Here is an 86,742-nt window from a genome sequence, read left to right on the forward strand (position 1 = left end):
GCTGAAGATGTCCGTGGCCCTGGGGGTGAACCAGCGGATGCGCATGTTGCGATCGACGAAGACGGTGGCAATGTCGGTGGAGGCAATCAGGTTTGTGAGGTAGTCGTTGATCTTGTCGGTTTCCTCGACCTTGGTCTTGAGCTCGTAGTTGACGGTCAACAGTTCCTCGTTGATTGACTGCAGCTCCTCCTTGCTGGTCTCCAGCTCTTCGGTGGCTGAACGCAGCTCCTCGTTGATGGCCTGCATTTCCTCGTTGGAAGCCTTGAGCTCTTCGCTGGAGACCTCCGATTGCTCGATGGTCTCCTGCAAATGCAGCTTGGTGCGCTGCAGTTCTTGCTCGAGATTGCTCAACATCCGGTTTTCGGTCTGGTTGGCGACGCTGTCGAGCGAGTCCTGAGGCTCGACTTCGCGTTCCTCGAAGATCACCAGGATGTACTCGTTTTCGGTTTCGTCGTCCTTGTACGGGTGCGCGGTCAGGTCGACCAGATAGCTGCGCTGCTCACGCTCGATCCGCACTTTGCGCGAGGTTGCCGGCGTGCCGGCCTGCTGCACCTGGAACAGCGTGGTGCGGATCTCCAGTCGCAGGTCTGGATGGGTCAGCGTCAGCAAGTTGCGCGACAATTCTCCGGCCACGTAACGCAGGAAGCGCCCGGCACCTTCGGTGATGTGCAGGATGTTGGCATTGGCGTCGACGATGATGCTCGGCGGCGCGGCCTTTTCCAGGGCGCGCAGGTGGATGTCGGCGTAGGACGTCTTGCGCGTGGTTTGGGCGACGACGGGGCTGCTGGCGACGGTGGTGCGCACGTAGCCACCCCGAGGCATGGCCGGTGCCCGCCGGGTATTGGCCAGGCCGCTCCTGGCGCGGAAGATGCGGTTGCGCTTGTCCACGGGGTTGAACAGGTCCAGGCAGGCATCAGCGGACTCGGAGGTCCCCAGGAACAGGTAGCCGCCGGGGCGCAAGGCAAAATGGAACATCTGCATGATGTCGCGCTGCACGTCGCGGTCGAGGTAGATCAGCAGGTTCCTGCAGACGATCAGGTCGATTTGCGAGAACGGCGGGTCCAGCAACAGGCTGTGCTTGGCGAACAGCACTTTCTCGCGGATTTCCTTGCGCACGCGAAAGTGCTGTTGCTCCCGGCTGAAGTACTGGCGCATGTAGGACGACGGCACGTCGGTTGCGATCGCCTCGGGATAGACGCCGTTGCGGCCGAAGGCGATGGCTCGGTCATCGATATCCGTGGCGAAGACTTGCAGCTTGGCGGGGCTGTCTTGCTGCGCCAGCTGCTCGGTCAACAGCATCGCCAGGCTATAGGCCTCTTCGCCGGTGGAGCAGCCCGCCGACCAGACACGGATTTCGTCACGGTGCGGCAGTGAGTCCTGCAACGACTTGAGCAGGCTGGGCACGACATCGCGCTCCAGCGCCTGGAAGGCTTCCCGGTCGCGAAAGAAATTGGTGACGCCGATCAGCATGTCGCACAGCAGTTCCCGGGTTTCTTGCGGGTGGGTTTGCAGGTACTGGTAGTAGGCGGCCAGATCCGGTTGCGCAGTCACCTGCAGGCGCCGCTCGATGCGGCGCAGCACCGTGGCACGCTTGTAGTGCTTGAAGTCGTGGCCAGTGCCCGCGCGCAGTTGCAGCAGGATGTCCTGCAGCAGTTGTTCCGCGACGGCGGCGTCGCGCTCGCTGGCAGCCGGGCCGATACTGGCGTCAGGGTCGTTGGCGATGGGCAGGCGAATGGCTTGCGAGTTGCGCCACAGCTCCAGCAGTTTGGGCGGCATCTGCACCACCGGCAGCACCAGGTCGACCATCTGGGTGTCGATGGCGGCGCGGGGCATGCCGTCGAACTCGGCATCTTCGGGTGCCTGCACCAGTGTGATGCCGCCTTGTTCCTTGATTCGCGACAACCCCACCGCACCGTCGGAACCCGTGCCCGACAGCACCAGGCAAAAGGCACGCTCCTTGTGCACATCCGCCAGGTCCCTGAAGAACAGGTCGATGGCGATGTTCAAGCCAGGTTGGCGATCGGTCGAGGTCACCGACAGGTAGCCATCGCTCATGGTCAGGTGGTGCGCGGGCGGGATGACGTAGACGGTGTTCTTTTTGATCTCGGTGGTTTCGCTCACCTGCAACACCGGCATCCGTGTGACTTCCTGGATGATCCGGTCGACGATGCTCTGGTGATCCGGTGACAGATGAAGAATGACCACGAAGGCCATGCCGTTGTCATCGGGCATGTGTTGGAAAAATGATTTCACGGCCTGAAGCCCGCCGGCGGAAGCGCCGATGCCTACCACGGGAAAGTCCAGCGTACTTGGGGTCAACTCTCTGCGCTGGGGGGCATCGGGTGCGTGCTTCGTGGAAGACTTCATCAATTAAGGCCTTAAATGGCGATGGCGGCAGCCTGCCGACGCCAATTCAAACGGGTCCGGGAAAGGGGTGAGGATAATGCGGACAGCACCGCATTGCGAAGGCAAATATCGGCGCTGCTGGCACCAGCATAGATCAGGTTCCGGGGTAGGCTGGCGGGGCAGTGGGTGAGGGCGGTGAAAGGCTTGGGTTGTACGGCCAAGTGATTGAAACATAAAGTGATATTGTGGTTTTCGCGATGCAATGTGGGCAAGTTCGCAGTCGATCTTGCCCGATGCTGTAAAAAAGCACCGTAGATGCATGATTTCAGGCGCTTTTTTTTCCACAGCCAGGTCGATCCAGTGTTGGAAAAACAGTGTTGCAAACTTGCTTCGCCCGGACGGGATGTATATATTCCCCCCTCTGCTTCACCGCGCTACCGCCCGAATGGCGAAACTGGTAGACGCATGGGACTTAAAATCCCCCGCTCGTAAGGGCGTGCCGGTTCGATTCCGGCTTCGGGCACCATGAATATCAAGGGCTTACGCTTAGCGGCGTAGGCCCTTTTTGTTGGGTTCGGATTTTCGTGTCTATACGGTATCTGTTAGACCGGCATTCGGAGAAACAGGTGCCAACGGTTCCACTCTGGGGCACGGCGAGGCGCGGAGCCAACGCAATCGCAAATCAGCCATGACTGCTAATGGCCGATTCTGTTGAAAAAAGTCGTAACTTCAGGCTGGAAGGAATCGAGGCTGGCCGTTGCTTAAGAACCTGTTCACCACGCTAGGTGGCTTTTCGGTTCTGCGTTGTCAGTTGCAGCTTCGTCAGTAGGTTAATTTGAGGTTTTTTGCATACTCCGGGCGCACTCTCGATTACATTGCTGCCCAAAAGGAAGGCTGGAAAAATGCCAAGCACGCCCAATAGTGGAAGAGCGCGCTAACTACTTATGCGTTCAAGGTCATAGGCGATCTTCCCCCGCAGGAGATAGGCATTGAGCATATGCTAAAAGTCCTCGAGCCGATGTGGACAGAAAAGCCCGAAACCGCCAGTCCATTGCGAAACCAATTGAATTGGTCCTCGATGCAGCAAAGGCTCGAGATCTCCGCGCTGGCGAAAATCCCGCTCGATGGCGAGGACGCCTGGACAAGCGTTTGCCTCCCCGCCAAAAAGTGCGTGCTGTGGAACATCACACAGCCATCCCATGGGGCGAACTTCCCGCGTTTGTGGCGACTCTTGAAAAAGCACAAGATCTGAGCGCTAAAGCTCTGCGCTTCACTATCCTGACTGCCTGCCGAACCAGCGAAGTGCTGTCGTCCACATGGGCGGAGGTTGATCTAGTAGCAGGGGTATTGACCATTCCGGCGTAGCGAATGAAAGCCAGGAAAGAGCACCGCGTTCCGCTGTCGAAGGCAGCATTGAATCTACTGATCGATCTTCCTCGTTTAGAAGTGAGCAATCTTCTATTCTCTGATGCTCGAAAAGGGAAGCCGCTAAGCAATACGGCGATGTTGATGGTATTGCGTCGAATGAAGCGCAACTATCTCACGACTCATGGATTCCGCTCGACTTTTCGGGATTGGGCGAGTGAGGTCACCCACTATCCACGAGAGGTCTGCGAGCATGCACTTTCACATACAGTAGAGAATGTGGTCGAAGCTGCATATCGGCGTGGAGACCTCTTCGAGAAGCGGCGCTGTCTCATGGACGATTGGGCGAAATATGCCACGGTAGTCCAGGAAATCTAGCCAGAAAGTTTATACTTACCGGGTTAATTGTGAACTCCAAAGAACATATTGACAGGGCTTTAGGGCATTGGTTTCAGGTTGTAAAAAACTAGTGATGCCCCCAGTGTTGCCCCCGCTCGTACCTGGTGCGCGAGCGATCGCGAAGGGTGATTCCTGACATAGTTCAAGTAGGGCACTGGGTGGCTTCAGTGTTATTCCACATTGGAGTTAAAGGCTGCCACGCGTCATTGAGGCACGCCTAGCGCCCACCGCCCTAAAGAATCGCCTGCTTCAAACGATAACCTGGCATGCGCTTACGTCGAGCCCTCCGGCTTGTAAAGGATCAGCACTCAATGGGTTGTGAATTTGATTAGAATCGACAAGCCCGTAACCTTTCTACTGCCCTTTGATCGGTACGGCCTGACACTTTCGCACCGCTTGCTGGACAGCATGGGGGGAGTATCGCGTTTTTTGTTGAGGGCCATAGAACAGCAGCTTTCGCTCGCCGCGTTGATCGATATCACGGCGTTGAGCGAAGCAGTGCTGCTCAACCAACTGGCGTACCTGCAGGCTCACCATTATCTGGAGGTAGAAGAGAGCGATGATGGCCTGCTTTTGTGGCTGACACCGCGAGGCGCTTCCATCGTGCAGGTAGAACGCCTTCTTGAGGGCTCCCGCCTCAGTATCTGGATGGATGCCTTCACGCTCTCTGGTCATGCGGCGCACATGATGATGCTCGACGACTGCGCGACGTTGGCACCTCTCATGCCAGACAGTGATGCTCCCTCGGTCGTTGTCGTCAATGTGTCTCGCCGAACAGGGCGGGCAGGGCGAGTTCGACTCTTCGATGATGCAAACCGCCTGAGGGGCCTGCTTGAGCAGGGCGGGCTGAAGCAACTTCTCGAACATTGCTGGGGAGCCGATTGCGAATTGATCGCCAGTGAGTTCGAGCACTGGGCGTTCGAGCTTGGTAAAGACGAGGGTGAGCAAGCTGAGTTGCTGGTGCCCGTCGAATACGCGGCGGGGGAACTGCTGCTGTGTATGAGAGCATCCGGCAATCAATGCAAATCAGGTGCGCTGCCACTCCTGACCTTACCGGTGATTGAGCTTACTCACTCCTATAGTCAGGTTGCACATTTCCCATGGTCAGTCGACCTGCCGCCTACGTGTGTTCAGCGGATTGAGTTGGTCAGTTCAGGTACCTTGACCCGGTTTGCGGAAAACGCAGTGGCCGAGGCCGAGGATGCCCGGCATTCCAAACTACCCATGAGCCCTGACACAGCCGTCCCGGCAGCGCTTGGCACAGTGACCGTGCGGCCAGGCATCTCGATGCAGGCCAGTGTCAGAACCCTGCGGCTTTTGTGCTCCATGGATGAGGTGCAATTTAGCCGTCATCTGCAGTGCACTCCCGATGCACTGGTCCTGTCCCATAACCTCATGGCCACAGAAACGGCGGAACTGGCATGATTACTGTCAACGTATTCGCGACCTTGTTCGACTGGGACGATAAAACCACGGAGCGGGTCAAGCGAACCACGGGCGCGGCACGCACCCTGTATACGATGGCGCGCACAGGAAAAGCAGCTGCAAGCCCGCTGATTTTCATCGAGGCAGGGCTGGCATTTCTGGATGCCTTGGGTGCTTATGCGGATTATCGCCAGGCCAAAAGCAAAACTCAGGCGCTGGAGGCCGAAGGTGAAGCACTGCGCCGTGAACTCAAGGAACTCGAGAAGCAATTTCGGATACAGGCCAAGACGCGAGACTTGAAGTTCAGTGCGCAGATGGACGCATTGCGCAATCAACTGGAGGAGCGTGACGTGAAATTGAGCGTCGGGGTTGCGAACCTGGAGAAACTGGGCAGGCATATCAAGCGACTGGGTGATCATGTGACCCAACAGCGGCTGGCATCGGCACCTGATTGCGTACCCTTGTTGAAGTTGGAACGCACCTATTATCAACTGGTTGACGCACAGCTCAGTACAGCACTCACGCTTGTAGACGAGTAAGGAGCCCACTATGAAAAAGGCAAAGCCGCAAAAGACTGCATCCGACGAGAAGGCAGGCGACAGCGAGAAGGTCACCTTGAAAAAGCTCGACCACGCTGCGGGTATCGTCAAAGCCGCTCTTACCACGGGCGGCAAGCTTGCCGATTGGGGTAAGCAAGCCACAGCGAGCAAAGCCTCGATTGAAGCCAGCAGGGCGCGCGTGCGCGCCGCCGAGGAGAAGACCCAGCAGGTGGCATGGAACGCTACGCAAAAGATGCATGAAACCGAGCGCCTGCGGCAGAAGGATTCCAATGAGCACACGCAGGCAATGGCCAAACTGCAGATGGAGCATGAGCAGATGGTGACCCTCGACCAGGAGCGGGGGCGTGTCCTCGATAAGATGCTGGAGGAGCCCACTAGCCTTGACCAACTGACGCACAGCTACCGCGCGCTCATTCAACCCAAGCCCTGAGACGGACGTCCTATGTATCAATACGTTGCCGCCGGCCTGTTCGTACTAGGTGCAACGGCTGTCGCCTGGCTCCTGGATCGCGAAACCGATGAAGAGCGCGAGTTGCATGAGGAATTGGAACGGCGTAACGCCCGGGCGCGCAGTGACTATCAGGCAGCCAGCAAGGCGGACGCCAGGGAGCAGGCGCGCGCGCATGAAAGGGCCGCGCTTGGGTTGAAGGCTGAGTATCAAGAGTACTGCTTCAAGTTCCGATCCCGGCTCCAGGGCCCCGCCAAAGAGTTCGACGCGCTGGCGCAACGGTTGGCCAACGACTTGGCTGATGTGTCGATCAGCCCTTACAGGCGTAACGCATTACGCCTGCTGAGCGGTCGTCTGCAAGACACGCAAAATCGCCTGGCTGGCTTTTTCGCGTACTGCGAGTGGTACTTGCACACCTTGGAAAAACTCGCCCTCCGGCAACAGTTCAGTGACCTGATGAGCATGGCGCAGCCGCAGTCCCGGCTGCCTGACGACTGGTTCTACAGCGGTAAGGTGGTCTTGGCATCAGTCGCGGAAATAGATCATGCCTTCAACGCCTATCGCCAGAGGCTTGAATTGCGTGCGGAGAAACAAGCTGACGTTTGGACCGACACGCAACAGCGCTCGCTGATGATGCAGTATCCCGATCAGAACGCTGTGCCGGTGCAGATGATAGGCAACGCAAAACGGCCGGACTTCTTCAAAGCCTGTGTGTTTCGTGGCGCCTTGCACGCCGAACACATACTTGAAAACGTGCCGTGCACAGCCTTCATAGAAAAAGCGCGAGTATCGCCACAGCATGGCGACGGTTACACCGTGCGATGTTTTCCAAGCTTCTGTTCCGTCGACAAACAGCAGGCCGCGAACGCCGGTATCGTCGCATTCCTGCCGCGCAGTGAGTCGAGCTTCCCCGGCAAGATTTACCCCCGTGGCGAGCGTATTGAGGTTTACGTTCATTACTATGATCTGCTCTTGAGCAAGGACCAGGTGACTGTGACACAGCAGCCGGAGTCACTTCGTTACGGCGAACAGAGTACGGCGCCGGTGTTCATCCATGTGGACACGGCTGTACACGACCTCGAAGGCCTGGAGCGTGAGAGCACCGGCTTAGAGTGGCACCTACGGAGTACGGTTGAAGTCGATGGCGTGCTGATCGTCTCTCTGCAACTTGGCGCGTGGCAGGTCGAGGCCAAGGTCAGCGCCAAGCACGCTCAGCTAGAGATCTTGAGCGTGACACGCACCGGTTTCGACAGCGTTGAGTTGGATACTTTGCCTTGCCCGGTGCGGTTGATCGACTTGAAACTCAAGGACAGCGTGTTCTGTGATGCCTTGCAGTTCGAAGCTTTTATGACTTTTTGCCGTCAGCAGTCGCTGTTTGCTGGTGATGGCCTGGCACGCAAGCGGGCTGGTCAGTTCTTTGAGCGGTGGAATGCGGTAACTGATTACCTGTTGGCTGAAACCGGGCATGTTGTTTTCAGTTTGAGTGACGTTACCGAGTTGGATGAACGGAGCCTGGAATGCTCCTGCAACTCAAGCCTGGACGGCAGCCTGACGAAGTTAATCGAAAAGTCACGGAATACGCCACGGTTGTTCATAGAGGAGCTGTTCCTGAGTGCCAATGGCGAACTGCGCTGGTTGCAGGTCGCCGAGTTGCACGGGGTGCCAGAGGTCGTTGTTTCAAAGCGTTATGAGATCGAGCATAAAGGCCTGAAACGGCCGGGCCCCAATAGCGGTTACCTTGGCCTGCAGCCGTCTCAGTACCGGATCCGATTTCCTAACCGGGGGGACCTGGCAAACCTGGGAAGGCAAAAGGTCGCAATCCAGGGATTCTTGGGGGGGAGACTGGTAAACCGGGATCTGCAGCAGATCCTGCTGATGCCGGACCGGTATGCTCCGAAACCGGATCCCTTCTGGAGTGAACGGGTCGCTGATGGCTTGAAGTGGCGAGACCCCAATTGGCAGGAGCCTGGCAAAGCGATGGCCGCCAAGAAGGTTATTGAGGCAGCCCTCATCGAGTCTAATTTGTACTTGGTACAGGGCCCCCCAGGTACAGGCAAAACCACCTGCATCGTCGAATTGTTGCACCAGTTGTTTTGCGCAAAGCCAGACTCCAAGATCCTGGTAGTTTCACAGCAGAACACAGCGGTGGATAACGCCCTGGATCGTTTCCTGGAGCAGTTTCCGGGCTTCAGTTCCAATGTGCTGCGCATAGGTAACGACGTTGACAAGGTTCAAGTCGAAGTACAGCCGCGCATGACCGAGAACGTGCTGATGGAGTACCTACGTGCGCGCCAGCAGGACTACAGCCTGGCCAGTCTCGAAAACCCCGTAAAAGCCGATTGGATCGAAGCCTGGATGGATAGCATCTACCATCCCTCCGACCAGGGACGATCACAGTTCGATGACGAACTGGCTGAACTCGTTGTCCAAGATCACGGTTTGATCGGCGCCACCTGCGTGGGGCTATCATCACGGCGTTACGGCATGGATCGGCTCGCGTTCGACATCTGCATCGTGGACGAAGGGGGGAGGGCAACGGTTCCCGAACTGCTGATTCCGCTGATGCGCAGCCGTAAGGCAATCATTATCGGCGATCACTTCCAACTTCCTCCGAGCATCGGCCGTGCCTTGCTGGAAGCCGACGCAAAGACGGCGTTGCCGTTTCTCGAAGAGACATTCCTCAAAACCAGCTTTTTCGAGCAGCTGTATGAAAACCTGCCAGCGGCGTGCTTCGGCAGGCTTGTGGAACAGTTCCGCATGGTCGAGCCAATCGGGGATCTGGTGGCTGATCTGTTCTACACCACAGATAACGTGAGGGGGTTGCACAATGGAAAGGTGCATAAGCGCGAGCATTTCCTCGACCGGGAACACTGCCTCCGCTGGGTGGATGTTCCTCATGGCAAGGAAGGAGACGAGGGCGACGGAGGTACCAGCTTGTTCAATGATGGGGAAGCCAAGGCGATAATTGACTTTCTGACAACGTCCGCACAAAAACTGGCTGTACGCCAAGCTGATGCACCTGACAGTTTTGAACGCAAGACCGTCGCAATCATTACCCCTTACGGCGCTCAAAAACGCCTGATCAACAAACTGTTCTCTGCGCTTAAAAAGAACTTGGCTGTTATTGACCAAGTTTTCGAAGTAAAGATCGATACGGTGGACAGCTTCCAAGGAAGCGAGGCGGATATCGTGCTGTATTCGACGGTTCGGACACAGGGGGGAATTCGTTTCCTGTTGGACCGGCAACGCCTGAATGTTGCGTGCTCCCGGGCGCGGGAGAATCTAACGTTCTTCGGCCACGCGCAGTTTCTGCGCAGGCAGGAACGCGGTAAGAACGCGTTGTTCAGTTTGATCATAGATCGTAGTGCGAGGGCCACGGCATTCAATCGTGCTTTGGCCAAGGTGGAGAAGAAAAAAGAGTCTATTGCTTCGCGCGGGTAGGCGACTGCACGCATTTTGACAATGTCGGGGGGAGCTGTCAGGACTGACTACAGTTAGCCGCGATCGAATACATTACAAGGATCGTCATATGAACCAAGCCGTGAGCGAACGGCAATTTGCCCCACATCTGTCGCTTGACGTGGAGGGCATAACCGTTGCTTCCACGAACCTGGACAATGTGTTCAACGCCAGGAAGATTCCGTCCAGCGACGGCAGCTGTATTTTCGGCAGCCTGAATTTGCCTGAATATCAACGGCCCTATCGCTGGAGCGAAGAGCAACTGGCACGGCTGCTCGATGATTTACGAGGTTTCTTCAGCACGGATGCGCCGGGTCACGATTTCTACCTTGGCAGCATCATCCTGCACCAGCAAGGTGGCGACGGCCGTGAGCGTGGCATTTTGAATATTATCGACGGCCAACAGCGCATCACCAGTCTGGCGCTGCTTCATTGCCTGCAGAAGGGCGACAAGGGCGCACCTGCGTTGGAATTCAACTCGCCAGAAAGCTATCGGCGTATCCAGCACAATCTTCGGTGGCTAGAGCAGCAAAAATTGCCGCGGATAGACTTTTCGCGCATCAACGTGACCCTGGTCGTCACGCGGCGAGAAGACGATGCCTACCGCTTTTTCGAAACCCAGAACACTTCTGGTGTTCGTCTGGGCGGCGCGGACATCATCAAGGCTTATCATTTGCGCAGCGTGATTCCGGCTACGCAGAATGATTTTGCCCGGACCTGGGAGCGCCTCGGCGATCTCAAGCCTCTGGTCGCAACGCTGATGAAGTCCCGGCATTGGCAAAGCCTGCGCTGGCGAAATGTTGCCAGTGATCGTGACCCGCTGCTCGAGCGCAAGCAGATCGTCACGGAGCTCGCCGAGCGAACGCTGGCGAATACCGCCGATATTGCCTATCGGCCCTTGCAGGTGCACCGCGATGCCTGGGGTAAGGACATGCATAGCGTCCAGCCGGGATACGCAATGCGACAGCCCCTGGGCTCTGGGGTTAACACGATGCGTTACGTCGCCTACTTCCATGGCCTTCGCCAGACGTTGCTCGACGTCGGTGAAGCACCACCTAAAGGCTCGTTCGCCTACTACTACAAACGCTTGTCCAAGGATGCGTGCGGCAGCGTGTTCCTGAGCAGGGCATACGAATGCGCTTTGCTGATGTATGCCAGCCAGTTCGGCACCGCCCGGCTGCTCGAAGTCAGCCTGTGGATGTTCCGGGTGATCTTTTCGATGCGCCTGATCAGGGAGGTCAGCGTACGGGAAGACGGTGTTCAAGCGCATATCAGGGACAATCCGCTGATGGACTGGATCGCCAGCAGCCATAGCGAAGATGAGCTATTGGAGTACTTGCGTAGCTATAAATACACTCCAACCGGGGCGGGACTCGATAAACACAGTATCAAGAAGCGCTTCGTAGAGTCGGTTTCCATCACGCTTCACTTGAACCTGCCGTGGCCGAACCCGATCCGTGTCGCCGCTGAATACGATGCCGAACTGTGTGCCGCCATCAAACGAATCAGCCTTGCTGACATTGCCCGCCAAGGAGGCAAATGATGAGTGCTCAAGTCCAGTCCTATGTACAGACTGCCGCTACGCTGTGCCAGCAAGGTATATCGCTGACTATTCCCTGCTATCAACGCCCGTATGTCTGGCCCAGTGACGACGTGGAGGCTCTGCTGGAGCAGATCATCCTGGCGAGCGAACGCGATGCTGACGATCAACCCGCACAAGCGCATTACTTTTTCGGCACCGTGCTGACCAGCGAAGTGGTTCCGGGTTCGACTTCTGATGCTGTCATCGTCTACGAACTCATCGATGGCCAGCAACGAATGACGACATTGATGGTGCTGGCGCTTGCTCTCTGTTCGTTGATGCCATCTTCGCCGCTGCGGTCGCTGGTGGTCCTGGGCAATGCTCCGAGACTTACCTTCAATATTCGTGAAGAAGTCCAGTCTCGGTTGAGCGCCTGGGCGGGTTTGACGGCGGACATTGAGCCGGATGAAAAGGAGGTTTCGAATCCCTACCTCATACACTTGAGCGCTGCCCGAAAAGTAGCCTGCGACAGATTCAAGAGGTTGCAGGCCAAGGGCGGCGAGCAAGCCCTTGAGCGCGTCGGGGACTACCTGTTCAACCACGTGACCTGGGTCAACAATGTCATGCCCGCGGGCATGGACCTGAACAAGCTCTTCGCGACGCTGAACACCAGCGGGCTCCAGCTTGAGCAGACGGATATCCTCAAGGCTCGCTTGATGAAACGTATCAAGCAGAACCGTGCCACTTACGAAGGCATCTGGCAGGCCTGCGAAGATATGGGGAATTACTTCGAGAAAAACCTGCGCGATGTCTTCGCGGGTACCCATTGGGGGGCTTTGAGGTTCAACGATCTTGCGGATCATTCTTTCGACCATTTTACCCTTGAGCGCCCTGCAGACGGCTACGCAAAAGGCCGCACGATCAGCGAAATACGTTCGATGAAAGTGAAGGACGAGGCGGTTGAAGTGCCGCGCGAGAAGGATGAGGCTCGCTATCAGTCAGTCGTCAGCTTTGGCCTGTTGCTGATGCATGCCTTTCGAATTTATCGGCACACTCAGAACAGGCGTGATATCGGCTCACGGCTTAACGACGGCAACCTCAATGAGTGTTTCTCCGGCTTTATCGAAACGGCCACTGCGGCGCAAGCCAAGGAGTTCATGGAATGCCTATGGAACGTGCGATTTCAGTTCGACCGCTGGGTCGTCAAGTGGGTGCGCCTGGGTGAAGAAGATGAACGCACCTTGCGCCTGAGCACCATCAACAATCGAAGCAAAGGCAATGGCCCCGATTGGCGCACGGTCACTCAGGATACTTCCGACTTGAGCCAACTGCAGAGCATGCGTTACCTCACGGGTGAGCGCAATGCTCAGTATTGGCTGACACCGTTCCTGGGCAGGCTGGTCAACTCGCCTGATATGAAGGAGCATCAAGTGCTGGCGTTGCTCGAACAGATCGATAACCAGCTCTCGCTCACCGAAATGACCCAGAAGGAAGCGAGCTATCGGCTGTTGTCCAGTGACACCGCCGAACCGGAGTCCATCGCCACGAAAGTGGCTTACCTCAAGGAAGCCCACGGCACGAGTTTCGAGCACTACTGGTTCCAGAAACTGGAATACATTCTGTGGCGTGAACGCAGCACCTTCAACTGGCTTGACCTTGAAAAGCTGCACCTGTACAGGATTACGTCGAAGAACTCGGTCGAACATGTGCATCCGCAAAACGAAGAGTTCCGCAGGACATTACCTGACGAGTTGCTACACGGATTCGGCAATCTGGTACTGCTCAGCCCGGGTGAAAACTCCTCGTACAGCAACCTGGCGGTACTCAAAAAGCAAGCGGCATTCCGCGCCAAGCCCAAGTACGACTCCTTGAAACTGGCGCACATGTTCCACGTGTTGGGCAAGGGAGACGATTGGGGGCAGGACCAGATCAAGCAGCATGCGCAAGCGATGTTCTCGCTCATCGAGACGCACTACGGCAAGTGAGCCTTCTGCCGCAACCGGGTGCAGGGCAGCAATACAGGGCTCGGGTAGTGGTGGACGCCACTGGTCGCAGTGCGGCCTTGTGTCGAAGTCTGGGCCTGCCCAGGCACGCGCAGGAACGTCTGGTCTGCGTACATGCACTACTTCCAGCTATGGAACATGACCAGGATCGTTGCACACGAACCAGTGCTGATATGGACGGGTGGTGGTACAGCGTGCGTGTGCCCTCGGGGGAGCGGGTGCTGGCCTACCATCTGGATGTGGGCGATCCGGCGCTACGCGGGTTGCGCAGTGCGCAGGTTTTGCTCCTTTATGCAAGGCGCCTTCCACTGTTAGCGCCAGTGTTGCCTGAGAGCGTTTCGCATATTTCGACACAGGTGCGGCCATTCGGCAGCGCGGTCTTAAGTATAGCCGACGGTGTGCCAGGATCGGAGTTTTACGCAGTGGGCGATTCGGTGCTTGCTTTCGATCCGCTTTGGTTGCAGGGGTTGTTCCATGCGTTGGCCTCGGCAGAAAGAACTGCCACAGCGATTGCCCGTGAGTTTGAGGGCTATCTCAGCGCCGGCCAGCACTACTTTTTGGAGATGCGCCATGTGCAGGCGCGCTATTACAAGCATCTCGCTGCCACCTACGCCAGGCCGGTGCGCTACTGCGACCGCCCGTTCTGGGCGTAACGGCGCGATCAGGTTGATTGGATGGGGGCGGGATGAACCGCCACACGTGCGAGGTGGCAGCCCTTAAGGCCGCTAGACACCCTGGGTGTTGCTACGCAAGGTCCGTAAGCACGGCCCAGCCAGTCGCGCGAGGTGACGGGAGTCGCTGTACCGATAGCGCGCGGCAGGAGGGCCTCTAGTCCGTCGGTGATAACACTCAATCGCCAGTAGCCAGTCCTCCCCGGTGATATGGTGCTCTTGAAGGCTTTCTGCGGCGATATCCAGCTACCCCATGTATGGGGTGCTAGGGGTCGAGTGTTCGAATCACTCCGTCCCGACCATATTTTTCAATGACTTAGCGCAATCTGAAAAGATTGGGCTTTTTCGTGTCTGAAAAATACCCCCACATTTACCCCCACAAAAAAATTAATACTCTCTCGATTCTCAAGCCGGATCTAGTCGTTCGATCGATAGGCGTGGGTGTAATGCGTGCAGCGTAGAATTTTCTCCGCTGATATCATAGTAGCATTATTTCCGGTTAGCCCAGATTGTCTGGCGCGGTAAGGAAGAATAGGTAACCCCGTGAGCACGAGTGAGGCTAGGACAGTTGCATGAACCAGGCAGTCAAGGATGGATATTCGCTAAATGTCGAACCGCTGACGCGGGAGTGTACGAAATCTTGCCATCACGATATCGCCTCTGCAGCGAAAAATTGGTAGTTCGCAGGCATTGTTAGTTTCCTCTTCGATTTGGCTGACTATTATTGATGCCAACGAGGTTTTCGCAAAAAAAGTATGGTATTCGAGGCTAGCGTCGAGCGCTGGCGCAGCGGTTCATATGGAGTAGTCATGGAGTTGGATAGGAAGGATCGGGGTCCACAGGATTCTAATCAAAAGGAAATTCCAGTCGGCGCTTTGGTGAGCCTTCCAAATTTGCCCGAAAAAGGAACCTGTCGCTTGGTGAGTGCAGATAGGGGGCAGATCAGGCTTTTCTCTTATACCGAGCGAACCGAATTTCTCATTTCATTTCGGGCTCAGCCATTATTCAGGTTTGCCGTCAGTTCGGGTGCAAAGGTACGGTATCCCGATCCCAACCACCCTAGAAAGGTATCCTTCGGTATCGTTGTCGAGCGACGTGAACCTAATGATGATGGCCTCTTCTCTTATCTAATTCGACAGGCAGATGGTGTTCAACTGGTTTTGGTTGAAGGCCAGTTTGTTCCTATTGGAGGCAAGGGCGATCCCCTGACCTCTATTCGCTCATTCAATTGGTATCAGCCCAAAGAATATTTTGCGAGATGGGCATTTCAAGATATTTTTTCTCTTTGGTGTGAGGGGGCCAGCGGTTTGCCTGCGATGCTGGGGGCCCGAGTCCGACCTCTTGGACATCAACTCTATACTGCACGCCGCGTCTTGTGGGATCGTTTACCTCGTTTCATACTTGCCGACGAGGTTGGGCTTGGCAAAACCATTGAAGCCGGCTTGGTTCTTCAATCCCTGCTTACACAAAATACTGAATTACGCATCCTCATCATTGCTCCGGGGTCCATGTCACGCCAATGGCTTAATGAACTCTATCTGAAATTTGGTGCGAGGGCGTTTGTCCATATAGACGCCAACCGACTTTTATCCTCCACCGGAACTGAACTAACAACCCTCGCGGAGCAACGGAGGCTAATTGTATCGAGTACGGCGCTCACGACTGATCCTGTCTTTGCCAGGACTTTGGGCGCAAAAGAGTGGGATATTGTCGTAATCGACGAAGCTCACCAGTTTCCTCCGGGAACGCCTATTTACAGCCTGTTGGAAGTACTAGCGCTCAACGCTTGGGGAGTATTGCTACTTTCAGCAACGCCTTCCAAGCGCGACGTTGCAAGTCTGGTAGGGCTTCTGGCGCTGGTCGCTCCGGACGTCTATAAAACGGAAGATTGCGAACTGCTTGAGCAGCGACAGGTTCAGCAGCAGAGCATCTGGGACCGCTTGAACTTTACAGCAAATATTCTGGAGTCAGCCAGGTCCGAGGGCAGGCAACTAGACCAAGACTCGTTGGAGTTCCTCGCTGAGGAATGGGTGGAAGTTCTGCCCGATGATCCAAACGCTTGTGGGATGATAGACCGGTTGCGCGCGGGCAACGCCGACGCTGCCATGGAACTGGTGGCCTACGTCCAGGAGTTCTACCGACTGGATCACCGAGTAATTCGCAACCGAAGAAAAACCTTGCGGCAATTGGGCCTTAATTGGGCGCCTCGCCAGCACATCCAACTTGAATACGCCCCATCTCGCGATGAGGCGATCTTCCTTGGGCACATGGAGGCGTTGCCGGTTGGCGATGGCTTGGCTTCGGTCGCGCTGCGATCTTTGTATTGGCGCTTCGCTACAAGTACGGCTAACAATGCACTAGCGTTTCTACGCAAGCGCCAGGAGGCACTGACTACGTTAGGAGTCGATAGAGTCAACCATAGAAACGAGTGCAGCCTAGACTGGCTTCTATCTGATCCTGGTCCAAGCGAGGAGCAGTTGATCATCGATCGGATCCTGGAAGCTACTCCGCCGTTTGAAGCTGAGAGGGCGTGGTTGAACATCGCAGTCCCGTTGGCTGAAGCTTGGTTGGAAACAGGGGTTTGTGAACGAATTCAATCTGCGGTTCGTTGGATTGAGACTCACTTGGCCGAAGAGGCCTCGCATCAAGTCCTGGTTTTTACTCAGGATGCCCAGGCTGTGAAGGAGGTGGTGGGCATTCTTCGGGCACGCTTAAGTTCAAGCGAAATTCAGGAATTTCACTCCGAAATGCCCGAGGCAGATTTGGCTGAGGTGGCCTTCGTCTTCCAGCATAATCCGAAATGCAGGCTCCTCGTTAGCGATGAGCTGGGGGGCGAAGGACGTAACTTTCAAAATGCTAGTGCCGTTGTTCATTTGGATCTGCCTCTTTCCACTGCCCGGATTGAACAGCGGGTTGGGCGCCTTGATCGGATCGGTCGAGCGGCGGATCGCCCAGTGATTTCCATCACCCTAACTGGCCCGCTCGCGGCGGAGCAGGCTCTGCTTGCAGTCCATGCTGAGGTGTTCAAAGTGTTTGAACGCTCAGTGGGCGGTCTTGAATTTATCTTGCCCCGCTTGCAGAGAGATATGGCCATCGCTTACGGCGAAGGTGCGCAGGTACTTAGAGGTTTGTTGCCCCAGTTGTCTGCTCGGGTTGATGAAGCGCTGGCAGCCACCGACGAGGCTTTTGAGCTCTCTTGGGACGCTACTAAGCCTCAACTCGATCTTGCGACAGTGCAAGCGCAGCATTTGGATGAGGCCTGTGATTCACAACTGGCTGAGGAGGTTGTGACCCGCTGGGCGCGCCGGCTTGGTCTACGTACGCGTCGAATTGAGAGCGGTGCTGTCGAGTTTAAATGGGAAAAGGATGACCTCCGGGTAGATCTGCCAGGGCTAACCAGTGGCCATGGAGGTTTTCTCCAAGGCACCTTTAATCGGTCACAGGCACTAGTACATGAAAACCTTCAATATTTTGGGCCTGGTCATCAACTGATCGACAGCATGCTTGCTTCACTTAGCAGTGATGACCTCGGCCGGGTTACGGCTTTTGCCATCCCATTCGAACCCAAGTTCAAAGGAACTTGGCTGCTGCATGTGCTGGTGAAAACGCGAGTCAACGAGGCACTGTGGGCCGAGGACGGCATGACCGCAGGGTTGGCGCTGCGGGCAGAATCAGTCTATTGGCCGGAAGTGATACCCGAATTGGTCGCGTTGTTACCGGGGCGGGACCCGGGTGCGGCTGTTGTAACAAACTCCTCAGTTCGAAAGCTCTTAACTACCCCATCTGAACCACCCCGAACCATTCCGATTAAGCGCGAGCAACTCTCGGAATTGCCGAATTTAGCGGACCTTTTCTCTGCGCTCTCGCAGGGCGCTGAGCTAGCACGCTCCGTCATTGCCCGGCGTCAGCGTGATGTGGCTGCGGTCCGAGTAGAGCAATTGAAGGGATATCTGCGATCTGAACTCGGCTGGCTTAAATGGCAAGCCGAGCAAGGGTCCGCAGAGACCGCTAGCAAAGCACGAATCGACCTCGAAGCACGTCAGGCTCTGCTGGACAGTGTGAGGCAGCCTATTACCGAAATAGAAGGCTTGGCGTTGATATGTCTGATTTAGATGTAGTGTTCAAAGCCACGGCACAGAGTATGGAAACGGCAATTGCTGTCTGTAAAACCACGCTTGCCGAGGCGGTTTCTGAGAGCGAGTGCTGGCGCTTGCGAAGCCTACTGCGTTGTTTCAAAGCTCTTCAAGCCGCTGACGCCAGAGCTGACCGTGGTGCGCTGTGGCAGGAGGCTGTGCGGCTGGTGGGGGGGCGGTTGCCAATAAGCCGTGAAGCGCTGCACCCAGGAGATCAGGAGTTTCTGAGCAGATTCGGGTTGCGTCTTGGCGGTATCGAGAGTCAGCCAGTGTTGCTGCTCGATGCGAAGGAAGATCATGATCCGCTTCATGTATGTATCGATGAGGCCTTGCAGCTAGATGTGTCACTGCGACAGCCTTATCAGACTGCTGTGGCCGATGCTCTACTTCTGCGATTTTCACGCTACCTACACTACCGAACTCCAACCCAAAAGGCAGCGATACAAGCCCTAGCTTGTATGCCCAGTGGGGCTAGCTTGCTGGTGACGATGCCAACAGGCGCAGGAAAGAGTTTGCTGTTTGAGTTGGCCCCCGCATGGTGGCAAACCACTCTGATGGGGCTGGAACGGGCGTGTGCGGTTGTGATTGTTCCAACGGTTGCACTGGCGTTGGCCCATGCAAGCCATTTTGCCACCCATCCCGGACTTAAAGGGAGCGCCGCGTTAGTATCGGAGCTATCGGGTGAAAAAAGGGGAGCGCTGCTTGATGCTTTCCGGCGTGGCGAAGTACCACTTTTGTTTTTATCGCCTGAGATGGCTTTAAGTACAAGTGTGAGACAGGTGCTGATAGAGGCATCGCGCCATTCGACCGACAAGCCTCTTGGTCTAAATGCTCGCTTGATGGGTGTGTTTATCGATGAGGCCCATATTATCGAGAGTTGGGGGCGAAGTTTTCGGCCTGACTTTCAGCGCTTACCCGGATTAGTTCATATGCTCCGGAAGACTAGTCCTGAGATTAGAACGATTTTGCTTTCTGCCACCATTGGCGATGCAGCGAGAAACGAGATCATTCGTGCCTATGAAGTTTCTGGACGTTTCCTCGCTATTGACGCCCGCGTGCCACGTTATGAACTCGATCTTGTCACCTACCGTTGTCCAAATGCGCAGGAGCGGATGCGACGGGTAATCGAGTTGGTGGATCGCCTCCCGCGTCCGGCCCTGGTTTACACGACCTTGGTGACCGATGCACTCGAACTTGGAGATACGTTAGCAAAAAGGGGTTACAAGCGCCTGGCGGTATATACCGGTGAAATGGGCAGCGAGGGAGAGCGTAAGCGGGTTGTTGACGATTGGTTGGCCGACCGACTCGATCTGGTGGTGGCGACGTCGGCCTTTGGTATGGGCATAGATAAGCGCGATGTCCGAGCGGTGGTCCATGCTTGCGTGCCTGAAAGCCCGGCACGTTACTATCAGGAGATTGGTCGCGCTTCCCGCGACGGACATCAGGGACTAGCCGTTATCCTGTGGGTTGGTAGCGCCGGCAGTGATGATGACTGGAAATTGGCGCGGCGGCAGGCTGTCTCCGGTTGGTTGACACCTGAGCTATTGGCATCACGGTGGCAAACATTACTAGCTAATGCACAGACTTCCAGTCCAGACGAAAAAACTGGGGAGCCAAGGTTTGCCTTGGTCCTGGACGCCGGCCGGAATAAAGCGGGCGACATTAAGGGGGATTACCACCGGCTTTGGAACATGAGTTTGCTCAACCTGCTGCAGCGTAGCGGGCTATTGCAAGTGGATGTGGTGGAAGATAGCGCTGAGATGCCTGTATGGCGGATTACCCTCCTAGCAAATTGGCTTTTGGAGTCGCCATTAGCCACGGACCTGCGCTGGGTGCCAGTGATAGCGCTTCGCGACGCGGAGCAGCAAGCATCTCGTGAAGACCTTGAACACTTTCGTTGCTTAATAGATGGAAGCGAACCAAATTGCATACTTACTGGAACGTTTGATTTAGTCGAGGCGGGCTCGAATATCGTCGATCCCTGCGGACGGTGCGAATTTTGCCGGCGCAACGAGTTTACTCCCCCGCAGGAAGTCACGTTCCATGGCTTGAAGGCTCGTTGGTCGGAGCCGTGCTTTTTCAAACCTCATGCTTTCGTCGCAGGCGTAAGCGTTGTGCATCCTCTGGATGAGCATTTCGGAGAGGGGTTGAGGGATCTCGTAATCCGCCTGGCTGCAGCAGGCATTGAGCAGTTTGTTGCGCCGTCCGGGGTTGCGGAGCGGCTTTCATTATTGCTGAAGGACTCACCTTGCCAATTTGGTTTTGTGCATGATTTTGAGACGCTTGAACGTGCGGATGCCGCGATTGCCAATTTGCCTACTGCAGTACTTGTTTCTGTTGACTACAAAAATCCTCGCCAGCTTTTGCAGCGACTTGAGTCATTGGAAGACGTGGCGCGCGAACAGTGTTTTGTCCTGGTCGTATCATCTGATCTGCAAGTTGAGGGGCGACCAATGGCGCAGGTTGCATCTGTTGTCGCACCGATTCGGGAGCGAGCGCTTGAGTCAATGGCGAGGAGACTAGTCTTGTGAGGTTATTTTTATGAGTTTGTTGTCAGACATTCAGGGTTCCGCCGAGCGCATTTGGTCTCTTCTTCGTTTGCTTGACGCTAACGGTGGATGGATGAAGCGCGATGAAGTGCCGCAGTGGATGAATCCGCAATTTACGGCTGAATCCTCTGTCGCACCGGGTCCGGACGCTACCGCTTTAAGCCAGACAGTCGGCGCGGCTGTTAGTGTAGGGTTAATTGCTGCCACCGATGGTGGCTACCGCTTACTCTTAGAGAACGTACCTCTTCGTTTCGGCGGCTTTGCAGATGCGGTACATCAAACACTCTGCCAGTTGCCTTCTGGCCATGCCGACTACGTGGTGCTCGAGGCATATGCCGCCATCGTCATTCTTACTGAAAAGTACGGTGGGACCCATTGGATTCGTGAGCGAAACAACACTGAATTGGCCGATACGGTCCTTGCCCAGGCGCTGCGAGCAGACTCGGAGGAGGAGCGCCGGTTTAATAGTACAAAGCTGACACCTTGGGTTCGGTGGGTAACTTTTATGGGGCTCGCTATGCCACAACAGGCACGTGGGGCGCTATACCCAACAATTACTGAGCGTCTAGAAAGAGAGCTTTCTGTATTGGTCGACACGCTTTCACCGGTTACCGAACATGTTTTCGCAGATTTTCTCGTCAGCCTCGGACAACGAATGCCCTACATCGACGGGGGAGCATTGTTCATCGACCTTGCCCAGCGGGAGGGGTTGCGTCCCATGGGCCGGAGGCTTTCCCGAGTGTTGAGTAATGCGCTAAGGGATCTGCATGACGATGGCCGCATTGAGTTAATTGCGGTTGGGGATACGGCCGGTATGTATGAGCTAGTGGGCGAAGCCCACCCAGTTCGGGCCGTTACTAGCATAAGATTTACACTGGGAGCCGATAATCATGCCTGAGCTTCCTTACAAAGCATGTTGGAGTGCACAGGCGGCGCGTGAAATTCTCCAGACGGAAGCTTTAGCTAACCGCGAAGGTGCCTTTTTAGCGGTACACCAGTCCATTACTAATCTTGCGATCGGTGGCGCGCGCGCCAGTGATGTAGACGAAGGGACTGATGAAGGCGTTCTGCAGGCACTAGCGCGTCCAGAAAATCGTCACGTCTTCTGTGTAGTGGAGGGCGAACCGGGTTCTGGCAAGTCGCATCTGATTCGTTGGATGAAGGTCAAGTGGCCAAAGAAGGATATGGTGCTGCTTATCCAGCGCGCCGACGGTAGCTTGCCGGGGGCCTTGCGAGAGTTAAAAAATGCACTTGGGGGCGAGTATGGCAACCTCTTTGATCAATTAGGGCAGCGGCTAGAAGCTAGCTTTGAGGGGCGCGTTCATGTGTTTCAGCGCACACTTGCCGCTAGCATGGCTGAAGCACATTTTGAACAACCGCTAGATGATGCTAAGGAGTGCGGAAAACATAATCTGGCACGATTGCTGGATTCGGCTGTCGTGCAAGAGCGCTGGAAAGGACCCGAGCGCGTGCTTAAAATCATGGCTGGTATGGGGGGGCAACGGGACCAGGCAGTAGCGCGATTTAACTTGTACGACATTGCCGAACTAGGTCAGCTTGAGCCTGCGGTTCGGGACTGTCCGCCAAGGGCACTAATGTTTCTCAGAAAGCTACGCCACGAAAGTCGAGCGATATTGGCGCAACTTGAAGCTAATGACACTCCGGATCAGGTGCTGGCTGATCTGAAGAATGATGTTCCTTATTCCTGCCTACTCATGGAGGCGCTGAACCGGCGTCGCGACTATGGCGTGCAGAATGTATTGGGCATCTCTATGGACGGGCTCAAGGAGATATTTCTAACGCTGCGTCGTCGACTGAAGAGCGAAGAGCGACGCCTAGTACTGCTACTGGAAGACATCACTGCTTGGGAGGGTCTTGACAGCCAATTGATCGACGTCCTCGTGACCGACAGCACCACAAGACAGAGTGATGATCTGTGCGATTTAATCTCTGTAGTGGGCTTGACACCGAATTATATGAATTCCCTGCGAGGCAACTATCTTGGCAGGATCACCCACCGTGTGACACTCGGTCGGGAGGGCGATAGAGGGCAGTTTCTTGAGACCAGCCAATTGCTAACGTCCGAGAGTCGGGAGCACTTCGCCGCGAACTATCTGCGGGCTATACGGGTGGGCCTCACCGCTCTGGATGAGTGGCGGCATAATGGCGCGAGGCAAGACCAAATCCCCAATCGATGTGATCAGTGCCTAGTTAGGCTTGGTTGTCATCAAGCCTTTGGGGCAAGTGAAGGGGTCGGTCTTTATCCGTTAACTTCGCAAGCTCTTACGACGATGTATGAGGCTCTTTCGGATCCGTCGGGTCGCATGACGCTCAAGACTCCGCGTGGGATGATCCAAGGCGTTCTAGGCCCCGTCCTGCTCACGCCTTCCACCCTCGATGATCGAATATTTCCTCCATCTGAGGTGGAAAGTAGCGATTGGCTCCCCCAGGAAGCTACGCGAGTCAATGCAAGGCTTGAGGACCAACTATCGTATGCGGCTAGCAATGAACCGGAAATCGCAGAGCGCTTACGGCGGCTTGTCACGCTCTGGGGGGCGCCAGGTGCGCAAGGTACAACTCTGTGGAATGAAGGCTTAGCGTTTGCAGCAATCCCAGCGCCCATCTTTGAAAGTTTTGGACTTCCTTGGCCAGGGGAAGCGACTGCCATGCCTGCAGCGAGCGGGACGATTTCTGTCAGGACCCAGGTGGCTAGTGAAGTTGGAAGGACCGATACAACAGAAGAGTTGGGGCAGTCCTTTGATCCCCCTGCCTTGCGCCGAACCCCCTCATCGAGCACGCCCCGGACGGCTCAACCTGTTACACATCGTTCAAAAGGGGCAAAGACTGCTTCCATTCGGAACAAAGGGCAGCAGATGGTACAAGAACTCACAGAGTGGCGGTCTGGCGGGCGATTGGGAAGTCTGAATGATTGGGAAGGTTTGCTCAGCAGCTTGGTCAGAGGACTGCCTCGCCATCGTTTCGACGTCTCCGATTGGCTGTTTGATCGCGTTTTCACTGAGAACAATATTAAGTTCGAGGGCGAGCGCAAAAGTGACGTTCGTAACTTTGTGGTACCCAAAGAGAAATGGTTCATTCTGGGGCTTGAGGCGCATGTCACCTTATTGTCGGGCTCCGAGTTGCAAGCCGATGTGGAGGAGGCCTATCGCCGCCTTCATTCTCGGATGCTTCGGCGGGTGGCCGAACTTGCTCAAGCACATCTAGAGCGTCGCTTACTGGCTTTAGATGGTGGGGAGCCTTGGCAGGTGGCTGGCAATATCGCCCAAGTACTCCTGGCGAGGGCGTGGCTCCGTGGCGACGTCAAGCCAGATCAACCGCTAGCTGAACAATTTGTTCGCTTGCTTAGCGATGAAGGCCGTCCGACTACCAACCCGACGGACCGTGTTAATTCCTGGAACGAGGTTCTTACCAAAACCGATAAAAATCACAAGCATCTGCGCGAGAATCTGCGGTCTTCGCTCTCGTTGCGTCAGGGAGAAGGGAGGGGTTATGGCGTGGCTGATGCTGGCGCGGTGGTTCGTGCTCTTCTGCAGATGCAGGAGAGCTTGCGGCTTTCTCCCACGCCTCGGGAAGTGGGCCCAGGGCTAGATGCAATGGCACAAATTATTGATTTGGTCAAGGAGATTGATGAGCGTCTAAAGGATCTCCCTCGGTACGAAGGCGAACGGCTAAAGAACCGTGGTCAGGCGCTGTTCGCAATGATGCGCGGTCGCAGTCTGAGCGATCACGTCGAAAGGATCGACCATGCACTTGTGGAAGTTAGTAAGCAGTTGCCACAGGCTGCGCCCGATGCAATCAAGGACTGGAAGGGGGCCTACACTAAGGCCAAGAGCGATAGCTTTTTCGATGATAATGAAAGCTCTCCAGCTGGACGAGTAGAAGCCTTTCTGCTGGATTCTCTTGAGGATAATTGCAGCGAGCCGGAACTAGGGTTAGCTGACAAACTTGCGAAATGCATTGAAGCACCAGCAGGCGACATGCGGCAGGCTCGAGATCTGCTAACACTTGGAGAAAACGCAATTAAGCGGAGTTATGACTACGCCCTTGAGTTTATTGGCACTTCTGGAGCTAGCAGCGGAGATTCTACGCGGGTGCGCCGATTTGGCCTGCAGGTGCAGGACTCTGCTGCAGAGATGCTTACGGACTTGGAGAAAATGTCATGAATTTAGTGCTCGAAAACGCAACAGATGTCGAACTCGCACCTTTGGAGGAACTGGAGGTGTTGCTGAAGGATATTCCGGCGGCAAAGGAGCGAACCTTTTTTGGAAATGCATTAGTTAAAGCATATGAGCAAGTAGTACAAAGCGAGTCTCTAGTTGAGTTACTTCGAGAAGTTGAGGTCTACTTCGCCATGTGCACGAAGTATCTAGATCTCCCTGAGGAAGTGCGGACGGAGTTAAAGTGCATTCAGCAGCTTGGTAGTCGATTGGCAGGCGTCGATAGTCGTGAAGATTATCTTGACGTTCACCACCACGTATCGAACCTTGAGCGAGAGATCGGTGCTCTCAAAAGAGCAGTGAACCAAGCGTTTGAAAGGATGATCCAGCGCGAGTTCGCCAGTATAGGGGCGCTTGGCGCTGTCCTCAGCAAGGTAGATGAGACAAGAGAGTTGGGAAAACGCATGGAGATGTTAGGACGTCAAGCAAAAGAGGTAAGCAAACGTTCGACAGTTCAGGTTGTCGTCGAGGTCGAACGCTTACGGTCTGAGCGCCAAGTTATGCGGGATGAACTCGATAGTTTTGGTGCCGATGAAGCCGTGTTAGCGTTCTTGCAAGACATCAGCCAGGGCGCGCTACCCTTGTCACGTATTAACGGTAGCGTTTTGCCCTGGCTTGAACAACATCACGCGGTCGGATTGCTAACTATTTCCCTAAGCGCGTAGGCGGCAATGCCTCGGTTTCATCTCTGCCTACTGGCGTAGGTTCGCGTCTACGAATTTCTTTAGCAGTCGGCGACTAACAGCGGCCTCGACTATACTGGCGGGCATAATATCGCTGCCGGTATGCAAGCATGCCTGGCACCCATCGACGCACAGGTGGCCACTTATTCGATAAATCTGATCGGCGAGACGTGCTTCTGCTGACAAACTGTCTTCCTGGTTCGCGTCCTCAATGCTGGCATAGCAATGCAGCAGAGCGTGCGTAGTGGGGGCTGCTCCAGATCCTTCCCGAGCACGTCGGACAACTGCACTTACTAACTCCCAGGTCGAGGGTTGGCGCCCCATTTGTTCTCGCAACGCATCTTCAATATGTCGAGCCTCACTCCATAGATCGTAATAGGCGAACTCATAGTCGCCGATTGACTCAACGCCGTACAACACACGTAGCAAAGTATGGAATGGGACTTCGTCGCTTTCGGCTAGCCGAAGATCTCTCCTAAGACTATCGAGGGTTGTGGCATCCCGAGGGCTCAGGAGTCTCCATTGAGGGTGGTTCTCCTTCATTTGCCATGCCCGTGCTAGTAGCGCATCTTCGGCTGCATTAGGACATTCAGTGAGGAAACCATCAGCAAGATCCTTGAGGGCATCATCCAACCGTCCCACGAATGTGCGTGTAGTTCCATCTCCATACTCACCATTCTCGGCGATCGTTACGATATCGTCTGCTGCCATGCCAAACTGGATTGGTAGTTTAGCGTGACAGACTACACGGCGTTCGTCCCCTCGCCCGTGCAGAACAAAAGCGTGCTTAAGGCGAATCGCTAGACTATGCAACACAAGGCTGCGCAGATACATTTTAAAGTGTTCTGGGTTCTCCAGGTTGGTGAACACTTCCCTCAGCAAATCTTGGAAGGCTTGTGAACCCGCAGCCTCCGCGACCTGTTCGGTGCGGCGCTCGGACAGCAAGGGGTACTGATGAAGTACCTCCTGATAGGTCTGCAAGAACAACTCGCGGACACGTCGCCTGTCCCATAGTTTAGTCAGTTGTAGGAGTTTCTTGCGCAGAGTTGGGTTACCTGCTGCTGCCGCAATAATTTCGGCGGCTCGCTGGGCCTGATAGCTATTCATGTCGACGCTGCGTGCACGCCGCTGAACGATGTATCGCAGCATTTGTAGGCGGTACCATTTGCCCTCTTCACTATCGGGGCTCATTGCCGCGATCTCATGATCGACAAATCGAGAAAGGGCTGCACTATCGATGTGGAATCGGACACCTTCAGTAGTTACTCGATAACCGAAGAGCACCGCTTCGAGAGTCTTTGGGTGGGTGAACAATTGGCTGATCTGAAGTGAATCTACACGTGCATCACAGAATCGAACTTCGCTATCAGCACCCCAATATACACGGGCCAGTTGTAGTCCGCTCTCAACGTGTGTAAGTGTGCCGCCTGTATGGATGTCCAACCGTTCGATTATCCCAGATAGCACACCTGGGTCATTGCTGTGCGCAGACGAGGCGTCGGCTTGGATAACTGGAAAACCTCGTAACTGGCCGCTGCTCTTGTGATGAACTTTAAGCGCTTCATCCAATGTTTGGGTGCCGGCAGGAATTTGAAAGAGCTCTGTGTAGTCTTTATTTGCCTGCCATCGAGAGACCCATTGACCTTGCAACTTACCGCCAACTTCAGTTTTTATGTGCCTTGGGCAGAATACAACTGGATGCAGGCTGCTGCTTTTGCCGATTTCTTTACGTGCCTCTGCTGGAAGCAACTGCAATAGGGCATCCGCACCGCCAAAGTCGAGTTGATTGGCATCGGCCATTTCCTGTGCATCTAGCCAGGGCTGACGTCCAGCGGAAGGGGCTCGCCAGTGAAGTTCCCTACTTCCATAGCGGTGCGTCATGTTGCCCGGAGCAATATTGTTGAGCGCCAGGGAAATATCCTCATTCACGCATGCGTCTTTTTGCTCCCGCTCAAAATACACTGTAAGTTCTGGGAGGTTCACGGTCTCAAATAGAGTTTTGGGTACCCAAGGCGTCCAGGCACGCCTCTGGTTGGCATTCTCTGCAGATTGGAGCGGGTGTTCTGCCGCCAGTTGGACTGTCCGCCAGAAGGTATCTATGCAAGCGGTATCGAGAATGGAATAGACACTGTCCCCGAATATTTGTTTCAAAGCTCTATCCGCGTTGGTTGCTACACTCGGGTGTAGGCAACCCGATCCGACGATTCCCGACGATCGCTTTTTTGCCTCGTGACGGGCGATTACATCTAATACCAGAGTGATGGCTTGACCACGTACGACCGCGTGGTTGGTCATGTTCAGTGGTACTTCAAAGTGCTTACTATCGAGGAGGGTTTGAGGCTTTCTAAAATACCAACTGTCGCGGGCTGAGTAGGGCGACAATGTAATTCCGGTTAAGGGCCTGTCGTCTGCCCCGCGTCCTCCACGACCTTTCCGCTGAATGAAGCTTGCGAGATTGACCGGGGCATAATGTTGGTAAACGAGGGTCATATCTGGGTCGTCATAACCGACCTCCAAGGACGATGTAGCAAAGACGATATCACTGTCTTTTATCATTTCCTCGGCACGAGCACCTGCACCAGACCATACCGGGCTATTAGTAACCTTTAGGGGGGAGTTCGGCTTATAAAGTCCGTTTGCCGTCCATTGCCGATTGTCGTTGGCGGCGAAGAACCAGCATTCACCCTTCGTAAAGCAATCGCAGCCAATGGGCTGTTTACAGCAATGCTGACGCAGGCCTCCAGTGGCGGAGTCTGGGAAAGAATAGGTGCGGAGTCGCGCTAGATTATTGTTCTCTTCGGCATCCTGATAGTCGTGGTGCAGACGCTTGACTTTATCGACCGAGTCCAGAAAGACAATACTGCGGAAACCACCTTCTGAACCCGTACGCCGTCGCATGCCATGAGCCAGTACCATCAGACTTTGAATGGTAGAGGAGGCGCCCGCGATGTCCTTACCTCGCGACTCAACTTCTGGTTGAATGAAGTAGAAGTACTCGCGGCCCTCGATACTGAGTTCGCGCTCGTGATCGTCAACTTGGATTGCCGTGACGGCGTTACCTCCTGCCAGAGTACGCCACACTTCGGTTGGTTCGCCGAGTGTGGCGCTCATCCCGATGGCGAGACATTTTCCGCCGTTAGCCTCGGCTCGCGCCAGTAGTCGTCGTAATGCATATCCGATTTGTGCACCGTGAATATGCGAGTAGAGGTGAATTTCATCAGCCAGTAGCGCTCTCGGAGGTGCATGCTCTGGGTGATCCCCGAAGAGAGATCCGTACCTGGGATCTCCTAACCACTGGTGTAGAGACTCAGTTGTCGGTAAAAACAATGCTGGTGGAGTTTCTATTAGGCCTTGCTTGCTTCCGATCCATCCACTGTACCCCCAGTCGCATTTAGCTCCGATACACGCGAGGCGGTCGGCACCCTTGATGCCTGCTCCTGGATTTAAATGCAGGAGAGAGTCGCATTTTGGACAATGGAAGAAGGGAAATTCATAACATCCAGGCGCACCTACGCCGGGCTTCCATACTTCCTCATTTACTTTGTGGGAGAAGCTTCTAGGCACGTCACCGTTCTGAAGTCCAATTGTTAGCAAGGGCACCGAAGGATCTACGGCGAGTTCAGCTAAGTAGCGGGTTAGGCGTTGGGCCTGATTCGCCGCCAAACGCACACGGGGATAGACGAGAATGGCTCGGGTGCCATGGATGTGTCGTAGCCGATCATATAAAGCGCCGATGATAAGCGGTAGACAGGCAGCTTCGGTCTTGCCTGCTCCTGTGTCTGCAGTTATGACAAACCGATCACAGGCTTTGTCTGTTTGCATCCAAGCGGGTACTAATGTAAGTAAAGAACGTGCTTGAAAGCCTCGTAACGTGGGGTCTTCGACCTTCCAATCGCGACATAGTGCGGCCGATAAAGCGTCAACCGCAACTGAAAACAGTGGTTCTTTAGGCACCAAAATTTTGAGTTGAGCAACAACAGTGCTTAAGAGGTGAGTAGGTTTCGGCTTGTCGCGATTGCGTATCTCAACCTTAAGTCCTCGAACGAGAAAAGGTCGTCGGTCAGAGTCTTCGGGAGTGAAGCGCTGCTTAACATAGCGTACTTCGCGTGCAAGTTCGGCCATACGGCTGCGCAGTCGCCCATCTTCGGTATGCAGCAAATGGCCATGTAGTTCTAAGCGGCGCACTGCTCCTGCTACTACTGATTTGCTTAAGACAAGACTCTCTGCCAGTCCTCCTATATTGTGCCAGCCCTCGAAGACTCCGAAATTTATTCGGCGGGCCTCCAAATCCTCAAGGCGATTCAGAACGCTAAAGTCAACGTCCGACAACTTTTCATCAAGAGGGGTTGGTGGAATGTCTCTTTCTTTTGATTCCGGATTGTTTCCACTCAAATCCACAGCGAGACGCTGGTACTTATCCTGGGAGAAGCAGACTAGGCCCTGCGCTGCCAAGTCTGCACAGATCGGATGTAACAAATCGCTACCGTCTGGGCTTAAGCAGTCAAAGCGGTCTCTCACTAGGTAGTAGAGCGGGGGAAATCGACCATTGCGAGTCTGCTGAATCACTTCTTCCAAGTGAGCCAGAAGCGTATCTTTGGCGATATTATAGAGTCGGCGCGCAGGTTCCAGTGGATAAATACGAAAGTACTCGCCGTGTTGGGTCTGAACAGGAATTAGGCTAATAACTCCATGTCTGTGAAGTGTAATCAGATCTGACAAAATTTCCTTTGTTTGCCTAGCTAACGCTTTTGCCAAAAGATAGTCGCGTGCTACACCCTTATTGTCCAACATGGCTTGACTACGAATCGTCGCCAGCATGCTTTGGAGCCAAGCGCTCATCGGTGGAAGGTCGACAACCAAAGGATTTGGTAGTGTGCTGATCTGCGGTAATTCGCTGGACTCATCGAAACTGCCCAGTCGAATGTTGACTTGAACAGGCGTCCCATTGGGTAGTGGGAGTCCGATCTGTCCTGCGTCTCGGGCTTCGAATACAAACTCTCGGAGAATTTGAGCCGAGTCGAGTTGGTCCTGTTCGGACGGAACGGCATCCAGCAAATTACGCGACACGAGCAGTATGAACTTTGAGCGTGCCCGAGTGATAGTGACGTTCAGCCGAAGTGGACTGAAGATGAAATCTGCTTCAGCCAACGCAAACTCTGAGTCTGCAACTGTGTAACTCGCAATAATTGCATCGCGTTCTTTGCCTTGAATTCGATCAACTGTCTCGACCACAACCTTGCTGCCCCGGCTATCACCAAGAAGTTTGCGAATAAGGGCATTCTGCGCTCGGTGAGGGCTTACTACTGCAAGGCGCTCGGCCCAAAAAGCTTGCTCAGAGTCGTCTGAGTCTCCTGGTTCAAGTCGGGTTCGAAGAAGCCTCGTAAGATGAGCGGTAAGCTTTGCTTCGAATTCATTGCTAGTAGCGGCAGAAGGGCCGTCGTGCAATAGGACGCACAATGGGTGTTCGGGGTCGAGAACACGCTGTTCCCATTCCTGTAGTCCCTCGCGCCAGTTCGATCGTAGGTTTAAACGACGTTCGTAAACAGGCGCAGCACTAAAATATTTACCTTCGTAAAACTTGCGCTGGGGATATCGGGTTAGAGGTCCGTTGAGACGAAATGTCTCGTCTAGCGAGAATTCGCTGGTATTGCATGAGCGCAAAAAGGAATACAGCGATCCGCCTAGCCGAGGGCCGGAGGTATGGTGCTTGTGTTCCTCACGAATCGGCGGCAGTTGGCGATCATCGCCCGCAATTAATACGCGCCCGCCTGGTGCCAGCGCCGCAAGCGCCATAAGCCCCTGCGATACCAACATCTGGGAGGCCTCATCCATGCAGACGAGCCGAAATAGCGCAACTGTATGGCCATCGCTTGGTGGCTTCGGAGCTTTTGTGATAAGCCGATTCAGTTGCCAGACCGTGCAGCCTAAGATCGCATGTGGTTCGGAAAGCTTATTCCAGATCTCGTCAATTGAGCCATCACTGATGGCAGGTAGTTGTTCAACTCCCTCAGGCAGTGGGCCGGCAGGTTTCCCTAGGTAGTACATTGGTACTGGTACTGGAAGGTGCTTAGATAGGCGCTTCGTGAGGCCTTCCATGAGATTGGAAATAGCGTTACGGGTGAATGCTGTCACTAAAACCCGGCAGGGCGTATCACTGCGTCGGCAAGCTTCTAGATATCCAGTTGCCATCCATGAGAGAGCATGAGTCTTACCGGTTCCAGGCGGTCCAAGAATGAGTCCTACCCGTTGATTAGAAAGCCCCAACCAGGCATCGCGCTGCGCTTGCCGTAGTGGCTTATCTTGTTCTCGAGCTTTAATTGCTGGTTCCACCACCTCGGTCAGGCCTTGCATCCACAGTTCGGCATCGTTCGGGAGCAGCGTGGACGCAAATTCTTGGGGGTTGCGAAGGAAAAGCTTGATGTCATCCTTGGTTTGCACGGGCGGGACTCTATTTAGCGTCAAGGTAGGCTAGAAATTCTTGAGCGCGGTAGCTGGTGAAGTCTTCGTAAACCCGATCAAGGAACCAGCCTGGGCCCTCGATTTCGCGTAGCCACTGCTGAAATAGCGGTTTTTCTTGTGGCTTGTGAATGGTCACGAGGATACTGTCGAATTGGTGTTTATCTTGCCTAGGAGCGATCGATACTCGGCATTCGCCCCAGCGATATGGGTTGAGGCGAATATCAGGATCATCGTTCGTCAAAATTAGAGCGAAATCATCAGAGGATATATCGCTATCTTGGCTTTCCAGAGGTATTTTGAAGAGTAACCATAGTTTTCCGTTAGTATTGCCACTTTTCAAAAGTTTGAGTTCTGCCATGCACTGTCCGCTTGCGCGTCGTTGCGGGAACGCCTGAGTAAGCCGAACCAGCGTAGCTAGCATCGAGGAGCGCGTCTCTAGCAACTCGTATGCCTGCAATATGTCCAAGTCCTTCGCGTTTAGTGGGTCGAGCATAGCTTGGAAGCGAAATGGCCTTTTGTTAAGTCTCAAAAAACGTTTTGCGGAGTTAAGGTTTTCCTCAAGTAACCATTCAACTAGTGACGCTGTCGTCTCAAGCCGAGCCTCGACATCTGCTTTAATCGCTTCAAGATTTCCTCGATCTTCTGAGTTACGAAGAGCTCGAATTACATCCATGGCTAAGAGCGATGAAAACTCGCGCCGGAACGGTCCGTGCGGCCTATAAACGTTGCAGAAATTCGCGTCGCAGACGGCGATCGCCTCGCTGACTTGGCGAAGGTCATAGGATACTCGTACAGGCAATGCAAACAATTGTTCGAACACGCTTCTGAGCGCTGTCGCAGGAAGGTGGTGTATACCGCGCAGTTCCGGTTCTGGTACCAAATCTTCAGGCGGAAAGAGCCTCACCGCATGCAGTAGTCCGGTTCTAATCCTTGGGTCGTCTAAATGTCTACCGATGGCGTTCTGCAAGTACTGAGCTTCTGTCGGTTCAAACAGAAATATATGTGCGTGCAATTCCGCATTTAGATCTCCAACGTGTTGTTGATTATGTGCATCAATCGCGGTGAGGTCTTCAATGAGACTGCCCATAACATCAGAAATTGCATTTGCTTCTGCTGATTTGTCACCTTCCTTCAGTACGCGCACTATCGAGTGACTCTTAGTCGCGCTCTTGAATCGGTATCCGAGGGTGACTAAATTGTCTTCTACCGGGTCATAGTCCGCAACAATGTAGAGTGCCGCGTCCACGCGCGGAGGCATTAAATATGTCGCTAGGTCCGGAATGCGTTGAAGCCTTCCTTGAGTCTGAGCCTTTGCACGGGCGATCAATACTTCAGCCCTTCGCTGTAGTGACCAATTTAGGTTAGGGCTTTGGGCATTAAGATGGGCTTCAGTGAGGGCACCTAAATTGCTTATTCCTCTACGCAGTAACGTTTTTTTGCCTTCGTGGGTAAGTCCAGGAACAGCTGAGATATCTCTATCCGCGGCATCGGCTTTATTGATGTTTTTAATGCAGTGCGGCAGGTATTGGCACTGTTCGCATTTGTAGTAGATGTGGAAAAAAGTGTCATCGCGATAACGTGATACTTCTTTTTTGCTGATTGTTAGCAGTTCACGACTAAAAAAGTCTTTCACGAGTCGGCGGTAGGGTTGTAGGTCAAAAACCTCAGGCCGATGTATGCCTTCGTCTGCAAGGGTTCCTTCCTTGATGCACCAGATTTCTCCTTGAGAGGAAATAACTCCTGGCACTCGCAAATCTACCAGAAGCTTTTCAAGCAACTCGGCGTAAAAAGCCACTTGAGCTTTGTGAAACGCACGAGCGGACTGAGTGCCTTTGATGTCGATAATACTGAATACAGGCGGCTCTACGCTACGATCGACTCGTATGAGATCAGGAAACGAGCGACGAAGAGATATCCCGTCTGGGAGGGTCAGCGCGGTACTCGCAGTACGGTGGGCGTCTAGAGTTGCCTGTGGGGCATAATTATGCGGGAGGCTGCCTCGTAAAAAAGCTTCTGTACGTGCTTGGCTCAGTTTGTCTTCGCCAGGGGCAAGGGGCAAGGCTTGTCCCGTGGCGATAAGTTTTTGTACGATGGCAGTTTCAAACTCGTTCCCTAGGCTGGCCCATGCGCCAACATCCGTGGGCACCTTGTCCACGCCGGCAGTGACCAATTCATTGGATTCCATCATTTCGTAGCGCGTCTTGCGCTCGCAGCGGTACTGAAACCAAGATTTAATCGTAGAAGCGCTAAGCGAAAGGGCCATTCGAAACTCATAATAGAGATTTGTATCCCAAGCATTGCAGACCTGCGCTGCGACCGCAAGAGGTAGGGTAGGGACGAGATCTACTATATATTTTCTAACGACGTGCGATACTTTTTCTGCGACATAGGATGAGGTCGTTCTCAAGCAACTCAGCCGCGAGGAAAGCAGTTGTATCCTGCGGTAAGGCTGAGTTAAGTAATTTCTACTGAATCATCAATATTTTATGTTGCTGCAAGCTAAGTCGCCACTTAGGGTTGCTCTTGCAATAATCAACAGTGGCCTCAGTGTTTTTTTTTGCATGTGGGCCATCCATTGGTTGAAGGTAGAAATGTTTAAAATTTAGGTGCTCATACAAATATGGCATGGAGTCACTTTGCGGGAATACAAGCTTCAGTTCATCACCTTGGGTGATCTTTAATTGAACGCTTGATTTTGGGCTAACACATAGCCAGTCTATACCCAAGGGGGGAGCGACGGTGCCGTTGGTTTCAACAGCTATGCTGAAGTTTAGCTTGTGCAGAGCATCTACCAATGCGTCATCGACCTGAAGTAAAGGTTCTCCACCGGTCAATACCACATACTTATGATTTTGGTGGGATATTGGCCAAAACGAATCAATAGCATGAGCGAGAGCTTCAGCATTTTTGAATTTATCCCCACCTTGACCATCTGTTCCGACGAAGTCGGTGTCGCAGAATGTACAGATGGCGTTAGCCCTGTCCTGCTCCCGTCCCGACCACAGGTTACATCCAGAGAATCGGCAGAATACCGCGGGTCGACCCGCTTGGTTACCTTCCCCCTGAAGGGTGTAAAACATTTCTTTGATACTGTAAGTCATTTGGTTTACTCACCTGATTCAGTTGGGTGGCGAGTGCTTTGATCCGCCACCGCTGAACCATCGTTAATCTCTTTCTTGAATGTACTGCTCATACCCAGTTTTGCGCAGTTCGCAAGCTGGGCACGTTCCACACCCGTAGCCCCATTCATGTTTATCCTGTCGAGTCCCGAGGTAGCAGGTGTGGGACTCTTCTTGAATCAGGCTGACCAAATCTCGATTACCTAGGTCTTCGGCCAAACGCCAGGTCTGAGCTTTGTTGAGCCACATCAAGGGAGTTTCAATGATCACTGGAGCATCCATCCCGAGGCTCAAGGCCACCTGGGTGGCTTTAAGGGTGTTGTCCCGGCAGTCTGGGTAGCCGGAGTAGTCGGTTTCGCACATTCCCCCGACTAGCACTGTGAGGCCCCGTCGGTAGGCAATAGTGGCTGCGAACGTCAAAAACAGCAGATTCCTACCGGGTACAAACGTATTGGGAAGTCCATTCTTTTCAAACTCTATGGTTTTTTCAGCGGTCATCGCCGTATCGCTGATCTGTCCGAGTAATTTGAGGTCAAGCACGTGATCCTCACCGAGTCGCTTGGCCCAGTTCGGAAATCTGTTACGTACCTCCTGCAAGATACTCAGTCGACATTCGAGTTCGATTCGATGCCTCTGGCCATAATCAAAGCCAATGGTCTCGACGTGCTCGTAACGTTCCAGCGCCCAGGCAAGGCAGGTGGTTGAATCTTGTCCGCCTGACAAAAGAACTAAGGCTTTGGTGTGCATACTGCTCTCCTCGGAACTGGGTCTGTTTTAGCGCCGTTTCAGTTCTTGCTTGAGTTTTTCAGTCAGATACTTAGTGAGCAATCCGATATCAGTGGGCGTGTTCTGGATACCATTCCAGGGGCGGCGGTCGGTTTCAGAAATGTGCCAATCGCCACTTGTCCATGCCGTATGAGGTTTCAAAAGTTTTAGACCTCTGATAAAACCATCCTTGCTGGTTGTGCCTTGATCGGAGTAAAGCAACTCCATAACGAAGCTCAAAGAAACCAAGCCCGCCCCATGCTTCAAACGTGAGTTCCTGGGCGCTAGTCCTTCCCATTCTGATTTGAAAACTACTCGCACTGCATGGAAGAAGTTGTTGATAAGTTCGATGCTGCGTCCCTCAAAGTCATCAAACTTCATGAAGCTACGGATCGCGCCATCATTTGCAGAGTTCATCACGAATTTCTGCATCGCCATGTCGCTTAGTACTCCTTTGGGATTCGTATGTTGCTTGATCTCGCCAAATAGAGAGGAGTTAGGCAGAAAATTCAACAAATCAATTATGCGAGCAGCAAATTTACGACTTGTGAACCGTTCTGGCAGGCCATCAACAGTCGGTAAAAGTTCATAGATCAGCGATTTTGGCAGCGGTCGCGTATTGTTGACGAGCACAAACTGCTGTCGCAGTTCGTTGTAGTCTTTACAAATCAATGCAGATACAAATACCTGGAATCCAGGTTTTTCCATCGTCGCAAGGGCGCTCAGTCGTTGTTGTCCATCGACCACAAAGCCTGGTTTGGACTCGGTAGCATCAATAGTGATTTCTACAATACCCTCGCCGAGGTCTTTAATCGTTACCCCATCCAGAAAGGCCAAGATAATTGCGTTAGGAAGCAATGCATCGTCGCGCTGAAGATAGTCACGTATATCTCTGATGTGCGACGCGACTTGATGGCGCTGAAAGCCTTTGAGGTGGCCTTCCTCATCGCGGCCGACTCTCTCAATTTCAGAAAAATCTAAAATTTCATTTGGAGTGGCCGCAAACGAAAATACATCATGCCCGGAGGCCTGTTGGGCGCGCACACCCTTAAATCGATAGATCATTGTTTCGAAAGTTCCAGAGTTTTCTGAAGGTGTCGGTGGTACACACCTAAGTTATGAAATCCGCGTCTTTTGTTTCGATTGCTCGCTCGAAAGATAATAGTTTCGATACCCGCGGACTGACAAATCGAACATTGGCATTTTTGCCACGGTTTATCTCTCAGCGTGGGTGAGATTAGTCGGACGTGCTTGGCGATTTCTTTTTCCATTTCTAATGATGACGATATTGAGCCGGAAAGAGTCAGTCGGAGATAGTCTACTAGCACGGATAAAGTTGAATCAAAGTCGAGTAGGTTTTTATCATAGTCGCGGATCGCTAGCAACGCCGCTTTTTCTTTGATTTGTAACTCTTCTGCGCTCAGAGTGCCTTTTTTTATTCCTTGCATCAGGCGTGGATTTTCAATCGCCTGAGGAATGCGGATAGCTGTGTAGTAGTCCAGTTTGCTTGTATTGTTGCCCATGTAGTAATTACACTTCGCATCTTTAAATGCGCGTATAAGAGGGGAGGTTGAGTCAAAACTGGTAATGCCATATCCAGTGAATTCATGGATGTTCTCGGCTTTAGCAAACCCCAGCAGATGAATATTTGTCTCGGGCTTAAGGACCGCTCGAAGCTCTTTCAGAACCTCATGGATTTGATCGACTTTCAAAGGTACTAGACCTCCGATCGCCAAGTAGCGATAACCCATGTCTTCGAGTTGCTTTGCAGCGTTCGCCATGCTTTGAGGAGACCAACCCTGTACCGCTCCAAGAGGTTCGAATGGCCAATCCGCCTCCTTCACTAAACGCAGAAACTCTTGCGCATTTTTGAGCGTGACTTCGTACCGAAACAGCACATCTTCCGACTGGCTCAGCGCTGGAGGATTGCTGGAGTCGCAGTTGAAGATGATGTGGTCCGGCGAGCAACCGTGGGTGAATCCTGCATCTGAGTAGAACTCTACTACTTCGCTTGGGCTATACGCAGGGGTAGGGTGCTCTACATAGGCGAAAGCCCCGCAGTCACCTAGGACCATCGTATCTTTGAACTGAATGCCATCGAGTCGTAGAAATTTGCGCGCGCCTTCTCTGAGGAAGCGCTGCTGCTCGGAAGTCGAGTACCGAACCTTTGAATTAGCGACGCCATTTGCAGGTCGCACTGCGCTCATTGAGACCAAGAGCCCATCATAAGGGACGGGGGTCATCATTTCGTGCGCATACTGGTCATCCCAGTATCTCTTCCGACCCGGCGCATTTCGATCGTTGATGAAATCGTAGTCCGGGTCTACGTAGTCTTGGGTGTCGGCGTATAAAAATTTCATTGGTGAGCGCTGGTCATATAGAGGCGGATCAAGGTTTCTTGCAGCGCCTTGATATCTTGAGGGGTGCTTTGGATTTCATTCCACTGGACATTAATCATCGGCCATTGACCTGTTGTCCATGCGCAGTGAGGGGCCACTCTGGACAGTTCTTGTAGCACGGCTTCGTAGGTTTCGCGCTGACCACCGATTTTGGCGTAGATCCGATCCATAAGCACTCCCATGGCGATGATCCCCGCTGAGTGCATGAGTCGGCTGCTCTTGGATTCAAGTGCCCACGCCTCTGGAAACGTATCACGCACTGCTCGCCAGAAGGTCGTCAGTAGGTTGTACATGGACTCAACGTTCGCCGCACCGTCGGTGCTGGAGGTGTAGGGAGCCAACGCCCCCAACGGATTACTGATGCTATTACGGATCATCGTTATTACAGCGGTGTCAGTGATCACTGCTTTGCTATTTTGCTCGGACGACCGCTTTATGAGTTTGTGGAAAGGGGAGTTGGGATCGCGGCTAAGAAGCCCGCACAACTCAGCTGGTGCCTTGCGAGCACTCAGTTCGCGGGGCAAAAGGATGCTGCCTGTCTCCGGCAGTAGTTCGTTGATCAGTCGAGTGGGCAAGGGTTTGGCCTTGTTGACCAAAATAAATTGCTCGCGCTGGGTGGTCAGGCTGTCGGATACAAAACCGATCACTGGCACAGGAAGATCCGAATTGGCCGCTTTCGCCAACGCCAATGAGCGCTGTTGCCCGTCCACGATCCAGGCAGACCTCATTCCTTCCTCCCTGATAGGGATCGTCAGCGTACCCGCTTGCGAAAGCCCCGCATCGCCTGTCGGCTTGCTTCCGCGTGCTGCAACAAAACGCAGGTCAGGAGACAGCGCTAAGATAATTGCATTGGGAAAAAGTACATTTCCCTGATTGAGGTACTCAGTGATCCCTTTGACATGACTCTTAATCTCGGGGCGCTGAAAACCCTTGAGGGGGCTGCTGTCTTCGCGCGACAGGCGGCTGATGTCGGCAATTCGGACCAGGTCAGATCCCCTGATGAATAATGCATACACATCAAGGTTGTCACCTTGTGTGGTGCGTAGTGCACGCACCACAATCGCATCTTCGCTCGTCATGCTTTGCTCTCTATGCTTTCTTGACCTTTGATGTCCTGCCAGATCCTCCGAAAGCGCGATTGCTCGCACGACACCAGGGCGTCGTCCCTTAAGTAGCGTAACAATCGGGTGGAACTGCCTTGGTAGTCAGCCCACACACACTCAAGCATGTAAGCAATTTCACTGTCCGATGCGCGCCGCCGGATGGTCGTTTTTGCTAGGGATAAAAGATCCATTGCCGCGCTGACGCTCTTTCGAGCGATCTCAGCAGGAGCACTCGATAGTTCAAGAATCTCAATGAAATGACGCAGGGCTCTCTGAGGGAAATCGTTGCGAGTGCCTGGTAGTGTTGAGGTTTCAAGGCGTTCGTCATAGGGCATCGCTATGCGTCGTAAATGGCTGGGAAGCATCTCGATGCCTGGGCGCGAAGTGAATATTCTGAGCTTGTCGATCTGCGTGTCCCTGATTTTTCCAAGGTCTTCGCCTATCAACTGGACATAGTTTGAAGAGAGGGCAATGAGCACCAAGCCGACGTCGGGTTGGCTGACGAGGTGCGCTAGGGCGCTTCCCTTTGATTGGGTGACATTCACGGCTTCCCACCAATCTGATGCACACACACCCAACTTTTCGAGACGTGGGATGATAGAATTCGGATCCTGAGCCACCGTCAGGTTGTACGGTGGACATCTCTGATCGCCTTCAATCAACCCTAAGCCGGTCGACGCAAACATTAGCTTCGCGTCCAACTTCGTTGCTACGCGCCTCGCGTCAGAAACGCTTCTGCCCACGTAAAGTGAAGATGCCATCAGAGTGGTGGGACGTTCGTCTATTTGCCCCTTCCACGCCTTTGCCATGGCTGCAATCGATGAATAACACTCGTCGTTCAGCACCACCGGCGGCAGGCCGTCGAGACGTTTTCGATTGGTGCAGTTGGTGATGATGACGGTTCTCATGGGAAAACTGTAGGCCTGTTTTGACGGGTGTTGCATTTATCTGAGGCTGACAATTTACCATTTAATAACTGTATGGGCCAATGCGCTTAGGCTGGTTTTTATGCGGAAGGGTTGGTATAAGAGCCTCAATACTGCTGCTACCCCTCTTTCTGGGGGGGGCCGTTCGATGAAGGAAGAGACTCATTGCTTAAGTTCAGCGCAATCAAGGCGTTACAGAGCCCAACCCACCAAGTGGTATCGTTTGCGGCTACCGTTGAGCAGATTTTGGCGATCGCTAGCATCGACCGAGTCAAGCGTGATGATCGTGGCGCCCTTCATGGCTTTCAGCGGCCACAGGTGTCCAAGCACATACGAGAGATCCGCGACTACCTCTCCCGTCCCGATGCGGTAATGCCCAATGCTGTGGTGTTAGCGTTTACCAGTGGAGTCCGGGTGGTGGAAGGAAATGGAGCCTATGCAGAAATTGAGGTGGATATTTCATCCGGCGCTCCTGGGTTCGTTGTGGATGGTCAGCAGCGCCTCTCTGCGTTAGCTGGGCTCGAGGGGAGTTCGTTCCAGCTGCTGGTGTCTGCGCTTGTGTGTGAAAATCAGGAAGAGCTTCGCCGGCAATTCATTCTCGTCAACAACACCAGTCCATTACCGAAGTCACTGGTATATGAACTGCTCCCGTCTGTCAGCGGCCTTCCATTCAGAATGACTTCCCGCGCCCGCGCAGCCCGCATCGTGGAAATGCTGAATTATGACGATCGATCTTCTTTGCAAGGACAGATTAAGCAGCATACCAACCCCTCAGGGGTCATCGGTGATACGTCGCTCCAGAAACTGGTAATGAATTCCCTATCTGACGGTTACTGTCGGGAGGTGATTGAGTTGTCGGGAGGTGAGGATCGGTGTTTCTTGGCCATCAGTGAGTTTTTCCAGGCGGTCCAGGAGGTGTTTGGAAATGCTTGGCATGGTCACACACCTAAAAGCTCTCGTCTCGTCCATAGCGCGGGGATTATTTCCATGGGGTTCGTCATGGAGCAGTTGTGTGCTACAGGAGCGCCACTGGCCCCAGTATTCAAGTTAGGCCTTAGAAAGCTACAAGGATATACAGCTTGGACGCTCGGTTCGGGAGAGTGGTCCTTTAAAACAGGCAACCGGCCATGGAATGGCGTTCAGAATTTACATGGTGATATTCATCTTTTGACTGATCATTTGACCAAGGTGGTTCGAAGTTCGGAACTCGTACCTAGCTAACTGGTGCTCATTACTAATATTTAGGACGCATTATGACTACTTTAGTTTCCTCGGATCTGTCTCCAGCCCTGGCCAGTGACGCCAGTGTAAAAGAGTTCTCAGAAGTCGTTCTTCACCTATCCATGGCTTTTCAGGAGGCATTGAGGAGACTTGCAGGGCAGGACGAAGCTTTCCCTTCGGAAGGGTATGGCATGCTGACTGAAGCCTACGGTTTGCGGACGCGTGCGAATATTCTCTACCTGACGCCATCTACCCATGTAGTGCAGGCATTAAATTTTTCCCAGACGGCTATGCTGGGGAAATTCGAAGAAATATTGAATTGTCTGAGCGATGTGACCGATTTGCACACTGTTAACTCCATTTTGGTTTCGGTGATCACCATTGCATCAGCGCTGGGTGAGGGGCGAGCCAAAGTTGTAGAGTTTTTGTTTGAAACGTTATGCGTCGATCTTGAGTCTTGGAAGGTTTAGTCTAGCCGTTTTGTTTTTTGTCGCTTGAGATACGGGAGGAATCAGTGGAGATTTTTAAAGAGTTCGTTTTTGAGGCCGCTCATCGACTGCCCAATGTTCCAGAAGGGCACAAATGTGGGCGTCTGCATGGTCATTCCTTTCGTATTGCAATTTATATTGATGGCCCTGTTGATAGAACGTCGGGTTGGGTCAGGGATTTTTCCGAGATAAAGGAGATATTCGCGCCTCTGTATGAGCGCTTGGATCACAACTATCTTAATGAAATTCCCGGACTGGAAAATCCGACGAGCGAGGTTTTAGCCGTTTGGGTTTGGCAGGAGCTAAAGCCTTTGCTTCCAGAGCTATCCGCAGTACGTATTCACGAGACATGTACAAGTGGATGTATTTATAGAGGGCCGGAGGTATAACCACTCTCGTGTAAAAAAGCAGAACTATGCGCAGTGTGTAGTTCACTGGATAGGTCTAGCCTTTAATTGTCGAGTTTGGTGGTTGATTTTTTGTCTAGCTCGGCCCTGTGGGGAGGTGGATATGGTCAACCGCTCAAGTACGTGGCGCAGCTACGTATAGGGCTCTTAGCCGTTGGCTTTGGCAGTCTCGAACAAGCGTGCTGGCGATCTGGGTCGATCAGGCGGCGGATTTCGGGAGTTCTCAGGGTTCAAGCCCGTCAACAGACACTGAGTAGATACGGAAATGGCTGCTTCCCGAGCAACTCACCGTAAAGCCGCATATTTTGCTGGCTTAGCAGTTATTACTAAGGGATTAGAAATCCCATGCTTTAGTTTTTCAGTACCGATGGCCCGGTGATGTTGAATCCGTTGTTTCTATTTTTCCCCTTCCGTGGCCCTTGGGTAACCCCTAAGTACTAAACACTCCTACACCGAGTCATTCATGTCAGTCTTAAACGGATCAAATGTCTGGTGGTGATTGGCAGGGTCCGAAAAGCTATTTCTGCACCAGCGCCGTAGCTTCGATCCTGATGCACTGCCGCCCTTAGGGCGTTCGACCTTCTCTACGGCAATCTGGAGCATTTCCCAATTGTGTCCCAGTTGTCCCAGATTTCACTCAAGTAAACTCCGTTCAGTTATAAGCCTAATCAGTAAAGCCACATAGGTCTCACCCTGGCGTTTCGCAGCGTCTACTGCGGACACCTGTTCGGGGCTCAACCATAAGTAGAGCGACTGCCACCCAGCGAGCCGCCTTTGCTGACGGAGGCTACGCATCCGCTTCGCCATCGCCGTTTTCGGTTTCGGCGTGCCAATCAGCCAGCCCTGAGCAAGCAGCCGTTCGACTTCCACCGGGTTGCTGATCGTCCGAGCATGCGATGGATGTATCAAGAACTTCGGTTTCATTTTTACCTCCTAAAGTGGCGTTCTCCTCCGAACAAAGTATGTTTTCCCGAACGCCGTAACCCGCGCTGCACGGGGGCAGCAAGGGTATTTTTGACCTGTGTTCCGGTGTTCCCGGCATAACACAAACAAATAGAACAAACACGTCAGAGGTAAATTTCACCGGGGGTAAATCTAGGGTGAGAGGTATAGAGAAGGAACACATACATAAAATCACCTCGAGCCCCTTGTGCGTTGCGGGTTTCGGTGTTCTTCGAACACACCCGAACACGCCAAACATACTCCCGGTGAAAGCCTCCCTAGTCATCGCTCTTCAACCCTACAACCTGCATCCTTTTGTCGCCAAATAGGCCCGACTCGATTTCATCGCGCGCCATCAGATAGGCAATCGCAGCGTCGAAATCTTTTTTACATAGATCCGACCTACGCATCAGGGCCGACCGGGGCACCCATCCCGCATCACTGGCCGCGATTTCCCCTTTTCGATCTGGCTTCGGTTTGGTCTTCCCATCCAGAAGCATCCCCATCAGCGCGGCGGCATTCTTTTGTTCGTCACCGCTGTGCATGAACTCTTCGACGAAACTCAGCACGGCCGCATTGGAAGCGCGCACGAACTGCGCCGCCCATTCGACATGCCCGAGGCTAATCACCGGCTTGGCCGGGTTGTCCCACACGGCAAGGACACCGGCAATACGTTCTACCTTTTCCAGACTGCGGACGCACAACGCGCTTTCCCAAGGCGAATCGACAGCCCTGCCGCGCCGATCGAATTCCGCAAGCAGCACGTCGAGCATTCCTTCAGCGTCGTCGGAGATGTTGATAACGATCCCACCCATGCTTTGCAGGTAAACCAATCCGTTCTCGACTTGCATTGCGGTTCGCTTGACCGAGACGGGTAACTCTATAGGCTTGCGTACCCGCCGCGCAGGCGGGTTGTTGTTGGTAAATACGAACAAAATCCGCCCAGCCAGTCCATCCGCGAAATCGTCCGGATTAAAGGCGGTCCCCAGCTTCTCCGGTGTGGTGAAGCCGATCAAATTGAACGCCGGGTTCTGGACGATGCGTGCTTCCTTGCCGGCCAAGGCGCGGGTTTCGTATTCGTCGCCGGATGCGCTGAACAGTTCCAGCAGTTTGCGGCCGTTGGCCCGTTCGTAATTAGAAGCTTTGGCATCGTTCATCGCGGAAAAGAAGTGCGCAATTTCATCTACTGCGCAGTAGGTCGCGATATTGCTGACCAGCGCATCTTCCAATCCCTGACCGGAACCCGGCGCGCCGATCAGCTTTGCATTACCGAGGCGGCCGATCTGTTTGGCGAGTCTCAGTGGCACATCTTTACCAGTGCCGGTCTTCGCGATTCCCAGGAAATATAGGTTCAACCGACTACCGTTCTGTTGCCTGTAAAAACTGCCGCATGAGGCCGCCATGGACGACAGCACCCCCATGGTGGTTAGCTCCGGCTGGCGCTTGTGCGCCGCTTCCAGGCCAGCAGCAACCGCGTCCGCCATCGGGCCAGGGTAGGGAGCTGGAAAGGTAATGATTTCTTTCGGTTCGGCCGGCTTCCAGGTAGGGTTGAATCCCACCAGCTTGGCCCTCATGCCGGACTGGCTTATGCCGTAGGCGCGGTTGATTTCTTCCTTGGCAAACTCCAGGGCTTTACCAGGATCATCATTCCTATGATCTAAACAGTACTGCCAAAGCGCGGGCGCCTTGATAGTGGTGTAAAGAATGTCTTCCCGCTTGCAGCCTTCATCGAAGAGCTTGATCCATAGACCATGGGAAACCGTACTGCGATCTATTTCTGGCCGTTTGGCGCCGCCCAGCAGTTGTTTTTGAGTCGGAGATAGGGCGAAGCGCGTCAAGTCGATAAGTGAGCCACCGTCAGGAATCTCCGGGGCGGCAGCAAACGCTGGTGCTTTTTCAAAGGGGTTGAGCTTCCATGACTCCAAAATCAGCAGTTCATCAGAGGTCAGCCGTTTGATGGGCAAATCGTTGATCCGGTCGCCGCTCGTGGTCAGGAAGCGTGACGCTAGATAGACCTCCGCATGGTGGCAGTCGGCGATCTGGATATTCCCCGTGTAGCGGTACTGCGCGGCCCAAGCTGTCGGCACCCAGGCCAGCTGATGGATACCCTTGAGCGACGGCGAACGCTCCGCATACGACGCCACAGGTAGATGAAAGTGGTCGAAGTCAACATCGTCGTAATCCAGACCGACTAGCTGAAAGCCGTCGCGGATAATGCCGCCCTCGAACACCAGTCCGATACCGTGAAGGCCGCGCCACTCATTGACGCGCTTCAAGGCGTCAACCAGGGGCATCCGATGGCTGGGCTCGGTATAGCGCAGGTTGTGCTGGCCGTTGTTCGGCACCTTGTCCGTCTTACCGTTTTTCTTGGGCACTAACTTGTATGGCACGAAGATCGGTTGTTCGGCCACTTCATACAGATCGGCCAGACTTTGCGGGCTGTCGGTTTCGGCGCTATCGTGACCTTGCATGGATGTTGCTTCATAACCATCGCCAGAATCACTCCCTGTTGGGGGTTTTTCTTCGATATCCATGATATCGCCCCCTTATCTAGACCAGTTCGGACTTGCTGGCCGGCACGCCTTCGGCGGCAATACGCGCGATCTCGTCAGCCGGGATACGGCGGTCGGCACCGATCATCACGAAACGCAATTGTCCGTGCTTCATGAGCTCGTAAAGCTTTGAGCGAGAAAGGTCCAGGGTCTCGGCGGCACGATTTACGCTAAAGAGTTGGCGAAGCTGTTCCATATTTGTCTCCCAATGTTTTTGAGAACCATGTGGAGACAACCATGCACCTACGACTCGGTGCATACACGACAGAAAGCTCTATTTGTGTCGCTACGGCTTCTTCGCAGTCAGCGATTTGAGGTCACGTTCGACTTGCCGCTCGCACACGTCATACAAGCGCTCGACGATTTTGACGATTTCCTTTTTGCTGAAACCAGCCTCATGATGCGCTCTGACAAAGGCGAGCCGGTCCGCCGATTGCAGCCGACCGCGCTTGCCTTTCCCTAGTGCCTCAAGCTTGGAGAGCAGGTCCCGACGCAAGGCTTCGTCCGCTATCGCCGCATCGACAACATCCGCGTACAGCTGCCGCCGCTTTGCCTCCAACTGCGCTAAGGGGTCCACCGGGGCGGGTTGTACGGTATCAAGCAAGGTGCGCATGGTTAAGCCCTCGCATACAGCTGGATGACTTCCGCCAATGGTTCCGCTTCTTCGTTTAGCAAGCGCCACAGTTTTTCCAGCGCCTCCAACATTTCCTCATGCATCGGGTCGTGGGCATAAGATTTCGCCTGTACACCACCCAGACCGTGGGAAAGCAGGCGGGCGAGAACATCACTGGACACCCGGTAAGGCTTTTTCATCAGGCGCGTTTCGATGGTGGCGCGGACCACCTTGCCGGTGAACGGTTCGCCTTGTAGTTCCTTGGCCTCAGTCATGGCGGAACACACATCCTTGGCGATGGCGCTGAGGAAGTTTTCACCCATGGGACTGACGCCACCATTGCTGGAGAAAACGTACTGCCCGGTAAGCGTCAGACGATCAATGCACGGCAAAGCCTCGGGCAGTAGGGGGACCCAGTACACCCTCGGTCTCTCCCGCTTGCCCTTGCCGTCCACCATGCGCATGAGCATGGAGTCGCGATCGATGTCGGCCAGGGTCACGCGGGCGAGCTGCTGCATGCGCTGGCCGCCCGTCAAAACATGCAGCATAGCCACGCTGCGGTGCGGCTCTTCAAGTGCCTGAATTCGCTTCCAGTAGGCACGAAACTCGGCCAGGGAGAGGGCGCGTTCGCTGGCTTCCGAGCTGCCTTTGACCTTGTCGATGTCACGCGCCGGATTGCTGGTGATGCCCAGCTCGCGCATGACCTTGGGAGCCTTGACGTTGCCGCGTGCGTTGATCGCGGCGCGGTAGGCCGACTTTATATAGCTGCGGATCTTGTCGGCCTGACGTGGTTTACCTTCGTCATTCAGTTTGCCGACTACTTCCACACAATCGTCGATGGTGATTTGTTTCGCCGGCTTTTTCCAAAGGTGCGGAAAGGCCACCTCGACATCCTTTTTCAGTTGGCTACGGACGGCGCGTTCGCTGGCCTTGTCAGCAGCTTTCAGCATGTCGGCGTAGGCCAGCAAGAGGTCGCCAAAGGTGGCCTGCCGTTCGGCCTCTTCCTGCGCGCGTACCTTGGCTGCGATGCTCTCGTCTTCGTTGGCTTTTTGCTGCGCCAGATACGTATGCAGGTCGCGGTGGCCATCCTGATATAGCCGCGACAACAGAGCTGCCTTGGCGGTGGCATCCTTGAGCGCAAGCCCGGCCTTGCCGTCGCTGTCGTAGATCCCAAGCGAAATTTGAGCCTGCACACCCTTGGGGGTTGTGTAGCGGAAATAGAAGGTGGCTCGGTTCTTTGCACTCGCACGTAAGCGCAGCCGACCCACACCGCGCGCCTTGTCGGCGTCGGTCAACCAGATGTCAGCGCCCTCTGCTTTGGCATCGCGGATCGCTTTTTGGATTGTCTTGTCGGTCCAGCTGCTCATGGCCTTACCTCCCGTGTCTATTGCGTATCTGTTAGTCGCTGGTCACTGATACACATTAGCGAACAGACACACATAGAGAATAAGCCGGTAGGCTTGATTTACAAAGGTATTGGATAGACCTTTAAACTCTAGCGGACATAACTGGACGGTGTTAATAGGGACTTAAAATCCCCCGCTCGTAAGGGCGTGCCGGTTCGATTCCGGCTTCGGGCACCATCTTAAATCAAGGGTTTGCGGGCGAAAGCTGATGCAAGCCCTTGTTTGTTTCTGGTCGGCAATTCATACCTATAGGCCATAAAAGAGCCCGGCATGTGGCCGGGCTCAGGAATGCTGCGGTCTGGTGCGCATTCAACGCTAGGTGAAATACTTCGGTATCGCCTGCTTGCCTATGGCCGCCTCGATGTCCCGGTAGGTGCGCTTCTCGGTCGCGCACAGCAGCGACCGTCCATCCCTGAGCTGCATCGAAAAGGTCAGTTCGACCTCATCATCTGCCAGTATCACTCCGGCGACAGCGCCGATCGGGCCGAGCGCCAATGCGCCAGCCAACCCCAGGCCGACAGTGCTCGATACGTCCCGATAGGACGTTTCACTGACGACCGTGGCGTCGAGTATTTCGGATGTCGCAATCTTGAGGCCAGGCCATGGGTAGACCGCCGTTTCTATCGTGATAAAGCCAGGTTCCAGCACTGCACTCCCCTCAAGGAAATCCCCGGCGAGGATTTTTATTCTTGCCATGTGGTGTCCTCCCTGTATGAGCTACAGGGAAATTCAACGCTTGCGGGGTGGGTGCGTCAACGCTCTCTGGACGAGGGTACCTTTTGGCCGACTAGTGGATCAGAGGGCCATGGATCATCCAGTACTCCACACATGCACCTGGGCGTAAACTGAATAGGGTGCAGCATGCATCGAACAGCGCTGCGCCTGGAGGTGAAGCCATGCGCTTGATAACCGCTTGCATCTCGATCGCACTGTTGGCGGTGCCACTCGCCAACGCAGCGTCTTCGGTCGAAGTCGTGTTCAAGAACCCCGAGAGTTTCAACGATGCCAGCCTCGATAGCCCGGGCTATGAACGGGGTGCCGATCCTTACGTCATGAACCAACTGCGCAGCCATATCCAGAAGCTGGGTGAGCGGTACCTGCCGCCCGACCAGGCGCTGCAAATCGAAATACGCAACATCGACCTGGCCGGCCGCTACGAACCTTGGCGGCCCAATGCCTACGACGTGCGCTTCATGCGCGATATCACCTGGCCGAGCATCGATTTGCATTACGTGCTCAAGCAAAACGGTGAGGTCGTCAGTCAGGCCGACGCCAGGGTCATGGACCAGATGTACCTCCAGCGCCCGGGGCGCCTCAACAGAAGTGACAGGCTTTACTCCGAGAAGGCCATGCTCTCGGACTGGTTCCGCAGGCAATTCGCGGGGAAACATCAGTTAGGGGCGAATTGAGCGGAATGCAGCTGTTCAGTACGGCCGCGTGCTGCAAGCCTCGTCAATGAGGTCGATGAAGTCGTCATGGGAAACCGGTTTTCCCACATGATAATCAAACCCTGATTGCCGGGTTTTTTTCTGGTCATCGCTGCTGGTGTAACCTGAGAGGGCAATGGCGGGCGTGTGTTTGAGTTGGGAAATCTGGCGGATAGCCCGGATGAACTGGTGGCCATCCATGACCGGCATTCCGATGTCCGAAATGATCACATCGTAATTGCTGTCCTTGGCCGCCTTCAGGGCTTGCAGTGGGTCGCTGAAGGCTTCGACATGGGCGTCTTCCATTTCCAGCAGCATCTGCAGCACTTCCATGACGTCCCTGGAGTCATCCACCAGCAGCACTTTCTGCCCGACTAAACGCCCCTGTTCGGCGACGGCCGGTTGCTCGCTCGGTTGCTGCGAGGGCCGGGAGAGCGGCAAGCGGATGGTGAATGTACAACCACGACCAATGCCTTCGGACTGCACGTCCACCGAACCGCCGTGGGCTTCCACCAGTTGCCGCACCAACGACAGGCCGATGCCCAGGCCTTCACGCTGATGGCTGGCATGCTGGTTGTCCGCCTGGCTGAAGAGGTCAAATACCTTGTGCAGATTGTCCTGCTCGAGCCCCACGCCGCTGTCGATGACGTCCAGCTGGGCCATGTTCTCGGCGCGATGGGCGATCAGTTCGATGCGGCCATCCCTGGGCGTGAACTTCAGGGCGTTATTGAGCAGGTTCCAGATGATCTGTTCCAGTCGCGTGCTGTCGGCATCCACCACCAGAGGTGGCTCGGGGGGCTGTGGCACCTGCAGCACGACTTCGCACGGATGCTGGTCATTGATCACCACGGTGTAGATATCCTGGAGAATCCGTCCCAGGTCCACCGCCTGTTTTTTCAGCTTGAGCTTGCCGGTGCGCACCCGGGCGACGTCCAGCAGGTCGTCGATGATCCGCGCCTGGCTGGCGACGGCATCGCAGATAGTGTTCACGGCCTTCATGGCTGCCCCGGCGCTTTTCGTCATCGGCAGGCGCCGCAGCAGTTCGGCGTTGAGTTGGATGAGATTCAGCGGGTGCTTGAGCTCGTGGGACATCACCGCAAAGAACTCGTCCTTGAGGTGGCTGCTGGTCCGCGTTTCGGCCAGTTGCTGGCTTTGTTCGTCATGCAGGCGCTTGTGACCGGTCAGGTCGCGGGCGATCTTCACATAGCCTTGCAGGTTCTCGCCCTTGAGCAGCGTGACTTCACCGCTGCAATAAAAACGGCTGCCGTCCTTGCGCAGGTGCCAGCGCTCGTCTTCGCCGCGGCCTTGCTCGCGGGTCTGGCGCAGCTCGGTCTCCGGCACGCCCGTCGCGCGGTCTTCGGGTACGAAAATCAGGTCGTAATAGGCGCCGAGCACTTGCGCTTTGCTGTAGCCGAAAATCAGCTCGGCGCCGGTGTTCCAGTCGGCAATCACGCCATGCTCGTCCAGGATGATGATGGCGAAGTCGTGGGTGCTTTCGGCAACCAGGCGCATGCGTTCCTCACCCAGGCGCAGCTCGTCTTCGGCAGCGCGACGCTTGGTGATGTCGATAAAGGTCAGCACCGTGCCGTCGATGTGGTCCTCACTGGAACGGTAGGGCAATAATCGGGCGATGTACCAGCGCTGGTCAATGCTGCTGACCTCACGCTCGATCATGTTTAGCGAGCCAAAAACCGTCTGCGCATCCTCGACCATTTCCGGATAATCGAGCCGGTGGGTGATGTCCAGCAATGAGCGCCCGGTATCCACCGGCAGCATGCTGAAAATGTCCGTGGCCCGGGGGGTGAACCAACGGATGCGCATATTGCGATCGACGAACACCGTGGCGATGTCGGTGGAGGTAATCAGGTTGGACAGGTAGTCGTTGATCTTGTCGGTTTCTTCAACCTTGGTCTTGAGCTCGTAGTTGACCGTCAGCAGTTCTTCGTTGATCGACTGCAGTTCTTCCTTGCTGGTTTCCAGCTCTTCGGTGGCTGAACGCAGTTCTTCGTTGATGGCCTGCATTTCTTCGTTCGACGCCTTGAGTTCCTCACTGGAGACTTCGGAGTCTTCGATCGTCTCCTGCAAGTGCGTCTTGGTGCGCTGCAGTTCATGCTCGAGACTGGCCAGCAGCTGGTTGTCGCTCTCGTTCGAAGCGACATCCAACTGTAGATCCGCAATGATTTCCTGCTCCTCGAAGATCACCAGTACGTACTCGCTGTCGGTCTCTTCATCCTTGTACGGGTGCGCGGTCAGGTCCACCTGGTAATACTGCTGTTCGCGTTCGATCCGTACCTTGTTCGAGCTGACTGCCGCGCCTGTTTGATGAACCTGGTACAGCATCGTGCGCAGCTCCAGTCGCAATTCTGGAAGCGTGAGTGCCAGCAAGCTGCGGGTCAGTTCTCCCGCCACGTACCGCAGGAAGCGCCCGGCGCCTTCACTCAAGTGCAGGATGTTGCCGTTGGCGTCGACAATGATGCTCGGTGGCGCGGTCTTTTCCAGGGCGCGCAGATGGATCTCGGCGAAGGAAATCTTGCGTGCCGCCTTGGTTTCGATGGGGCTGGCGGTGGTTGGGGTTCGCGCATGGCTATCGCGAAACAGGGCCGGAGCGCGCCGGGCGGTGGCCGAAGCGCTCTTGGCGCGGAAGATGCGATTGCGTTTGTCCACCGGAGTAAACAGGTCGGGACAGCCGTCGGCGAATTCGGACGACCCCAAGAACAGGTATCCGCCCGGGCGCAAGGCAAAATGAAACATCTCGAAGAGGGTGCGTTGTACGTCGCGGTCCAGGTAAATCAGGAGGTTCCGGCAGACGATCAGGTCGATCTGCGAGAAGGGTGGGTCCAGCAACAAGCTGTGCCTGGCGAACAGCACCTTGTCACGGATGTCCTTGTGCACCCTGAAATTGTGGCCCTCCTTGACGAAATGCTGACGCAGGCGCTGTGGCGGGACATCGGTGACGATCGCCCCGGGATAGACACCTTTGCGCCCAAAGGCAATGGCGCGCTCATCGATGTCAGTGGCAAACACTTGCACTTTGGCCGTAGCCGCGTCGAGTGCCAACTGGTCACTCACCAGAATGGCCACGCTGTAGGCTTCCTCGCCGCTCGAACAGCCGGCTGACCAGACGCGGATTTCCTCACGGTGCGGATGGCTGTTGCGTAAGGACCTCACCAGGTTTGGCACCACTTCACGTTCCAGCGCTTCGAAGGCTTCGCGGTCGCGGAAAAAGTTGGTTACGCCGATCAGCATGTCGCCCAGCAGGGCGTTGTTTTCTTCCGGGTGCGCTTGCAGGTAGTCGTAATAGGTGGCCAGGTCTGGCTGGGCAGTCACTTGCAAGCGCCGCTCTATCCGACGCAGCACCGTGGCGCGCTTGTAGTGCTTGAAATCGTGGCCGGTATTCGTGCGCAGATGCAGCAGAATGTCCTGCAGCAATCGCTCGGTCTTCGCTGCATCCCGTTCGGCGGGAAGGGGCGTCTTCAGGCCAGGATCATTGGCACCCGGCAACGTGATGGTCTGTGCGTTGTGCCAGAGTTCCAGCAGTTTTTGCGGCATTTCCGCCACCGGCATTACCAGGTCGACCATCTGCGTGTCGATGGCTGCGCGGGGCATGCTGTCGAACTCGGCTTCTTCGGGCGTCTGGACCAGGGTTACCCCCCCTTGTTCCTTGATGCGCGACAGGCCGACCGCGCCATCGGAGCCGGCGCCGGAAAGCACCACGCAAAAAGCCCGCTCCTTGTGCACATCCGCCAGGTCCCTGAAGAACAGATCGATCGCGATGTGGCTGCCCGCCGACCGCTGCGCAGGGGCGACGGACAGATAGCCGTCATTCATGATCAGGTCATGGGCCGGCGAGATGACGTACACGGAGTTTTTCTCGATCGAGATCGTCTCGGTCACCTGCCGCACCGGCATTTGCGTGACGTCCTGGATGATCCGGTCGGCAATGCTTTCATGGTCTGGCGCCAGATGGAGAATCACCACGAAGGCCATGCCATTGTCATTGGGCATGTGCTCGAAGAACGATTTCACCGCGTTGAGGCCGCCGGCAGAAGCGCCAATCCCGACCACCGGGAATGCGAGGTCGCTGGGGATCAGTTCCTTTCGTTGTGGAACATTGGGTGAGCGCTTCGCAATGGTTTTCATAGGGTTCACCTTCATCGCCGGGGCAATATCTGCCTCCAGCTGCCCAACGTAAACCGCGATTCCGGTAACGGCTCCCCCTGCCGGAGGAGTACAGGACCAGGTAGTGCTGAACGGTAACCTGGCGTCGGTTTGCACCTAAGTTATGACCGCGCCCTATCCATGGAGTATCAACCTTTTCACAGTGAAAATCAGAATGTTCCAAAGTGCCATGCAATCACACTTTTCGAGCTGTCAGTAACGATGCTGCAATAAGCGATTTTATCTATAGAGGAAAATTAAATTGGCAGCGACGCTGATATGGAAGTTGTATTTAAGGGGTGAATTTTCCAAAAAAAATCGTCCGACAAATGGCAGCTTTCAGGAAGTTGACGCTGTAAATTTGTCGTACTACATATTTCGTACTGCGTTGGTTTTCATTGAGATTCAAACAAGAAGGAGGCCGCGAAGATGATGCGCAGAGGTTCCACGTATTGGCTCTGGGCGGATTGCGAGTTGCACTGTCGGTCGCACGATGAATTGCAAGAGGATGGCACTCTGATTGATGTTCAAACCAGAGTTTCGAGAAAGGGCAGAACGCAGTTGTTCATCGGTGTCTACGACAAAAACGGATCGCCCCTGTTTGAAGAGGCCCACGACTACTTGCCCCACGATACGATGACGACAGCGTTGGCGTGGGGTGTATGTCGTGCGCGGGACGTTGCCGCGGGTAACCTGGTCATGAATGCCCAGACTGGCAGGAGCCACAGCGCGGCCAGCGATTCCCGGCGATCCGCCGGTTGAAATCCGCAGTCGAAAGCCAGCGCCGCGCCGATCAGGCGCAGGCGCTGGCTTGCCGCCGCTAGTTGGGTATTGGCAGGGTGATGCCTTCTTTTTCCAGATCTTCGCGTACCGACTGGAATTTCTGGTATTTGGAAATTTCGATCGGGCCGTCGTAGGTCATGCTTTGCATCTTGCGAGGAGGGTATTTGATGTAGGTCTTCATGAGTTTCTCAATGGACTGGCTGATCGGCACCATGGTCCAGGTGCGCTCGGTAACGTTGCTCATGAAAATGTCATAACGCTCCTGCGGGTCCTGATACAGGTCGAACACCTGTGGTACCGTCGCCACGTATTTGGCGGCACCTTTCCAGCCCAGGTTGGTGTCCACGGCCAGTCCGCCGGTCGGTACGCCATCGTCGCCACGCAGGTTGAATACGGCTTTGTAGTTGCCCACTCGGGCAGCCCCCGGGGACAGCTCGTTTTCGGTGAAGTAGAACCACTCTTTGCGTGGATCGGGACCGGTGCCCTTCAACACCGGGGTCATGTCAAAGCTGTCGAAGATGATCGGCTGGCCTTCGCGATCTTTCTCCGGCAGTTTGATCCCGGCCACCGAGGCGAACGTCGCCATCAGGTCCAGGCCACCGATGATGTCGTGGTTTTTGGCATTCGCCTTGATTTGGCCGGGCCAGACCATGATCGCCGGCACCCGGTTGCCCCCTTCGCGCACCGTGCCCTTGGTGCCCCGGAATGGCGTGTAGCCGGCATCCGGGTAAACGTCCTGCCAGGCGCCGTTATCGGTGGTGTAGACCACCAGGGTGTTCTTATCCAGCCCCAGCGCTTTCAACTTGTCCATGATGTGCCCGATACGGGTGTCGAGCTCGACGATCGAGTCGGCGTATTTGCTCTTGGAGATCGACTTGTGGACGAACTCCGGAGCGGGCAGGTTGGGTTGATGCACTTTCATGAAATTGACGTTGATAAAGAAGGGCTTGTCGGATTTGGCCGCCGTGTCGAGGAACTCCAGTGCCGCTTTCTCGACGTAGCTGTCGAAGAACGGAATCCCGACCACACCGGGCTTGCCATCCACCACCGGCGTATCCACGTATTGCCCATTGATCTTGAATTCCTCGACCGCTTTTTCCCCCGCCTTGCCGGACAATGCACCTTTGGTGACTTGGGTGAACATGGCACGGGTTTCCGGATCCATGTCCGGGAACCAGGTGGGGTCGGCGTAGGTGTAGGCATTGAGGTGATACAGGCCGGCGTATTTCATGACGTCGTAGCCTTGGGCATTGGGCAGTGCGTAGTCCGCCTCGCCCAGGTGCCATTTGCCGGTGAAATAGGTTTCGTAACCACCGGTCTTGAGCACGGAGGCCAGTGTCCATTCAGCCGCCGGCAAGCCGCCACCCTGGCCCTGGAACGCCACCGTGGTCATGCCGCTGCGGTTGGGGATGCGCCCGGTCTGCATCGCAGCCCGGCCCGGGGTGCAACTGGGTTGGGCGTAGAAGGAGTAGAAGGTGGTGCCTTCGGCCGCCAGCTGGTCGATGCTGGGGGTCGGCATGCCGCGGCCGACACCGCCGCCATAAGGCCCCAGGTCACCGTAGCCGGTGTCGTCGGAGACGATGAACAGGATGTTGGTTTTTTCGGTCTGTGCGGCGTGGGCAACGTTGATTGCCATCAACAATGAACAGGCAAGGTAAAGCCTGGGGTGATGCGCGAACTTGTTCATAAGGGTTTCCTTTCTCAAGTTCAGATCCTTGTTGTGGGCCGCTCATGTATCGAGGGCAAAACAACAAGCATCTTTGTGAGTACCCCCCCCAACGTTCAGCCAGGACAGTTCAAGGAAACTTTCCAACGACACAATGGCATTCCTTTCACAACTCAAGGCAGCCGTGAAAGGTTAGTTCCATAACGCTCGCTCCGTGTGGTCGCAGATCCCGGATTAAACGTCGTTCGTCGATTTGTTGCCTGATTTCCCCCTATTCACAGCTGAACTCATCGTTCAGACGGCTTCAAAATCCGCTTTCGCGCATCAGCACCGCCAGCAGGTGAGTGGCGAAATCGCCCAGCACACTGCGTCGTTCACCTTCGATTTTCAGGTGGCCACGGGTTTCGCGCAGGCTCGGCAAGGGCGCGTCGAGCTGAATCAACACCTGGAACAGCGCGGCGCTCGGCACCAGTTCATGTTCCTGCGCGGTGGTGGGCACCGGGCCGCCAAAACGCGAGGACAGCATGCGGTGGGACAACTGGCTGGCGCGGGTGCTGCCGATCACCAGCACCCGGCCAGCGAGCGGCGTGGTCTGGCCGTCCGGATAGAAGCGCACGCGATCGCCGGTGACCAGGCGATGCACCTGGTCCTGGGCGACGTAGGCATCCACTTGCCAACTGCGCGGATCGATCAGGATGCCCAGGGCGTCCTGGCGGCCGATCCACTGGCCGGGTTTCCAGTCCGGATTGACGTCCAGCCACAGGCCGGCGAACGGGGTTTGCAGGTTGAGCCGGGCGATTTCCGAACGGGCGGCGCGGGCTTCCTCGAACTGCACGTTGAGGCGCTGGCGGGTCACCGCGTCTTCGGCAAGGCCGCCGGGGTCGGCCAGCAGCCCGGACAGGCGTGCCTGATAACTGCGGGCATTGGCTTCGCTGCTGTGCAGGCGCGAGGCGATGTCCGGCTCGTCGAGCACCACCAGCACCTCGCCGGCCTTGACCGGGCCTTCGCCGTGAATCGACTGTAAGCGCGCCGGGTAGGGCGCATAGACCCGCAGCTGATGTTCGGCGCGGGCCACGCCAACGGCGTCTATTTGTGTGCGCCAGGGCAACGCGAGGCCAAGCAGTATCAAGCCCAACACGCCATAAAACAGCACTTTGCGCAGACGTGGAATACCGGTGCGATTGGCCCACCAGTGGCCCAGTTCGCGCACCACCGGCATGGCGATGAACCAGGACAATTCAACCATGAACAGAATGATCCCCAGCAACTTGAAGAAGAACAGGTAGACCGCCAGGGCGATCCCCAGGAACAGCACCAGCCGGTACAGCCAGGTGACGATGGCGAAGGTCACCAGCAGCCGACGCTGGCCGGTGGGGAAGACCTCCGGCCAGTCTTCCTGCAAACCCAGCAAGTTACGCCGCAGGGTGACCCGGGCCAGCGCCGAAGCGCGTTCGTGCAGGTTGGGAAAATCCAGCAGGTCGGACAGGATGAAGTAACCGTCGAAGCGCATGAACGGGCTGGCGTTCAAGGCCAGGGACAGCAGCCAACTGGTGGTCGCCAGGTACAGCAGGGCGTTGCGCAGTGCTCCCGGATCGCACAGCGCCCAACCCAGGGTCGAGAGCCCGGCCAGGGACAACTCGGTGACGATCCCGGCCGAGGCGATGGCCAGGCGCTGGCGCGAACGACTGAGTTTCCAGCTCTCGCCGGTGTCGGTGTAGAGCATCGGCCACAACACCACAAAGGCGATGCCCATGTGCCCGACCCGCAACCCCAGGCGCGTCGCCACCAGCGCGTGTCCCAGTTCATGCAGGGTCTTGGCGACGATCAGCGCCAGGGCGAAACTGAACAGACCTTCAGTGGAGAACGACTCGACCACGGCGCTGGTAAAGCTGTCCCATTGCTGCAGGACCAGGATCACCCCCAGCACGCTCAGGCTCACCACGACCATGGCGGTCAGCGGATGGAACAGCCAGCGCAGGGCATGGGCCAGGTGTTGCAACGGTTGCTGCGGACGCAGCAGTGGAATGCGGAAAAACAGGTAGTGGTGCAGCCACCAGCGCCAGCTCAACCAACTGCCTTCCTCGCTTTTGGCCTGCAGGCGCGCCAACGCCGCGGGCCCGGCACGCAGCAACTGGTGTTGTTCGAGGAACTGGCGGAAGTCGAGGATCTGCTCCACATCCGGCTTCAGTGCAGTGCCTTCGGCGATCTGCTGGCTGATCTGCCTGGGCGACTGCCCCCAACGCAGCAGGCACTCGAACTCCAGCCAGCCGATGCGGTAGAAGCGGTTGATCACTGTGTCCTGGATCACCCACGCCGGCTCGCCGCTGCTGCCGTGGGCAGCTTCGCTCAGGCGCAGGTCCTCGCGCAAAGGGGGCAGGGGAATGTCGGCCGGGTCGAGCATTACCAGCCACTCCAGGCACGCAACGTTGCCAGCGGGCGACGCAGCAAGTAATACCCGAGCATCACCCGGCCGCCGTACAGTTTGGCGGTGCCGTGCAGGCCCAGGCGCGCATGTTCCGGCGCGCCGTCGATGCTCGCCAGCAGTCGATAGGCGACCACGCCTTCATCGCTGGGCCGCGCCTGGTAACTGGTTTCGAGGATCTGGCCCTTGAGCGGGGTCAGCGGGTACGCGGTGAGGAACAGCGTGACCTCGGCCCCGGGTTCCAGGGCGATGGCGTCGGCCACGGCCAGCTGGATCAACATGGCCGGCTGGCTCGGGTCGGCCACCTGCATGATCCGCTCACCCGTTACCACCGGTTTGCCCAGCCAGTCGTTGGGGTCGCTGAACACCGCGACACCGGCGCGCGGCGAGAGTACCCGGGTGCGCTTGAGTTGCGCCTGCACCGCGGCCAATTCGGCGCGACGCTGTTGCGCGCGACCTTCGAGTAAGGTCAGCTCGCTTTTGCTCTGGGGGTTGTCGAAGGCCCGCTGGCTGGCCGCCTGCAATTCGGCATCGGCCACTGCCACCTCCTTGCCGAGCACTTCGGCGCGGCTGCGCAGGGTGGTTTCGTCCAGGGAGAACAGCGGTGTACCGGCGTCGACCGATTGATTGGGGCGCACCTGAATGTGCTCGATCACGCCATCGATGGGCGAGCTGATGATCTGCGCCTGGCGCGACACGATCTCCGTCGGCGCCAGGGCCGTTTGCCGCACCGGCAGCAACAACAGGGCGCCGAGTACGAGCAGGCCCAGCAGTGTTTGCTTGCGATTGGGCCACCAGCGACCCAGGCGTCGCCGCCGGCTCAGCGCAGCCCAGCAATAGGCCCAGGTCTGTATCGGGCCGGTCAGCACCTGGCTCAGCCGCGCGGGCGGCTCCTGTTCGAGTAACAACAAGAGCAGGCCCAGGCGCTGTTGCTCGCGGTCCTGTATCGGCACGCACCACAGGCCCGCCGGCCACCATTCGTTCCAGCCTTCGGCGATGTCCGCTGGCGCTGTGGTGGTGTCCTGGGTCAGCCAGACCGGCTCGCCGCCCGGTACCTGAGTGGCGATCCAGCGACTGGCACGACCTAACCACACCAGATAGGGCGAGTCTTCGCTGGGACGCGACAGACCCGAGACGCACAGCAGTTCCAGCGACGATTCACGCTGGGCAAACACCAGTGCCTGGTGAAACGGCAGCAGCGGATACAGGTCGTTGGCCATGCTGAAGGCCAGGGCGTTCAGCGTGTCGGCGGCGATCGCCTTGTCACGCAGGGCGTCCAGCTCCAGCAGCAGGTGGGGGTGGGGCAGGGGCTCATTCATGGTCATGGCTGGGCCGTGTCTTGATTGAACCGCGCCGTGCCACTCATGCCGGCCATGAGGTCAGGAAATTTTTCGTCGAGACGGGCTTCCAGCTCGACTGTCTGGGCCACCGCATCGACCCGAGAATTGATCACCGTGACATGGGCCGGGTAAGTCTTCGCGGTTTCATGAATGCTCACTTGCAGCGGCATGCCCTTCTTCAGGGTTTTGAGCAGGTTCGAGGGCACGTTCAGGCGCACTTTCAACGCACCGTCGCTGACCAGATCGAACAGCGGCGTACCGGCGCTGACCGTTTGGTACGGCTTGACGTAGACCTTGGCCACCGTCCCGGAGAATGGTGCCAGCACCTGGCAATAGCCACTCTGGGCCACACCCATGGCGCGGGCGCCCTCGGCTTTTTGCACTTCGGTGTTGGCCATCGAGACTTCGATGTCGCCGACGGCATTGAGCTGGCGCAATTGCTTTTTCGCTTCCAGGTTCTGCTTGGCCATCGCCAGTTCCGCCACTGCGACTTTGCTGCGCGCCTCGGCCTCATTGCAGTTGAAGCGCGCCAGCACGGCGGACTTGGCTACGTGTTCGCCGAAGGTGGCTTTCAATTCGCCGAGCGTCCCGTTCATTTGGCTGGAGAGGGTGGTCTCCAGCTCGGCGGCGAGCAATACACGGATGGTCGAAGCGGTGTCCGGGGGCGGGTCCTCGGCCTGAGCCCCAAAGGTGGCAGTGGTCAACATGAGCAACATCCATTGCCAATTACGGACGGGTCTGGGCATTCGGCATTCCTTGCTGGGTGACGAGCAGTCGTTGCTGCTCCTGTTGGTTCAAGGTGTTCTGGATTTCCCGGGCCAGGGTCTTGATGTCGTGTTTGTCGATCTCGTTGGGCAGCACATCCAGCCCCACCGAGTTGTACAGCCGGCCCCAGGCCGCCTGGGCGCTGGAGAAGGCAGCTTCGCGCTGGTAACGCGAGAGCAGGTAGCGACCTTCGGCGCGGATCACCTCAAGTTCCGAACCGAGGGCGCCGGACTTGGCGGCCTGGGCGTAATCGAGCAGGCTGCGATCGACGCGCAGGCTCTCGTCGGTGAACTCTACCTCTTGACGCGCGAGTTGGTAGCGCAGGGTGCCGACCCGTACCTGGGTCAGGATAGCCATCGACAGCGCCACGCGCCGGGTGTCGTCGGTTTCGTTCTGGGATTTCTCCGCCGCGTTCAACGCCGGCAGTTGCAACAGGCGCAGCAGGTTCATCGAGACCTGCAGGCCGGTGCCCATCCAGTCGCTGTTGTAGAGGAACTTGTTGGAGTCGTACCGGTAGCCATAGTCGACGCTGACGTTCGGCCACAGCTGCGCCTTGGCGATGTCCAGGTCCTTCTGGTTCACACGTTTGCGATACCACTCTTCCATGATTTCCGGACGGTTTTCCATGGACAGTTGTTCGAGCTGCGCCATGCTTTGACGCACCTCAGGCAACGGCGGCTCGGTGGTGTCGGCCAGGACCATTTTCGAGCCCGGTGGCAACGACATCAGCGCCGCCAGTTCCGCCTGGGCGAATTCCAGGTCCTGGCGGCGCACGGTCAGCAGGTAGATCGAGTCGAGCAGGGCGCGTTGGTAGGCGAGGATTTCCTGGCGCGGCAGCAGGCCCCGGGTTTCCGCGTCACGGGCCGAGGTCAGGGCGGTGTGGGTGCGGATCAGCAGTTTGTCGACTTCCGGCATCAGGCGTTGGGCACCGAGCGCGCGCCAGTAGGCGTTGCGCACATCCTGCAGGACGTTCTGCGCGACTTTGCGCCGGCGTTCCTCGGCCATCAGGATCTGATCGGATTTCTGCTGGGTGCGGTAATAGGCCACGCCGAAATCCAGCAGGCTCCAACTCAGCCCCAGGCCGTAGAGTTCGCGATAGCGTTCTTCGGAGGTCGATGCGCGCAAACTGACTTGCCGGTCTTCAATGCCGATTGAGGTGCCGCCGGAGTCGTTGTTGCGTCCGGCATACCCCGCCGAGGCGACCAGGCGTGGCAGCATTTCGTGGCTCGACACGTCGCGCAGGTCCGAGGCCAGGGCGCTTTCCATGAGTTTGAGACGGTAGTCGAGGTTGTACTTGAGCGCTCGCGCGGCCGCCTCGTAGAAGGTGATGGGCGCAGTCACGGCTTCCTGGCCGGAATACATGCGCGATTGATCGGCGAGGATGCGCTGGCGGTTTTCCTCCTCGGTGGCGGGTTTGGGCTCCAGCGAAGAGCAAGCGCTGAGCAGCAGCGTCGAAACAAGGGCGGAACTCAATAGCCTGGTCGCGGTTCTTTGCATATTCAATCCTTTGCGTTTACCGGTTCTTATTCAGTTCGACGGATTTTCGGGTTCACGATTGGCCGGGTACAGCCGGTTGGCGGCATTGCGTAACTGGGCGCTGAAGCCCCGGGCCTGGCGCGGTTCGGCCGGTTTTTCAGCTTGCGCCGGGCCCTGGGTCATGTGCGCGCTGTCGATGGTGAACAGAGACGGATCGCTCAACAGGCCATCGGCGCTCAGGCTGGTGCGGCCCTGGCGTCCGAGAATCCACAGCAGGTCCAGGTCGCTTTCCAGGCGACTTTCACGCACGGCCTGGGCGACGAACTGGCCGGGCACGATGCCCAGTCCCGCGCCCAGCGAATCGCTGGTGAATTCGCCGACGCTGGCGAGGCGCAGGTTGGAACCCCCCGCGCCCCAGGTCGAGATTTCGAGCAGCCGGGCCTCGCGTTCCACCACCGGGGTGATGAAAATCGCAGGGGTCGGATCAGGCAGGCGCAAGTTGGCGTTGCGGTCGTTCGGATCGCGGTCGAAGAAGTTGCCCTGCGGCGCCGGGATGAACGGCGTGGCGATGTCCAGGGCGATCACCAGTTCGGCCTGGTCGGTGGCGCCGTTGATGTCGCTGACGGTGTAGGTGAAGACGTCCTGCAGCACCTGGCCCAGTCCGGCGGCGGCCAGCACCGCGGGGTTGCTCTGGTCGATGGTGTAGGTGTAGCTGCCGTCGGCGTTGAGGATCAACGTGCCATAGAGGCCAAGGATTGGCTGGCCGATCACACCGGCCGTGCCCGTGCCGGTTTCGCTGCCGGTGCGCACGGCGACCACTTGCAGGCCATCGTTGGCATCCACGTCGCTGTCGTTGGGCAAGACGTTGCCGGTGGCTTGCGGTGCCGGTACCTGATCGCTGGCGACGGCGCTGTCGTTCTGTGCCACCGGTGTATCGTTGGCGCCCTGGATCACGATGGTCAGGCGCGCATCCGAGGTCGCGCCAAAGGTGTCGCTCATGCGATAGGTGAAGGTTTCGCTGAGGGTATTGGTGGCGGTGCGCAGGGCCTGGACCTGCGCATTGTTGTTGTCGATCACATAGGTGTAGCTGCCATCGGCGTTGAGGGTCAGTTGCCCATAGAGGCCGACCAGCACTTGCCCTGCGTTGCTGCTCTGGCCGCTCTGGGTGCTGACGCTCAGTACCTGTTTGCTCTCGCCGTTGGCCACGCTGTCGACGTCGCTGTCGTTGGCCAGCACGTTGCCGGTGGCATTGCTGCCCGGCGTGCCGTTGTTGACACCGCCGGCTTCCACGGCGGTGCTGCCATCATCCTGGGCGATGGGCGTATCGTTGCGCCCGTCGACGGTGATTTGCAGTTCGGCGCTCGAAGAGGCACCAAAGACATCGGTCAGGGTGTAGGTAAACAGGTCGGTCAGGGTCTGGCCGCTGATCCGCAGGGCCTGGACCTCGGGCAGGTCGTTGTCGAGGTCATAGCGCCAGGTGCCATCGGGCAGCAGGGTCAACGTGCCGTATTGCCCACGCAAGGCCGTACCCACGACGCCCGGGGTGCCGGTTTCGTTCAGGCCGCCGGTGTGCAGGGCCGTGACGGTGAGGCTGTCGCCCTCGAGGTCGGTGTCATTGCCGATCACGTTGCCACCGGGGTTGACGCCGGCCTGTGCGTTGTTCAGGCCGCCGGCTTCCACCGCGGTGCTGGCATCGGTATTGGCGACCGGCACGTCATTGCGCCCACGGATGATGATGTGAATTTCCGCGAGGTCGCTTTGCCCGCCAAGGTCGGTGACGCGGTAGGTGAAGTGTTCATCGAGAAATTGCAGCGGCCCAAGGGACAGGATGGTCGGGTTGCTGGAATCGACGATGTAGGTGTAGTTGCCATCGGAGCCGATGATCAATTGGCCGAACTGGCCGTTGACCAGCGTGCCGTTGGTGTTGTCGGTGCCGGCATTCACCGCATCCAGCGCACCGCCCGCCGCCTCGGTGCCGAAGCGGATGCCGCTGACGTGCAGCACATCGCCCTGGTCGACATCGGTGTCGTTGGGCAGCACGTTGCGGGTTGGATTGACGCTGTTGCCCGCGCCGTTGTCGGCCACGGCGACCGCCACGTCATTGGTTGCCACCGGTGCATCCCAGGCCCCGTCGACGCGGATATTGAGTTGCGCGATGTCGGTGGCGCCGGCCGTATCGCGCATGCGGTAGGTGAAGGTTTCCACCAGCGAATCGCCGGGCTTGAGAGCCTGGACGGCGGCCAGGTTGTTGTTGACTACATAACTGTAGGTGCCATTGGCGGCGATGGTCAGGGTGCCGTAGAGGCCGTTGAGCGTCTGGCTGGTGGTGACCCCGGTGAAGGTGCCGCCGGCCACTTCGGTGCCGGTGCGAATGTCGGTGACGGTTTTGCTGTCATTGGCATCGACGTCGGTGTCGTTGGCCAGCACATTGCCGATGGGGTTGATCCCCGGCGTGGCGTTGGCGGTGCCGCCGGCTTCGACGGCCACGGTGCTGTTATCGAGCGCCAACGGGTTGTCGTTGGTACCACGAATGGTGATGGTCAGGGTTGCGGTGCTGGTGGCGCCCGCCAGGTCGCGAATCTGATAGGTGAAGGTTTCGGTCAACACATCGCCGTTGGTGCGCAAGGCCTGGACCTGCGGGTTGCTGTTGTCGAGCACATAGCTGTAATTGCCGTTGGCACCGAGGGTCAGGGTGCCAAAGGCGCCGATCAGCCCCGAGCCGATCACGCCGACGGACGTGCCCTGGCGCACATCGACGACGCTCAGGGTTTCGCCATTGCCGTCGACATCACTGTCATTGGCCAGCACGTTGCCGCTGGGATTGATCCCCGGGATGGCGTTGTTCAGGCCACCGGCTTCGATGGCGGTGTTGGCATCGTTCTGCGCCACTGGCGTGTCGTTGGCGCCCTCGATGGTGATGGTCAGGGTCGCGGTGTCCTGGGCGCCGCTGGCGTCGATCACGTTGTAGTTGAAGCTGTCGGCGAGGGTGTTGCCGGCACGCAAGGCCTGGACCGCCGCCATGCTGTTGTCCAGGCGGTAGCTGTAGCTGCCGTCGGCATTGAGCGTGAGCCAGCCGTAAGTGCCGCGCAGTTCAGTGCCGAGGGTTCCGGCGGTGCCCGCCGAGTTCTCGATACCGGTGCGCACGGAGGCCACCGCGCGGGTCTCGCCGTTGGCCACGCTGTCGACGTCGCTGTCGTTGGTCAGCACATTGCCGATCGGGTCGCGGCCGGGCAGGTTGTTGTTGACGCCGCCGGCTTCGATGGCCGTTGTCGTGATATCGGGGATGGTGCCGTCATCGCTGGCCACCGGATTATCGTTCTGGCCGCGGATCAGCACGATGATTTCGGCGGTGTCGGTTTCCGGGTTCGGGTTCACGCCGTCGCTGATGGTGTAGGTGAAGCGCTCAAGCAGCAGGTCGGTATTGCGGCGCAGCGCCTGGACGTCCGGGTTGTTGTTATTGACGGCATAGCTGTAGCTGCCGTCGGGATTGATGGTCAGGGAGCCGTACAAACCGACGACCACCGTGCCGCCCGCAACCACCGGCACGGGTGTCGGCACGGGTGTTCCAGACGTGTTCTCGGCACCGGCCCGGATGAAAGTGACGGTCAAGGGGTCGCCATCGGGATCGAACGCCACGGCGGTCACATCACCGCTTGGGTCGACACCTGGCGTGGTGTTGTTGACGCCGCCCTGTTCGGTGGCGATGGCAATGACGTTCTGCGCCACGGGCGGGTCGTTGACGCCGTGCACGGTGATCACCAGTTGCGCGGTATCGGTCAACCCGGCGGTATCGACCACGCGATAGGTGAAGACATCTTTCAGCACCTGCCCGGGGGGCAGGGCCTGCACCGCGGCGTTGGTGCTGTCGACATCGTAGAAAAACGAGCCATCGGCGCCGATGCGCAAGGTGCCGTACAAACCCACGATCACCGAGCCATTGGCCTGGGTGCTGCCGGCGGTGACACCGGTGAGCACGTCATTGAGCGGGTCGTAGTCGTTCTCGCTTTTGTTGATCACGCCGTTGACCTGCAACTGTTCGCTGGGCCGGTCAGCCGCATCGACGTCCTGGTCGATGCCGTTGTCGACGGCAACCGGACGGCTGGGGAACAGGATGACGTTGCCGGTCGGGTTGCTCTCGGCGGCGTTGCCGTTGGTGGAAGCCGCCTGGGCATCGGCGGCATCGTCGCTGGCCACCGGGTTGTCGTTGGCGCCCTGGACGACGATGCGCAATTGCGCGACATCATTGAGACCGCCGGCGTCGGTGACCCTGTAACTGAAGAACTCGATCAATTGATCGCCGGCACTCAGGCGTTGCACCGTAACGTTGTTGTTGTCGAGCACGTAGCGATAACTGCCATCGGGGTTGATGGTCAGCGTGCCGTACAGACCGGCGACCGCGGTAGGGCCGGTGACCGGCGTGATCGTGCCGGAGCCTGCTTCCGGCACTGGCCGAACGGCGGTGACGGTTTTGGTTTCGCCGTTGGCCACGCTGTCGACGTCGGTGTCGTTGGTCAGCACGTTGCCCACGGCATCGCTGCCTGGCGTGCCATTGCCCACGCCTCCGGCCTCGATCGCGATGCCGTTGTCGTCGATGCCGACCGGGGTGTCGTTGGCGCCCTGAATGGTCACGGTCAGCCTGGCGGTGTCGGTGGCGCCGGCCAGGTCGGAAAGCACGTAGTCGAAACTGTCGGTAAGGGTCTGGCCCGACAGGCGCAAGGCTTGCACCAGCGGATTGCTGTTGTCGACGATGTATTGGTAGGCGCCGTTGCTGCCGACGAGCAACTGACCGTATTGGCCGTTGATCGCCAGCACACCGACGATCGGTGTTTGTACCCCGGAACCATTGACCGAGGCCACGGACAACACATGCAGTTGATCGGCATTGGTGGCGATGTCCACGTCGGTGTCGTTGGTCAGCAACTGGCCGGTGGGATCGACGCCGATCACGTTGTTGTTGGTGCCGCCGGCTTCCACGGCGGTGGCGCTGTCATTGACGCCGATCGGTGGGTCGTTGACCGGGGCCAGGATGATTTGCAGGGTATCGGTGTCGGTCAGTGCATCGCCAGGAGTGCCCGGTGTGCCCGGCGTGCCATCGTTATTGGCATCGCCGAAATTGCCCTGGTCATTGCTGACCACGGTCAGGGTGTCGGTGCCATTGAAGTTGGCGTTGCCCAGGTAGCGCAGGCTGGCCAGCACCGAATTGACGTCGGCCAGGGTGCCGCTGAGGGTAAGGTTGCCCGAGTTGGCGCCGGTGACGGTCACCCCCGGCAGCGATGTGCCCAGGGACAAGGCGCCGTGGAGCACGCTCAGGGTCACGCTGATGTTGCGATCGGCGACGTTCGGATCACGATCCACGTCGATATCCGCCACGCTGATGCCACCGATGTTCAGCAGGACATCCTCCAGCCCTTGCTGGTCGCCGGGCAGGGTGTTGACCGGCGCATCGTTCTGCTCGACATAACCGGCGTTCGCTGCCTGGGTATCGGCATCGCCCAGGGTGATGGTGATCTGCCCGAGGGTGGCGCCATCGCTGTCGATGCGCACGCGCAGATCGCCCACCGGTTGCGGATAACTGACCAGCCCCTGAGGGGCGTCGATACGGAATACACCCAGTGGCAGCACGCCGAAACGGTACTGGCCGTTGGCGTCAGTCACGGTGCTGAAGACCAGGTTGTCGGCGGTGGTGCCGAGTTGCCCGTCGGCCCCGGCCCAGGTCAGGGTCACGGTCTGCCCGGCGAGGCCCGGGCCATCCGGGACGGTGCTGCCGTCGGCCGAGGCCGTGTCATTCCACAAGGTCCCGGTGATCACTCCGAGCCCTGCGTTGTCACGCAGGATGTACTGGTTCGGACCGACCGTGCTGCCGGTGCGCTCGCCATCGAGGGCGCCGTCGGTGCCGACGCTGTTGCCGCCCCAACTGGTGAAGTCTTCCGGCAGGCTGCTCCAGGTCAGCGTGGCGTTGCTGCTGGCGATCACCGAGGCGTTGGGCAGGGTGACCTGGTAGCGCACCTGGACCTGGACGCCGACATCCAGTTGCTCGAAATTGACGCTCATGCCACCGGTTGTGCTGAAGGTGACGCCGGCGGGCAAATTACCCGGGCCGAAGGTGGTGCCGTTGATGGTGACGCTGACCAGGGTGTAGTTGCTGCCGCTGGCGAAGCTGTCGCTGACCTGGGCGTCGAACGCCGGCAGGCCACCGTTCTGGGTGAAGCTAAGTTGCACCGTGGCCGTCCCCGTGGTGCCGGTCGGGTTGGGGTCGAAGCCCACCACCTGTTTGTCCAGGCCATTGAAGCTCGGTTCGACGATGCGCTCCAAAAGTGTATTGCTGGCCGCGCGTCCCGCGCCGTTGACGATCTCCAGGGCGCTCGCGCCCAACTGGGCGCCGGCGACGTTGCTCGCCTGGTTGGTGACGCGCACGTTGAATTCCAGCACCACGCCTTCGAGGTCGGCGTCCGTACCGCCGCCGTTGACCACATTGCCGAGGTTGAAGGTGATCGTCTGGCTGCCGTCGGGGTTGGTGATGACGGTCAGGCGACTGGGGTCGAACACGCCGGTGGGGCTTAAGCCCAGCAGGTCGGGGGTGATCGGCAAGGCTTGCGGGCTGTTCTCGTTGCCGCTGATGTTCAGGGTGCCGCCGACGATCAGGTTGACATCGCTGGTCAGGCCGCCATCGGCAATGAAACCGATGCGCAGGGCGTTGACCAAGGCATCCGGGGAGATGAATTGCAAGCCGTTGGCCAGGGTGATCTGCACCTGGTAATTGGGGTTGTTGCCTTCCGGCACCAGCACCACCACGCGGTAACGGATCACTTCGCCGATGGTGACCGCTTCCACCGGCGCCGTGGTCGGTGCCGGCGCGGCGGTGTCGGGCAGCCCACCGACCCGGGAAATCTGGATCGCCTGGGCCACCGGCACGATCAGGGTCGATGCGTTGCGATAGTCGTTGAGCGTGCCGCCATTGAGCAACCCGTCGACGCCGGTCCGTTCGCCGCCCTGGGTGCCGTCGAGGCTTGTCCATTGCACGGTCGCCAGGTTGGCGAAGTTCGACTGGGACGCCGCCGTGGCGTTCACCACGCCCGACAGGCTCAGGACGATGCTGCCACCCTTGGCGATGTCGATGTTGGCGCCGTTGGCGGTGCGCAACTGGCCGTTGACGATTTCAAAATCGATCCCGCCGTTGTTGGTCGCGCCGTTCTGGTACAGCACGCCGGTGAGGGTGATGTTGCTCAGTTGAGTGGGCAGGTTGTCGAGGAAACTGATGTCGAAGGCGTTGAAGTCGCTACCGCCGGCGCCATTGCTCAGGGTGATGGTGAAGGTCACCGTATCGCCCTGGTCGTAACCGCCCAGGCCCGAGGTCGAGGTCAAGACTTGCGTGACCGTCAGGGTCGGCTCGCGCACGGTGACGGTGGGTTGGCCACCGGTGAGGGCGACGGTGCGGTCCACCGCCACGTTGCCGTTGGGGGTGTCGCTGTCCGGATCGCTGAACAGCAGTTGCGCGCTGTTCTGCAGGGCCTTGTTAGCCTGGTTGGTGAGCACGTTGTTGGCCACCAGCTGCAGGCGAATCACGAAGCTGTTGTTACCGGTCTGGTTGTCGGCGGTGGCGCCGGACACACTGAAGGTCCAGCGCGCATCGACGCCATCGCCGCCCAGGGTTCCGCCCTGGCCGGCAAACCCACTGACCAAGATGCTGCCGGCAAAGTCGACGCCCAGTGCGCCACTGCCGGTGCGGGTGGTGATGATCTGGTATCCCAGGCCGCCGTTGAAGGTGGTGTCCAGGCGCATCCCTGGCGGGATCAGGTCTTCGATGCGCAGGGTTTGCGTGCTGCCTTCGGGGAGGGTGACGACGATGTCGTAGCGCATGCTTTCGCCGATCACCAGGTCGCTGCCGGTGGTGTGGCTGGCGCTGGAGTCGCCGTTGTCCAGGGTACCGTCGGCGAACACTTTGCTGATCACCGGCGCCGCCACCTGCTGGCCGGCCAGGTCGGTGAGGTCGGTGGGGGTGAAATCGCTGCCGCCTTCGACGCTGGCGTAGTTACTCAGGGTCGCGGTGCTTTGCAGGCTGCGGCTGGCTTCGATGGTGGAACTGACGACCACGTCGTAGCTGATCACCACCACATTGGCGCCGCTGGTGTCGGCGGCGGTGCCGTTGCGACCGGCGAGCAGGGTGGCCTGGCCACCGGCATCGAGGAAGGTGATCTGGTTGCCGGTGACGCTGTAGTCGACGCCGAGCACCAGCGCGGTGCCGTCGCCGCGGAAAATCTGCAGGTTGGCGGCGGCCAGGCTGCCGCCGACGAAACTGAGGCCCGCGGGCAGGGCAATGCTGGTATTGACGTCGAACGCGCCGCCACCGCCGGTGTTTTCGATGGCCGTGACCATGCGCAGGGTGTCGCCGCCATCGATGCCGGTAATGTTGCCATCCACCGCCGCCAGGTCGGTCACGCTGCCATTGAACGGCACACCGGTAGTGCCCGGTGGGTTCCAGCTGCCGGTGGTGTTGCTGACCGTGCCGTTGGTGCCCGACACCACGCCGTGCTTGATCGCCAGCACCGGCTCGGCGATCGACACGATGGCCACCACATCCGAGGAGATCAGGGTGCGGTCGGTGAGGGTGGTTTGCTGGCTCGATTGCGCCAGCACATCCAGCGAGCGCTGATCGGCGAACGGCTGGTCGCCGACCCGGATAGTGAAGCGCACGACGATGCGACTGCCGGTGGTGTCGGCGGTGACGAAGCTGCCGAAGTCGAAGGTGATCGAGTTGCCGGCGCCGCTGGTGACGGTGAGCACGCCACCGACATTGGTGTTGCCGGGGCCGATTTGCCATTGGCCCGGATCGTCGCCGACGACCCAGGCCACACCGTTCACATCGAACAACGGCAGCGGCAGGTATGCAGTGAGCTTGAACTGCTCGTAGTCGCCGGTCACCAGGTCGTAGGTCAGTTCGAAGGTGACTTCATCACCGGGTCGCAACTCGCCGCTGGCCGGTGGTGTGCCGTCGTTGACCTCGACGATCTTGATGTCCACGGTGTTGGTCGGGATCACGCTGGTGGTCGTCGAACCGTCGGTTTCGCTTTGCCCGGTCAGGTTGAAAATGTCTTGCAGCAGCGTGCCGTCGACTTCGGCCGTGTTGCCCAGTTCGTCGCCTTCGTTGATTTCACTGTGGGGTGCACCCGATGGCGGCCTGTAGGTTTGCCCAACGATGGCCGAATAGCTGAGCACCGCCAGCACTGCGCCTTCCAGGCGATCGTCAAAGGCCAGGTCGCCATTGAGCCAGCCACGAATATTGGAGAAGGCATCGCGCAGCGATTTGGCGATGTCGAAGACCAGCGAGGTGGTGCCGTCGGGGTTAGGCGCCACCGACGTCGCCAAGGCAATGGTTTGCGGCACGCCAGCGAGGGTGACGGTCAGCGTGGGTGTACCGCTGAGGGCTTGCCCGTCGCTGAGCTGATCGCGAATGATCAGTTGGCCTTCGTTGAAGAAATCCTTGCCGAAGGCGAAGTAATCGGAGATCGCCAGGTTCAGGGTGTATTGCAGCGTGTCGCCGGGGGTGATGCCGGTCTGGCCGACGTCGGTCTGCAAGGTCACCTGTTTGAGCAGGGTAATGGACTTGGCGACAAAATCGGTGGTCTGGCCGGTACCGGAAAAATCGATGGTGGTATTGGGCGCGGTAACATCACGCGGGTCCAGTGGCGTCCATTGACCGCTGGCCGTTGGCGCGCCGAGGGTGATGGTCACGTCATCGCCGGTGACCGGGTTGATGATCGCCTGGCCATTGGCGTCGACTTCCGGCACGTAGAACGCCACCTGGGTATTGGTCGCGGCGGTCAGGCTGTCGTATTCGACGGTAAAGGAATTGATGAACACGGCGTCGGACGCAATCAGCGTGGCGATGGCGGTCGGGTCGGTGACCACGGTGCCGTCATGCAGGGTGATCGAGGTCAGGCGCCCGCCGGCACCGGGGGTGATGGCCGTGACCTGGATGTTGTCCGGCAGCGGCTGGGTGACGATGACATGGTTCAGCGTCTGGCCCGGTGCGGGGGTTACGGTCACCGTCAGGGTGCGGCTGTAGTTCGGCCCGGTGGCGGTTTCGCCCTCGGGTGTGGTGAGGGTTTCGTCGAAGGTGATGACGGTCGGGTGCACGACAAAGGGCAGCGTGCCGGCCTGAATCAGGGCCGGGTCGTCGAAGGGGTTGTCCAGTGCATCGTTACCGAACTGGAAGCCGCCGCTGGCGCGAATCGTCAGGTCCGGGCTGCCATTGGAAAAGTTGGTGTCGGCCAGATTGCTCAGGCTGGCGCTGACCTGGACCGAGATCACCGGTTGGTCGGTGGAGACGCTGGCGAAGGGCAGCTCGATGACCACCAGCTGATCGCCCGGCTGCATGCCAAATGCGGCGGCGTTTATGGTCAGGAAGTTGCCGCTGGCGTCCTTTGCAATGGGGTGAGTGGCGTTGCCTGCCGCGTCGAACACCACCAGGTGGGTGACCAGGTTTTGCCCCAGGTAGCTGGCGGAAATGAAGCTCACGCCATCGTCGCCGTCCTTGCCGCTGGTGGGCATGAACAGGGTCAGGAACGGCGCATAACCTTCCTGGCCTGAATTGTTGCTGAAGTCGACGGTGAAATTGAAACGGTCGCCCAGCAGGACGTCGGCGCCGCCGGCGGGCAGGGTCACGGTGGGCGCGGCATCGGCCAGCAAGCCTTCGAAGCTGGCGATGGCGGTGCTGCTGAGGGCAATGAGCTTGTCGATGTCACCGACTCTGGTTTCCAGGGTCCAGTCGCCGCCCGCGGCGCTGTTGCCGGTGTCGTTGTTCGAGGCGGCCACGTCGGCGCTGGTCCAGCGTGCCAGCTCGGTGACCAGGGTTTTACCCGCCGCCCCGGCGCCGATGTCACAGCCGTAGAGCTGGATGTCGGCGCCCTGGGTCAGGTTGTTGCGCCATTGTTCGAGGGTCTGGCCGAGCTGGTCGACGTTGTCGGAAGTGATCGTCCGGTTGCCCAGGGTGAATTGCCCGGCAGCGCCGTGGGACAGCACCTGGATCGAGTCGACCTTGCCCAATTGAGCCAGTGCCGCGGAGATCGCTGCCAGGCCATCCTGGCCGACGTTGACCACGATAGCCGTGACATTGGCGGGCAGTTGCGCCAATAGCTGCTCGCGGTTTTCGATGCGGCTGTCGAGCACCAGCAGGGTGCGTGCAGCGGAAGGCGCCTGCTCCGTGGCGGGCCGGCCTTCGGTCGGGGTAGCGGGTGTGGCAGCGGGGTCGGTGGCCGGGTGTGCGGTTTCCGCCGGATCACTGTGATGCTGATCGGCCGCGGCCGAAGCCGCGGCACCGTCGAATAGAATCCTTGGCTCCAGGGCCAGTGCCTGACGTTGCGGGCGCAAGTGAAGGCCGGAAAAAAGACGCGGTGTTACTGACATAGTGGAAATCCTCAACCTGCGTTGAACCAATCCCTTGTACAAAAAGCCCACTATTGGACACGATTAGCGTAGATCCATATTTTGAGTAATCCAGCCTGAAAGCAGCTATTTAAGGGGCTTTCAGACTTTCGGCGACAAAGCCACTTGCCATCATTGAGCCGGTTTTGCCGGGTTTGAGGCGGATTTTTGCTCTACAAGCTTGTACGCCACGTAGTACTTGTAGATGTTGCCGACGTAATCCACGGTCTCCCGGCCCACCACTTGCGCCGCCGCCTGTTCAACATTACCAAACCAGACGTTTTTGTCCAGATTGGACTTTTCTGCCAGTGCGCGGAACTTGCGCAGGTTGCCTGGCCCGGCGTTATAGGCGGCGAAGGTCATCAGGGTTTTGTTCATCTGGTTCAGTTGCGGGTCGTTCAGGTACTTGTCGGCGAGCAGGCGCATGTACTTGCTGCCGGCCTCGATGTTTTTGTCGGCGCTCTTGTCGATGCCGCCAATGCCCACGGAGGGATCCTTGGCGGTTGTCGGTAGCAGTTGCATCACACCCACCGCGCCTCTGGGGCTGCGGGCTTGCTGGTTGAGTTGCGACTCCTGGAAACCCTGGGCCATGAGCATCAGGTGATCGAAGTCATAGGTGCTGGCGTGGCGGTTGAAGATCTCGACCATGTCCTGGAATTTCTTCATCTCCTCTTCCGATGTGGCATTGAGCACGCGCTTGCTGCTGTTGGTGACGTACTTGGTGCGCAGGCTGTTGCCGAACGTAGTGCCGACCTTGTGGGTCTTGACGAAACCGGCGAGCTGTTCTTTCAGCTGCGGGCTGTTCTTGCGGATCGCCCAGGCAAATTCGGAGTTGTCATGCACGACAATGTCTTCATGAATCTGCATGTCGGTGTACAGCGGCGCCCAGATTTTCGCGATGTAGCGATCCACCACCGTGGCTTTCAGCAAGCCGGCATTGACCATTTGCAGCAGGTCTTCGGACTCTAGGTTTTCATCGGCGGCTTTCAGGTCGATGGGCGCCAGGCCTTGCTCCTTGAATGAGGCGCTCAATGCCTGCAGGTGCTCGTAATAGCTGCTGGACTCGCGCACGGTGATTTCCAGGCCGGACAGGTCTTCCAGTTTTGTCAGGGGCTTGCTGCCTGGGGCGGTGACTAGGATCTCCGGGATGTTCACCGCGAACGGATCGGCGAAATCCACGTCCTTGAGACGGGCCTCAGTCACGGTGAGCCCGCCAGCAGCAATGTCGCCAACGCCCTGCATCAGCTTGGGCATCAACTCGTTGCGCGGGGTGGGGATGAACATCACCCGCCATTGCATGGATTTTTTTCCGTAGGGCTGTGTCTTGTTCAGCCAGGCTTCCAGCCCCTTGCCAAGTTCATAGCTGAGGCCGCGTTGGCGTCCGCGATCGAGTTCGAAAAAAGTTTTGCTGTAGGGCACCAGCACCCGGATCAACCGGCGCTCGCGCATGCCCTCGAAATCGCCGACCCAGTCCGGCAGAACAGGCAACACCAGTTTCTGCACTTCGGCTTCTTCAGCGGGTGTCAGTTCGACGGCAGGCAGTTCGGGTTGGGGTTGTGCCAAGGCTGCATTGAGCCAGCACAGCATGAGCAGAAGGGCTAATTTTTGACAGTGACGCCATACGTTGCTCATGTTCACTCACCGACAGGGCAGGGAGATCGGGGTTAGATGTCAGTATGGCTAAAGGTTGGATTTTCACCGCGTCGAAGTATGGTCAATCGTAGACTGCGTCTCATTTGCCTGGATCATCGCCGTTCCGTTGCTGAGCAGGTCATGAACGCCTCTTTTATCAGTCCATCGCTCTAATCCGGGGCTTGCGCCATCACTGTCGCAAAACTGTCATGTTTCGGTCATACAATTGACACGGCTTCTTACACTTTCCTTCAGTTGGCCTTTGGCCTTTTTCATGGATGAGCAAGTCCCATGCGTCGTGTCGTATTCAATCAGAAAGGCGGTGTTGGAAAATCCAGCATTGCCTGCAACCTCGCCGCCGTGAGTGCTGCCGAAGGCTACCGCACGCTGCTGGTTGATCTCGATCCCCAGGCCAATTCGACTCACTACCTCACCGGCTTGATGAATGAGGACATTCCTGCGGGCATCGCCGATTTTTTCAAACAGACCTTGTCTGGCGGTTTCGAGGGCAGGAAGCATCGTGTGAACATCACCAGTACGCCGTACGCCAATCTCGACCTGGTGACTGCCAGCCCTGAGCTGTCAGACCTGCAGTCAAAACTCGAGAGCAAGTACAAGGTCAACAAACTGCGCAAGCTGTTGGTGGAACTGTCCGAGGACTATGAGCGCATCTATATCGACACACCGCCGTCCCTGAATTTCTACACCTTCAGCGCCTTGGTGGCGGCGGACAGATTGTTGATTCCGTTCGATTGCGACCAGTTTTCTCGCCAGGCGCTGTATCGCGTCATCGCGCAGGTTGAAGAGTTGCGGCTTGATCACAATGAGTCACTGACCGTGGAAGGGGTGGTGGTCAATCAGTTCTCCGGGTACACCGGTTTGCACCAGCATCTGGTGGATGAGCTGTTGGCCGAAGGGCTACCTCTGCTACCGGTTTACCTGAGCAGCTCCGTCAAGATGCGCGAGTCTCATGAAGTGTCGGTTCCGCTTGTTCATCTGGCTCCTCGGCATAAGCTTTCGCGGGAGTTTGCCAATTTGCTGGATGCTTTGGAGCGAGCGGCTTAGGTGAGTTCTTCGTGTATATCCATTCGGCCACCTAGGGGTTCGCGCTTACTGTAGGAGCCCGGCTTGCCGGCGAAGGCGTCATGACAGACGATGATTGTCTTTCAGGTGTACATATCCATTCCTGCGGTAACGGCCACCTAGGGTTTCGCCCTTACGGCGAGTCACTTGGAAAAACGGAACGCCGCCCGGCCCTAAGTAACCAAGGGCTCTTGCCCCTGGCGTTCGGTGCCTCGCTAATGCTCGGCATGCCCTCGCTCCGGTCCTGCTCCGTGGGCCCGCCGCGATGGGCCATCCATGGCCCAGCGCGGCTAAACCGGCATCCATGCCGGTTTACCCACTGCGCAGAACCTCCACTCGGCCTCTCGAGGGGGCAAGAAAATCAAAAGCCAGATCAAGATCAAACACGAAAGCGAGGCGGCCTTAAAGCCGACCTGATCGGGAGCCGTACGCATTCCCTCTGTAGGAGCCAGGCTTGCCGGCGAACCAGGCGCTGCGGTGTGTCTGTTGTACCGCGTTATCGTTCTTCGCCGGCAAGCCTGGCTCCTACGGGGGGGGGGTACACCAGCAAAATCAGGTCGGCTTTAAGGCCGCCTCGCTTTTGTTTTTGATCTGGGTGCCCCGTTAACCACGATGGCCGAACGCAGGTATTGCGCAGTGGGTAAACCGGCAGGACGCCGGTTTAGCCGCGCTGGGCCATGGATGGCCCAGCGCGGCGACCCACGGAGCAATGCCGGAGTGAGGGCATGCCGAGCCCTAGCGAGGCACCGAGTGGTGGGGCAAAGCCTTTTGCTTACTTTTTGCTGGGCCGGCACTCCGGCGTTTGAAAAAGTGAGTCGCCGTAAGGGCGAAACCATAAGTCGCCGTTACCGCAGCAACGGATATGTACACCGAAAAAAGGGTCAGGTGCGCCTCTCTATTCCTGTTTATCCTCACTGCCCAAATCCGCCTTGCGCCGATCACTGCCATTAGGGTTGCCGACATTGATCAGCCTTCTTTCCAGCAGAATGTTTTGCAGTGCCTCACGGTCTGACGGGGACATCTGGTGCTCTCGCTCCTTGAGCTCAAGCAGGATCGGGCTGGACCACTGGCGATAGGTTTGCTCGGCATTACGAGTGGATGACATCGGTTCCTCCTTGGGTTGATTTCTGCCAATCAAGACGCCTTGGTTTTCTACGCAAAGTGACCCTAGCCGAGGAAGCCCATTGTTGCCAATGCCTCACATCGGACGGGCCCAGGCACCCTCGGCAGCAGTGCGCCGGACGTAGTCGCGAAAGTCCCGCGCCGGCCGCCCCAGCGCTTTTTGCACGCCATCGGCGACCGCAGTGTTGCGGCCATCGAGCACAGTGGTGAACAGGTACATGATCAGGTCGACCAGCGGGGGCGAAAGCTGTTGTTCCAGCGCTTGGCGATACTCGTCGGCCGGTACGCAGGTGAAGCCGATGTCGCGGTTTGTCGCGCGCGCAATCTCGGCGACCGCCTCGGCAAACGTCAGCGCCCGTGGCCCGGTCAATTCATAGAGCTGACCTGAGTGGCCGGGTTGGGTCAGTGCCGCAACGGCGACGTCGGCAATGTCCTCAACGTCGACAAAGGGTTCCGCGACGGGCCCGACGGGCAGGGCCAGCTCGCCTTCCAGCAGCGGCTCGAGAAAGTGCGCTTCGCTGAAGTTCTGGCAGAACCAGCTGGCCCTGAGCAGGGTCCAGTCGACGCCACTGTTGCGCACCACACTTTCGGCCTGTTGCGCCTCGATCTCCCCTCGGCCCGACAACAACACCAACTTGCGCACGCCCAGTTCAACGGCCTGGTCGGTGAATGCCTGGATGCTCTCCAGGGCGCCTGGCACCGCAAGGTCGGGTTGATAGCAGATGTAGGCGGATTGGACACCTTCGAGCACCGCGGCCCAGGTCGATCGATCGTCCCAGTCAAAGGCCGGGTTGGCTCCACGGCAGCCCTGGCGAACAGGCAAGTTGAGTGCTTGCAAACGTTGAACGATACGCCGACCGGTTTTGCCCGTCGCGCCGAGAATCAGGATGGGCTCTCGAGAGGTTTTCATCGCGTTCATCTCCATCTACAAATGTGAGTGATGCTCATGTTTAAAATATGATAAACCCTCATGTTTCTCCGTCAATCGACCGAGGCGCAAAACCGACGTATGGACGCGACCTGTTGGGTCCGCCCGCACGCAATGCTAAGGTGAGTGATTGTCATGTTATTGATCGGGGAGACAGCCACGTGCCGGACAAGACCACAGAAGTGTCCCAACAGGCGGCGAGTCGACGGGTTCCCGCGCAACAACGCAGCCGTGAGCGTCAGGAGCGAATTCTTGCCGTGGCCACGGAGTTGATTGCCAGCAAGGGCAGCGATCAGGTGAAGATGAGTGAAATCGCCGGGCTGTCGCAGATTTCGATTGGCTCGCTTTATCAGTACTTCCCCGATAAAAGCTCGATCGTTCGCACCTTGGCCGAACGCTATAACTCCCAGAGCCGTGAATGTATCGAAGCAGCGCTAGGCGCGGTCGAGGATGTGCAAGGGTTGCAGGCAGCCTATACGGCGCTGCTCGAACAGTATTACGAGATCGTCCTGGCGACGCCGGCAATGCGCGATATCTGGTCGGGTATGCAGGCCGACAAGCAATTGCTTCAGCTGGAGCTGCAGGAGAGTCGAATCGCCGGCGACATGCTCGCCCAAGCCATGCAGCGGGTAGCGCCAGGCGCGGACACACAGCGGCTGGCGGATTCGGCATTTTTGATCTGGCATTTGGGGGAGGCGACCATGAGGCTGGCGGTTTCATCCGGGCCTGAGGAGGGCCGCCGATTGGTGGAGGCTTTCAAGCACATGTCGCTACATGAAATCCTCGGGCTGGTGCGCCATTAACCAGTAAGGATTGGGCCAACGGGTTCGACCCAATCCTGTTGCCTCTAGACAAAGGCCTGCCCATGAAAACCCCGGGGCAACCGTTGCAGTCCGGCCATGGCAGTCAGCCGCTCGGTCCAGGCCTGACGCCAGTCATTGACTACCTGAGCGGTTTTGGCCTTGCGTGCAGCGCGGCGTGCAGCATTGCGTTCGGTTTTGCGTGCCTCTTTGTAAGCGTCGGTGTTTCGACAGCTTCTGCATTTCACCCGATTCAGTTCCCGGGTGGAGGTGAGGTTGCTGCCCTTGTGACCGCAGGCCAGGTGCCCGCTGACTTTGAAGTGGGTGACCATCAGAACGACTCCTTCACAATGAAGTAATCGTTGGACAACCCTGCTTTATTGATGGTTCGCCGCTTGCGGGCACAAAAAAATCCCAGCGCCTGGCTGGGTTGGGGGGCAGGAATCAGGCAGACACACACGCGGTGACGATAGCGTCGCCGGTCATGCGTCCCGCGTCAGGTCGTGTCTGCGCATCGGTATCCAGACGGGATCATCTGAACCGTGGCAGCGGTGGGTCGACTGGCTTGAGCGACGACAGTGTATTGCGGATCAGCGGTGTATCCTTTTCGATGTCGTTCAGACGGTCACGGATTCTGAGCGCAGTCGGGTGTCCGCCTTGATGATCGACCCAGTCGGCGATTTCCTTGCACGCGGCGGCCAGGCGAACCTGACGGGAGTCGAGCAGGGTGAGCAGGGTGGTGATGGACTCTTTTTCGGACATCGGGAACACCTCCATTGAGAAAACCTGAAGATTGGCAGTAAAAAGCCCGCCGCAAGCGAGCTTTCTACCAATGGGGCGCTGATCCTTTCGCCTTTTCAGTATAGACCCGTAACCGCTTGGCGGATGTTCGTCAGCCTTGCCGGACCGTCATTTGCGACCGGGCATTGAGCTGTTGGCATATGCGTTGGGCATCGTATTCAAGATCGTAGCCGTCACCGATGAAACCGTTGGTGCGGGTATCGGCGATGCGGTACCAGACGGCGGCTTCAGCGGGTTGATGTACGGTTTCTCCAGCCCGGCGTCCATGGATGATGATCTTGTTGCAGCGCTTGACGACGAAAATGTCTTCCATGGCTTCACCGCAGCTGATTGGCGTACAGATCAACTATAGAAGCCATTTGCAATCGTGCAAAAAATAGGCAGGTCAGTTCGTCGGCTCAGCGGCCATTTTCTCCAGCAGCATCGCCAGCCCGACTTCCTCCGCCCGCAGGCCTTTACGCACCCTCGGCCTTGGCAATTGCGCCAGGGCACCGAGCAAAAAACCCTCGAGCACCGCCGGGTGGATATAGCACTTGCGGCAGACCGCCGGGGTGTTGCCCAACTGCCTGGCGACGTCCTTGACCATCGCCACCACATGCTGCTTGGCCTGTGACTCCGGTTGCCACTCAAGTTCGCGCAACACCGCCAGGGCCAGGACACTGCCGGCCCAGGTGCGGTAATCCTTGGCGGTGAAATCGGCGCCGGTCAGGGTTTGCAGGTAGGTATTCACATCGGCGGAAGTGATGGTGTGTCGCTCACCGTTTTCATCGAGGTACTGAAAAAGGTTTTGCCCGGGAATCTCCTGGCAGCGCTTGATGATCCGCGCCAGTCGCCGGTCCTTCACGGTGATTTGATGTTCGACGCCACTCTTGCCGCGAAACTGGAACAGGATCGCACTGCCGTTGACCTCCACATGCCGGCTGCGCAGGGTGGTCAGGCCGTAGGAGCGGTTATCCCGTGCGTACTGGGTATTGCCGACGCGGATCAGCGTCGCGTCGAGCAAGGTGATGACCGTGGCCATGACCTTGTCGCGGCTCAAGCCCGGTGCCGCCAGCAAGGCTTCCAGTTGTTTGCGCAACTTTGGCAGGGCCAGGCCGAAATCACGCAGGCGCGAGTATTTGTCGCTGTCGCGCACCTCGCGCCAGCGCGGGTGATAGCGGTACTGCTTGCGCCCGCGGGCGTCGCGGCCGGTGGCTTGCAGGTGGCCGCGCGGGTCGGTGCAGATCCACACGTCGGTGTAGGCCGGCGGTACCGCCAGGGCATTGATGCGCTGGATTTCCTGTGGGTCGACGATGTGCTGGCCCGTGGGGTCGAAATAGCAGAATTTGCCGCGCAGTTTCCGGCGGGTGATGCCCGGCTGGGTGTCATCGACGTAATGCAGGTCACGGGGCAGTGCATCGGGCATGGCGATTGTCCTGGGCGAGGGATCGGGGGGCCGTTACAGCCATTGACCCCGCGCCGCGCCAGTCGTGCCCGCGCCGTTACGCCAGCACCGCCACGGCCTTGATCTGCGCCCAGAGACGTTGGCCAGGGTGCAAGTGCAAGTGGTCCCGGGAATAACGGGTGATACGCGCCAGCAAAGGGCTGCCCTCGGCGTCCAGGCGCACCAGCACATGGGCGCTGTTGTCGGCGGGCATTTCACTGACCACCGTGACCGGCAGGCGATTGAGGATGCTGCTTTGGTAATCGCCCAACAGGCTGAGGCTGACATCCCGCGCCTGGACCTTGCAACGCAACGCCTGGCCCGTGGCCATCGGCGTGTGCGTCACACGAATGTTCAGGTCCGTATCGGGCAGTTGCAGCGTCAACAGCTGGTAGTGGGCGTCATAGGCGGCGACATGCCCCTGGATCACCACGCCGGCGTCGTCCCCCAGCGCCAGCGGCAAGTCCAGGCGTGCCAGGGTTTGGCCGATGGGGCCGCTGGCCAGTGCCTTGCCGTCGCTGAGCAGGACGATGTGGTCGGCCAGTTGTGCGACTTCATCCTGGGAGTGGCTGACATAGAGCACCGGGATGTCCAGCTCATCGTGCAGGCGTTGCAGGTAAGGCAGGATCTCGCTTTTGCGTTGCGCGTCCAGCGCTGCCAAAGGTTCGTCCATCAACAGCAGTGTCGGGCTGGTGAGCAGGGCGCGCGCCATACCGACCCGCTGCCGTTCACCGCCGGAAAGGTGCTGCGGATGCCGGTCGAGCAGATGACTGATGCCCAGCAACTCGGTCGCGTGCGCCATGTCGACCCGGCGCTGGGGCTTGGGGATGCGCTTGAGGCCGAATTGCAGGTTGGCCAGCACCGACAGATGGGGGAACAGGCTGGCTTCCTGAAACACGTAACCCAGTGCGCGCTTGTGCGGCGGGATGAAAATCCCCTTGGCGCTGTCTTGCCACAGCTGCTCGTTGACCTGGATAAATCCCTCGTCGGCCCGCTCCAGGCCGGCGATGCAGCGCAGGCAGGTGGTCTTGCCGGAACCGGAGTGCCCGAACAGCGCGGTCACCCCACGGCCGGGCAACTGCAAATCGACATCGAGGGCGAACCCCGAATAACTGAGCTTCAAGCGCATTTGAATCATCGATCAGCTCCAGCCCGCTTTGGTTTTACGGCTGGAGTACAGCGCCAGCAACACCGCAAAAGAGAACACCAGCATGACCCCGGCCAGCCAATGGGCCTGGGCATATTCCATGGCTTCAACGTGATCGTAGATCTGCACCGAGACCACCCGGGTCTTGTCGGGGATGTTGCCGCCGATCATCAGCACCACGCCGAATTCGCCGACGGTGTGGGCAAAGCCGAGGATGGACGCGGTGATGAAACCGGGTCGGGCCAGGGGCAGGGTAACGCTGAAAAAGGTGTCCCAGGGACCGGCACGCAGGGTCGCGGCCACTTCCAGTGGGCGGGTGCCGATGGCGGAGAAAGCGTTTTGCAGCGGCTGGACCACGAACGGCATCGAGTACAGCACCGAGCCGATCACCAACCCTGCAAAACTGAAAGTAAGGGTGCCAAGCCCCAGGGATTGGGTGAACTGGCCGACAAACCCGTGGGGGCCGAGCGCCAGCAACAGATAGAAACCAATCACCGTGGGCGGCAGCACCAGGGGCAGGGCGACGATCGCCCCGACCGGGCCGCGCAGCCAGGATTGGGTGCGCGAGAGCCATAATGCCAGCGGAGTGCCTACTATCAGCAGGATGACGGTCGTCAGGGACGCCAGTTTCAGGGTCAGCCAGATGGCGGAAAAGTCGGCACTCGAGAGCGACATTTAGATCTGGTAACCGTAGGACTTGATGACGGCAGCGGCTTTTGGCCCCTTGAGGTACTCAACCAGTGCCTTGGCAGCCGGGTTGTCCTTGCCCTTGTTGAGGATCACCGCGTCCTGTTTGATCGGGTCGTGCAGGTCGGCCGGAACGATCCAGGCCGAACCGCTGGTGATCTTGCCGTCCTTGTAGATCTGCGACAGCGCGACAAAACCCAGCTCGGCGTTGCCGGTGGACACGAACTGGTAGGCCTGGGTAATGTTCTGGCCTTCGACGATCTTGTCCTTGACCTTGTCGGTCAGGCCTTGCTTGGCCAGCACTTGAGTCGCCGCCAGGCCATAAGGCGCGGCTTTCGGGTTGGCGATGGACAGGTGCTGATACTGGTTATCGGCCAGGACTTTGCCCTTGGCATCGACGTAGCCTTCCTTGGCCGACCACAGCGCCAGCGTGCCGACGGCGTAGGTGAAGCGCGAGCCCTTGACGGTGTCGCCTTCGGCCTCAAGTTTTTGCGGGGTGGTGTCGTCTGCCGAGAGGAACACTTCGAACGGCGCGCCATTCTTGATCTGGGTGTAGAACTGGCCGGTTGCACCGAAGGCCGTGACCAGTTTGTGCCCGGTGTCCTTCTCGAAATCGGCGGCGATGGCCTGGATCGGCGCGGTGAAGTTGGCAGCGACAGCGACCTGGACTTCGTCCGCCTGGGCAGAACCGAAGGCGAGCACGGCGAGCAGGCTCGCCAGGCAGGTGGGGGCAAAACGTGAGGCACGAATGGTCATGAAACGGCTCCGTCACAGGCAAGTGTTGCAAGGGGGATGATTCGTTATATATCTGAATATATAGCGAAATGCCGCTAAACGGAATGTGTTGCAGCACTGACCGTTGTTGCCCGCCATGACGGTCAGCGCTGAAGCAACTTCGCCAACCCTTCCTCGGCCAGGCGCCGGGTCAATTCGGCGGTACCCGACTCGACCCCCAGGGTGAATGCCTGTCCGGCCCAGAGATTACTGAAGTCTGCCTCGCCTTTGGCGCGCAATGGCAGCAATGCACCGCCCGCGAGTGGGAAGTGCGGTGCCTGGCTGCTCATCGGCCCGAGCTCGCGCATCACCCGATTGAGTATGCCCCGTGCCGGACGACCGGTGAAAATGTTGGTGACCGCAGTCTCGCTTTCCTTGGCGGTACGCAATGCCTGGTGATGCGAGGCGCTGACCTTGGCCTCTGGCGTGAACAGGTACGCCGTACCCACTTGCACCGCCGATGCGCCCAGCATGAACGCCGCCGCCACACCCCGTGCATCGGCAATGCCGCCGGCGGCAATCACCGGTACCTTCACGGCATCGACCACCTGGGGCACCAGGGCGAAGGTGCCCACCTGACTGCTCAGGTCATCACTGAGAAACATGCCCCGGTGCCCGCCCGCTTCATAGCCCATGGCGATGATCGCGTCGCAGCCGTGCTGCTCGAGCCAGATGGCCTCTTCGACCGTGGTGGCCGAGGACAGCACCTTTGCCCCGGTGGCCCTGACCCGGTCCAGCAGGGCTTTTTCCGGCAGGCCAAAGTGGAAACTCACGACCTCGGGACGCAACGCTTCGACCACTTCGCAGGCGGCCTGATCGAACGGCGCGCGATTGGACACCGGCGTCGGCGCATCGAAGTCCACACCCAGTTCGTGATAGTAGGGCTGCAGCAGGTTCTTCCAGTCCTGGGCGCGTTGTTCGTCGACCGCTGGCGGTTGGTGGCAGAAGAAGTTGACGTTGATCGGGCGCTGGCTGTGTAGACGAATGTCCTTGAGCGCTTCACGCAACTGCTCGACGCTCAGCATGGCGGCGGGCATCGAGCCGAGACCGCCGGCGTTGCTTGCCGCAATGACCATGTCAGTCGTGGTGGCGCCGGCCATGGGGGCCTGGATGATCGGCAGTTCGATCCCGAGCAGGTCAAGGATGCGCGTATCTGGCCATTGGCTCATTTGAAGTGTTCTCCGATGTTGAAACCGGGCAGGGTGGCGGGACTCGATTTGTAGCAGCAATGCCCGAGGTTATGCCAGTCATGTTTGCAGCCGGCGTATTGGCTTAAAGTCGAGTACGGTATTTTTTTGCGATGTGGTATTTAATTCACACCACAACAGGTGATCTCACCAGGAGGCAGCAATGTTCCAAGGTATTTTGATCGATAAAAACGAAAGCGGTTACCAGGCCACACTGCAACAGATCAATGAGGACCAGCTGCCCGAGGGCGACGTGACGGTACGTGTGGCGTACAGCACGCTGAATTTCAAGGATGGCCTGGCGATCACCGGCAGCAGCCCGGTGGTGCGCAAATTCCCGATGGTACCGGGGATCGACCTGGCGGGGACCGTCGAGGCCAGCACGCATCCGGATTACAAGGTCGGCGACAAGGTTTTACTCAATGGCTGGGGCGTGGGCGAAGGGCATTGGGGTGGCCTGGCGCAAAAGGCGCGCCTGAAGGGCGAGTGGCTGATTGCGCTGCCCGAGGTTTTCACCGAAGCCCAGGCCATGGCCATCGGCACGGCAGGTTATACGGCGATGCTGTGCATCATGGCGCTGGAGCGCAACGGTGTGACGCCGGATCAAGGCGAGGTCCTGGTCACCGGGGCCAACGGCGGCGTGGGCAGTTTCGCCATCGCGTTGTTGAGCAAGCTCGGCTATCGGGTGGTCGCTTCCACGGGGCGCTTGTCGGAACACGAATACCTCAAGCAACTGGGGGCCAGCGAAATCATCGACCGTGCCACCTTGTCCGAGCCTGGCAAGCCGCTGGCCAAGGAGCGTTGGGCGGCGGTCATCGACTCGGTGGGTAGCCACACCCTGGCCAACGCCTGTGCCAGTACCCGCTCCGAAGGCACGGTCGCCGCTTGTGGTCTGGCCCAGGGCATGGACTTTCCGGCTTCTGTGGCACCCTTTATCCTGCGCGGCGTGACCCTGGCCGGGATCAACAGCGTGACTCAACCGATAGCCAGGCGGGTAGAGGCCTGGGGGCGATTGGCCAATGACCTGGACTTCGACTTGTTGCCGCTGATCAGCCATGAAATCGGTTTGAGCGAAGCGATCGAGGCCGCGCCGCGACTGTTGGCTGGGCAGTTGCGGGGGCGAGTGGTGGTGGATGTGAATCGCTGATCACGGATCTACGCCTGACACACAACATTGTAGGAGCTGGCTTGCCAGCAAAGGCGTCCTTGAATTTTGCAATGATCTTTCGGGCGCCTTCGCCGGCAAGCCGGCTCCTACAGGGAGCGCGGCATCTCTCGATGTCAGGGCTTCTCCCGCTTCGCGCCTGTTGGCTGGACAATTGCGAAGGCGGATGGTGGATGTGAATCGCTAATCACGGATCTATGCCTGACACACAACATTGTAGGAGCTGGCTTGCCAGCGAAGGCGTCCTTGAATTCTGCAATGATCTTTCGGGCGCCTTCGCCGGCAAGCCGGCTCCTACAGGGCGCGCAGCATCTTTCGATGTCAGGGCTTCTCCCGC

At 57.5% G+C, this 86,742-nt stretch carries 55 protein-coding genes, 1 tRNA gene and 1 pseudogene (1 of these 57 cut by a window edge); 23 read left to right on the forward strand and 34 right to left on the reverse strand.

Annotated elements, in window-relative coordinates; genetic code table 11:
* Positions 1-2,367 carry the 5' portion of a CheR family methyltransferase gene (locus tag HFK74_RS23730; RefSeq protein ID WP_180205599.1) on the reverse strand. 1,782 nt of this gene lie to the left of the window's left edge, so 2,367 of the gene's 4,149 nt are visible here — the first part of the coding sequence; it begins with the start codon at positions 2,365-2,367; its stop codon lies beyond the left edge, outside the window.
* 418 nt (positions 2,368-2,785) lie between these two features.
* Between HFK74_RS23730 and HFK74_RS23735 the strand changes: the two genes are divergently transcribed.
* The 10 genes from HFK74_RS23735 to HFK74_RS23775 all read left to right on the forward strand — a co-directional run bounded on the left by HFK74_RS23735 (position 2,786) and on the right by HFK74_RS23775 (position 14,180).
* Positions 2,786-2,872: transfer RNA gene (locus HFK74_RS23735), tRNA-Leu, on the forward strand.
* A gap of 471 nt (positions 2,873-3,343) precedes the next feature.
* The gene (locus HFK74_RS33000; protein ID WP_218953796.1) at positions 3,344-3,598 is read left to right on the forward strand and encodes a hypothetical protein; all 255 of its coding nucleotides are present in this window, start codon (positions 3,344-3,346) and stop codon (positions 3,596-3,598) included.
* 116 nt (positions 3,599-3,714) lie between these two features.
* The gene (locus HFK74_RS33005; protein ID WP_218953797.1) at positions 3,715-4,089 is read left to right on the forward strand and encodes a hypothetical protein; all 375 of its coding nucleotides are present in this window, start codon (positions 3,715-3,717) and stop codon (positions 4,087-4,089) included.
* Positions 4,090-4,434: 345 nt separating this feature from the next.
* Complete coding sequence (locus HFK74_RS23745) at positions 4,435-5,535, forward strand: hypothetical protein (protein WP_180205600.1); 1,101 nt, start codon at positions 4,435-4,437, stop codon at positions 5,533-5,535.
* On the forward strand, positions 5,532-6,074 hold the full coding sequence (locus HFK74_RS23750; RefSeq protein WP_033042733.1) for a hypothetical protein: 543 nt from the start codon (positions 5,532-5,534) through the stop codon (positions 6,072-6,074). Before HFK74_RS23745 ends, HFK74_RS23750 begins: the two co-directional genes overlap by 4 nt.
* Positions 6,075-6,084: 10 nt before the next feature.
* On the forward strand, positions 6,085-6,525 hold the full coding sequence (locus HFK74_RS23755) for a hypothetical protein (protein ID WP_033042734.1): 441 nt from the start codon (positions 6,085-6,087) through the stop codon (positions 6,523-6,525).
* Between the two features lie 12 nt (positions 6,526-6,537).
* On the forward strand, positions 6,538-9,984 hold the full coding sequence (locus HFK74_RS23760) for an AAA domain-containing protein (protein ID WP_180205601.1): 3,447 nt from the start codon (positions 6,538-6,540) through the stop codon (positions 9,982-9,984).
* An 88-nt stretch (positions 9,985-10,072) separates the two neighbouring features.
* Positions 10,073-11,545 (forward strand): DUF262 domain-containing protein, encoded by a 1,473-nt coding sequence (locus HFK74_RS23765; protein WP_016780842.1) that lies wholly within the window; start codon positions 10,073-10,075, stop codon positions 11,543-11,545.
* Positions 11,545-13,509, forward strand: coding sequence for a DUF262 domain-containing protein (locus HFK74_RS23770; RefSeq protein ID WP_033042735.1), 1,965 nt, complete (start codon positions 11,545-11,547; stop codon positions 13,507-13,509). Before HFK74_RS23765 ends, HFK74_RS23770 begins: the two co-directional genes overlap by 1 nt.
* A 212-nt stretch (positions 13,510-13,721) precedes the next feature.
* The gene (locus tag HFK74_RS23775; RefSeq protein WP_180205602.1) at positions 13,722-14,180 is read left to right on the forward strand and encodes a hypothetical protein; all 459 of its coding nucleotides are present in this window, start codon (positions 13,722-13,724) and stop codon (positions 14,178-14,180) included.
* A gap of 72 nt (positions 14,181-14,252) precedes the next feature.
* Here HFK74_RS23775 and HFK74_RS33285 read toward each other — a convergent pair.
* Positions 14,253-14,444, reverse strand: a pseudogene (locus tag HFK74_RS33285) (lytic transglycosylase domain-containing protein); the annotation flags it as partial.
* Between the two features lie 563 nt (positions 14,445-15,007).
* Here HFK74_RS33285 and HFK74_RS23780 point away from each other — a divergent pair.
* The 5 genes from HFK74_RS23780 to HFK74_RS23800 are packed head-to-tail and all read left to right on the forward strand — an operon-like array spanning position 15,008 to position 25,780.
* Positions 15,008-18,310 (forward strand): SNF2-related protein, encoded by a 3,303-nt coding sequence (locus tag HFK74_RS23780; RefSeq protein WP_180205603.1) that lies wholly within the window; start codon positions 15,008-15,010, stop codon positions 18,308-18,310.
* Positions 18,298-20,862 carry a DEAD/DEAH box helicase gene (locus HFK74_RS23785; protein ID WP_180205604.1) on the forward strand — a complete coding sequence of 855 codons (2,565 nt, stop codon included), beginning with the start codon at positions 18,298-18,300 and terminating at the stop codon, positions 20,860-20,862. The genes HFK74_RS23780 and HFK74_RS23785 overlap by 13 nt, the downstream gene beginning before the upstream one ends.
* Positions 20,863-20,872: 10 nt before the next feature.
* Positions 20,873-21,778 (forward strand): hypothetical protein, encoded by a 906-nt coding sequence (locus tag HFK74_RS23790; protein ID WP_033045086.1) that lies wholly within the window; start codon positions 20,873-20,875, stop codon positions 21,776-21,778.
* On the forward strand, positions 21,771-25,061 hold the full coding sequence (locus tag HFK74_RS23795) for a hypothetical protein (protein WP_180205605.1): 3,291 nt from the start codon (positions 21,771-21,773) through the stop codon (positions 25,059-25,061). Before HFK74_RS23790 ends, HFK74_RS23795 begins: the two co-directional genes overlap by 8 nt.
* Positions 25,058-25,780 (forward strand): hypothetical protein, encoded by a 723-nt coding sequence (locus HFK74_RS23800; protein WP_180205606.1) that lies wholly within the window; start codon positions 25,058-25,060, stop codon positions 25,778-25,780. Before HFK74_RS23795 ends, HFK74_RS23800 begins: the two co-directional genes overlap by 4 nt.
* Before the next feature lie 27 nt (positions 25,781-25,807).
* Here the strand turns inward: HFK74_RS23800 and HFK74_RS23805 are convergent, their stop codons facing one another.
* The 8 genes from HFK74_RS23805 to HFK74_RS23840 all read right to left on the reverse strand — a co-directional run bounded on the left by HFK74_RS23805 (position 25,808) and on the right by HFK74_RS23840 (position 40,551).
* On the reverse strand, positions 25,808-32,236 hold the full coding sequence (locus HFK74_RS23805) for an AAA domain-containing protein (RefSeq protein ID WP_180205607.1): 6,429 nt from the start codon (positions 32,234-32,236) through the stop codon (positions 25,808-25,810).
* 10 nt (positions 32,237-32,246) lie between these two features.
* The gene (locus HFK74_RS23810) at positions 32,247-34,520 is read right to left on the reverse strand and encodes a hypothetical protein (protein WP_180205608.1); all 2,274 of its coding nucleotides are present in this window, start codon (positions 34,518-34,520) and stop codon (positions 32,247-32,249) included.
* Positions 34,521-34,722: 202 nt separating this feature from the next.
* Complete coding sequence (queE, locus tag HFK74_RS23815; RefSeq protein WP_095974519.1) at positions 34,723-35,358, reverse strand: 7-carboxy-7-deazaguanine synthase; 636 nt, start codon at positions 35,356-35,358, stop codon at positions 34,723-34,725.
* Between the two features lie 63 nt (positions 35,359-35,421).
* The gene (queC, locus tag HFK74_RS23820) at positions 35,422-36,123 is read right to left on the reverse strand and encodes a 7-cyano-7-deazaguanine synthase QueC (RefSeq protein WP_180205609.1); all 702 of its coding nucleotides are present in this window, start codon (positions 36,121-36,123) and stop codon (positions 35,422-35,424) included.
* A gap of 27 nt (positions 36,124-36,150) precedes the next feature.
* A complete protein-coding gene (dbpB, locus tag HFK74_RS23825; protein WP_180205610.1) occupies positions 36,151-37,206 on the reverse strand; it encodes a DGQHR domain-containing protein DpdB in 1,056 nt (351 codons plus the stop codon).
* Positions 37,203-38,501 carry a tRNA-guanine transglycosylase DpdA gene (gene dpdA, locus HFK74_RS23830; RefSeq protein ID WP_180205611.1) on the reverse strand — a complete coding sequence of 433 codons (1,299 nt, stop codon included), beginning with the start codon at positions 38,499-38,501 and terminating at the stop codon, positions 37,203-37,205. Before dpdA ends, dbpB (HFK74_RS23825) begins: the two co-directional genes overlap by 4 nt.
* Entirely contained in the window at positions 38,498-39,619 is a 1,122-nt protein-coding gene (gene dbpB / locus HFK74_RS23835) for a DGQHR domain-containing protein DpdB (protein WP_033040100.1), read from the reverse strand. Before dbpB (HFK74_RS23835) ends, dpdA begins: the two co-directional genes overlap by 4 nt.
* Positions 39,616-40,551, reverse strand: a complete 936-nt coding sequence (locus tag HFK74_RS23840; RefSeq protein ID WP_180205612.1) for a hypothetical protein — start codon at positions 40,549-40,551, stop codon at positions 39,616-39,618. The genes dbpB (HFK74_RS23835) and HFK74_RS23840 overlap by 4 nt, the downstream gene beginning before the upstream one ends.
* A 183-nt stretch (positions 40,552-40,734) precedes the next feature.
* On the opposite strand from HFK74_RS23840, the gene dbpB (HFK74_RS23845) reads away from it, so the two are divergent.
* Genes dbpB (HFK74_RS23845) through queD form a run of 3 tightly spaced genes read left to right on the forward strand, consistent with a single transcriptional unit; the run spans position 40,735 to position 42,667 of the window.
* Positions 40,735-41,790: a DGQHR domain-containing protein DpdB gene (gene dbpB, locus HFK74_RS23845; RefSeq protein ID WP_180205613.1), complete on the forward strand. Its 1,056-nt coding sequence runs from the start codon at positions 40,735-40,737 to the stop codon at positions 41,788-41,790.
* Between the two features lie 32 nt (positions 41,791-41,822).
* Positions 41,823-42,260, forward strand: a complete 438-nt coding sequence (locus HFK74_RS23850) for a hypothetical protein (protein WP_180205614.1) — start codon at positions 41,823-41,825, stop codon at positions 42,258-42,260.
* 44 nt (positions 42,261-42,304) lie between these two features.
* Positions 42,305-42,667, forward strand: a complete 363-nt coding sequence (gene queD / locus HFK74_RS23855) for a 6-carboxytetrahydropterin synthase QueD (RefSeq protein ID WP_081235185.1) — start codon at positions 42,305-42,307, stop codon at positions 42,665-42,667.
* Between the two features lie 651 nt (positions 42,668-43,318).
* Here queD and HFK74_RS23860 read toward each other — a convergent pair.
* The 6 genes from HFK74_RS23860 to HFK74_RS23885 form a co-directional block, all read right to left on the reverse strand.
* Positions 43,319-43,609 carry a hypothetical protein gene (locus tag HFK74_RS23860; protein WP_180205615.1) on the reverse strand — a complete coding sequence of 97 codons (291 nt, stop codon included), beginning with the start codon at positions 43,607-43,609 and terminating at the stop codon, positions 43,319-43,321.
* A gap of 296 nt (positions 43,610-43,905) precedes the next feature.
* Entirely contained in the window at positions 43,906-46,161 is a 2,256-nt protein-coding gene (locus HFK74_RS23865; RefSeq protein ID WP_180205616.1) for a DUF3987 domain-containing protein, read from the reverse strand.
* Between the two features lie 16 nt (positions 46,162-46,177).
* Positions 46,178-46,375, reverse strand: a complete 198-nt coding sequence (locus HFK74_RS23870) for a helix-turn-helix domain-containing protein (protein WP_180205617.1) — start codon at positions 46,373-46,375, stop codon at positions 46,178-46,180.
* Positions 46,376-46,465: 90 nt separating this feature from the next.
* Positions 46,466-46,792 carry a hypothetical protein gene (locus HFK74_RS23875; protein WP_180205618.1) on the reverse strand — a complete coding sequence of 109 codons (327 nt, stop codon included), beginning with the start codon at positions 46,790-46,792 and terminating at the stop codon, positions 46,466-46,468.
* Between the two features lie 2 nt (positions 46,793-46,794).
* Positions 46,795-48,159: an integrase family protein gene (locus HFK74_RS23880; RefSeq protein ID WP_180205619.1), complete on the reverse strand. Its 1,365-nt coding sequence runs from the start codon at positions 48,157-48,159 to the stop codon at positions 46,795-46,797.
* Positions 48,160-48,513: 354 nt separating this feature from the next.
* The gene (locus HFK74_RS23885; protein WP_180205620.1) at positions 48,514-48,894 is read right to left on the reverse strand and encodes a hypothetical protein; all 381 of its coding nucleotides are present in this window, start codon (positions 48,892-48,894) and stop codon (positions 48,514-48,516) included.
* A gap of 200 nt (positions 48,895-49,094) precedes the next feature.
* On the opposite strand from HFK74_RS23885, the gene HFK74_RS23890 reads away from it, so the two are divergent.
* Positions 49,095-49,607, forward strand: coding sequence for a DUF3016 domain-containing protein (locus HFK74_RS23890; RefSeq protein WP_180205621.1), 513 nt, complete (start codon positions 49,095-49,097; stop codon positions 49,605-49,607).
* A 15-nt stretch (positions 49,608-49,622) separates the two neighbouring features.
* Here the strand turns inward: HFK74_RS23890 and HFK74_RS23895 are convergent, their stop codons facing one another.
* Entirely contained in the window at positions 49,623-53,765 is a 4,143-nt protein-coding gene (locus HFK74_RS23895; protein ID WP_180205622.1) for a CheR family methyltransferase, read from the reverse strand.
* A 447-nt stretch (positions 53,766-54,212) separates the two neighbouring features.
* On the opposite strand from HFK74_RS23895, the gene HFK74_RS33290 reads away from it, so the two are divergent.
* A complete protein-coding gene (locus HFK74_RS33290) occupies positions 54,213-54,545 on the forward strand; it encodes a hypothetical protein (protein ID WP_257230408.1) in 333 nt (110 codons plus the stop codon).
* Between the two features lie 58 nt (positions 54,546-54,603).
* On the opposite strand, the gene HFK74_RS23900 is transcribed toward HFK74_RS33290, so the two are convergent.
* From HFK74_RS23900 to HFK74_RS23930, 7 genes are all read right to left on the reverse strand, one after another.
* Positions 54,604-56,253: an arylsulfatase gene (locus HFK74_RS23900; protein WP_180205623.1), complete on the reverse strand. Its 1,650-nt coding sequence runs from the start codon at positions 56,251-56,253 to the stop codon at positions 54,604-54,606.
* A gap of 283 nt (positions 56,254-56,536) precedes the next feature.
* Positions 56,537-58,633, reverse strand: a complete 2,097-nt coding sequence (locus tag HFK74_RS23905; protein ID WP_180205624.1) for an HlyD family efflux transporter periplasmic adaptor subunit — start codon at positions 58,631-58,633, stop codon at positions 56,537-56,539.
* Entirely contained in the window at positions 58,633-59,979 is a 1,347-nt protein-coding gene (locus HFK74_RS23910) for an efflux RND transporter periplasmic adaptor subunit (RefSeq protein WP_180205625.1), read from the reverse strand. The genes HFK74_RS23905 and HFK74_RS23910 overlap by 1 nt, the downstream gene beginning before the upstream one ends.
* Entirely contained in the window at positions 59,976-60,740 is a 765-nt protein-coding gene (locus HFK74_RS23915) for an efflux RND transporter periplasmic adaptor subunit (RefSeq protein WP_180205626.1), read from the reverse strand. The genes HFK74_RS23910 and HFK74_RS23915 overlap by 4 nt, the downstream gene beginning before the upstream one ends.
* Positions 60,721-62,256 (reverse strand): TolC family protein, encoded by a 1,536-nt coding sequence (locus tag HFK74_RS23920; RefSeq protein ID WP_180205627.1) that lies wholly within the window; start codon positions 62,254-62,256, stop codon positions 60,721-60,723. The genes HFK74_RS23915 and HFK74_RS23920 overlap by 20 nt, the downstream gene beginning before the upstream one ends.
* 30 nt (positions 62,257-62,286) lie before the next feature.
* Complete coding sequence (locus HFK74_RS23925) at positions 62,287-73,638, reverse strand: VCBS domain-containing protein (protein ID WP_180205628.1); 11,352 nt, start codon at positions 73,636-73,638, stop codon at positions 62,287-62,289.
* 150 nt (positions 73,639-73,788) lie between these two features.
* Entirely contained in the window at positions 73,789-75,288 is a 1,500-nt protein-coding gene (locus HFK74_RS23930; RefSeq protein WP_180205629.1) for a lytic transglycosylase F, read from the reverse strand.
* A 291-nt stretch (positions 75,289-75,579) separates the two neighbouring features.
* Here HFK74_RS23930 and HFK74_RS23935 point away from each other — a divergent pair, with 291 nt between their 5' ends.
* On the forward strand, positions 75,580-76,353 hold the full coding sequence (locus HFK74_RS23935) for a ParA family protein (protein ID WP_180205630.1): 774 nt from the start codon (positions 75,580-75,582) through the stop codon (positions 76,351-76,353).
* Between the two features lie 913 nt (positions 76,354-77,266).
* On the opposite strand, the gene HFK74_RS23940 is transcribed toward HFK74_RS23935, so the two are convergent.
* Together HFK74_RS23940 and HFK74_RS23945 are read right to left on the reverse strand one after the other, a co-directional pair.
* On the reverse strand, positions 77,267-77,476 hold the full coding sequence (locus tag HFK74_RS23940; RefSeq protein WP_180205631.1) for a hypothetical protein: 210 nt from the start codon (positions 77,474-77,476) through the stop codon (positions 77,267-77,269).
* A gap of 93 nt (positions 77,477-77,569) precedes the next feature.
* The gene (locus tag HFK74_RS23945) at positions 77,570-78,403 is read right to left on the reverse strand and encodes an NAD(P)H-binding protein (protein ID WP_180205632.1); all 834 of its coding nucleotides are present in this window, start codon (positions 78,401-78,403) and stop codon (positions 77,570-77,572) included.
* Between the two features lie 179 nt (positions 78,404-78,582).
* Between HFK74_RS23945 and HFK74_RS23950 the strand changes: the two genes are divergently transcribed.
* Positions 78,583-79,224: a TetR family transcriptional regulator gene (locus tag HFK74_RS23950; protein WP_180205654.1), complete on the forward strand. Its 642-nt coding sequence runs from the start codon at positions 78,583-78,585 to the stop codon at positions 79,222-79,224.
* A 44-nt stretch (positions 79,225-79,268) separates the two neighbouring features.
* Here the strand turns inward: HFK74_RS23950 and HFK74_RS23955 are convergent, their stop codons facing one another.
* From HFK74_RS23955 to HFK74_RS23990, 8 genes are all read right to left on the reverse strand, one after another.
* Entirely contained in the window at positions 79,269-79,553 is a 285-nt protein-coding gene (locus tag HFK74_RS23955; protein WP_180205633.1) for a hypothetical protein, read from the reverse strand.
* 199 nt (positions 79,554-79,752) lie between these two features.
* Positions 79,753-79,983: a hypothetical protein gene (locus HFK74_RS23960; RefSeq protein WP_008055683.1), complete on the reverse strand. Its 231-nt coding sequence runs from the start codon at positions 79,981-79,983 to the stop codon at positions 79,753-79,755.
* A 130-nt stretch (positions 79,984-80,113) separates the two neighbouring features.
* Positions 80,114-80,335: a hypothetical protein gene (locus HFK74_RS23965; RefSeq protein ID WP_180205634.1), complete on the reverse strand. Its 222-nt coding sequence runs from the start codon at positions 80,333-80,335 to the stop codon at positions 80,114-80,116.
* A gap of 72 nt (positions 80,336-80,407) precedes the next feature.
* Positions 80,408-81,427, reverse strand: coding sequence for a DNA topoisomerase IB (locus HFK74_RS23970; protein WP_180205635.1), 1,020 nt, complete (start codon positions 81,425-81,427; stop codon positions 80,408-80,410).
* 76 nt (positions 81,428-81,503) lie between these two features.
* The gene (gene modC / locus HFK74_RS23975) at positions 81,504-82,583 is read right to left on the reverse strand and encodes a molybdenum ABC transporter ATP-binding protein (RefSeq protein WP_180205636.1); all 1,080 of its coding nucleotides are present in this window, start codon (positions 82,581-82,583) and stop codon (positions 81,504-81,506) included.
* Between the two features lie 3 nt (positions 82,584-82,586).
* Positions 82,587-83,267 (reverse strand): molybdate ABC transporter permease subunit, encoded by a 681-nt coding sequence (gene modB / locus HFK74_RS23980; RefSeq protein WP_180205637.1) that lies wholly within the window; start codon positions 83,265-83,267, stop codon positions 82,587-82,589.
* Positions 83,268-84,035, reverse strand: a complete 768-nt coding sequence (gene modA / locus HFK74_RS23985) for a molybdate ABC transporter substrate-binding protein (RefSeq protein ID WP_257230409.1) — start codon at positions 84,033-84,035, stop codon at positions 83,268-83,270.
* A 122-nt stretch (positions 84,036-84,157) separates the two neighbouring features.
* The gene (locus tag HFK74_RS23990) at positions 84,158-85,222 is read right to left on the reverse strand and encodes a nitronate monooxygenase family protein (RefSeq protein ID WP_180205638.1); all 1,065 of its coding nucleotides are present in this window, start codon (positions 85,220-85,222) and stop codon (positions 84,158-84,160) included.
* Positions 85,223-85,403: 181 nt separating this feature from the next.
* Between HFK74_RS23990 and HFK74_RS23995 the strand changes: the two genes are divergently transcribed.
* Positions 85,404-86,387, forward strand: coding sequence for an MDR family oxidoreductase (locus HFK74_RS23995; protein ID WP_180205639.1), 984 nt, complete (start codon positions 85,404-85,406; stop codon positions 86,385-86,387).
* Positions 86,388-86,742 lie beyond the last annotated feature (355 nt).

The sequence above is a fragment of the Pseudomonas sp. SbOxS1 genome, from assembly GCF_013416725.1.
Taxonomy (GTDB): domain Bacteria; phylum Pseudomonadota; class Gammaproteobacteria; order Pseudomonadales; family Pseudomonadaceae; genus Aquipseudomonas.

Excerpts from the sequence above, each read along its gene's own strand:
- HFK74_RS33000 (WP_218953796.1), top strand. The coding sequence starts at position 3,344 with ATGCTAAAAGTCCTCGAGCCGATGTGGACAGAAAAGCCCGAAACCGCC.
- HFK74_RS33005 (WP_218953797.1), top strand. The coding sequence starts at position 3,715 with ATGAAAGCCAGGAAAGAGCACCGCGTTCCGCTGTCGAAGGCAGCATTG.
- HFK74_RS23750 (WP_033042733.1), top strand. The coding sequence starts at position 5,532 with ATGATTACTGTCAACGTATTCGCGACCTTGTTCGACTGGGACGATAAA.
- HFK74_RS23755 (WP_033042734.1), top strand. The coding sequence starts at position 6,085 with ATGAAAAAGGCAAAGCCGCAAAAGACTGCATCCGACGAGAAGGCAGGC.
- HFK74_RS23760 (WP_180205601.1), top strand. The coding sequence starts at position 6,538 with ATGTATCAATACGTTGCCGCCGGCCTGTTCGTACTAGGTGCAACGGCT.
- HFK74_RS23765 (WP_016780842.1), top strand. The coding sequence starts at position 10,073 with ATGAACCAAGCCGTGAGCGAACGGCAATTTGCCCCACATCTGTCGCTT.
- HFK74_RS23770 (WP_033042735.1), top strand. The coding sequence starts at position 11,545 with ATGAGTGCTCAAGTCCAGTCCTATGTACAGACTGCCGCTACGCTGTGC.
- HFK74_RS23780 (WP_180205603.1), top strand. The coding sequence starts at position 15,008 with ATGGAGTTGGATAGGAAGGATCGGGGTCCACAGGATTCTAATCAAAAG.
- HFK74_RS23785 (WP_180205604.1), top strand. The coding sequence starts at position 18,298 with ATGTCTGATTTAGATGTAGTGTTCAAAGCCACGGCACAGAGTATGGAA.
- HFK74_RS23790 (WP_033045086.1), top strand. The coding sequence starts at position 20,873 with ATGAGTTTGTTGTCAGACATTCAGGGTTCCGCCGAGCGCATTTGGTCT.
- HFK74_RS23795 (WP_180205605.1), top strand. The coding sequence starts at position 21,771 with ATGCCTGAGCTTCCTTACAAAGCATGTTGGAGTGCACAGGCGGCGCGT.
- HFK74_RS23800 (WP_180205606.1), top strand. The coding sequence starts at position 25,058 with ATGAATTTAGTGCTCGAAAACGCAACAGATGTCGAACTCGCACCTTTG.
- HFK74_RS23810 (WP_180205608.1), bottom strand. The coding sequence starts at position 34,520 with ATGGCCCTTTCGCTTAGCGCTTCTACGATTAAATCTTGGTTTCAGTAC.
- queE (WP_095974519.1), bottom strand. The coding sequence starts at position 35,358 with ATGACTTACAGTATCAAAGAAATGTTTTACACCCTTCAGGGGGAAGGT.
- queC (WP_180205609.1), bottom strand. The coding sequence starts at position 36,123 with ATGCACACCAAAGCCTTAGTTCTTTTGTCAGGCGGACAAGATTCAACC.
- dbpB (WP_180205610.1), bottom strand. The coding sequence starts at position 37,206 with ATGATCTATCGATTTAAGGGTGTGCGCGCCCAACAGGCCTCCGGGCAT.
- dpdA (WP_180205611.1), bottom strand. The coding sequence starts at position 38,501 with ATGAAATTTTTATACGCCGACACCCAAGACTACGTAGACCCGGACTAC.
- dbpB (WP_033040100.1), bottom strand. The coding sequence starts at position 39,619 with ATGACGAGCGAAGATGCGATTGTGGTGCGTGCACTACGCACCACACAA.
- HFK74_RS23840 (WP_180205612.1), bottom strand. The coding sequence starts at position 40,551 with ATGAGAACCGTCATCATCACCAACTGCACCAATCGAAAACGTCTCGAC.
- HFK74_RS23850 (WP_180205614.1), top strand. The coding sequence starts at position 41,823 with ATGACTACTTTAGTTTCCTCGGATCTGTCTCCAGCCCTGGCCAGTGAC.
- HFK74_RS23860 (WP_180205615.1), bottom strand. The coding sequence starts at position 43,609 with ATGAAACCGAAGTTCTTGATACATCCATCGCATGCTCGGACGATCAGC.
- HFK74_RS23865 (WP_180205616.1), bottom strand. The coding sequence starts at position 46,161 with ATGGATATCGAAGAAAAACCCCCAACAGGGAGTGATTCTGGCGATGGT.
- HFK74_RS23870 (WP_180205617.1), bottom strand. The coding sequence starts at position 46,375 with ATGGAACAGCTTCGCCAACTCTTTAGCGTAAATCGTGCCGCCGAGACC.
- HFK74_RS23875 (WP_180205618.1), bottom strand. The coding sequence starts at position 46,792 with ATGCGCACCTTGCTTGATACCGTACAACCCGCCCCGGTGGACCCCTTA.
- HFK74_RS23880 (WP_180205619.1), bottom strand. The coding sequence starts at position 48,159 with ATGAGCAGCTGGACCGACAAGACAATCCAAAAAGCGATCCGCGATGCC.
- HFK74_RS23885 (WP_180205620.1), bottom strand. The coding sequence starts at position 48,894 with ATGGCAAGAATAAAAATCCTCGCCGGGGATTTCCTTGAGGGGAGTGCA.
- HFK74_RS23890 (WP_180205621.1), top strand. The coding sequence starts at position 49,095 with ATGCGCTTGATAACCGCTTGCATCTCGATCGCACTGTTGGCGGTGCCA.
- HFK74_RS23895 (WP_180205622.1), bottom strand. The coding sequence starts at position 53,765 with ATGAAAACCATTGCGAAGCGCTCACCCAATGTTCCACAACGAAAGGAA.
- HFK74_RS33290 (WP_257230408.1), top strand. The coding sequence starts at position 54,213 with ATGATGCGCAGAGGTTCCACGTATTGGCTCTGGGCGGATTGCGAGTTG.
- HFK74_RS23900 (WP_180205623.1), bottom strand. The coding sequence starts at position 56,253 with ATGAACAAGTTCGCGCATCACCCCAGGCTTTACCTTGCCTGTTCATTG.
- HFK74_RS23905 (WP_180205624.1), bottom strand. The coding sequence starts at position 58,633 with ATGCTCGACCCGGCCGACATTCCCCTGCCCCCTTTGCGCGAGGACCTG.
- HFK74_RS23910 (WP_180205625.1), bottom strand. The coding sequence starts at position 59,979 with ATGACCATGAATGAGCCCCTGCCCCACCCCCACCTGCTGCTGGAGCTG.
- HFK74_RS23915 (WP_180205626.1), bottom strand. The coding sequence starts at position 60,740 with ATGCCCAGACCCGTCCGTAATTGGCAATGGATGTTGCTCATGTTGACC.
- HFK74_RS23920 (WP_180205627.1), bottom strand. The coding sequence starts at position 62,256 with ATGCAAAGAACCGCGACCAGGCTATTGAGTTCCGCCCTTGTTTCGACG.
- HFK74_RS23925 (WP_180205628.1), bottom strand. The coding sequence starts at position 73,638 with ATGTCAGTAACACCGCGTCTTTTTTCCGGCCTTCACTTGCGCCCGCAA.
- HFK74_RS23930 (WP_180205629.1), bottom strand. The coding sequence starts at position 75,288 with ATGAGCAACGTATGGCGTCACTGTCAAAAATTAGCCCTTCTGCTCATG.
- HFK74_RS23935 (WP_180205630.1), top strand. The coding sequence starts at position 75,580 with ATGCGTCGTGTCGTATTCAATCAGAAAGGCGGTGTTGGAAAATCCAGC.
- HFK74_RS23940 (WP_180205631.1), bottom strand. The coding sequence starts at position 77,476 with ATGTCATCCACTCGTAATGCCGAGCAAACCTATCGCCAGTGGTCCAGC.
- HFK74_RS23945 (WP_180205632.1), bottom strand. The coding sequence starts at position 78,403 with ATGAAAACCTCTCGAGAGCCCATCCTGATTCTCGGCGCGACGGGCAAA.
- HFK74_RS23955 (WP_180205633.1), bottom strand. The coding sequence starts at position 79,553 with ATGGTCACCCACTTCAAAGTCAGCGGGCACCTGGCCTGCGGTCACAAG.
- HFK74_RS23960 (WP_008055683.1), bottom strand. The coding sequence starts at position 79,983 with ATGTCCGAAAAAGAGTCCATCACCACCCTGCTCACCCTGCTCGACTCC.
- HFK74_RS23965 (WP_180205634.1), bottom strand. The coding sequence starts at position 80,335 with ATGGAAGACATTTTCGTCGTCAAGCGCTGCAACAAGATCATCATCCAT.
- HFK74_RS23970 (WP_180205635.1), bottom strand. The coding sequence starts at position 81,427 with ATGCCCGATGCACTGCCCCGTGACCTGCATTACGTCGATGACACCCAG.
- modC (WP_180205636.1), bottom strand. The coding sequence starts at position 82,583 with ATGATTCAAATGCGCTTGAAGCTCAGTTATTCGGGGTTCGCCCTCGAT.
- modB (WP_180205637.1), bottom strand. The coding sequence starts at position 83,267 with ATGTCGCTCTCGAGTGCCGACTTTTCCGCCATCTGGCTGACCCTGAAA.
- modA (WP_257230409.1), bottom strand. The coding sequence starts at position 84,035 with ATGACCATTCGTGCCTCACGTTTTGCCCCCACCTGCCTGGCGAGCCTG.
- HFK74_RS23990 (WP_180205638.1), bottom strand. The coding sequence starts at position 85,222 with ATGAGCCAATGGCCAGATACGCGCATCCTTGACCTGCTCGGGATCGAA.
- HFK74_RS23995 (WP_180205639.1), top strand. The coding sequence starts at position 85,404 with ATGTTCCAAGGTATTTTGATCGATAAAAACGAAAGCGGTTACCAGGCC.